Origin of the sequence: Gilliamella sp. B14384G10 (assembly GCF_016101685.1) — a bacterium.
In the GTDB taxonomy this organism is placed as follows: domain Bacteria; phylum Pseudomonadota; class Gammaproteobacteria; order Enterobacterales; family Orbaceae; genus Gilliamella; species Gilliamella apis_A.
The window spans coordinates 57672-173014 of the sequence record NZ_JACFQA010000002.1 but is presented as its reverse complement, the minus strand read 5'-3'; the positions used below and the strand labels follow the sequence as shown (position 1 = coordinate 173014).

Annotated in this window: 112 protein-coding genes (2 of these 112 cut by a window edge); 74 read left to right on the top strand and 38 right to left on the bottom strand. The window is 36.0% G+C overall.

Annotated features, from left to right (window positions below):
- Together H3T54_RS05080 and H3T54_RS05075 are read right to left on the bottom strand one after the other, a co-directional pair.
- Positions 1–10498, bottom strand: the 5' portion of a protein-coding gene (locus tag H3T54_RS05080) for a hemagglutinin repeat-containing protein (RefSeq protein WP_198223312.1). The gene continues 1019 nt to the left of window position 1, outside the view; only the first 10498 of its 11517 coding nucleotides appear in the window; its start codon is at positions 10496–10498; its stop codon lies off the left edge, out of view.
- Positions 10499–10607: 109 nt separating this feature from the next.
- Positions 10608–12314, bottom strand: a complete 1707-nt coding sequence (locus tag H3T54_RS05075) for a ShlB/FhaC/HecB family hemolysin secretion/activation protein (protein WP_198221263.1) — start codon at positions 12312–12314, stop codon at positions 10608–10610.
- Positions 12315–12936: 622 nt separating this feature from the next.
- Here H3T54_RS05075 and suhB point away from each other — a divergent pair.
- Entirely contained in the window at positions 12937–13740 is an 804-nt protein-coding gene (gene suhB / locus H3T54_RS05070; RefSeq protein WP_198221261.1) for an inositol-1-monophosphatase, read from the top strand.
- Positions 13741–13827: 87 nt separating this feature from the next.
- Here suhB and H3T54_RS05065 read toward each other — a convergent pair whose 3' ends face one another.
- Positions 13828–14148 carry a helix-turn-helix domain-containing protein gene (locus H3T54_RS05065; protein WP_110447045.1) on the bottom strand — a complete coding sequence of 107 codons (321 nt, stop codon included), beginning with the start codon at positions 14146–14148 and terminating at the stop codon, positions 13828–13830.
- A 204-nt stretch (positions 14149–14352) separates the two neighbouring features.
- Here H3T54_RS05065 and H3T54_RS05060 point away from each other — a divergent pair, with 204 nt between their 5' ends.
- Positions 14353–16554 (top strand): cation-translocating P-type ATPase, encoded by a 2202-nt coding sequence (locus H3T54_RS05060; RefSeq protein WP_198221259.1) that lies wholly within the window; start codon positions 14353–14355, stop codon positions 16552–16554.
- Between the two features lie 326 nt (positions 16555–16880).
- On the opposite strand, the gene H3T54_RS05055 is transcribed toward H3T54_RS05060, so the two are convergent.
- The 3 genes from H3T54_RS05055 to metC all read right to left on the bottom strand — a co-directional run bounded on the left by H3T54_RS05055 (position 16881) and on the right by metC (position 20906).
- Positions 16881–18050 carry a serine hydrolase gene (locus tag H3T54_RS05055; protein ID WP_198221257.1) on the bottom strand — a complete coding sequence of 390 codons (1170 nt, stop codon included), beginning with the start codon at positions 18048–18050 and terminating at the stop codon, positions 16881–16883.
- A gap of 322 nt (positions 18051–18372) precedes the next feature.
- Entirely contained in the window at positions 18373–19677 is a 1305-nt protein-coding gene (gene tilS / locus H3T54_RS05050; protein ID WP_198221255.1) for a tRNA lysidine(34) synthetase TilS, read from the bottom strand.
- Between the two features lie 11 nt (positions 19678–19688).
- Entirely contained in the window at positions 19689–20906 is a 1218-nt protein-coding gene (gene metC, locus H3T54_RS05045) for a cystathionine beta-lyase (protein ID WP_198221253.1), read from the bottom strand.
- Between the two features lie 98 nt (positions 20907–21004).
- Here metC and H3T54_RS05040 point away from each other — a divergent pair, with 98 nt between their 5' ends.
- Positions 21005–21622: a 4'-phosphopantetheinyl transferase superfamily protein gene (locus tag H3T54_RS05040; RefSeq protein WP_198195933.1), complete on the top strand. Its 618-nt coding sequence runs from the start codon at positions 21005–21007 to the stop codon at positions 21620–21622.
- 53 nt (positions 21623–21675) lie between these two features.
- Here H3T54_RS05040 and ftnA read toward each other — a convergent pair whose 3' ends face one another.
- Entirely contained in the window at positions 21676–22197 is a 522-nt protein-coding gene (gene ftnA / locus H3T54_RS05035; RefSeq protein ID WP_198221251.1) for a non-heme ferritin, read from the bottom strand.
- Between the two features lie 97 nt (positions 22198–22294).
- Positions 22295–23059, bottom strand: coding sequence for a tyrosine-protein phosphatase (locus H3T54_RS05030; protein WP_110446956.1), 765 nt, complete (start codon positions 23057–23059; stop codon positions 22295–22297).
- Positions 23060–23160: 101 nt separating this feature from the next.
- Here H3T54_RS05030 and pepB point away from each other — a divergent pair, with 101 nt between their 5' ends.
- The 3 genes from pepB to H3T54_RS05015 all read left to right on the top strand — a co-directional run bounded on the left by pepB (position 23161) and on the right by H3T54_RS05015 (position 26716).
- Complete coding sequence (gene pepB, locus H3T54_RS05025) at positions 23161–24441, top strand: aminopeptidase PepB (RefSeq protein WP_232351559.1); 1281 nt, start codon at positions 23161–23163, stop codon at positions 24439–24441.
- A gap of 66 nt (positions 24442–24507) precedes the next feature.
- Positions 24508–25341: a tetratricopeptide repeat protein gene (locus tag H3T54_RS05020; protein WP_198201695.1), complete on the top strand. Its 834-nt coding sequence runs from the start codon at positions 24508–24510 to the stop codon at positions 25339–25341.
- A 343-nt stretch (positions 25342–25684) separates the two neighbouring features.
- Positions 25685–26716 carry an SEL1-like repeat protein gene (locus H3T54_RS05015; protein WP_198221250.1) on the top strand — a complete coding sequence of 344 codons (1032 nt, stop codon included), beginning with the start codon at positions 25685–25687 and terminating at the stop codon, positions 26714–26716.
- Positions 26717–26792: 76 nt separating this feature from the next.
- On the opposite strand, the gene H3T54_RS05010 is transcribed toward H3T54_RS05015, so the two are convergent.
- Positions 26793–27359: a peptidylprolyl isomerase gene (locus tag H3T54_RS05010; protein ID WP_198221248.1), complete on the bottom strand. Its 567-nt coding sequence runs from the start codon at positions 27357–27359 to the stop codon at positions 26793–26795.
- Positions 27360–27612: 253 nt separating this feature from the next.
- On the opposite strand from H3T54_RS05010, the gene H3T54_RS05005 reads away from it, so the two are divergent.
- From H3T54_RS05005 to robA, 3 genes are all read left to right on the top strand, one after another.
- Positions 27613–28284: a phosphoribosyltransferase family protein gene (locus tag H3T54_RS05005; RefSeq protein ID WP_198221246.1), complete on the top strand. Its 672-nt coding sequence runs from the start codon at positions 27613–27615 to the stop codon at positions 28282–28284.
- A gap of 102 nt (positions 28285–28386) precedes the next feature.
- Positions 28387–28965: a Fe-S biogenesis protein NfuA gene (gene nfuA / locus H3T54_RS05000; protein ID WP_110447046.1), complete on the top strand. Its 579-nt coding sequence runs from the start codon at positions 28387–28389 to the stop codon at positions 28963–28965.
- Positions 28966–29050: 85 nt separating this feature from the next.
- Entirely contained in the window at positions 29051–29971 is a 921-nt protein-coding gene (gene robA, locus H3T54_RS04995; RefSeq protein WP_065651351.1) for an MDR efflux pump AcrAB transcriptional activator RobA, read from the top strand.
- Between the two features lie 38 nt (positions 29972–30009).
- Here the strand turns inward: robA and trpR are convergent, their stop codons facing one another.
- Both trpR and sltY read right to left on the bottom strand, forming a co-directional pair.
- A complete protein-coding gene (gene trpR, locus H3T54_RS04990) occupies positions 30010–30300 on the bottom strand; it encodes a trp operon repressor (RefSeq protein ID WP_207463508.1) in 291 nt (96 codons plus the stop codon).
- Positions 30301–30311: 11 nt separating this feature from the next.
- Entirely contained in the window at positions 30312–32252 is a 1941-nt protein-coding gene (sltY, locus tag H3T54_RS04985; RefSeq protein WP_198221244.1) for a murein transglycosylase, read from the bottom strand.
- Positions 32253–32415: 163 nt separating this feature from the next.
- Between sltY and iscR the strand changes: the two genes are divergently transcribed.
- The 38 genes from iscR (at position 32416) to H3T54_RS04795 (ending at position 54941) form a co-directional block, all read left to right on the top strand.
- Positions 32416–32871 carry a Fe-S cluster assembly transcriptional regulator IscR gene (gene iscR / locus H3T54_RS04980; protein WP_065577890.1) on the top strand — a complete coding sequence of 152 codons (456 nt, stop codon included), beginning with the start codon at positions 32416–32418 and terminating at the stop codon, positions 32869–32871.
- A 30-nt stretch (positions 32872–32901) separates the two neighbouring features.
- The gene (locus H3T54_RS04975; protein WP_065577889.1) at positions 32902–34116 is read left to right on the top strand and encodes an IscS subfamily cysteine desulfurase; all 1215 of its coding nucleotides are present in this window, start codon (positions 32902–32904) and stop codon (positions 34114–34116) included.
- Positions 34117–34132: 16 nt separating this feature from the next.
- Entirely contained in the window at positions 34133–34519 is a 387-nt protein-coding gene (iscU, locus tag H3T54_RS04970; RefSeq protein ID WP_034884104.1) for a Fe-S cluster assembly scaffold IscU, read from the top strand.
- The gene (gene iscA / locus H3T54_RS04965; RefSeq protein ID WP_065577888.1) at positions 34519–34842 is read left to right on the top strand and encodes an iron-sulfur cluster assembly protein IscA; all 324 of its coding nucleotides are present in this window, start codon (positions 34519–34521) and stop codon (positions 34840–34842) included. The genes iscU and iscA overlap by 1 nt, the downstream gene beginning before the upstream one ends.
- 13 nt (positions 34843–34855) lie before the next feature.
- On the top strand, positions 34856–35374 hold the full coding sequence (hscB, locus tag H3T54_RS04960) for a co-chaperone HscB (RefSeq protein ID WP_198201684.1): 519 nt from the start codon (positions 34856–34858) through the stop codon (positions 35372–35374).
- Between the two features lie 38 nt (positions 35375–35412).
- Positions 35413–37272, top strand: coding sequence for a Fe-S protein assembly chaperone HscA (gene hscA, locus H3T54_RS04955; RefSeq protein ID WP_198221242.1), 1860 nt, complete (start codon positions 35413–35415; stop codon positions 37270–37272).
- A 14-nt stretch (positions 37273–37286) separates the two neighbouring features.
- Positions 37287–37625 (top strand): ISC system 2Fe-2S type ferredoxin, encoded by a 339-nt coding sequence (fdx, locus tag H3T54_RS04950; RefSeq protein WP_065577886.1) that lies wholly within the window; start codon positions 37287–37289, stop codon positions 37623–37625.
- Positions 37626–37793: 168 nt separating this feature from the next.
- Positions 37794–38885: a PfkB family carbohydrate kinase gene (locus H3T54_RS04945; protein ID WP_198221240.1), complete on the top strand. Its 1092-nt coding sequence runs from the start codon at positions 37794–37796 to the stop codon at positions 38883–38885.
- A complete protein-coding gene (locus tag H3T54_RS04940) occupies positions 38882–39817 on the top strand; it encodes a pseudouridine-5'-phosphate glycosidase (RefSeq protein WP_198221238.1) in 936 nt (311 codons plus the stop codon). Before H3T54_RS04945 ends, H3T54_RS04940 begins: the two co-directional genes overlap by 4 nt.
- 357 nt (positions 39818–40174) lie before the next feature.
- Entirely contained in the window at positions 40175–40486 is a 312-nt protein-coding gene (gene rpsJ, locus H3T54_RS04935) for a 30S ribosomal protein S10 (protein WP_006120582.1), read from the top strand.
- A 31-nt stretch (positions 40487–40517) separates the two neighbouring features.
- The gene (gene rplC, locus H3T54_RS04930) at positions 40518–41144 is read left to right on the top strand and encodes a 50S ribosomal protein L3 (RefSeq protein WP_034902384.1); all 627 of its coding nucleotides are present in this window, start codon (positions 40518–40520) and stop codon (positions 41142–41144) included.
- A 16-nt stretch (positions 41145–41160) separates the two neighbouring features.
- Positions 41161–41763 carry a 50S ribosomal protein L4 gene (gene rplD, locus H3T54_RS04925; RefSeq protein WP_034902381.1) on the top strand — a complete coding sequence of 201 codons (603 nt, stop codon included), beginning with the start codon at positions 41161–41163 and terminating at the stop codon, positions 41761–41763.
- On the top strand, positions 41760–42062 hold the full coding sequence (gene rplW, locus H3T54_RS04920) for a 50S ribosomal protein L23 (RefSeq protein WP_034885052.1): 303 nt from the start codon (positions 41760–41762) through the stop codon (positions 42060–42062). The genes rplD and rplW overlap by 4 nt, the downstream gene beginning before the upstream one ends.
- An 18-nt stretch (positions 42063–42080) precedes the next feature.
- Positions 42081–42905, top strand: coding sequence for a 50S ribosomal protein L2 (gene rplB, locus H3T54_RS04915; RefSeq protein WP_034902376.1), 825 nt, complete (start codon positions 42081–42083; stop codon positions 42903–42905).
- 19 nt (positions 42906–42924) lie between these two features.
- Positions 42925–43203, top strand: coding sequence for a 30S ribosomal protein S19 (gene rpsS / locus H3T54_RS04910; RefSeq protein WP_024496505.1), 279 nt, complete (start codon positions 42925–42927; stop codon positions 43201–43203).
- 13 nt (positions 43204–43216) lie between these two features.
- Complete coding sequence (gene rplV / locus H3T54_RS04905; RefSeq protein ID WP_034884235.1) at positions 43217–43549, top strand: 50S ribosomal protein L22; 333 nt, start codon at positions 43217–43219, stop codon at positions 43547–43549.
- A gap of 14 nt (positions 43550–43563) precedes the next feature.
- Positions 43564–44301, top strand: coding sequence for a 30S ribosomal protein S3 (gene rpsC / locus H3T54_RS04900; protein WP_034884234.1), 738 nt, complete (start codon positions 43564–43566; stop codon positions 44299–44301).
- 12 nt (positions 44302–44313) lie between these two features.
- Entirely contained in the window at positions 44314–44724 is a 411-nt protein-coding gene (gene rplP / locus H3T54_RS04895) for a 50S ribosomal protein L16 (RefSeq protein WP_025314389.1), read from the top strand.
- Positions 44725–44916, top strand: coding sequence for a 50S ribosomal protein L29 (rpmC, locus tag H3T54_RS04890; protein ID WP_034902373.1), 192 nt, complete (start codon positions 44725–44727; stop codon positions 44914–44916). It abuts the gene before it with no gap.
- A 1-nt stretch (position 44917) separates the two neighbouring features.
- Positions 44918–45178, top strand: coding sequence for a 30S ribosomal protein S17 (gene rpsQ, locus H3T54_RS04885; RefSeq protein WP_025314391.1), 261 nt, complete (start codon positions 44918–44920; stop codon positions 45176–45178).
- 194 nt (positions 45179–45372) lie between these two features.
- Positions 45373–45744, top strand: a complete 372-nt coding sequence (rplN, locus tag H3T54_RS04880; protein WP_025314392.1) for a 50S ribosomal protein L14 — start codon at positions 45373–45375, stop codon at positions 45742–45744.
- 10 nt (positions 45745–45754) lie between these two features.
- Positions 45755–46069: a 50S ribosomal protein L24 gene (rplX, locus tag H3T54_RS04875; protein ID WP_065651344.1), complete on the top strand. Its 315-nt coding sequence runs from the start codon at positions 45755–45757 to the stop codon at positions 46067–46069.
- A gap of 17 nt (positions 46070–46086) precedes the next feature.
- Positions 46087–46626, top strand: a complete 540-nt coding sequence (gene rplE / locus H3T54_RS04870; protein ID WP_025314394.1) for a 50S ribosomal protein L5 — start codon at positions 46087–46089, stop codon at positions 46624–46626.
- An 11-nt stretch (positions 46627–46637) separates the two neighbouring features.
- Entirely contained in the window at positions 46638–46943 is a 306-nt protein-coding gene (rpsN, locus tag H3T54_RS04865) for a 30S ribosomal protein S14 (RefSeq protein ID WP_025314395.1), read from the top strand.
- Between the two features lie 17 nt (positions 46944–46960).
- Complete coding sequence (gene rpsH, locus H3T54_RS04860; RefSeq protein ID WP_034902370.1) at positions 46961–47353, top strand: 30S ribosomal protein S8; 393 nt, start codon at positions 46961–46963, stop codon at positions 47351–47353.
- A gap of 11 nt (positions 47354–47364) precedes the next feature.
- The gene (gene rplF, locus H3T54_RS04855; protein ID WP_110446965.1) at positions 47365–47898 is read left to right on the top strand and encodes a 50S ribosomal protein L6; all 534 of its coding nucleotides are present in this window, start codon (positions 47365–47367) and stop codon (positions 47896–47898) included.
- 9 nt (positions 47899–47907) lie between these two features.
- The gene (rplR, locus tag H3T54_RS04850; RefSeq protein ID WP_034902364.1) at positions 47908–48261 is read left to right on the top strand and encodes a 50S ribosomal protein L18; all 354 of its coding nucleotides are present in this window, start codon (positions 47908–47910) and stop codon (positions 48259–48261) included.
- Between the two features lie 14 nt (positions 48262–48275).
- Positions 48276–48776 carry a 30S ribosomal protein S5 gene (rpsE, locus tag H3T54_RS04845; protein WP_025314399.1) on the top strand — a complete coding sequence of 167 codons (501 nt, stop codon included), beginning with the start codon at positions 48276–48278 and terminating at the stop codon, positions 48774–48776.
- Positions 48777–48782: 6 nt separating this feature from the next.
- Positions 48783–48962, top strand: coding sequence for a 50S ribosomal protein L30 (gene rpmD, locus H3T54_RS04840; protein ID WP_025314400.1), 180 nt, complete (start codon positions 48783–48785; stop codon positions 48960–48962).
- A gap of 5 nt (positions 48963–48967) precedes the next feature.
- On the top strand, positions 48968–49402 hold the full coding sequence (gene rplO / locus H3T54_RS04835; protein WP_034902361.1) for a 50S ribosomal protein L15: 435 nt from the start codon (positions 48968–48970) through the stop codon (positions 49400–49402).
- An 8-nt stretch (positions 49403–49410) separates the two neighbouring features.
- A complete protein-coding gene (secY, locus tag H3T54_RS04830) occupies positions 49411–50748 on the top strand; it encodes a preprotein translocase subunit SecY (RefSeq protein ID WP_198201678.1) in 1338 nt (445 codons plus the stop codon).
- Between the two features lie 26 nt (positions 50749–50774).
- Complete coding sequence (gene rpmJ, locus H3T54_RS04825) at positions 50775–50888, top strand: 50S ribosomal protein L36 (protein ID WP_034884218.1); 114 nt, start codon at positions 50775–50777, stop codon at positions 50886–50888.
- A 173-nt stretch (positions 50889–51061) separates the two neighbouring features.
- Positions 51062–51418, top strand: a complete 357-nt coding sequence (rpsM, locus tag H3T54_RS04820) for a 30S ribosomal protein S13 (RefSeq protein ID WP_110446968.1) — start codon at positions 51062–51064, stop codon at positions 51416–51418.
- Between the two features lie 15 nt (positions 51419–51433).
- A complete protein-coding gene (gene rpsK, locus H3T54_RS04815; protein ID WP_025314405.1) occupies positions 51434–51823 on the top strand; it encodes a 30S ribosomal protein S11 in 390 nt (129 codons plus the stop codon).
- A gap of 46 nt (positions 51824–51869) precedes the next feature.
- Complete coding sequence (rpsD, locus tag H3T54_RS04810) at positions 51870–52490, top strand: 30S ribosomal protein S4 (RefSeq protein WP_065577881.1); 621 nt, start codon at positions 51870–51872, stop codon at positions 52488–52490.
- Positions 52491–52515: 25 nt separating this feature from the next.
- Positions 52516–53505 carry a DNA-directed RNA polymerase subunit alpha gene (gene rpoA, locus H3T54_RS04805; RefSeq protein ID WP_034902352.1) on the top strand — a complete coding sequence of 330 codons (990 nt, stop codon included), beginning with the start codon at positions 52516–52518 and terminating at the stop codon, positions 53503–53505.
- Positions 53506–53534: 29 nt separating this feature from the next.
- Positions 53535–53921, top strand: a complete 387-nt coding sequence (rplQ, locus tag H3T54_RS04800; protein WP_034884211.1) for a 50S ribosomal protein L17 — start codon at positions 53535–53537, stop codon at positions 53919–53921.
- A 714-nt stretch (positions 53922–54635) separates the two neighbouring features.
- Positions 54636–54941: an EamA family transporter gene (locus tag H3T54_RS04795; protein ID WP_198221236.1), complete on the top strand. Its 306-nt coding sequence runs from the start codon at positions 54636–54638 to the stop codon at positions 54939–54941.
- 33 nt (positions 54942–54974) lie between these two features.
- Here the strand turns inward: H3T54_RS04795 and H3T54_RS04790 are convergent, their stop codons facing one another.
- The 3 genes from H3T54_RS04790 to slyD all read right to left on the bottom strand — a co-directional run bounded on the left by H3T54_RS04790 (position 54975) and on the right by slyD (position 56638).
- Entirely contained in the window at positions 54975–55178 is a 204-nt protein-coding gene (locus tag H3T54_RS04790) for a SlyX family protein (protein ID WP_110446971.1), read from the bottom strand.
- A 49-nt stretch (positions 55179–55227) separates the two neighbouring features.
- Entirely contained in the window at positions 55228–55899 is a 672-nt protein-coding gene (gene radC, locus H3T54_RS04785) for a DNA repair protein RadC (protein ID WP_034902346.1), read from the bottom strand.
- A gap of 166 nt (positions 55900–56065) precedes the next feature.
- Positions 56066–56638, bottom strand: coding sequence for a peptidylprolyl isomerase (gene slyD, locus H3T54_RS04780; protein WP_034902343.1), 573 nt, complete (start codon positions 56636–56638; stop codon positions 56066–56068).
- Positions 56639–56912: 274 nt separating this feature from the next.
- Here slyD and ppnP point away from each other — a divergent pair, with 274 nt between their 5' ends.
- Positions 56913–57203: a pyrimidine/purine nucleoside phosphorylase gene (gene ppnP, locus H3T54_RS04775; protein ID WP_034902339.1), complete on the top strand. Its 291-nt coding sequence runs from the start codon at positions 56913–56915 to the stop codon at positions 57201–57203.
- 430 nt (positions 57204–57633) lie between these two features.
- On the opposite strand, the gene fabI is transcribed toward ppnP, so the two are convergent.
- Complete coding sequence (gene fabI / locus H3T54_RS04770) at positions 57634–58422, bottom strand: enoyl-ACP reductase FabI (protein ID WP_086362662.1); 789 nt, start codon at positions 58420–58422, stop codon at positions 57634–57636.
- Between the two features lie 190 nt (positions 58423–58612).
- On the opposite strand from fabI, the gene tehB reads away from it, so the two are divergent.
- Positions 58613–59473, top strand: a complete 861-nt coding sequence (gene tehB, locus H3T54_RS04765; RefSeq protein ID WP_198221234.1) for an SAM-dependent methyltransferase TehB — start codon at positions 58613–58615, stop codon at positions 59471–59473.
- Between the two features lie 37 nt (positions 59474–59510).
- On the opposite strand, the gene fmt is transcribed toward tehB, so the two are convergent.
- The 3 genes from fmt to H3T54_RS04750 form a co-directional block, all read right to left on the bottom strand.
- Positions 59511–60476, bottom strand: coding sequence for a methionyl-tRNA formyltransferase (gene fmt / locus H3T54_RS04760; RefSeq protein ID WP_198221232.1), 966 nt, complete (start codon positions 60474–60476; stop codon positions 59511–59513).
- A gap of 124 nt (positions 60477–60600) precedes the next feature.
- A complete protein-coding gene (locus H3T54_RS04755) occupies positions 60601–60942 on the bottom strand; it encodes a hypothetical protein (RefSeq protein ID WP_110446977.1) in 342 nt (113 codons plus the stop codon).
- 86 nt (positions 60943–61028) lie between these two features.
- On the bottom strand, positions 61029–62897 hold the full coding sequence (locus H3T54_RS04750) for an SLC13 family permease (protein ID WP_110446978.1): 1869 nt from the start codon (positions 62895–62897) through the stop codon (positions 61029–61031).
- 258 nt (positions 62898–63155) lie between these two features.
- Between H3T54_RS04750 and H3T54_RS04745 the strand changes: the two genes are divergently transcribed.
- Positions 63156–64880, top strand: coding sequence for a thiamine pyrophosphate-dependent enzyme (locus H3T54_RS04745; RefSeq protein ID WP_198221229.1), 1725 nt, complete (start codon positions 63156–63158; stop codon positions 64878–64880).
- A 105-nt stretch (positions 64881–64985) separates the two neighbouring features.
- Here H3T54_RS04745 and edd read toward each other — a convergent pair whose 3' ends face one another.
- The 13 genes from edd to H3T54_RS04680 form a co-directional block, all read right to left on the bottom strand.
- Positions 64986–66791, bottom strand: coding sequence for a phosphogluconate dehydratase (gene edd / locus H3T54_RS04740; RefSeq protein WP_198221227.1), 1806 nt, complete (start codon positions 66789–66791; stop codon positions 64986–64988).
- A gap of 40 nt (positions 66792–66831) precedes the next feature.
- Complete coding sequence (locus H3T54_RS04735; protein WP_198221225.1) at positions 66832–67362, bottom strand: gluconokinase, GntK/IdnK-type; 531 nt, start codon at positions 67360–67362, stop codon at positions 66832–66834.
- A gap of 435 nt (positions 67363–67797) precedes the next feature.
- Positions 67798–69051, bottom strand: coding sequence for a bifunctional glucose-1-phosphatase/inositol phosphatase (gene agp, locus H3T54_RS04730; protein ID WP_198221223.1), 1254 nt, complete (start codon positions 69049–69051; stop codon positions 67798–67800).
- 228 nt (positions 69052–69279) lie between these two features.
- Positions 69280–70440, bottom strand: a complete 1161-nt coding sequence (nagA, locus tag H3T54_RS04725) for an N-acetylglucosamine-6-phosphate deacetylase (RefSeq protein ID WP_198221221.1) — start codon at positions 70438–70440, stop codon at positions 69280–69282.
- Positions 70430–70867 (bottom strand): PTS galactosamine/N-acetylgalactosamine transporter subunit IIA, encoded by a 438-nt coding sequence (gene agaF, locus H3T54_RS04720; protein ID WP_198201668.1) that lies wholly within the window; start codon positions 70865–70867, stop codon positions 70430–70432. Before agaF ends, nagA begins: the two co-directional genes overlap by 11 nt.
- Before the next feature lie 8 nt (positions 70868–70875).
- Positions 70876–71772, bottom strand: a complete 897-nt coding sequence (locus tag H3T54_RS04715; protein WP_110446982.1) for a PTS system mannose/fructose/sorbose family transporter subunit IID — start codon at positions 71770–71772, stop codon at positions 70876–70878.
- Entirely contained in the window at positions 71762–72544 is a 783-nt protein-coding gene (agaW, locus tag H3T54_RS04710; protein ID WP_086362647.1) for a PTS N-acetylgalactosamine transporter subunit IIC, read from the bottom strand. The genes H3T54_RS04715 and agaW overlap by 11 nt, the downstream gene beginning before the upstream one ends.
- Before the next feature lie 16 nt (positions 72545–72560).
- Positions 72561–73049, bottom strand: a complete 489-nt coding sequence (gene agaV / locus H3T54_RS04705; RefSeq protein ID WP_086362646.1) for a PTS N-acetylgalactosamine transporter subunit IIB — start codon at positions 73047–73049, stop codon at positions 72561–72563.
- A gap of 44 nt (positions 73050–73093) precedes the next feature.
- A complete protein-coding gene (locus H3T54_RS04700; protein WP_198221219.1) occupies positions 73094–74260 on the bottom strand; it encodes an SIS domain-containing protein in 1167 nt (388 codons plus the stop codon).
- 41 nt (positions 74261–74301) lie between these two features.
- Positions 74302–75084, bottom strand: a complete 783-nt coding sequence (agaR, locus tag H3T54_RS04695) for a transcriptional repressor AgaR (protein ID WP_086362644.1) — start codon at positions 75082–75084, stop codon at positions 74302–74304.
- Positions 75085–75486: 402 nt separating this feature from the next.
- Positions 75487–76647, bottom strand: coding sequence for an ABC transporter permease (locus H3T54_RS04690; protein WP_198221217.1), 1161 nt, complete (start codon positions 76645–76647; stop codon positions 75487–75489).
- Positions 76644–77780 (bottom strand): HlyD family secretion protein, encoded by a 1137-nt coding sequence (locus H3T54_RS04685; RefSeq protein WP_198221215.1) that lies wholly within the window; start codon positions 77778–77780, stop codon positions 76644–76646. The genes H3T54_RS04690 and H3T54_RS04685 overlap by 4 nt, the downstream gene beginning before the upstream one ends.
- Positions 77781–77838: 58 nt before the next feature.
- Positions 77839–78336, bottom strand: a complete 498-nt coding sequence (locus H3T54_RS04680; protein ID WP_198221213.1) for a MarR family winged helix-turn-helix transcriptional regulator — start codon at positions 78334–78336, stop codon at positions 77839–77841.
- 280 nt (positions 78337–78616) lie between these two features.
- Here H3T54_RS04680 and nirB point away from each other — a divergent pair, with 280 nt between their 5' ends.
- From nirB to cysG, 4 genes are all read left to right on the top strand, one after another.
- Complete coding sequence (nirB, locus tag H3T54_RS04675; RefSeq protein ID WP_110446985.1) at positions 78617–81139, top strand: nitrite reductase large subunit NirB; 2523 nt, start codon at positions 78617–78619, stop codon at positions 81137–81139.
- Positions 81140–81142: 3 nt separating this feature from the next.
- Positions 81143–81475 (top strand): nitrite reductase small subunit NirD, encoded by a 333-nt coding sequence (gene nirD / locus H3T54_RS04670; RefSeq protein ID WP_086359392.1) that lies wholly within the window; start codon positions 81143–81145, stop codon positions 81473–81475.
- A gap of 22 nt (positions 81476–81497) precedes the next feature.
- Complete coding sequence (nirC, locus tag H3T54_RS04665; RefSeq protein WP_198221211.1) at positions 81498–82265, top strand: nitrite transporter NirC; 768 nt, start codon at positions 81498–81500, stop codon at positions 82263–82265.
- Between the two features lie 109 nt (positions 82266–82374).
- Positions 82375–83748: a siroheme synthase CysG gene (gene cysG / locus H3T54_RS04660; RefSeq protein WP_198221209.1), complete on the top strand. Its 1374-nt coding sequence runs from the start codon at positions 82375–82377 to the stop codon at positions 83746–83748.
- A 137-nt stretch (positions 83749–83885) separates the two neighbouring features.
- Here the strand turns inward: cysG and H3T54_RS04655 are convergent, their stop codons facing one another.
- The 3 genes from H3T54_RS04655 to narX form a co-directional block, all read right to left on the bottom strand.
- Positions 83886–84908 (bottom strand): DUF4272 domain-containing protein, encoded by a 1023-nt coding sequence (locus tag H3T54_RS04655; protein ID WP_198201661.1) that lies wholly within the window; start codon positions 84906–84908, stop codon positions 83886–83888.
- 217 nt (positions 84909–85125) lie between these two features.
- A complete protein-coding gene (narL, locus tag H3T54_RS04650) occupies positions 85126–85779 on the bottom strand; it encodes a two-component system response regulator NarL (protein ID WP_086359388.1) in 654 nt (217 codons plus the stop codon).
- 3 nt (positions 85780–85782) lie between these two features.
- A complete protein-coding gene (gene narX, locus H3T54_RS04645) occupies positions 85783–87588 on the bottom strand; it encodes a nitrate/nitrite two-component system sensor histidine kinase NarX (RefSeq protein ID WP_198221207.1) in 1806 nt (601 codons plus the stop codon).
- Positions 87589–87820: 232 nt separating this feature from the next.
- On the opposite strand from narX, the gene rplU reads away from it, so the two are divergent.
- The 4 genes from rplU (at position 87821) to cgtA (ending at position 90620) form a co-directional block, all read left to right on the top strand.
- A complete protein-coding gene (rplU, locus tag H3T54_RS04640; RefSeq protein ID WP_065577863.1) occupies positions 87821–88129 on the top strand; it encodes a 50S ribosomal protein L21 in 309 nt (102 codons plus the stop codon).
- A 15-nt stretch (positions 88130–88144) separates the two neighbouring features.
- A complete protein-coding gene (gene rpmA, locus H3T54_RS04635; protein ID WP_034883716.1) occupies positions 88145–88405 on the top strand; it encodes a 50S ribosomal protein L27 in 261 nt (86 codons plus the stop codon).
- An 83-nt stretch (positions 88406–88488) separates the two neighbouring features.
- On the top strand, positions 88489–89454 hold the full coding sequence (locus H3T54_RS04630) for a DMT family transporter (protein WP_110446991.1): 966 nt from the start codon (positions 88489–88491) through the stop codon (positions 89452–89454).
- A complete protein-coding gene (gene cgtA, locus H3T54_RS04625) occupies positions 89454–90620 on the top strand; it encodes an Obg family GTPase CgtA (RefSeq protein ID WP_198221205.1) in 1167 nt (388 codons plus the stop codon). Before H3T54_RS04630 ends, cgtA begins: the two co-directional genes overlap by 1 nt.
- 335 nt (positions 90621–90955) lie before the next feature.
- Here cgtA and smrB read toward each other — a convergent pair whose 3' ends face one another.
- Positions 90956–91501, bottom strand: a complete 546-nt coding sequence (gene smrB / locus H3T54_RS04620) for an endonuclease SmrB (RefSeq protein WP_198221203.1) — start codon at positions 91499–91501, stop codon at positions 90956–90958.
- Between the two features lie 7 nt (positions 91502–91508).
- A complete protein-coding gene (gene nth / locus H3T54_RS04615; RefSeq protein WP_198201659.1) occupies positions 91509–92147 on the bottom strand; it encodes an endonuclease III in 639 nt (212 codons plus the stop codon).
- Between the two features lie 268 nt (positions 92148–92415).
- On the opposite strand from nth, the gene putP reads away from it, so the two are divergent.
- From putP to adk, 11 genes are all read left to right on the top strand, one after another.
- Complete coding sequence (putP, locus tag H3T54_RS04610; protein ID WP_181414608.1) at positions 92416–93903, top strand: sodium/proline symporter PutP; 1488 nt, start codon at positions 92416–92418, stop codon at positions 93901–93903.
- A 50-nt stretch (positions 93904–93953) separates the two neighbouring features.
- On the top strand, positions 93954–95225 hold the full coding sequence (gene tyrS, locus H3T54_RS04605; RefSeq protein ID WP_232351562.1) for a tyrosine--tRNA ligase: 1272 nt from the start codon (positions 93954–93956) through the stop codon (positions 95223–95225).
- Positions 95226–95229: 4 nt separating this feature from the next.
- Positions 95230–96096: a pyridoxal kinase PdxY gene (gene pdxY, locus H3T54_RS04600; protein WP_198221201.1), complete on the top strand. Its 867-nt coding sequence runs from the start codon at positions 95230–95232 to the stop codon at positions 96094–96096.
- Positions 96097–96154: 58 nt separating this feature from the next.
- Entirely contained in the window at positions 96155–96595 is a 441-nt protein-coding gene (locus tag H3T54_RS04595; protein ID WP_181414609.1) for a RodZ family helix-turn-helix domain-containing protein, read from the top strand.
- Between the two features lie 86 nt (positions 96596–96681).
- Positions 96682–97791, top strand: coding sequence for a flavodoxin-dependent (E)-4-hydroxy-3-methylbut-2-enyl-diphosphate synthase (gene ispG / locus H3T54_RS04590; RefSeq protein ID WP_065614694.1), 1110 nt, complete (start codon positions 96682–96684; stop codon positions 97789–97791).
- Between the two features lie 24 nt (positions 97792–97815).
- Positions 97816–99093 (top strand): histidine--tRNA ligase, encoded by a 1278-nt coding sequence (gene hisS, locus H3T54_RS04585; protein ID WP_110446997.1) that lies wholly within the window; start codon positions 97816–97818, stop codon positions 99091–99093.
- 23 nt (positions 99094–99116) lie between these two features.
- Complete coding sequence (locus H3T54_RS04580) at positions 99117–99851, top strand: tetratricopeptide repeat protein (protein WP_110446998.1); 735 nt, start codon at positions 99117–99119, stop codon at positions 99849–99851.
- A gap of 26 nt (positions 99852–99877) precedes the next feature.
- Entirely contained in the window at positions 99878–101050 is a 1173-nt protein-coding gene (gene bamB / locus H3T54_RS04575) for an outer membrane protein assembly factor BamB (protein WP_198201655.1), read from the top strand.
- A gap of 18 nt (positions 101051–101068) precedes the next feature.
- Positions 101069–102535 carry a ribosome biogenesis GTPase Der gene (der, locus tag H3T54_RS04570; RefSeq protein ID WP_198221199.1) on the top strand — a complete coding sequence of 489 codons (1467 nt, stop codon included), beginning with the start codon at positions 101069–101071 and terminating at the stop codon, positions 102533–102535.
- A 3-nt stretch (positions 102536–102538) separates the two neighbouring features.
- Positions 102539–102790 (top strand): zinc-ribbon domain-containing protein, encoded by a 252-nt coding sequence (locus tag H3T54_RS04565; protein WP_110447001.1) that lies wholly within the window; start codon positions 102539–102541, stop codon positions 102788–102790.
- 39 nt (positions 102791–102829) lie between these two features.
- Positions 102830–103474 (top strand): adenylate kinase, encoded by a 645-nt coding sequence (gene adk, locus H3T54_RS04560; RefSeq protein WP_086362625.1) that lies wholly within the window; start codon positions 102830–102832, stop codon positions 103472–103474.
- 52 nt (positions 103475–103526) lie between these two features.
- Here the strand turns inward: adk and H3T54_RS04555 are convergent, their stop codons facing one another.
- Positions 103527–104804 (bottom strand): bifunctional O-acetylhomoserine aminocarboxypropyltransferase/cysteine synthase, encoded by a 1278-nt coding sequence (locus tag H3T54_RS04555; protein WP_198201651.1) that lies wholly within the window; start codon positions 104802–104804, stop codon positions 103527–103529.
- Between the two features lie 78 nt (positions 104805–104882).
- A complete protein-coding gene (ybeD, locus tag H3T54_RS04550) occupies positions 104883–105149 on the bottom strand; it encodes a DUF493 family protein YbeD (protein ID WP_065577848.1) in 267 nt (88 codons plus the stop codon).
- Between the two features lie 188 nt (positions 105150–105337).
- Between ybeD and gss the strand changes: the two genes are divergently transcribed.
- From gss to H3T54_RS04525, 5 genes are all read left to right on the top strand, one after another.
- Positions 105338–107230: a bifunctional glutathionylspermidine amidase/synthase gene (gene gss, locus H3T54_RS04545; protein WP_110447003.1), complete on the top strand. Its 1893-nt coding sequence runs from the start codon at positions 105338–105340 to the stop codon at positions 107228–107230.
- A 241-nt stretch (positions 107231–107471) separates the two neighbouring features.
- Positions 107472–109085, top strand: a complete 1614-nt coding sequence (locus tag H3T54_RS04540; RefSeq protein WP_198201649.1) for an SrfA family protein — start codon at positions 107472–107474, stop codon at positions 109083–109085.
- A gap of 8 nt (positions 109086–109093) precedes the next feature.
- The gene (locus tag H3T54_RS04535) at positions 109094–112120 is read left to right on the top strand and encodes a virulence factor SrfB (RefSeq protein ID WP_198201648.1); all 3027 of its coding nucleotides are present in this window, start codon (positions 109094–109096) and stop codon (positions 112118–112120) included.
- Positions 112117–114789, top strand: coding sequence for a putative virulence factor (locus H3T54_RS04530; RefSeq protein ID WP_198221197.1), 2673 nt, complete (start codon positions 112117–112119; stop codon positions 114787–114789). Before H3T54_RS04535 ends, H3T54_RS04530 begins: the two co-directional genes overlap by 4 nt.
- A gap of 140 nt (positions 114790–114929) precedes the next feature.
- On the top strand, positions 114930–115343 hold the start of the coding sequence (locus tag H3T54_RS04525; RefSeq protein WP_198221195.1) for a hypothetical protein. 639 nt of this gene lie beyond the right edge of the window; the window shows 414 of its 1053 coding nt (coding positions 1–414); the start codon lies at positions 114930–114932; its stop codon lies off the right edge, out of view.

Below are 115343 nucleotides of genomic sequence, written 5' to 3'. Positions count from 1 at the left end.
CGCCAAGTATTGCATGAGAAATTAAGTTACCGGCAAGGTTATCAGTGACCCATTCACCATCCTTGTCTAGGTGCCCAGTGTGCAGTTTTATCTGTTCAGCAAGCCATGGTGCACTGGCGCCAGCAAGGCCACCAGCAATATCGCCAGTGATAATGCCGGTAATAATCGATACGGCTGAGTCAACGCCTTTACTAAAGTCATTGCCCATTTTACCATCTTTTGAGTCTTTACCGGCATCTTTATGAATGGTGCGCTCAAGCTCTTTAACCTGTGACGCTAACTCTTGTAAGCTAGTGACAATGTTTTGTTTGGTCTGTTCATTCTCTTTATTAAAGATAGGTTTAAGTTTGCTATGGGCATTTTCAGTATCACGACTAAGTTCATTAATATCTTGTGTTTGCTTATCTTGGTCACGAATGATTAACTCACCGTCACTGATTGCCGAGTGCGTAATATTCGAGGCTTCATCGTTATGGTCATAAACGGTTGGTTGGCTACTGGTCGGTGAAAAACCACCACTACCAGGTCCTTTACTTACCCCAATAGAGCCCGAGGCGCTACTGACATCATATTCGGCTTTGTTTTTAATATCAGTAAAGCCAATAGTGCCGGTATCTAAGCGATTTTTTGACCGGTCAGCTTCAGAGGCTATCACCGCACCATTTAGTTGGGTATGTTCACCCACAGTAATATCATAACCACCACTACCAGCAAATATGCCCGATTGCTCGTTAACCGATTCATAATTACTCTTCATCCGGTCTTGAGCAAAATTAGCACTAGCACTACTTGCACCATAGCAAAATGGCGGTACACAGATGCTGGCACTTGCACCAACACTGGTGTGTTTAGCATCATATTTTTCTTTATCTTGTTCACTACTTATGGTTAAGTGACGACCTATATCGGCAATAACTTGCTCACCAGACAGCTCCGCGCCCGTTAAAATAACATCACGGCCACTCTGGATGTTAAGCGTATTACTAGCTGTAATCGTGCTGTTTTGATTGATATCACTGAAACCATTTTCTTTACCTTTGGATTGACTGGCGGCCAGCTCAAGTGAAAAGCCATTTTGCCCGCCCACTAATCCAAAGCCAACACCAACACCATAGTGACTGCCAGAATCCGTGCTTTTCAATTTTTCAGTGCTGTTTGCTGAGTCAAATTTGATATCATTCCCCGCATTGAGATTGATGTTTTGCCCGGTAATATCAACGCCTTTCCCTTCAATGTTCTGTTCTGCATTGATATTCACATTTTGACCAGCATGAATAACCGTACCGGCTTGAGTATGACTGTTATACTCTGTTTTTTGTTTTGAGTTATCTGCCGTTACACTTACATTGACTTTAATTAAAGAGGCAGAACCACCATCACCACCATTAGCATTACTCTCCGCATTTGCTGTTGGTTGGTTTACTTCTACCGGTGCATCGGACATATTTAAATCAGCTTGTGCCGCATTTACACCGGCTTGTGCCATATAAATAGCGGCTAAACGTTTATCTTCCTTATTTTCAATCGCTTTTGCTGCTTTTTCAATTGACTGTGCTGCGGTGACCGCATAACCAGAGGCCGAGACTGTTACTCCATATTGTTTATTTTGAGTCTCTACTTTTTGGTAAATATTGTCCTCACTGGTTTCCATAATGACATTTTTACCCGTTAAGTTTACTGATTTACCAGCGGTAATATCGACACCCGCCAGTTTAACATCATCACCTGCAACGACATTAATATTGCCTTTTGTACTGTTAAGTCCACTGCGGATATTACTTTGTGTTGCTTTATCTTCTAACTCTTTATATCGTGAATGTTGGTAACCCACTGTGCCACTATAGCCATCGCCATTTAATTCACCTACGACTTTATTGTAACCTTTACTTTCACTATGTGATTGATTCGTACTAGCACCAATATCAATATTGCCTTTTTCCGCACGTAAGTTGATATCATCTTGAGTATTTAATAGGCTACCTTTAATGTCGATGTTGCCTTCATGGCTATTGATGGCAATGTTATTTGCCGTTAGTGTGGAGGCGTTTTGACCAATGACATCACTATTACTTCGATTACCAGAGCTTTCACTTCCATATGGTAAGATACCCGCACCATGATTTGGACTGCCGTTGATAAATCGTACCGATGAACCCGCTGTCGGCGCCGCTGTTGTTGCACTCCAGTTTTTACTTTTAGTTTTACTGTATTCCGATTGTTTATCGGTAGCAGTTTCAATAATGACGTGACGATTAGCATCAATAATGATGGCTTCACCGGCGGTTAAGTCACTTCCACTAATGACGACATCGCCATGCGTTAATTGTCCTTGTGAATCCCTTTCCTGACTATTAGTGGCATGAAGTTGTATATTGCCAGCTGCAGTTAATGTGCTACCGTTACTATATTCACCGTGTAAACTTGATTCACTTTTCGTTGACGATTTATGGTATGAAATTGGGGATGAGGCTGGGTTACCTATATCCATAGCTAATGCAGCCAGTTCACCGGTAAATTGTTTCGCTTTTTCAACCTTATTACCTGAGGATTTGAAAATATCATGAATATTTTGCACACTCTCAGTTATTGGATTACTAAACGAAATACCAACACCCGAAGATTTTGATTTGAAAGTCTGTTTTCTATCAACAATATCATGGCCAGGGATAATCGAAATATCTTCACCACTGATGTCTATATGACCGGTGGCGCGTTTATCATCCCCTTGTGTGCGACCGGCAATAATGTCACTACCATCAATGGTCACTTGTTTATTGGCAGCGATAATCACATTACCACCTGAGGTGCCAATTAAACTCCCCGCCTGTGATTGATTAACTTCATTCGAGGTTGAGGTCGCCTTAGTTGATTGTGAACCAACGCTAATCCCTTTTGAGCTGGTTGATACCCCTGATTTTTTGGTTTTTCTTTCTTCATGACGGTAATAGCTCTCTTCCGCGGCAGTAATATTTACATTATTGCCTGCATTAAGATAGACATCTTGGGTTGCTATCACCATGCTGCCAGATACATCTAAATCATGACCGGATTTTATCGTTACGCTATTGGCACTAAGTTCACTGCCTTTTTGAGTCGTGTTATCGATAGTTACTTTGGTTTTTTCACTACTACTTTTTAAAAATCCTTTATCTTTGTATTTGTGGAACTCATCCAAATAGGCACTTTCTGTCGATGAACCAATATTAATGTCATGACCCGCTTGTAGTCCTAAATGATTACCCGCTGTAATATCCACCGTTTTGGCTTTAATATCATGACCTGCCACTAGCTGAATATTGTTGGCCGCCATAATTTCAGTGCCGACCACGCCTTTTTCATCTGTTATTCTATAGTCTTTTCTGGCTCGATAATCATATTTCTCTTCAATATCGGCTGTGGTTAATCCAATATCATGCCCGGCCTGTAACCATGTAGTTCCCTCTTTACCGCTGTTAACGATATAACCCGCCTTAGCATGAATATCATGCCCAGCATTAATCACAATATTGCCATTGCTGACTTGAATTGTGCTAGCCTGATCGATATTGGTCAGCAGATTACGAGCGCGGGTTTGTGTGCGGGTGCTTGATAATAAATTAATATCGTTATCGGCGGATAGGTAAACTAATTTGTCACCGACTAATTTGCCATAGTTGATGATGTCATTTTGGGCATCAATTTCAACACGACCACCATAAATTGTCCCTTTGTTAGTGACATCATGGCCTTGTAATAACGCATCTTGTTTGGCGGCAATTAAGCCGGTGTTATTGAGTTGTTCACCTTTAACAAAAATATTGTCACCCGCAATTAATGCGCCATCAGTACCTAATTGAGGTCGGTTAACCATATAGACTTGTGGTACAAGTACCTCAGTTGGTTGACCGTTAACCATAACGTTTTTTTTCACCAACAAGACGATATCGTTGGTTAATGCCCGCATTTGTTCGCCGGTTAATTCCACCCCAATTGCAATACCAAATTCTTTAGCAAAACTGATACCCGCATCCATTAATGCCTGATATTGTTCCATATCAGATTTATAGCCGTGCAAGTAACGGTGACCGGTTAAGCCAACAATTTGTTGTTGAATAAGTTGTTGTTCATAGTAACCATCACCCAAACGTTTTAATACTGAATCTGGGTTGCCACTTAGACGATTAATCATATAATCAGAACTTAACCATTTTTTACGATTAGTAAAACGCGGATCGGTTTCAACAATATAATTTTTGTCAGTCTCTTTATTCACTATCCATAAGCTATTATCCGGTAATGTTAAGTCTGGCTCATAAACACTAATGGTTTTCGATGGTGTTATGTCATTGCCGGCTTCAGGTAGTGTCGATTCATCAACGGCAGGGGGATTATTTTCCTGATGAGGTAAATCCTCTTCAATCGTTGTTGTCGGTTTTGGCAGAATAGACGTAATGGTGCCTGACTGATGGTTGGCATCAGTTTTGATATGAGTTCTATCTGATTGATTTGAATTAATGGCAATACTTTGCGCTGAAACCACTTTCGCTTGTTGGCTAAGAGTATCATTGACCGTTTTATCCACTGCAACGGAGTTGTGGCTGTTTTCCACATTAACTTCACTGCGTGGTTGCTCGGTCAGTTTTGTTTTTTCAAATATTTGATGATCGACAATATTTTTATTTAAGGCATTATCAATAAAAATTTCATCGGGTTTAGTGTATTCATGTTCTTTTTTTCTGTAATCATCAGTACGTTTTTTCCAATGCTCAATACGTTTACCAGAATACACATATTTAGCTATTGCTTCTTGTGAATGATTATTAAGTTGATCTACATTGATATTGACGGTTTTACCGGCAATGATTTTACTATCCTGATTATTCAAAGTTTGCCCATGAATAATTACATTACCTGCAGCGGTAATGTTGCCAGGGTCGGTCTCTAATACTGTTGTTTGGTATTTTGTTTTAACAATTTTATAATGGTTAGAGTTTCTATAACTGCCGTCACTTACTTTAATTCTTTCAATAATACCGGTTTCCCGGAACTGTTCAGGAATATCATTCCATTTATAGTAGCACCTTCTTCCTCCTTTCTCACAACCGTATGATATAGGCTCGGGTAATCCATATTGGTAAAAATAAAATACTTGAATACGATAATAAACATCATCTGGTGAGTATTTTTCTAGACTTCCTTCATGTTCAAAATACTCTTCTGTTTCAGGCGGTTCATCACTTTTACGCATTTCAGTGACAATATGGTCATTGATATTGTTAAGTTGATTGGCTGCAATAGATAAATCACCCTGTGCTTCAATGGTGGCAGAGTGATTATTGATTTGCTTGGCCATGCCTGTCACATTCCAGTTTTCATCAAGGCCGCCACCAATAATAAAATTCCCTAAACTGAGTAATTGTGCATGAGTATAATTATTTAAGGTCTCCACACCTAAATGGAAGTTTTGCCGGGCGGCAATCACCGGCGCGAGGTTGTTTTTTGCTAAGTTATTTAACCAGTTGGCATGAATGGCTAAGTTATCGGCATAAATCCGACCACCGGCTAAATTATCAAGTTTATTGGTTCGCATTACGGCTGTGGTTGCATCAATTAAGCCATGGTTGGTCACGTTTTGGTGTTTTAATGAGAGATACTCAGCACTAATTTCAGCGTGTTGTTCATTGGTTAACTGCTGGCTTTCTAAGGAAACTTGTTGACCTGCAGTAATTTTATTTTTATTAACAATATCTTTTTGTGTGCGAATCGCTAAATGCCCATTTGCAGACAATTCACTTTCATTAATAAAACTGTCTTGTAAATCCAGTGATAAATTATTTTGGCTTTTCATGGTGCCATCACCACGATATGCTTTAGTTTTTAAATAGATATCATTGGCCAGTAAGTGTCCATGACGGTTATCAAAGTCTTGGGCATTGATTATCAGATTTTGATTGGCGGTTAATTTGGCTTGTTGGTTGTTTAAATCATCAATTTCAAGCACGATATTATTGGCCTGATATTCAGATGCTTGATTATCAAGTGAGTTTGCTTTGATATCTATCAGTCCATTGGTTTTTAATGTCGCCGATTGATTTATCACATTTGCTGATTTTAAAACTATACCCTTATTAGAGAGTAAGTTAGCCTGTGAATTGTCGATATGATGGGTTGATTGAATATCTATCAACCCATTTGCGGTGAACTGCGCATCACGATTATCTAAACTCTCAGTGGCTTTTAGTTTGATATCGTTTTCCGATAATATTGTCGCTTGCTGATTATTTTGCTCAGTTGCGTCAATCGTGATATTGCCTTTAGCCTGTAATTCGGCATGTTGATTGTTTAACTGGTCAGTATGAATATTCAAGGCTTTTTCAGCAATCATTTTAGCATGTTGATTATCCATGCTCTGGGTGTCGATTGTTAAATCCCCTTTAGAATAAAGCTGCGCTTGCTGATTATTCAGGTTTTGGCTGGTGATATTAAGCCCTTTATCACCCGCGAGCAGTAATGCTGACTCATTATTTAGCTGATCGGCTTTTAACACTATTTGTGATTGGGATTGAAGTGCTGCTTTGGTATTATTCAGTGTGTTGGCATGGATCTGAATATCCTTTTCAGCAACAAAAATAGCTTGATTATTATCAATGTTTTGACTGTTAATCGTAATTTCATCCGCTGCTTTAATCACCCCTTCACGGTTAATTAAGTGATTTGCCGCTATGATAACAGATTGGTCACTAAATAGTTTTGCTTGGCTGTTATCTAGATCATCAGCATCAATGGCTATAGTTTCTTTTGCACTAAGCACGGCATGCTGATTATCAATTTGCTTAGCATGGATATTGAGTGATTGATGACTGGCTAATTGAGCAGCTGTATTGGCTAACTGCTGCGCATTAATGCTGATGGCTTTTTTAGCTATCCATTTGGCTTTATTATTGTTAAGTGTTATGGCGCTGACGTTGATATCCCCCTCTGCGCCTATTTCACTTTCAGTTGTATCTATCGTGTCAGCGTGTATGGTGATGTCTTGGTCACTGATGAGTGAGGCTTTATCATTCTTTACGGTTTGTGCGGTAATATCAATATTTCCTAAACTGTAAATGTCTGATGCTGAGCTATTAAGTGTGTTGGCATTAAGCTGCATATTTTTTAGTGACGTTAGCTGTGCCTCTTGCATCGACAACGTTTGTTCACCGACAATGTGCATGTTACCTTTACTGGCAATTTTTGCTTTATTAAGCAAAGCATCTTGGCTATTAAGATTGAAATCACCTTCAGTGAGATAATTCGCTTCATCACTGGCTAATGAATCGGTTTGGATATCAATGCCTTGCGTCGCTTTAATTTCACTCTTTTCATTATTAATAATGTTACTTGTAACGTTTATTTTACCACCAGTAAAAAATGTACTATGTTGGTTATAAAGATGCTGAGCATTGATAGCGATAGATTGATTACTGGATAACTGGGCATGAGTATTACTTATCACATTAGCATGAATATCAATGTCATTTTCAGTGATAAGTTTGGTGTTATCATTAAATAATTGATTATTGGCATTAATAGTTATGCCGTCTTTAGTCTGAATCTGCGCTGAGGTATTATCAATATCTGTTGCATTAATAATCAGACGACCATCAGTTAATAATACCGTCTCTTGATTATTAAATTGTGTAGCATCAATATCAATATTTTGTTTGGCTTCAAGGATCGACTTTTGATTATTAAACTGATTTGCAAACAGTGAGATAGTACTTTCACTTAACCAATTTGCATGTTGGTTATTCAGTGTTTTCGCGTCTATATGCATGCCCGATTTTGCATATATCTTTGATTCTGCCGTATCAGCTTGCTCGGTTTTAATCTTTAATTGTTGATTGGTAACAAGCTGTGCTCGATTAAATGCCACAAAGGCTAATGCATTAATGATTATATCTTTTGCGGACTTAATAATGGCATCATCCGCATGAATATTGGCAGCAGTAATTGCAATTTGTCCATTAGATAGGAGTTCACTTTCGTTTAATTGTTGATGTTGCCCTTTTAATGTAATATCACCTTTCGAACCGACATAGGCCTGATTTAAATCGATTTTATCACTATTAATTTCAATTTGCTGGTCTGAATATAACGTTGCTGATTGGCCATCAAACTGTTCACTGGCCGTTAATTTAAGGGCTTGCTCGGCTTGTAATACGCTATTTTCACTGGCTAATTGTTTGCTATTAATAGTTAATGATTTGCCTGAAATTAAATCGCCATCATTGTTATTTATTGTTAGCGCCCGTATCGCTAATTCACCTTTTGATACAATGAGGCTTGATTGATTATCAAATAAACCTGTTATATTGATGGTGGTGTTATGACCACTTTGCCATTTTGCGTTGATATTTTGTAATTTATCACCAGTAAAGATTAAATCTTGACCACTGACTAAGACGGTATCGTTGTTATTTAAATGCGTAAATAGATAATTAATCGAACCCGTTGCTTTTAATTGACTTGATTGGTTGTCAATGTCCTCAGCTTTAACATTGATATCCTTGTCAGCAATCCAACGTGATTGTTTATTCTGTAGTGTTTTAGCGGCAACATCAAGATAACCTAACGCACTGATTTGTGAATAATTTAACACTAAATGATTCGCCTTGAGTGATAGCGCATCAGTGGTCAGTAATTTAAGATATTGCGCATAAAGGTTATTGGCATTGATATGAATTGACTTCTTCGCTTGTAAATCCGCTTGGTTAGCCGATAAATTTTGTGCCTTAATCTTTAGGTCCTGTTCAGTGATAATTTCAAGCTCATCAGCATTGATGTTGCCAGCGGAAACAGTGATAGCATCTTTAGCACTTAACGCGGCTTTTTGCATATCTATATCATCGGCATCAATGGTCAATTTGCCATACGTTAAGATGTTAGCAGCTTGACTTTGCACATGATTTGCCTTCACTGCAACATCTTCTTCAGCAATGAATGTGCCATTGTTATTGGTTAATGTCTCGGTTGATACAACAATCCCTTTTTTGGTTTGCAATGTGGCGTTGGAGGTATCAATTGATACGGTATGATTTAAATTGAGTTGTTGCTCAGTTTGTAAATGTGCTGATTTAATCGAAAGTTGGTCACCAATCAGATTTATCTCATTGGCATACGTTTGGCTATCATCAAGATTAATGGCTTGCTTGGCCTTTAATGATAATTTGTCACCGGCTTTATTTTGACCGTTTAAGGCAATGACATTAGCATCGGCGTTAATATTACCTGATTGCGTCAGTTTACCTTGTGTATCAATACCCGCAATGATGGCACTCTTTTGCTGACTATGGATGTTATTGGCACTAAGTTTTATATCTTTTTGTGCAATTAACGTTCCATCATTATTAATGGTTTTACCACTATTGAGTTTAATATTTTGTTTACTGTAAATTTGTTTTTGATTATCAATATTATCTCGGCTACTGATTTGAATATCTTTTGTCGCCTGTATCGCTCCGCGGTTAGTTATTTTACCCTCGGCACTAATGCTAATATTGTTGATGCTGGCACCTAATTCACCTGCATTATGTACACCGACCCCTTTTTCGGTACCCACCATGCGTATTGAGCCAGCATACATCCCGCCAAATTGCGAGACATCAATAGATACCTCAGGTCTTTCACTTGAATTAGTATCATCTAAAGGCTCAACGGTTTGGCCGTCTTGGCTAACCTTATTTTTCCCCGTTACCACATTAAGCTCATTTGCCCAAATAGCTGAGTTGACTGATACTGTATGGGAAATTAAATCGGTATAGCTTTGCTCTGAACTATCTAATCCTTTTCCGGTGACCGTAATCTTACCTTGCTCAACCTGATAACCGGTTAAGTCACCATTTTGTAGAATAGGTTTACCGGTCGTGAGCGTTGAGCGACTGGCATTAATAAAGCCACAACCATTACAGGTAATGCCTGAGGGGTTGGCAATGATAACTTGCGCCTTTTGACCGGCGACTTCAAGTACACCATTAAGTTGACTTGGGTTACGAGAATTGACCTCATTTAAAATGATTTTAGCCGGTCCACTGTTTTTTAAAAATTCATTACCTTGTACATGACCCGCAATTTGAGTTTGACTGATTTTACTGCTGTTGTTTAATATCGCCCCTTGCTGTGCAACATCAAATTGCTGATATTTATTGTGAGAAACCCCTTTTTTGTTTGGCGTTTGAATATTGACTTGTGTAATACCGTTAGCGGTATTAATCATTTGCGGTTGTTGATGTTTTGCGGCTTGTTTATCGGCAACAATATCGCTGGCACCATAAACAGGTGAGCTGAGGGTGACAAAACCTAACGAAAGAGATACGAATAAGGTTATCGGTTTAAGTGTATAAAAAAGTGATTTGAGTGCCGGTAGTTTTTCATCCGTAGCTGTTTTTTCTTTACCACCTGATGTTTTAGCGATTTCAGCTACCACCATTTGTAAACCACGCTTTTTATTAAAAATAACTCGATATAACTTCTTATTCATCATCTATTCCTTACTTAATACTGCTTATTCTTGTTTTAGATTGACTACGGTAAAACGTTAGGACTTGCTTTTGTTTGTATTTATTGCTTCGTATGAGTAAATAATAATTTTAATAGTTCCAGTTAACATTAAAGCCCAATGTTAATGGGTTGGTTTTAAAACCTTTTGGTTTGCGGATTGGTTTACCGGCAAAGAAATCATAATAAAAACCATAATTATTTCCACGAATACCGACCACGCCACCGGTTAAGTGTCGACCGAGTAGGTACTCACTTTTATTGCCCGACACTTCACCCGTATCGATACCTAGATACGGCTCATGATTAAATGGCCCTTGCCAGGAAAGCTCATTACGCAAGTACCATCCACGGTCTGCTTTTAATGTTAATTCCCCATCAAAACCACGTACAGACCAACGGCCACCAATTGAAAATTGGTCTGGTGAAGTTAAGTCATCGCCACGGGTATATTGGCCTTGATAGTCTAAACGATAGCGAAACGATTGCTCTTTCACTTTAAATGGCACATTGGCGGAGAAATTAACCAGAAAAATATTTGACAATGCACTGCTGGTATCTTCAGGATTGTCTTCTTCGGGGGCTTTTTTGGCGTTAAACCAACGAACCCCTTTTTGATAGCTAACACCCACATCTAAAGTCATATCGTCAATATAATGTCGATGTTCTAACCCTAATTGCCAATGCGTAGTTTTACGTTGTTGGAGCTCCATTTCAGTGTCATTAATATAGTTATGGGATTCACGAAGAGTAATGCCATAACTTAAGGTTGTTTTTTGTGATTCATTACGATGAATTACTCGGCTGATTTGTACATTAGCATTGCGGCTGCGACCACTATACTCAAAATTCTCATTTTGACCGGCTATCGTTTGATGGTATTTATTGCCGGATAATGATGCGCTCAGTAACCAATAGCCATAAGGGATAGAATAAGATAAAAGGAAGTTACGTGAGCCATATTTTCCTTTGCCATTAATATCGTGACCACCGGAGACATAAAACGCATCGCTTAAGGATAATAGATTGTCTAAATATAAAGTCGCACCAGCTTGGTCTCGGCCAGTCGCTTTTGTTCCCGAATCATCAACCGATAACCCTAATCGCCACATTTTGCTTTGCTTTCGCGTGATAACCACATCACTTTCCCCTGGTTTATCGCCCGGTACCAGTTTCATTTGACTGGAAACTGTCGGTAACCGCTGTAGGTTTTTCAGACCTTGTTCGATATCACGTAAGTTAAGAAGTTGATTTTCTCTTACTGGCATTGCGCTATACAATTGAGCATATTTATCACTATCATCACTGTAGTAGAGTTTTCGTACTTTTCCTTCCACTAACAATAGTTTTAATGTGCCTGACGTTAAATCTTGCTCAGGCGCCACCACGCGAGTGGTGATATATCCATAGCTAATTAAGCGGTCTTGTATTTTGGTCATCAATAAATTGACACCTTCTACACCTAAACAACGGTGCTCGGCTTGACGAGCCAGTTTATTGATAGGAATAAACCAAGGTAATTTATCTCGTTCTAATAATTGCACCTGATGAATATTGAAACAAAATGACTCTGTTGGAAAATGGATGTCACTTGTTTCATGAGTAGGTGGTAATAAATGGATGTCAGGTGCCGAAGGCGTTAATGTATCTTGAAGGGCTCTATCACGCTCTTGTTGGCGGATCAGTTGCTGATCACTCAGTTGTTGCGTTTTTGGCGGTGGTTCAGCTAACGCAACAAACGAGGGTATGATAATAGCACCCCAGGCAAATAAATGTTTTTTAATCGATAAATTTATCATATTAATTACAACATAACATCACATAAAAATAGACATAAAAACCATGCTAACAACAAAATACAGGAAGATCCACGCGTAAAACTGATATATATCAATTTATAATATCTTTTAATGATATATTCAATATCATTCGTATTGTTTATTTCAATTACTTATTCGATTAACCGCTCCTTTTTTTATAAACACTAGTAATAAATGTTTTGGGGATTTTGTTTAAATTTTTTAAATACATTTATTCGATTAATCAATTGATTACTCTGATTTTATGTTTATATTTAGTACAGCGTGGTTAGATGAGTGACAGTAAAATGACGAAGATATATTGATGATGAAGCTAGGATCTTTATCATTTAAAATGATCCTTTTTGCTTTTTTGGAATTAAATAACATTTATCAAAAATATATTGTGACTAGTATTAATATGGCTAATTATTATTGCTAGTCATGTTTTTACTTGTATAAATATTGCTGATTCGACTAATTTTTTTATTTTAAGTTTTCCTCTATTAACAATGGCTGGCAAAGTAAGTATAAAACCTTTATACTATGTGGCAATTTTTAGTAATACTTGCTGTGTTGCTAAATCAACCCGTTCTTTAACATCATCAATTGGAAGAAAATTATGCATCCGATGCTGAATATTGCTATTCGTGCTGCTCGTAAAGCAGGTAATGTGGCCATTAAGGCTTATGAAAATCCAAGTTCAATCGAAATTGACACTAAAGGTGCCAACGATTTTGCTACTAACGCTGATCGTGCTGCTGAAGCCTTAATTATCGAAACGATCAAGAAAGCGTATCCTGATCATACTATTATTGCTGAAGAAAGCGGATTAGCTAAAGGTAATGATGCTGAAACGCAATGGATAATTGACCCAATTGATGGTACTACTAATTTTATTAAAAATATTCCTCATTTTGCTGTTTCGATTGCCGCTCGAGTTAAAGGTAAAACTGAAGTTGCTGTTGTGTATAATCCAATGAGTAATGAACTTTTTACTGCTGCACGAGGTAAAGGCGCACAACTAAATGGTTACCGTATCCGCGTAAGTAATGCTAAAGACTTAGAAGGTAGCGTTTTGGCAATGGCTTTTCCTTTTAAAGCTAAACAACACAGCGATAGTTATTTTGCAGTATTGCAAAAATTATTCACTAAATGTGGTGATTTTCGCCGTACAGGTTCAGCAGCATTAGATTTAGCTTATGTCGCATCAGGGCGTTTAGATGGCTTTTTTGAAATCGGCTTAAAACCATGGGATATTGCTGCTGGTGAGCTGATTTTACGTGAAGCTGGTGGCGTGGTTACTGATTTTGCTGGCGGTAATAATTATATGGTTTCTGGTAACATAGTTGCAGGCAATCCAAGAATCGTTAAAGATCTGCTTGTTTCTACTCAAAATGATTGGCCAGAAAATTTGCGTAATTAATTTTACTTTCTTTATCTAAATGCAGGGCTGTCTTAACCCTGCATTTTGTCTTTATATCTTTTATCAAAAATATAAATTTGCTATTGGTTATTGTGGATCAGTTATTGCTGTCATGGAACAATTAACTTGTAAGCCTTGATTGTTTAAATAGTCACTACCCCAAATATACATCGATTCGAGAACAGGCCTGATACTTTTGCCAAAGTTGGTTAAAGAATATTCTACTTTAGGTGGTACAACGGGATAAACGTGTCGATGAATTAGGCCATTTGCTTCAAGTTCACGTAGCTGTTGGGTTAGCATTTTAGGTGTAGCGGTTGGAATTTCTTTCTGTAATTGTGAAAATCTTAAGGTGGTTTCGGTCATCAGTTTCCATAAAATGAGCGATTTATATTTACCACCAATCATATTAATTGTAGCATCAACTGGACAACAGGTGATAGGTTGATGTCCTTTTCCACAACAAGTGGTATTAATCGGATTATTTTTCACATTATTATCTCAATGGTATCTTTTTAGGTAGTATATATCAAAAAAGTGCATTCTTGTTAAAAGGATAATTAATATTACAATAGCTATATAAATCACATCAAAAACCACGGGAAACATCAAATGAAAACCATCGAATATAATTTTTTTGTGGAAGAGATGAGTTGCGCATCATGCGTTAGTCGTGTTGAAAAAGCATTAAAAAAGATTGATGGCGTGATTAATGTTAGTGTTAACCTTGCGACAGAAAAGGCAACAGTTGAAGCTAATACTAATGTGCAATTAGAAGCCTTAATGGCAGCAGTCGATAAAGCTGGTTACCACGCCGTAAAGATTACTGAACCAGAAATTCATGCCCAAGATATGAGTAAACAAGCATCAATTTGGCCGATTATTATCTCTGTTATCTTAGCGATTCCTTTTGTGTTGCCGATGTTACTTGAACCGTTTGCTATTCATTGGATGATGCCCGCTTGGTTGCAATTAGTGATTGCTTCGATTGTGCAATTTGGTCTTGGCGCTAAATTTTATCGAAGTGGTTTTAATGCAGCTAAAGCATTATCAGGAAATATGGATCTGTTAGTGGCAATTGGTACCAGTGCAGCTTATGGATTGTCACTTTATCAGCTTATTATTGGTAATAACGATCATCTCTATTTCGAGTCATCGGTTGTTATTATTACGTTAATTTTGATTGGTAAATGGTTAGAGTCGAGAGCCAAACATCAAACGACCCAAGCGATTGAGGCACTTTCTGCACTTCGCCCTGAAGTTGCATTAGTTCGACAAGGCGATCAAGAGGTAAGTTTGCCGATAAGTCAGGTTAAGGTCGATGATGTGGTTGTGATCAAACCTGGTGAAAGAATTCCAGTAGATGGTGTGGTTATTGACGGCGCATCGAGTTGTGATGAATCGATGTTGACGGGGGAAAGTTTCCCAGTTAATAAAATCCTCAATAGTGTGGTAACTGGTGGCACCATTAATGGTGAAGGATTATTGATAGTAAAAACAACAGCGGTACAAGCTGATTCGACTTTGTCTAAGATTATCGCTATGGTCGAATCTGCTCAAGCGAAAAAAGCGCCAATTCAGCGTATTGTCGATCGAATAAGTGCTATTTTTGTTCCTGTAATTTTAATCATTGCTCTGATTACTCTACTTGCATGGGGCCTTATTTCTCATGATTGGCAGCAAGCTTTACTACATGCGGTCGCCGTGTTAGTCATTGCTTGCCCATGTGCATTAGGATTGGCGACACCCACCGCCATAATGGTTGGTACGGGGGTTGCTGCTCGCCATGGTATTTTGATTAAAGATGCCGAGGCGCTTGAAATCTTACATAACATTAATACGGTAGCATTGGATAAAACTGGCACATTAACCATTGGTAAACCAGAATTAGTTGAACTGGATGTAATGGGCACAGAAACTGCCGATCAAATTCTTGCACTAGCAGCATCAATGCAAGCCGGAAGTGAGCATCCACTCGCTAAAGCAATTTTAGCGAAAGCTAAATCGTATAATTATGCGCAGAATATTATCTCGGTTGCAGGTTCAGGGGTAATGGCAACCATTGATAATCATCAGTTTTATTTAGGCAGTTTACGTTGGATGAAATCGTTAAATGCTTATTTTATGGATATGCAGGATAAAATTAATGAACTTACCCAAAAAGGTTATACAATCTCATTTTTAGCCAAACAGCAATCGGAAAATGGTGTTGTGATATTAGCCTTATTTGGTTTTGCTGATGTAATTAAATCGGAAGCAAAAAATGCCATTGATGCATTACATCAATTAAACGTAAATACGGTTATGTTAACCGGCGACAATCAACAAGCGGCTAATTATGTAGCACAGCAATTACATTTAGATAAAGTTATTGCTGAGGTTTTACCACAAGATAAAGCCAATTATATTTATCAATTACAAAAAGAGAGCCAAAACCTTAACAATAGCAATAGTAATCATAAAGTGGCAATGGTGGGTGACGGTATTAATGATGCTCCAGCTCTAGCTGCGGCTGATATTGGTATTGCTATGGGAACGGGGACTGATGTCGCGATGCATGCAGCGAGTATAACGTTGATGCGTGGCAATCTATTTTTAATTGCCGATGCTATTGATATCTCTCGCCGAACCTATAATAAAATTAAGCAAAATTTATTTTGGGCTTTTTTCTATAATTTAATTGGCATTCCTCTTGCTGCCTTCGGCTTCTTAAATCCAATGATAGCCGGCGCTGCTATGGCACTTAGCAGTGTAAGTGTTGTGACTAATGCTTTATTGTTAAAACGTTGGCAAGCACGTTCTCGGTCAAAATAATTTATTTTGAACAAATGCTTTATGGTAATAAATTAATTTTAGATCAAGTAATTAATGCAAATATTGTCCCAAATTAATCGATTTTGGATCCTTTTTATCGTTCGGATCTAATAAGGGTAATATCTATAGTAGATTAGTGGTGAATATAATATAAATCAGAATGAAACTAATTGAAAAAACGATTAATTGGATAAGTATAAATATTTCACTATGCGAAGATTCAAATACTTGATTGAAAAAGCACCATCTTATAGGGTGTTTTTTCAATCGGCATTTTCTGATAAATTAAAGCCAAAAACCGGCAAAATTTTCCTATCGGAATAGCATCATGCTAAACAATGATAAATAGCATCTCTAATTTTTACTGGATAGTGTCCCAACATTCCTTCAATTGCGGTATTAGTCAAAATGACTACAGCTAATTCTTGTTGAGGATCATAAAACCAATTATGACCATACACACCGCCCCATTGAATAGTTCCTTTACTCTGTGGTGTTTGCGCTAAGATCGGGTCATCAAGCACCGCACCACCATAACCGAATCCCCATCCTGGCCCTTTTGTACCATATTCACTACTTATATAACACTTCGCCATTGTATCCATTAGTTTATTGTTACTTAAATCAGTATTTATTGAAGTTAGTGATAACAGAAATTGCATAAAATCAGGGGCAGTACCAACCATACCAGCCCCACCTGAATGATAGGCTTTAGGATTAAATATGCGTTTAGGATCATAAGAAACAATCCCGTTATTCGATGCTTCATCTAATTGCATAAAATAAGGGCTTGGCATAGGTAATGGTTCCGGTAAAGCATTATAATAGTGAGTAACTAATTGATTATTATCTGGTATGGTAAAGCCGGTTTTTGCCATATTCAAAGGAATCGTTATGGTAGTTTTTATTATTTCTTCTAATGGTTGTTGAGTGACAGCAGTTAATACTCCACCTAGGACATCTAATGCCAATGAATAACACCAATTTGTTCCAGGAGCAAAAAGAAGAGGAGCTTTTGATAATCGATGAAGATTTTCATCTAAATCAGTTGCTATTTGATCAAAGCCGTCTGAAATCTGTAATGTATTATAAATGCCTTCACCATGAGGTTCGCAAAAACGATATTTTAGTCCCGCACTATGGGTTAATAAGTGATGCAAAGTAATAACTGGTTGCTGGCCATTTTCTAGTTTTGGAGTGAAATAAGGTAGATAATCAGTAACAGGCGAATCCAATTTTAGTAGTCCTTTTTCTACTAAACATAATGCGGCTGCACTAACTATCGGTTTGGTAACAGATGAAAGCAAAAATTGTGAGTCAACTTGCATGGTTGATTTTTGTTCTTTATCAGCATAGCCGGATGCTTGTTGATAGATTATTTGTCCCTCTTTAGCAACCATAACAACAGATCCAACTATATGTTTTTTATCTATCGCATATTGATTCACTTTATTGATTGCTTGTCCAACATTTGCAGAAAAACGACTAACTTTCATTTTTGTCTTAACTCTTGATTGATTATTATTTCACCTAGTAGTATATGTTTTTTTTGTAAGATAATAAATATGCTAAATGAATTTATTTTGACGATGCTTAGTTGGTTTCCTATTAATAGTTATGCTTATGTAATTTAACATTATTTTTGTATTATCAGTTCCATTTAATTTGTTACTGTAAAGTGTATGCTGTTTAGCCATGAAGAACGATAGCTCTGTTATGTATGAGGTTACTTAATTATATAATCCAATTCAGGTTAGTATGATTGGATTGAATTCGATTTCGTGTCAATTAGACTCAAGCACATTTTATTTTTATGATTTATTTTAGATTAAAACCAACTTGTGATCCTTTACCTTGCTCAGTAACAAATACCCCAACGGCAGTAATCAATTGCTCATTATAGTAAATTAATGGAATACGAGTGCGCATCCATGGCGGAATATGGTGTTCTTGCCATAATTTTTTGATTGATCGTGATCCTTGGCGCTGTACAATTTGAAATTGACCTTGCGCATGAAAACGCACCGAAACCGTTTCATCTTTTTGTGGTAAACGGCAGGTTAAATCTGTTTGATAATTAGGCTGTAAATGGCCTAAATTATCAGGCAAAATGAGTGACGTAGCTAAATCCCACGGCAGGATTTGCTGTTCAATATCTTGATATAAAGGTAATAAATAGAGTTGGTTTTGATAGCGGCGAATCTGTCGATTATGCAAAATAAATTGTGGATTGGCATCTTCTTTCGCTTGAATAACGGTTTGCCAAATTAACGACAGTTGCTTTTGACTTGGCATGCCGATATGTTGCTCTCTAAACCACATTCGCAATATTGCATTACGTTTGTATTGAGAATAATCCCGTAAAGGTTGAATATTGAGTTGTTTAGCATTACCAATAATTTGCTCAAATTCAGCCAATAACAGCTCATGAATTAAAGCTTCTTGCTGTTGACATAATTCAGCACTACGAGCCACCATTTGTGAAAAATGTGGCCAACGTTGATTAAGTATTGGCATTACCTTTAAGCGTAAAAAATTACGATCATAATGGTCGTCTTGATTACTTTCATCTTCAATCCAACTTAATAGATGTTGATTGGCATATTGTTCAATTTCTTGGCGAGAGATCGTTAATAATGGTCTAAGATGTTGGCCATTTTCCAGAGGCATAGCGGATAAGCCTGTTGGGCCACTACCACGTTTTAAGGCTAGGAAGAAAGTTTCACATTGATCGTCAAGATGTTGTGCCGTACATAACATCTCATCACTTTTTAAATGTTGATAAATGGCTTGATAACGAGTTTCTCTGGCCTGTTCTTCAATATTGCCAGCACTACGATTAAGTTTTACTTTTTCAATAATCAATGGCACTTGCCACGTTTGGCATTGTCTCAGGCAATGTTCAGCCCAATTATCGGCATTTTTACTTAAACCGTGATGAATATAAATAGCTCTTAGTTGTAAATTTTGTAGCCGTTGCTTTAAGGTGACTAATGCTTGCATTAATACGGTTGAATCGACACCACCACTAAAGGCAACCAATAACGATTGCCGACCGTTTAGATGTTGTAAAATAGTTTGCTCAACAATATTGTCTATTTGGGTTTGATTTTGATGGCTCATGTGCTATCCATTTATACTAAGCTTTGTAACGCATTAACCTTATTTTTGTGTAGATTGATTCGATCTAGGCCAGCAGCCAGATCGGCGATTAAATCATCGGGATCTTCAAGGCCAATATGTAATCGAATTAATGTACCTGTGAAATCCACACCGGATACTGGACGTATTTTCGCAAGATCTTCAGGTTGATTGGCTAAAATCAATGATTCGAATCCACCCCATGAATAAGCCATCGAGAAGTGAGTCATATTATCTAAAAAATCAGATAATTGCACTTCGCTCAAATGATCTTTAAGTACAAACGAAAATAGGCCACTAGCGCCACTAAAATCACGTTTAAAAAATTCATGCCCTTTACAGCTTGCTAATGCAGGATGGTTAACCGTGGCAACTTTGGGGTGATTTGCTAACCAGTTAGCTACTTTTAGTCCACTTTCGTGATGTTGTTTTAACCTGACCGCTAAGGTTCTTAATCCCCGTGCTGCCATATAAGCGGTATCAGCATCACACATTTGTCCCATTAAATAAGAGCGTTCACGTAATTGATCCCAACATCGTTGATTAGCAACCGCAGTACCTAACATAGCATCAGAGTGACCAATTAAATATTTAGTACCGGCTTGAATAGAGATATCAACATCATGCTCTAATGCTTTAAATAAAACACCTGCAGCCCAAGTGTTATCCATCATAATGACAATTTCCGGATTAACACTGCGAATAGCTTTAACTATCGCTGGCACATCATGCAGTTCCATAGTGATTGAGCTTGGTGATTCAAGAAATACTACTTTGGTATTGGGTTTAATATGATTAGTAATATAGCGACCAATCAAGGGTGAAAAATAATCGGTTTCCACACCAAAATCTTTTAATATATGTTCGCAAAATTCTTGCGTTGGCTCGTAACTGGCTTCTGAAACCAAAATATGATCACCTGATTTGACAAAAGCTAAGATAGCATTTGCAATGGCTGCTGCACCACAAGGATAAAGATAGCAACCTGCGCCACCTTCAATTTCGACCATGGCATCTTGTAAGGCAAAATGGGTTAAGGTACCGCGTCGACCGTAAAATAATCCGCCTTTGGCTCGATTTTCCATCGCGTCTTTTTTCGCTTTTAATGAATCAAAAACAAGCGATGATGCTCTCTGAATAACGGAGTTAACAGCACCTTGGGTATAACGTTTTTTTCGACCAGCATGAACTAATTTTGTTTGTAATGACATGATGCATCCTTAGTGAACCGATAAATTTCGATAACAGTTAGCATAGCATGCTGTTAAAATAGTAAAAAATAATTTTTGTTTAAATTGGCTTACATAAAATGTTAATTGCTCAACTTGCTCATTTAGATACGGCAGAAGTGAACTATTCATTATTATCACCACAAATCATTAATGATGCTGAGTCATTAAGTGGTTCACGAAAAAAACAGTTTTTAGTTTGTCGTTCAATTTTAGCTAGTTTACTTAAACAGTATTGTCATATTGATAGTTTGCCACCCATCATTATTGGTGATAATAGCCGTCCTTGCTTTTTACAACATAACCTGCCTGATTTTAATATCAGTCATAGTAAAGATTGGGTGGCAGTTGCCATATCCTTAAATGGTAGAGTTGGGATTGATATTGAAGTTGCTAGGCAGCGTAAAAATTATCTGAATGTCGCCAAAAATTATTTTGCTAATGAAGAATATCAATGGATATTAAAACAATCGGATACTTTAGCGGCATTTTGGCAACTTTGGACATTAAAAGAATCTGCACTTAAATTATATGCGAAAGGTGTTTGGCAAATAAAATCGGTCAAAATAGATGTTGAAAAACAGATGATTAGTGCGCCATTTGGACAGGATTTTTATTATCAATATCAGCAAGTAGAAGCAGTTCATCTTGCCGTAAATCATAATAAACCTATTACAGATTTTATTTTGCAATCTTAACAGGATAATCATCTGCTACACCATGATGGTCGCAGCAGATTAATATTATTAATTTATTCTGCGCTGGAAGCAAGTAAACCAGACTCACTTAATGTTTTATTAAAATCTTTATCCATAAAGAATAAATCTCGTTTGTTTTCACCAACTAATTCCAGTTTATCAACAATGCTTTTAAAAAGTTTTTCTTCTTCATGTTGTTCAGCAACGTACCATTGTAAAAAGTGAAATGTTGAGAAATCTTTTTGGGTTAAAGCATAGTCAACAAGCTCATTTATCTCTTTGGTAATTTTAAGTTCATGTTGATATGCCGCTCTAAACACATCAAGTAATGATTTATATTCTGCTTCTGGTGCTTCAATTTTGCCAATAAGCGCTAATGCACCGCAATCTAACACATAATCAAATAAGCGTTCCATATGTTGTCGTTCTTCGCTAGCGTGATCCCTTAAAAATTTTCCAAACGAAGGAAAATTTTGATCATCACACCATGCACTCATTTGTAGGTAAAGGTTAGAAGAATAGAATTCTAGATTTAATTGGTCATTGAGTTTTTTGACCATTTGGTTGGTTAACATTTCATTTTCCTCACATTGCTTTTTTAGTATTTCACTTTTTATTGATATAAAGTGATTATTGATAAGTGTATGATAGTTATTCATACACTTATATTAGTTAAATTAGATAAATATCTTGAAGGATCTTTCTGTTGTTATCATCTAATTGATACTCTTGGTGTAACCAATTATCTATTGTGTTATAGCGTTTTTTTATTTCATCGATAGCAGCGGTTAAAAACTCTTGCTTAGCTGAAAAAATGATTTTCTGTTTTTCAAATTCTTCAGCCGATAATTTACTTTTATTTTGACTAAGTACAGCTTGACGATAATCATTTAAATATTGTTCGGTAAGCAAATAATCTTGCATAACAACGTCTTCGCTGACACCTAATGCAAATAGGGTTAAGGCGACGCCGACACCAGTTCTATCTTTACCTACTGCACAGTGCTGTACTAATGGTTTGCCATTCGCATTGAGTAATATTGATATTAATTTTTTATAAGCTGGATTATTAAACGGTAATAGCTGATAAAGTTTAATCATAAAATCCAACGGCGAATATTTTTTAAGTACGAATATATCATCACTAACTAAGCTTGCTGTAATTTCATCACTTAATGGATTTGCTGGGATATTAAAATATTGGCTATTGTTCCAAAGATTATCAGGATTACGATCGATTTCAAGTTGATCACGATAATCTAATACATAATGTAAATTAAGCTCATCAGATAAGAACTTTTTTTCCTCATCACTAAGGCGAGAGAATTCACCTGAACGATACAACATTCCTGAACGAATTTGGCGACCATCACTGGTTTTAATGCCACCTAAGTCTCGAAAATTAATTCCATTTTGGATTGGTACAACTGATGTCATTATTGGTCCTTATTTCTGCTTAACTTTGCTTGCTATATTAACATGTTTCTGATTAGAATTGATTCATCGTTTTTGCATTATTATTGCTTGAGGAATCTATTATGTCGACTTTATCTATCTTATTATCGGAAAAACCTGCTCCATCTAAATGGGGTAAAGATGCTTTACTTAGTTTTTCTGATGATGCCATTACCATTCATTATCAACCTGACCATCGACATGGTGCTATTCAGCGAGCTGCTCGAAAACTAGATAATCAAGGTATTAAGTCAGTTAAACTTAGTGGTGATAATTGGGATTTAGAATCTTGTTGGCATTTTTGGCTCGGTTATCGTAATGCTAAGAATAATAATAAAGTAAGTTGGGCCAAACTTGATAGTCAAGATAAGCAAGAACTAAAATATCGTCTCGCAATTATTGATTGGTGTCGAGATATTGTTAATCAACAAGCTGAAACATTAAGCCCGTTAGAACTGGCAACACAAAGTGCAAACTTAATTAGTAATTATTCCTCAGATATTACCTATAACATTACTTCAGGTGAAGCATTAAAAGAACAGGATTATATGGGCATTTACTCGGTTGGCAAAGGATCAGAACGACCGGCAGCGTTGCTTGAGCTTGATTATAATCCGACTAAAAATCCTAAAGCGCCAATTGTTGCTTGTTTAGTCGGTAAAGGTATTACTTTTGATTCTGGTGGTTATAGCTTAAAACCAAGCAGTTTTATGGAATCAATGCGATCGGATATGGGGGGCGCAGCATTAGTAACTGGTGCTCTGGCACTTGCTATTGCTCGAGGTGTTAAACATCGTATCAAACTTTATCTGTGTTGTGCTGATAATTTGGTGAGTGGTAAGGCATTTAAACTGGGTGATATTATTCGATATCGTAATGGTAAAACTGTTGAAGTTGATAATACCGATGCGGAAGGACGGTTAGTTTTAGCTGATGGATTAATTAGTGCTGACAACGATAATCCTCATTATATTATTGACTGTGCAACCCTTACTGGTGCAGCAAAAATTGCTGTAGGTAACGATTATCATTCATTACTTTCGTTTGATGACCTCTTTGCAAATCAGTTATTAGCTAGTAGCCTCGTGGAACATGAAGCTTTTTGGCGATTACCATTAGCTGATTTTCATCGTAGTCAATTTCCATCATCTTTTGCTGATATGGCCAATTCTGGATTACCCAATACCGCTGGTGCAAGTACTGCTGCGGCATTTTTATCTCATTTTATTAAAAATTATAAACAAAATTGGCTACACATTGACTGTTCAGCGACATTCCGCAAAAGTGCTACCGCTTTATGGGCAACAGGTGCAACAGGTATCGGGGTAAGAACGCTGGCTAATTTGTTAACTATATTAAAATGATTAGTAATGATTTTATGATGCATTAAATAGAATTTTAAAAAAGTTTATAAATATATAAGGAATATCATGAATATAAAAAAGTTACTATTAGTTATGCCCCTCTTATTTTCTTTTGTTACTTATGCGAGGGATTGTACAACAGAATATGAAAATAAAAATTATGAAAAGGCACTTATTGAATGTACACAAGAAGCAGAAAAAGGTAGTTCAGAAGCGCAGTATCTTTTAGGTGACTTATATTATCAGGCTATAACAGGAGATGAGCAAGATGATTCACTATATCAAAAGGCTATTTATTGGTTTACAAAATCAGCCGAACAAGGTTATGTAGATGCACAATATACTCTAGGCATATTGTATGATCAAAGTGATGATGAAACACAAGATTCCCAAAAAGCGTTATTTTGGTATGAGAAAGCTGTAGAACAAAATGACCCCCCATCACAATATAATTTAGGTATTATGTATGAATATGGTCATGGCGTTGAACCAAATATACAAAAAGCTTTAACTTTGTATATAAAATCAGCTGAACAAGGTTATATGGATGCACAATACGCGTTAGGACTTATGTATGATAAAGGTGATGGAATAGAACAAGATAAACAAAAAGCGATATTTTGGTATGAAAAAGCTGCAGAACAAGGTGACTTCAACTCACAATTTAATTTAGCTCTTATGTATGATGAAGGTGATGGAGTTGAACAAAATAAACAAAAAGCAGCATTTTGGTATACTAAATTAGCGGAGCGGAATGTCGTCCCTGAAGCACAATACAGGTTAGGAATTATGTATGATAAAGGTGATGGGGTTGAGCAAAACAAATTATTAGCTAATAAGTATTTTAAACAGTCCTGTGAGCGGGGTTTTGAAAAAGCTTGTAATAAATTAGAAAAATAATCCTAAGATTTAATAAAAAAACACCTTAAATCACTAAGGTGGTTTACTTGAAGTGTTGATTAATTTTAGAACAACCTATTGTTTATCTTCAACCACTGTTGCTTTTTTTATATAGATTGGTTCAACAAGGGCATTTTGACGTGGTCTTATATGTTAAATTCGACAGTCATAATCTTATCAGTAATCTTTCTTCTTTATAGGTTTATTCATTACACAATAACTTTATTATTTGTGAGCGATAATTAAGAAAATTAATGCTAATGATTATTTTGATACATACATTTATATATAATGAATAAAATAAAAAATAGTAGTGTCTATTTTAGCATGTATAGGAAATACAATGAAAAAACTAGTATCTTTTGGGTTATTAATTCTGTGTTCTTTTTCAAGTTATGCAAATCAATGCGAAATATATTGGTTGATGGGGAGTAATGAAGAAGCTTTCACTCCATGTAAAGTAGAAGCGGAGCAAGGTAATGCCGAAGCCCAATATATTTTAGGACTTATGTATGATGAAGGTGATGGTATAGAGCAAGATGTACAAAAGGCCGCATATTGGTACAAAAAAGCGGCAGCAAAAGGTAAATCTGATGCACAATTTAATTTAGCGGTTATGTATGATGAAGGTGATGGCATAGAACAAGATAAACAAAAGGCGTTATATTGGTATACAAAAGCAGCAGAACAAGGTAATTCTAATTCACAAAATAATTTAGGGCTTATGTATGATAAAGGAGACGGCATAGAGCAAGATAAACAAGTGGCGTTATATTGGTATACAAAGGCAGCTGAAAAAGGTGAATCTTACGCACAATATAATTTAGCGATTATGTATGAGAAAGGTGATGGTGTAGAACAAGATAAACAAAAAGCTGCATATTGGTATACAAAAGCAGCAGAGCATGGTAATTCTAATTCACAAAATAATTTAGCGGTTATGTATGAGAAAGGTGATGGTGTAGAACAAGATAAACAGAAGGCAGCATATTGGTATACAAAGGCAGCTGAAAAAGATGAATCTAATGCTCAATTCAATTTAGCGCTTATGTATGATGAAGGTGATGGCATAGAACAAGATAAACAAAAAGTGATATATTGGTATACAAAAGCTGCAGAGAAAGGACATCCCGCTGCACAAAACAATTTAGCGTTTATGTATGATAAAGGTGATGGTGTAGAACAAGATAAAGTAAAAGCTGTATATTGGTTTACAAAATCGGCACAACAAGGAGTGCCTGATGCTCAATACAATTTAGCGCTGATGTATGATAAGGGCGATGGCATTAAGCAAAACAAATCATTAGCTAATGAGTATTTTAAACAGTCTTGTGATCAGGGATTTGAAAGAGCTTGTAATAAATTAAAAAAATAATCCTATGATTTAATAAAAAAACCACCTTAAATCACTAAGGTGGTTTACTTGAAGTGTTGATTAATTTTAGAGCCTATTATTTGTCTTCAATCACAGTTGCTTTTTTAATATAGATTGGTTCAACAGGGACATTTTGATGTGGTCCCATGCGTTTTGTAGCGACATTAACAATTTTATCAACGACATCCATTCCTTTAATGACTTTACCAAAAACAGCATAACCATATTGGTCTGGTGATTGGTAATTAAGAAAATCATTATTGACAACATTAATAAAGAATTGGCTAGTTGCACTATCTACAACATTGGTTCTTGCCATTGCGATAGTTCCGCGATCGTTTTTCAAGCCATTATTGGCTTCATTTTTAATTGGTTGTTGAGTTTCTTTGAATTTTAATTGATCATCAGCGCCACCGCCTTGAATCATAAATCCAGGAATGACTCGATGGAAGGTTAAATTTTCATAATAACCGCTATTGACATAATCAAGAAAATTTTTCGTGGTAATTGGTGCATGTTCACTATCTAATTCAATTTCAATATCGCCCATACTGGTTTGTAATAATACTTTGCTATCAGCCAAGGCGACAGTTGAAAAAAGGCTTAATAGTAATGATATAAGTAATAGTTTGATTTTTTTCATTTAACAAATCCTTACTCCAAAATAGTGGGCAAATTATACCGAATATTAAATGAATTGAAATGATTAATATGACTAATTAACTAAAATTCTGGGTGATAGATTCCAATATTGCGATTAATAAATAAAAAATAGTTTTTATTTATTATAATTCATTTTATTAGTGAGTTTATTTTCTATTTTCTTTGTATTTTTAAGCATATTTTGTAGATAAAAAACCTGTTCCTCAAAATTTTTTGCTAAGCGATGAATCATTATGCGATGTATTTTATGTAATATGCCTTTAGTGTTGCCTCATCATGGGATTTGTAGTCAATGTGTTAAAAACTTACCAAAATTTAATAAGATTTGTTATCAATGTAGTCTTCCTCATTCATTATCAACCAAAATCTGCTATCGATGTCGTGATAATCGGCCTTATTGGGATGAAATGATTGCTGTAACAGAATATATGGCACCGTTAAAAAGATTAATTCAACATTTAAAATTTTATCGAAAAACTGAGTTAACTAATGCTCTGGCTAGATTAATGTTTTTAGCGTGGTATCAACGACGGTTGAGTAGTGGTTTGGTTAAACCCGATATTGTAACTTGTGTTCCATTGCACCATTTTCGTTATTGGTTTAGAGGATTTAATCAAGCGGCATTATTAGCGAGACCAATAGCCAGATGGCTTAATTGTGATTTTCAACCTTATCTGTTATCACGAAAGTCAGTGGCACACGATCAAAAGTATCTATCGCTTAAGCAACGAATAGCCAATGTTGAAACCTTATTTAGTTGCCGCGATGATTTAACCAATCAATCGATAATGCTTATTGATGATATTGTTACTACCGGCAATACCATAAATGCCATTAGCCAACAGTTAAAACATTGTGGGGCAAACTATATTCAGGTAGTTTGTTTATGTCGCACCATCTTGTAAAATCTAAAACACCCCCTATAATGACCAACAAGGTTAGTCAACTATTATCGATGATGTTAGTGATGATTAATGTCAATCGTGTCAAAGTGAGGGATTATGTCTATTATTACCATTTCTGAATCAGCGCAACAACATTTTAAAAAATTACTTGCTAATCAGCCTGATGGTACACAAATTCGGGTTTTTGTTATTAATCCTGGCACACCATCAGCAGAATGTGGGGTTTCATATTGCCCAGCAGATACTATAGAAGATAGCGATATCGAAGAACAACAACAAGCAGGTTTTGCTATTTATATTGATGAAATTAGCGCTCCTTTTCTAGAGGAAACGGTGATTGATTATGTAACAGATGAATTAGGTTCTCAATTAACTTTGAAAGCGCCGAATTCAAAAATGAAAAAGGTTGCCGATGATGCGCCGTTAATTGAACGCGTCAATTATGTTATTCAAGCACAGGTTAATCCACAATTAGCTAGTCATGGTGGTCATGTGAGTTTGGTTGAATTAACCGATGATAATTATGCGATATTACAATTTGGCGGTGGTTGTAATGGTTGTTCGATGGTCGATTACACTTTAAAAGAGGGGATTGAAAAACAACTACTTACTGAATTCCCTGAACTGGCAGGCGTAAAAGATATTACCGAACATCAAGCTGGAACCCATTCATATTGTTAAAAAATTTTCGATTTACATCTTGCTTATTGCTGTGATTAAGTCATAATCGCATAATGTTTGCCAATTCACATCATGATGGGGTTATATGAATCAAGTTAGTATTATTTCAGATCTTATCGTTTGGATTGAAAAAAATTTGGAGCAACCCTTATCTATTGATAATGTCGCCCAGAAATCAGGTTATTCGAAGTGGCATTTACAACGGATGTTTAAAGAAGTAACTGGTCAAGTACTTGGTACTTATATTCGTCACCGCAGATTAACTTATGCGGCATTATCTTTGCGCATGACAAGTAAACCTATTTTAGATATTGCTATGCAATATCGTTTTGATTCGCAGCAAACTTTTACTCGTTCTTTTAAAAAGCAATTTAATGAAACACCAGCAAGTTATCGTCGTGGTGAATTTTGGGATCCTACCGGGTTAACTCCTGCTATTGAATTAAATAAAAATCGACTTTCTTTACCTGAGCCTAAATTTGTGAATATGCCGAAACAAACTTTTTGGGGGATCTCTTACAAAAATAATTGTAATTTGAGTCAAATTTTAGATGAAGAAAATAAATTAAGATCGCAGTTTTTTCAAAATTATTTATCCCATTATGCTCACAATAGCGACAGTTTACCGGATAAGATTTTTGCTTTTAGCCGTATCTTGAAAAGTAAAGATAATGCTAATGAACAAGAACTTTTATATACAATTGCCTTAGATCATAATAATAATCTTGAGCATATAGAACCAATTGTTAATGAAGGTGGTTTATATCTTTGTTTTAAATATATCGGTTCGCTAGAAAATTTCAGCGATTTTATTTCTCAAGTCCATTTGGCTGCAATGCCAGCATTGAAAGTTCGGTTACGCACTTCAAGCTGTTTAATTGAGATTCATCATAATCATCATGATGATACGATTAAATGTTTTGAAGATATTCATACTATGGAATGCGATTATTGTGTACCTGTGGTTGCAGATGATGAAGTCAATATCCAGTCAAACTTGTTATAGTCTACTTTAACTAGTTTTTATAAATATTGACTATTATTTTATTTATCTGATTTCAATAGAATGTTTTCCAACCACACTTTAAATTCAGGAGTTGCTTCTTTTAAACTATTCGATCCTCTGGTCACAGTGGCAATGCCAATTTTCAATTGCTCTTTAAGTTGGCGTTGATTAATTGAGCCATCCAGTAATGAACGGACAATTTTAACTCTTGTGATTAATGCATCCCGCTCATCAGCTGTCATCAGTAATTTCAATATATCTAATGAATAACCGCTATTAAATGCTTGGTGTAATATTTCAACCGTTTGGTTCCATTCTTTAGTTTTCATGTAATGCACCATTAATATTGTCTATTAAATTCGTTTGTTGTCAGTATATGAGGGTGTTGATTTCCTAAAATATATTGGTAAATATAATCATAAACTAATACACTTTTGACATAATTTCGAGTTTCATTAAAGGGAATACTTTCAATAAATGCGATAGCATCAAGTTTTCCATTACTATTATTCAACCATTTTTTTACTCGGCCAGGACCTGCATTATAGGCCGCCGAGGATAAAATACGATTGTTATCATTTTGTAAATAAACGCTATTTAAAAAATAAGTACCTAACTGTATATTCGTTGTCGGTTCAAACAGTTGGCTTGGTGAATAATAGGTAATATTATTGATTTTTTTGGCTGTTTCCTTAGCTGTTGCTGGCATTAATTGCATTAAACCACTGGCTCCAACTGGAGACTGTATCATTGTGTCAAATGCACTTTCTTGCCGAGTTATTGCTAAAGCATAAGATAGTGGAATCGCTTTATCTTTCAAGGCATCATTATATAAGTTTTTATACATGATAGGTAGGCGTTCAGTCCAATTATCCCATAATTTACCTGATATTGTTGCTTGTATACTTAGTTCTCCCCAACCTTTCTGATAAGCGTATTTAGCTAAATCTAAATATTCATTTTCTGCTGCTTGGTTTTTAAGTACATATCGCCATTCTTGTTTTGACTCCGTTAACATACCTAATAATCTTAATTCTTTGATTCTAATGACATATGGTTGCTGGTCATACTTGGCTTTTAGTGCATTGACTTCTGTACTCAGGATCTTTTTCGATAAATTATTGATACTATATGGTTGATTAAGAGCTTGTGCACTTACCATTCCGTAAAAACCACGTTTATTAGTTAAACTTTTTAAGATATGTTTTGCTTCGTTAGTTTTTTTGTTATTGAGTAATATTCGAGCGTGCCAGTATTGCCATTCTTCTTTTAATTGATCTTCTGGAGTTAGTTGTTTTAGCCAATGTGCAATATCTTTGTAATTATTAGCATCAATAGCCATGCGAATACGTTTTTCAACTAAAGTCGAGTTATGACTTTTGCTAATATAATTATCCCGCCATTTTATCTGTTCTGGGGTTGCTGAATCACTAAAATAACTATTGGCTAAGCTTTGTTGTAATCTAATTTGCTCATCATCAGTGAAATTCTGTTTTTCAATTAGTTGTGGTAATAATGCTGCAGCCACATTTTTGTCAGCTTTAACTAACCGAGGGTAAGAAGCTAAGACAATTTTTTTTGTGAAGGTGCTCGTTTTGATATTTTTTGAAAAAGCTTCAATTTTTCGTGGATTATCGAAAATAGCTAATAAATGATTTTTGGTTGTTTGATAGTTATCATCTAGTAAGTTGGTTAAATGGCGAGCTAATTTTAAATTGTTGTTTTCCAGTGCAAGTTCTATACGTAACAAAATAAGATTTGCTGTGCGTTTACCACTTTTTGACCATGTATCTAATAAAGGATCACAAGCTGAAGGTAATTCTTTACCTGTTAACCATAGCGATTCGACATTATCTAACACTGATTTGTCTTGATGTTGCTGTAATTTTGCATACTGGTATCGACAATTAGAAGCAATAGAATTATCTATAGGAAAAGTGATAATTGCATTCCAGTCTTGACGATTAGCCAGCTCAGTTATATAAGCTTGAGTTAATGACGATGTTAATGGGAAATCATGATATTTTTTTGCAAAATCACTTACTGCTTGTGTTGATACTGTTTTAATATTATTTTGAAAAAATTGCACGGCAGCATAAGGGTATAATGGATAGTTTTTTAACTGTTTTAGTAATGTTTGTTGTTCATCAAAAGTTAATGATTGATAAGTATTTTGCCACTTTTGATAATTTTGTCGCAAATCACTCAAAGTAGGCTCTGCAAACACACTTTTAGCCCAAAGTATGCTTAATATCAAACACCAACGTATTACTAAATTCATTCTTAAACTCCTGTATCAAATTAGCTTATTAGATTAGCATATTCCCGTATATTTCGTCGATGAAGAACTGATAACTTAATTCCCACTAAAATAGTCAACTAAATACTTGACTAAAAATAAAGGATATATAAAATATTTACTGTTAAATATAGGGGAATGATTAATGAAATTGACATCAAAAGGGCGATATGCAGTGACAGCTATGTTAGATGTAGCACTGCATTCAGAATCAGGCCCTGTTTCACTTGCTGATATTTCAGAACGTCAGGAAATCTCACTATCTTATTTAGAACAACTGTTTTCGCGATTGCGTAAAAATGGTTTAGTTTCAAGTGTTAGAGGTCCTGGTGGTGGTTATGTACTTGGCCGTAGTATGGAGCAAATTGCGATTAGCTCAATTGTAAAAGCTGTTGATGAAACTGTTCATGCGACTAAATGCCACGGTAATACCGGATGTCAAAACGGTGTAAGATGCCTTACCCATAGCTTATGGAATGACTTAAGTGAACGAATCAATGATTTTTTGACCAGCATCACTTTAAGCGAATTGGTTAATAATCAAGAAGTGAAAGCCGTCTCTAATCGACAAAGTCATCTTCATCAAAACAGAATTAATTAAAAATACAGAATTTGTAATTGGGAGTAATTAATGAAATTACCTATTTATATGGATTATGCAGCAACAACGCCTGTAGATCCAAGAGTAGCTGAAAAAATGATGCAGTATTTAACACCCGATGGTGTTTTTGGTAATCCCGCTTCTCGTTCACATAAATTTGGTTGGCAAGCAGAAGAAGCAGTTGATATTGCACGAAATCAAATTGCTGACTTAATTGGTGCCGATTCACGTGAAATTGTATTTACTTCAGGTGCGACAGAAGCAGATAACTTAGCCATTAAAGGTGCGGCTCATTTTAATCATGCTAAAGGTAAACATATTATTACCTGTAAAACTGAACATAAAGCAGTGCTTGATACTTGTCGTCAATTAGAACGAGAAGGTTATGAAGTGACTTATTTAGCACCAGAATCAAATGGTATTCTTGATCTTGATAAACTGGCTGCGGCGATGCGTAATGACACAACTGTTGTATCAATTATGCACGTTAATAATGAAACTGGTGTTATTCAGGATATCGAAAAAATCGGTGAAATGTGTCGTGAAAGAGGTATTGTATTTCATGTTGATGCAACTCAGAGTGTTGGTAAATTACCAATAGACTTAACCAAATTAAAAGTTGATCTTATGTCGTTTTCTGGACATAAGATCTATGGACCAAAAGGCATTGGTGGACTTTATGTTAGACGTAAACCGCGAGTACGTATTGAAGCCCAAATGCATGGTGGTGGACATGAACGCGGTATGCGTTCTGGTACTTTACCGGTACACCAAATTGTGGGTATGGGTGAAGCATACCGTATAGCAAAAGAAGAGATGGCAACAGAAATGCCACGTCTTTTAGCACTAAAAACTCGTTTATGGAATGGATTAAAAGATATTGAAGAAGTCTATCTTAATGGTTCATTAGAGCATGGTGTGGCTAACATTTTAAATGTTAGTTTTGCTTATATTGAAGGTGAATCTCTCATGATGGCGCTAAAAGATTTAGCTGTATCATCTGGTTCAGCATGTACTTCTGCAAGTTTAGAGCCATCTTATGTATTACGGGCGCTGGGACTTAATGATGAACTGGCCCATAGCTCAATAAGATTTTCATTTGGTCGATTTAGTACAGAAGAAGAAGTAGATTATGTAATCAAATTAATCAAAGATTCTATCGGTAAATTAAGAGATCTTTCTCCGCTTTGGGAAATGTTTAAAGATGGTGTTGATTTAACAAAAATTAAATGGTCAGCCCATTAAAAATTAGGAGTAAATTATGGCATACAGTGAAAAAGTCGTCGATCATTATGAAAATCCTCGCAATGTAGGTTCTTTCGATCAAAATGATCCGAATGTTGGAAGTGGTATGGTTGGTGCACCAGCATGTGGCGATGTAATGCGATTACAAATTAAAGTTAATGATGATGGCATTATTGAAGATGCCAAATTTAAAACTTATGGCTGCGGTAGTGCAATTGCCTCAAGTTCATTAGTGACTGAATGGATTAAAGGTAAATCATTAGATGAAGCTGAAGCAATAAAAAATACTGATATAGCAAAAGAATTAGCTTTACCTCCGGTTAAAATTCACTGTTCAATTTTAGCTGAAGACGCCATCAAAGCAGCAATTGATGACTATAAAACCAAAAAAGGACAACGTTAATGGCAATTACATTAACTGATAGCGCAGCAAATCGAGTTCAGGCCTTTTTAGCTAACAGAGGTAAAGGTGTTGGGCTTCGGTTAGGCGTTAAAACTTCTGGCTGTTCTGGAATGGCTTATGTATTAGAATTTGCTGATATTATTAATGATGATGATAGTGTTTTTGAAGATAAAGATGTCAAAGTTATCGTTGACAAAAAGAGCTTAGTTTATATTGATGGAACAGAGCTTGATTTTGTCAAAGAAGGTCTAAATGAAGGCTTTAAATTCAATAACCCTAACGCTAGCAATGAATGTGGTTGTGGCGAAAGTTTTAATGTTTAATGGGACATGAATTGTGATTAATTACTTTGAATTATTTCAATTACCAATCCAATTACCTATTGATAGTGGTCAGTTAACGGCCAACTATCAACAATTGCAACGTCAATATCATCCCGATAACTTTACCAATGCAAATGATAATGAAAAAATGGCCATTATTCAGAAATCAGCGATGATCAATGATGGTTATCAGACCCTGAAAAATCCGATAAAAGCGGCTGAATATTTTTTGTCTTTGCAAGGTTTTGATGTGGCAACAGAGCAAAATATTATTCATGATGCCGATTTCTTAATGGAACAATTTAGTTTGCGTGAAAAATTGGACGATATTGAAAATCAGAATAATGTTGATCTGTTAGATGATTTTCATTCCGAAATTTCGCAACGAAAAAAACAAGTCTATCATCAGCTATTGCAACATATGTCCCAACAAGATTGGCAAAACGCAGTTAATCAAATCTATAAACTCCGTTATCTGACTAGATTGATTGAACAGATCGAAAAGTTACAAGAAAAGCAATTTGCTTTATAATTTAAGATTAAGTAACACATCAATTAGAGATAGATCAAATGGTATTATTACAGATTAGTGAACCGGGACAAACACCAGAACCCCATCAACGTCGATTAGCTATTGGCATAGATCTAGGTACAACTAATTCTTTAGTGGCAACAGTTCGTAGTGGGCAAGCAGACGTTTTACCTGATTTAGACGGTAATGCATTATTACCATCGGTTGTGCATTATGGCCTAGACTATGATGATAATACTATTATTACGGTCGGTAAAAATGCTAAAACTAATGCAGCCAATGATCCATTTAATACGGTTAGTTCCGTAAAACGCTTAATGGGAAGAAGTTTAACTGATATTGATAGTTCGCGCTTTCCTTATACTTTTTCACAAACTGATAATGGTGTTCCTTTATTAAATTTACCTAATCAACAAGTTAATCCAGTACAAGTTTCAGCTGAGATTTTGATTGCTTTGGTTGATCGAGCTAAACAAAGCTTAGGTGGTGAGATTGATGGTGCAGTAATAACAGTTCCCGCTTATTTTGATGATGCGCAAAGACAAGCAACTAAGGATGCAGCTAAATTAGCCGGATTACATGTTTTAAGATTACTGAATGAACCAACAGCTGCTGCTATCGCGTATGGCTTAGATTCAGGTAAAGAAGGTGTTATTGCTGTTTATGATTTAGGTGGTGGAACATTTGATATCTCTATTTTACGCCTACATAAAGGTGTATTTGAAGTTTTAGCAACTGGCGGCGATTCAGCACTTGGTGGTGATGATTTTGACCGATTACTTGCTGATTATTTAAAAACGCAGTTAGGTTTAAATAACAATTCTGACCCATATATAAACCAGAAAATTATCGATGAAGCTGTTAAAATTAAAATTTTACTAAGTCAGCAAGATTCTGCTTTAGTAAATATACAAGGGCAGTCTTTCTCAATAACCCGTAAACAATTTGAAGACTTAATTGAGCCTCTAGTTAAACGAACATTGGCTGTTTGTCGCCGAGCGTTGAAAGATGCGCAAATTGATTTTGATGAAGTTAGTGAAGTTGTGATGGTCGGTGGTTCAACTCGAGTGCCATTAGTAAGACAATTAGTTGGTCACTATTTCAAAATAGAACCATTAACGTCGATTGATCCCGATAAAGTTGTTGCCATTGGCGCAGCAATTCAAGCTGATATATTGGTTGGCAATAAACCTGATTCTGATATGTTATTGCTGGATGTTATTCCTTTATCATTAGGGATTGAAACTATGGGGGAATTAGTTGAAAAAATTATTCCTCGTAACAGTACAATTCCATGCGCTCGTGCACAAGAGTTTACCACATTTAAAGATGGTCAAACGGCGATGATGATTCATGTTTTGCAAGGTGAACGAGAAAGTGTTGCCGATTGCAGGTCGTTAGCAAAATTTACTTTGCGAGGGATCCCTCCTATGCCTGCAGGTGGTGCGCATATTCGAGTTACCTTTCAAGTCGATGCTGATGGTTTATTGAGTGTCACTGCAATGGAAAAATCGACAGGGATTGAGGCGGCGATTCAAGTTAAGCCTTCTTATGGACTGTCTGAACATGAAATTGCTAGCATGATTCAAGATTCAATCAATTATGCAAATCAAGATAAACAACTAAGAAAGCTCGCCGAACAGAAAGTAGAGGCAGCCAGAGTCCTTGAAACATTACAATCTGCTCTAGATAAAGATGCCGATTTATTAAATGAAGAAGAACTTAATCTTATCTTGAATGCTAAACAACAATTGCAACAAGCAACGGAATCTGATGATTGTTCTTTGATTGAGCAGCAAATAAAGATTGTTGATAACGCAACACAAACCTTTGCTGCTAAACGTATGAATAGATCAATACGTGATGCCTTAACAGGGCATAGCGTTGATGATATTTAACCAATGAGATTATTATGCCAAAAATTACCTTTTTACCAAATGCTGAGCTTTGTCCTGAAGGAAAAACTGTTGAGGCTGAAGAAGGCGAATCGATATTAGATGTCGCTTTGCGCAATGATATCGAAATAGAGCATGCTTGTGAAATGTCTTGTGCATGTTCAACTTGTCATTGTATTGTTCGAAAAGGATTTGACTCACTTGAGGAAAGTGATGAACAAGAAGATGATATGCTAGATAAAGCTTGGGGTGTCGAGCCTCATAGTCGTTTAAGTTGCCAAGCTAGGGTGACCAATGAAGATCTTGAAGTGGAAATCCCAAGATATAGCCTAAATCATGCTAAAGAAGATCATTAATTAGTCGCCTTGATGGCGACATCATTCTGTGAAAACGCCTTTCCTCAAATTTTTTGCTTGTGATAATTATCACATTTTCTTTACCTAATTTACTTAACTGCTTTTAACTTAATAACGATTCTGATATAGTCGTAGTCTAAACATATGCTTAAAAATAAACAGGTGTTTATGAATAAAAGAGAAAAGCAGATCCTCACGATTATTCGCAAAGATCCCTTCATCCAACAACAAGCGATTGCTGAAATGTTAGGCATTACCCGTTCTAGTGTCGCTGGTTACATTATGACTTTGACTCAAAAAGGTTATATAAAAGGAAAAGGTTATCTTTTGTCTGAACATAATCATGTAGTTGTTGTTGGTTCTTGTAACATGGATGTGACTGGATATTCAGATGAAAAATTAGTTTATCAAGATTCTAATCCAGGTAAGATTCGTTGTACTCCTGGTGGTGTGGGGCGAAATATTGCTGAAAATTTGGCGCTTTTAGGACTTGATACCCATCTTATCTCAATGATTGGTGATGATTTTTATGGTGCCCAGCTTATTGAACATACCCGAAAAGCAGGTGTTAATATGGAGCATTGCCATGTAATAAAAGGCGACAGTACTTCAACTTACCTCTCTCTGCTTGATGAATCAGGAGAAATGGTGATAGCTATTAATGATATGGATATTATTAACAAACTAACACCAAGTTTATTAAATGAATCTAAGCAGTTAATTCAGCATGCTAAATTACTAGTTATCGACTGTAATTTGCAACAAGAAGCATTAACATGGCTGTTTAATAATGCTGGGGAAGTGCCTATTTTTGTTGATACTGTATCTGCATTTAAATCTCATAAGATTAAAGCTTGGTTGTCATATATTCATACTTTAAAACCTAACCGACTAGAAGCCGAAATTTTAAGTGGAATAAAAATCGAAACTAATGACGATATTCCTAAAGTGGTTGACTGGTTCCATCAGCAAGGTGTGCAACGAATTGCAATTAGTGCTGGTGCTGATGGTGTTTATTATAGCGAAATCAATGGTGATCGTGGTTGGTCTGCATCCATTCCAACTGATATTGTCAGCGTTACTGGTGCTGGTGATGCCATGCTTGCAGGGCTTGTTCAAGGTTACTTGAATGGACTGAGTTTTTATCAAAGTGTGCGATTTGGTCAAGGTTGTTCGGCATTAACATTATCATCTGAATTTACTAATAATCCTAATTTATCAATTAATTGTGTTCAAAATATTTTGGAGTCCCTTTCATGAACAATGTGTCTAAATATAATCAATATCTTGATATTTCGCCTGAAGTTAAACAAGCTCTTGAAAATAATCAACCGGTTGTGGCATTAGAATCTACCATTATTTCACATGGTATGCCATATCCACAAAATGTTGAAACTGCATTAAAAGTAGAAGAAATTGTCAGAAAAAATGGCGCAATACCTGCCACTATTGCTGTAATTAATGGTCGTTTAAAAGCTGGTTTGTCAAAAGAAGAGATAACAATTCTTGGTAAAGAAGGATTAAATGTAACTAAAGTGAGTCGTCGAGATTTACCAGTAGTTGTAGCTAATAAACAAAATGGTGCAACTACCGTTGCCGCAACTATGATTATCGCTGAATTAGCCGGTATTCGTGTGTTTGCAACTGGTGGTCTAGGTGGTGTTCATCGTGGGGCAGAACATACATTTGATATTTCAGCTGATCTCCAAGAACTTGCGAATACTAGTGTTGCAGTTGTTTGTGCTGGTGCTAAATCAATTTTAGATTTAGGTTTAACTATGGAATATCTAGAAACATTTGGTGTTCCTGTGGTTGGCTATCAGACTGATAAACTACCATCATTCTTTAGTCGAACCAGCCCATTTGATGTTAGTGTCAAACTAGATAGTGCAAAACAAATAGCTGACATGATTAAGGTAAAATGGGATTTAGGCTTAAATGGTGGGGTTGTGGTTGCTAATCCTATTCCAACAGAATATGCAATGGATGAAGAGTTAATTTCAACAGCAATTGAAAAAGCATTAAAAGAATCAGTTGAACAAGGCATTAAAGGTAAAGAAACTACCCCATTTTTATTGGCAAAAGTGGTAGAATTAACTGGTGGTGATAGTTTAGAAGCAAATATCAACCTAGTCTTTAATAATGCAAAATTAGCTTCTGAAATTGCGATGAATTATTGCAATAGCAAATAAATTTAATGCAAATAAAGATTGTATTTTGTAATCTAAACTGCTTTTAAATAATGAAACAGCATCACTATGATTACTGTTTCATTATTAGCTAATCAATTAGATAATTATACACAAGTTTTTATAATTACTCCTTGCATTAGCAAATAAATCCCGTATAATTGTCGCACTTTGTTTGCTGATTTTTCAATAAACAAATGCGTAAAAAGATATAGTCTTTATGTCAAAATATCGAATTATATCAACAACATCTCCGATTTGGGGATTACGAAAAGAACGGATTACACTCTCCTGTCAATCGAAACAGGGCAAGAGGAGTAATCTTTTGTTATAACTTTTAAATAGTGGAGCTCTGGTCTCATGTCGAACCAAAGAATCCGTATCCGGTTAAAAGCGTTTGATCATCGTTTGATTGATCAATCAACTGCTGAAATTGTAGAAACTGCGAAGCGCACTGGCGCACAAGTTCGTGGTCCTATTCCATTACCGACACGCAAAGAGCGTTTCACAGTATTGATTTCTCCGCACGTTAATAAAGATGCGCGTGATCAATATGAGATTCGCACTCATAAACGTCTAGTTGATATTGTAGAGCCAACTGAAAAAACAGTTGATGCTTTAATGCGTCTAGATCTTGCTGCCGGTGTTGATGTGCAGATCAGTTTAGGTTAATCCTAAGCTGAATGATTGAGAGGTCGAAACAATGATTGGTTTAATCGGTCGTAAAGTAGGAATGACACGAATCTTCACCGAAGAGGGTGTTTCTATTCCTGTCACCGTAGTTGAAGTTCAAAGCAACCGCGTTACTCAAGTTAAAACACTTGAAAATGACGGTTATCAAGCTATTCAGGTTACTACTGGCAGCAAAAAAGCAAGCCGCGTAAACAAACCTGAAGCAGGTCATTTCGCTAAGGCTGGCGTTGAAGCTGGTCGTGGTCTATGGGAATTCCGTTTTGAAGAAGGCGAATATACTGTAGGTCAAAGCATTAACGTTGATATTTTCACAGACGTTAAAAAAGTTGATGTTACTGGTACATCTAAAGGTAAAGGTTTCGCTGGCGTAACTAAACGTTGGAATTTCCGCACTCAAGATGCTACTCATGGTAACTCTTTGGCACACCGTGGTCATGGCTCTATTGGTCAAAACCAAACTCCAGGTAAAGTGTTCAAAGGTCGTAAAATGGCAGGTCACTTAGGTAATGAACGTGTAACTGTTCAAAACTTAGATATTGTACGTGTTGATGCTGAACGTAACCTTTTATTAATTAAAGGTGCAGTACCAGGCGCGATCAATAGTGACGTAATTGTTAAACCGGCAATCAAGGCTTAACGTCGAGGAGATAGAGATGGAATTAGTAGTAAAAGACGCGCAAGCGCTTTCTGTTTCCGAAACTACCTTCGGACGTGAGTTTAATGAAGCGTTAGTTCACCAAGTAGTTGTTGCTTATGCATCTGCTGCTCGTCAAGGCTCTCGCGCACAAAAAACTCGTGCAGAAATCGCTGGTTCAGGCAAAAAACCATGGCGTCAAAAAGGCACAGGTCGTGCTCGTTCAGGTTCTATTAAGAGCCCAATCTGGCGTAGTGGTGGTGTAACATTTGCAGCAAAACCACAAGATCATAGCCAAAAAGTTAACCGTAAAATGTATCGTGGTGCATTAAAGAGTATTTTCTCTGAATTAGTGCGTCAAGAACGTTTAATCGTGGTTGAAACATTTACTGTTGAAGCACCTAAGACTAAATTATTAACTCAGAAATTAAATGATATGAACCTAAAAGATGTTCTAATCATTACCTCTGAAGTTGATGAAAATCTTTTCTTAGCAGCACGTAACTTATATAAAGTTGATGTGCGTGATGTGGCAGGTATTGATCCAGTTAGTTTGATTGCATTTGACAAAGTGGTTATCACTGTTGATGCCGTTAAACAAGTAGAGGAGATGTTAGCATGATTCGTGAAGAGCGTCTGCTTAAAGTCCTGCGAGCACCACATGTTTCTGAAAAAGCATCTATTTCAATGGAAAAAACAAATACATTAGTATTGAAAGTTGCTAAAGATGCTACTAAGAGAGAGATTAAAGCCGCAGTTGAACAACTATTTGAAGTCAAAGTAGATGACGTTAATACTCTTGTTGTTAAAGGCAAAGTAAAACGTCGTGGTCAACAAATCGGTCGCCGTAGCGACTGGAAAAAAGCTTACGTTACTTTAGCAGAAGGTCAAAATTTAGACCTTGCTGGCGTCGCTGAGTAATTCGGAGGAGTAAGAACAATGGCAGTTGTTAAGTGTAAACCTACATCTCCGGGTCGTCGCCACGTTGTTAAAGTGGTTAACCCAGAGTTGCATAAAGGTAAGCCTTATGCACCGTTGCTTGATACAAAAAGCAAAACTGGTGGTCGCAATAATAATGGTCGTATCACTACCCGTCATATCGGTGGTGGTCATAAACAACATTATCGTATTGTCGACTTTAAGCGTAATAAAGATGGTATTCCAGCAGTTGTTGAACGTTTGGAATATGATCCGAACCGTAGTGCAAATATTGCATTGGTTCTATATAAAGACGGTGAACGTCGTTATATTTTAGCGCCTAAAGGCTTAAAAGCAGGTGATCAGATCCAATCTGGTGTTGATGCAGCGATTAAAACAGGTAACTGTTTACCAATGCGCAATATTCCAGTAGGTTCTACCGTGCATAATATTGAAATGAAACCAGGTAAAGGCGGACAACTTGCTCGCTCAGCTGGTAGCTATGTTCAAATCGTTGCTCGTGATGGTGCTTATGTAACATTACGTCTACGTTCAGGTGAAATGCGTAAAGTATTATCTGATTGCCGCGCCACAATTGGTGAAGTGGGTAACTCAGAACATATGCTTCGCGTACTAGGTAAAGCGGGTGCAACGCGTTGGCGTGGTGTTCGTCCTACTGTTCGTGGTACAGCAATGAACCCGGTAGACCATCCACATGGTGGTGGTGAAGGTCGTAACTTTGGTAAACATCCTGTGTCTCCATGGGGTCAAAAAGCCAAAGGATTGAAAACGCGCAGCAACAAACGTACTGATAAGTATATTGTTCGCCGTCGCAATAAGAAATAATTAATATAGAGGATTAGCTATGCCACGTTCTCTCAAGAAGGGTCCTTTTATTGACCTACACTTGCTGAAGAAGGTAGAGAAAGCGGTGGAAAGCGGGGACAAGAAACCAATTCGTACTTGGTCCCGTCGTTCAACGATCTTTCCTAACATGATCGGATTGACCATCGCTGTCCATAATGGTCGTCAGCACGTTCCAGTTTATGTTTCCGACGAAATGGTTGGTCATAAATTGGGTGAATTCGCGCCGACTCGTACTTATCGCGGCCACGCTGCGGATAAGAAAGCTAAGAAGAAATAAGTAGGAGAAAGAGATGGAAACAATTGCAAAGTACCGCCACGCTCGTTCTTCTGCACAAAAAGTTCGCTTAGTTGCAGATCTTGTTCGCGGTAAAAAAGTGTCTCAGGCACTTGATATTTTAACGTACACCAATAAAAAAGCGGCTGTACTTGTTAAAAAAGTATTAGAGTCTGCTATTGCTAATGCAGAGCATAACGATGGTGCTGATATTGATGATCTGAAAGTTGCGAAAATTTTCGTAGACGAAGGCCCAACCATGAAGCGTATTATGCCTCGTGCGAAAGGTCGTGCAGATCGAATTTTGAAGCGTACGAGTCACATCACCGTGATCGTCTCAGATCGCTAGGCTGGAGAATAGCAATGGGTCAAAAAGTAAATCCAAATGGTATCCGACTAGGCATCGTCAAGCCTTGGACATCTACATGGTATTCGGGTACAAAGACATTCGCTGATAATTTAGAAAGTGATTTTAGAGTGCGTGAATTCTTAAATAAAGAATTAGCACAAGCATCAATCTCTAAAATTGTTATCGATCGTTCAGCAGAAACTAACGTTCGCATTACTATTCACACTGCTCGTCCAGGTATTGTGATTGGTAAAAAAGGTGAGGACGTTGAAAAATTACGTAATGCCGTAGCTTCTATTGTCAATAAATACAAAGACAAAAAAGAGAAACGTGATGTTGCAGTACAAATTAATATTGCTGAAGTTCGTAAACCAGAACTAGATGCTAAATTAGTTGCTGACAGTATTACCTCTCAGTTAGAACGCCGTGTTATGTTCCGTCGTGCAATGAAACGTGCGGTACAAAATGCAATGAAGGCGGGTGCTAAAGGTATCAAAGTTGAAGTAAGTGGTCGTTTGGGCGGCGCTGAAATTGCTCGTAGTGAGTGGTACCGTGAAGGTCGCGTACCATTACATACATTAAGAGCGGACATCGACTATGGTTTATCAGAAGCATTGACAACCTATGGTATTATTGGTGTTAAAGTGTGGATCTTCAAAGGTGAGATCCTTGGTGGTATGGCTGCCGTTGAACAAGCAGAAAAACAACCTGCTGCTCAACCGAAAAAGCAGCGCAAAGGCCGAAAACAATAAGGAGCGTCGCTGATGTTACAACCAAAGCGTACAAAATTCCGTAAAGTGCACAAGGGCCGCAATCGTGGTCTTGCTGTGAGTACTGATGTAAGTTTCGGTACATTCGGTCTTAAGGCTGTGGGTCGTGGTCGTTTGACTGCGCGCCAGATCGAAGCAGCACGTCGTGCAATGACTCGTGCAGTTAAGCGTCAAGGTAAAATCTGGATTCGAGTTTTCCCTGATAAACCAATTACTGAAAAACCACTTGAAGTGCGTATGGGTAAAGGTAAGGGTAACGTTGAATACTGGGTTGCTCAGATTCAACCAGGTAAAGTCCTTTATGAAATGGACGGTGTACCGGAAGAAGTTGCTCGTGAAGCATTTGCGTTGGCAGCTGCAAAACTGCCAATTAAAACCACCTTTGTGATTAAGACGGTGATGTAAATGAAAGCAAAAGAGCTACGCGAAAAAAGCGTTGAAGAGTTAAATACTGAACTTCTTAATTTATTACGTGAGCAATTTAACTTACGTATGCAATTAGCTGGAGGTCAGTTAACACAAACTCATATGTTAAAACAAGTGCGTCGTAATATTGCACGAGTTAAAACGTTATTAACTGAGAAGGCGGGTGCGTAATATGACTACTGAAGTAAAAATTCGTACTCAGCAAGGTCGTGTTATTAGCGACAAAATGGATAAATCTATTACTGTAGCTATTGAACGTAAAGTGAAGCATCCGTTATATGGTAAGTTCATTAAACGTACGACTAAATTGCATGTACATGATGAAAACAACGAGTGTGGTATTGGTGATACTGTAGAAATTAAAGAGTGTCGTCCATTATCAAAAACCAAATCTTGGACTCTTGTTCGAATCGTTGAAAAAGCAGTTAGCTAATCTTTTTGATTAAAAACTGTACATAATATAATAAACGGCTTACTAGCCGTTTATTTTATGCTATCCATTTCATTTGAGTGGTGTTATACTATGCGCCCTCACGTAAGTGGGTTTTTGGTTGTCTATTCTTATCCATGGTAGTTGAGGTGGATGAAGGTAGATTAGACAATAATTAATTTATACGGAGCATTAAAATGATCCAAGAACAGACTAGGCTCGATGTTGCTGATAACTCTGGCGCACGTAGCGTAATGTGTATCAAGGTTCTCGGTGGATCGCATCGTCGTTATGCAGCGGTAGGTGATATCATCAAAGTTACCATTAAAGAAGCTATTCCACGTGGTAAAGTTAAAAAAGGTGATGTACTTAAAGCTGTGGTGGTGCGCACTCGAAAAGGTGTTCGTCGTCCTGATGGATCTGTCATTCGTTTCGATCGCAATGCTTGTGTTATTTTAAATAATAACAGTGAGCAACCGATTGGTACGCGTATTTTTGGACCGGTCACTCGTGAACTTCGTTCTGAGAAGTTTATGAAGATCATTTCATTAGCACCAGAAGTACTGTAAGGAGCGGGTAATGGCAGCTAAAATCCGTCGAGAAGATGAAGTTATCGTGTTAGCCGGTAAAGATAAAGGTAAACGCGGTAAAGTAAAAAGTGTTTTGTCTACTGGTAAAGTGATTGTTGAAGGTATCAATTTGGTGAAAAAACACCAAAAACCAGTACCTGCATTAAATCAAGAAGGTGGAATTGTTGAGAAAGAAGCGCCAATTAACGTTTCTAACGTAGCAATTTTTAACCTTGATACAGGCAAAGCAGATCGCGTAGGCTTTCGTTTTGAAGACGGTAAAAAAGTCCGTTTTTATAAGTCTACTAATAAATTAATCAATTAAGTAATTTGGAGTGTACGATGGCGAAACTGCATGATTACTACAAAGCACAGGTAGTAAATAAACTGCAAGAACAGTTTGGCTACAAATCTGTCATGCAAGTCCCTCGGATCGAAAAGATCACCTTGAATATGGGTGTGGGTGAAGCAATTACTGATAAGAAATTATTAGATAATGCTGTTGCAGATTTAGCAGCAATCAGTGGTCAAAAACCACTAGTCACTAAAGCACGCAAATCAGTTGCTGGTTTTAAAATCCGTCAAGGGTATCCTATTGGTTGTAAAGTCACTTTACGTGGCGAACGTATGTGGGAATTTTTTGAACGTCTAGTTTATATTGCTCTTCCTCGTACTCGAGATTTTCGTGGTTTAAGCGCAAAATCTTTCGATGGTCGTGGTAACTATAGCATGGGTGTTCGTGAACAAATCGTTTTCCCTGAAATCGATTATGATAAAGTTGATCGTGTTCGTGGTTTAGATATCACTATCACAACAACTGCACAATCTGATGAAGAAGGCCGAGCTTTATTATCTGCCTTTAACTTCCCATTTCGTAAGTAAGGTAGGGCATAATGGCTAAACAATCAATGATTGAACGCGATAAGAAACGCGTAAAGCTAGCAGAAAAATATTTTGCAAAGCGTCAAGAATTAAAAGCGATTATCTCTGATCTTAATGCATCAGATGAAGATCGTTGGAATGCAGTGCTTAAATTGCAAACGCTTCCTCGTGATTCTAGTCCATCACGTCAACGTCGTCGTTGTCGTCAAACCGGTCGTCCTCATGGCGTCCTTCGTAAGTTTGGTTTAAGCCGTATTAAGGTTCGTGAATCAGCCATGCGTGGTGAGATTCCTGGTCTTAAAAAGGCAAGTTGGTAATCAGGGGAGTGTTATAGATGAGCATGCAAGATCCTATAGCAGATATGTTGACCCGCATTCGTAACGGTCAAGCTGCGAATAAAGTTGCAGTCACCATGCCTTCCTCTAAGCTAAAAGTGGCAATTGCCAATGTGCTAAAAGAAGAAGGTTATATCGGGGACTATAAAGTAGTTGGTGACACTAAACCAGAATTGGAAATCACTTTAAAATATTTCCAAGGTAAGGCTGTAGTAGAAAGTATTAAACGTGTTAGCCGTCCAGGTTTACGTATTTATAAACGTAAAGATGAATTACCAAAAGTAATGGCTGGATTAGGTATTGCAGTTGTTTCTACTTCTAAAGGTGTTATGACTGATCGTGCAGCACGCCAAGCAGGTCTTGGTGGTGAAATTATCTGCTACGTAGCGTAAGGGAGAAAAAAATGTCTCGTGTTGCAAAAGCACCTGTCGTTGTTCCTGCGGGCGTAGAGGTAAAACTCAATGGTCAGGTAATTACGATTAAAGGTAAAAATGGCGAGTTATCTCGTGAAATAAATAAAGCTGTTGTTATTAATCAAGAAGAAGGCCAAATTACATTTGCGCCTCGTGACGGTTTTGCTGACGCTTGGGCTCAAGCAGGTACTGCTCGTGCATTGATTAATGCAATGGTTATTGGTGTTACTGAAGGTTTTACTAAAAAACTTCAGCTAGTTGGTGTCGGTTATCGTGCACAAGTTAAAGGTAATACAATTGGTTTATCTCTTGGTTATTCACATCCAATTGATCATGAATTACCTGCAGGTGTAACAGCTGAATGTCCTTCTCAAACTGAAATCGTTCTGAAAAGTGCTGATAAACAGTTAATTGGACAAGTAGCTGCTGATATCCGTGCTTATCGTCGTCCTGAACCTTATAAAGGTAAAGGTGTTCGTTACGCAGATGAAGTTGTGCGTACTAAAGAAGCTAAGAAAAAGTAAGGTAACACTATGGATAAGAAATCAGCTCGTATCCGTCGTGCAACTAAAGCGCGTCGTAAGATGCAAGAACTACTTGCAACTCGCTTAGTAGTTCACCGTACTCCGCGTCATATTTATGCGCAGATTATCGCACCAAACGGATCAGAAGTACTGGCAGCGGCTTCAACATTAGAAAAAGCTATCAGTGAAAGTTTAAAATACACTGGAAACAAAGATGCAGCAGCAGCAGTTGGTAAAGCAATTGCAGAACGCGCATTAGCGAAAGATATCAAAGAAGTTTCTTTTGATCGTTCAGGTTTCCAATATCATGGTCGAGTTCAGGCGCTAGCAGATGCTGCTCGCGAAGCTGGCCTACAGTTCTAAGGTAGGAGTTAAAGATGTCAAACATCGAAAAACAAGCTGGTGAACTGCAGGAAAAATTAATCGCAGTTAACCGAGTTTCTAAAACCGTAAAAGGTGGTCGTATTTTTAGTTTTTCTGCACTAACAGTGGTTGGTGACGGTAATGGCCGCGTTGGTTTTGGATATGGTAAAGCACGTGAAGTGCCAGCAGCAATCCAAAAAGCAATGGAAAAAGCACGTCGTAATATGATTAATGTTGCGTTAAATAACGATACTTTACAGCATCCAGTTAAAGGTGCTCATACAGGTTCTCGTGTTTATATGCAACCAGCATCAGAAGGTACTGGTATTATCGCCGGTGGTGCAATGCGTGCTGTATTAGAAGTTGCTGGTGTTCGTAACGTTCTAGCTAAAGCATATGGTTCTACTAACCCAATTAACGTGGTTCGTGCGACTATTGATGGCTTAGAAAATATGAAATCTCCAGAAATGGTTGCTGCTAAGCGTGGTAAAACCGTCGAAGAAATTTTGGGGTAATTAGCCATGGCAAAGACAATTAAAATTACACAAACTCGTAGTTCTATTGGCCGTCTACCGAAGCATAAAGCTACGTTAGTTGGTTTAGGATTACGTCGTATTGGTCATACTGTTGAGCGTGAAGATACACCAGCAATTCGCGGTATGGTAAACCAAGTTTATTACATGGTTAAAGTTGAGGAGTAATAGTAATGCGTTTAAATACTTTATCTCCTGCTGAAGGTTCAAAGCATGCATCTAAGCGCGTGGGCCGAGGAATCGGTTCTGGGCTAGGTAAAACTGGTACTCGTGGTATCAAAGGTCAAAAATCACGTTCAGGTGGCGGCGTTCGTCGTGGCTTCGAGGGTGGTCAAATGCCTTTATATCGTCGTTTACCAAAATTTGGTTTTACCTCACGTAAAGCTATGGTAACAGCACAAGTTCGACTTTCTGATTTAATGAAAGTTGAAGGTGATATTGTTGACCTAAATAGCTTGAAAGTTGCTAATGTGATTAATTCACAAATCGAATATGCAAAAATCATGTTATCTGGAGAAGTTACTAAACCAGTAACAGTTCGTGGTATTCGAGTAACTAAAGGTGCTAAAGCTGCAATTGAAGCTGCTGGCGGAAAAATTGAGGAATAATTAGAAAGATGGCAAAGCAACCAGGATTAGATTTTCAAAGCACACGAGGCGGTAGTGGTGAGCTTAAAAGACGTTTATTATTTGTGCTTTTAGCGCTTATTGTTTTCCGTCTTGGTTCTTACGTTCCGGTTCCTGGTATTGATACTAAAGCGTTATCGGACTTACTACAATCATCATCTAATGGTATTGTTGGTATGTTCAATATGTTCTCTGGTGGTGCTTTAAGCCGTGCTTCAATTTTTGCTTTAGGGATAATGCCTTATATTTCTTCATCTATTATTGTGCAGTTATTAACGGCAATTAACCCTAAACTAGCAGAATTGAAGAAAGAAGGTGAATCAGGTCGTAAAAAAATCAGTCAGTACACCCGTTATGGCACATTAGCTTTAGCGATTGTACAAGCGGTTGGTATTGCGACTGGTTTACCGAATATTCCTGGTTACAGTCATGTTGTGATTAACCCAGGATTTTCTTTCTATTTTATTGCATCGATTAGCTTAGTTACTGGCACTATGTTTCTTATGTGGTTGGGTGAGCAAATCACGGAACGCGGTGTAGGTAATGGTATTTCTATCATTATCTTTGCTGGTATTGTGGCAAGTCTTCCTCATGCAATATATGAAACAATTGAACAAGCTCGTTCTGGTTCATTGCATCCGATTTTATTATTAGTCGTTGCAGCATTAGTGGTTGGTGTGACTTACTTTGTTGTTTTTGTTGAACGTGGTCAACGACGTATCGTTGTTAATTATGCACAAAGACAGCAAGGCCGTCGTGTGTATGCCGCACAAAGTACACATTTACCATTGAAGATTAATATGGCAGGTGTTATTCCTGCAATATTTGCTTCAACAATTATTATGTTACCATCAATGATGGCTTCTTGGTTCCAAGGAAATGGTGAAGGATGGAGATATATCTTTGTTCTTATTGGACAATATTTTTCTCATGATCAACCATTATACATAATCTTTTTTGCAGCAGCGATTATTTTCTTCTGTTTCTTCTACACAGCATTGGTTTTCAATCCTAGAGAAACAGCAGATCAGTTAAAGAAATCTGGTGCATTTATTCCAGGTATCCGTCCAGGTGAACAAACATCGAAGTATATTGACAAAGTAATGACTCGTTTAACGCTAATTGGCGCTATTTACATTACTCTTGTATGTTTGGTACCAATGTTTATGACAAGTGCAATGAAAGTTCCAGTTCAATTTGGTGGAACATCATTATTAATTGTAGTTGTTGTAATCATGGATTTTATGGCACAAGTACAGACTTTAATGATGCCAAATCGTTATGAGTCAGTGTTAAAGAAAGCGAATCTTAAAGGCTACGGCCGATAAGTTAGCCAGAAGTTACGGAGAAAAAAATGAAAGTTCGTGCTTCAGTCAAGAAATTATGCAGAAATTGTAAAATCATCAAACGCAATGGCATTGTTCGTGTTATTTGCATTGAAGGTAAACATAAACAACGTCAAGGTTAATATTATTTAACTGTAAAGTTGAACTTTTGCATATTTTACTTGCCAAAGTATAGTAAAGCTGGCTAGAATAGCCAGCCTAAAAAATTTTTTTGTAGATCCATCGTTTGAGTATCCTGAAAACGGGCTTTTCAGTATGGTGGATCTGCTGAACATTAACAATAAAGGAGTGCATAGTGGCCCGTATAGCAGGCATTAACATTCCTGATCAACAACATACTGTGATTGCGTTACAAGCAATTTATGGTATCGGTAGTACTCGTGCAAAGACAATTTGTGCTGAAGCGGGTATTCCTGAAAATGTTAAGATCAGAGAACTATCTGAAGATCAGATTGAACAGTTACGCGAACAAGTCGCTAAATTCACTGTTGAAGGTGATTTACGTCGTGAAGTAACTATGAGTATCAAGCGTTTATTAGACCTTGGTTGTTATCGTGGTGTGCGTCATCGTCGTGGACTTCCTGTCCGTGGTCAACGCACTAAGACTAACGCTCGTACCCGTAAGGGACCGCGTAAGCCAATCAAGAAATAATTGAGGTGATAATAAATGGCAAAGACACCTGTTCGTACACGTAAACGTGTTAAAAAGCAAGTTTCTGATGGTATAGCTCATATTCATGCATCATTTAACAATACAATCGTAACAATTACCGATCGTCAAGGTAATGCGTTGGGTTGGGCAACCGCTGGTGGTTCTGGTTTCCGCGGCTCTCGTAAGTCAACACCTTTTGCAGCTCAAGTAGCAGCAGAACGTTGTGCCGAAGCTGTAAAAGACTACGGAATTAAGAATCTGGAAGTTATGGTTAAAGGACCTGGTCCTGGTCGTGAGTCAACAATTCGTGCATTAAATGCAGCGGGTTATCGCATCACTAATATTACTGATGTTACTCCGATTCCTCATAACGGTTGTCGTCCACCAAAGAAACGTCGTGTTTAATTTTTTATTAAACATTGAATGTTTATAGGATTATTGGAGAAAAAAAATGGCAAGATATTTGGGACCAAAGCTCAAATTAAGTCGTCGTGAAGGTACCGATTTATTTCTTAAGTCTGGCGTCCGAGCGGTTGACAGTAAATGTAAGTTAGAACAAGCTCCTGGACAACATGGTGCGCGTAAACCGCGTTTATCAGATTATGGTGTTCAGTTACGCGAAAAACAAAAAGTTAGACGTATTTATGGAATTTTAGAGCGTCAATTCCGTAATTACTACAAAAATGCAGCACGTATTAAAGGTAATACTGGTGAAAACCTACTTGCTCTTTTAGAACGTCGCTTAGATAACGTTGTTTATCGTATGGGATTTGGTGCAACTCGCGCTGAAGCTCGTCAATTAGTTAGTCATAAAGCTGTTCTTGTTAATGGTCACGTTGTGAACATCGCATCTTATCAAGTTTCACCTGAAGATGTTATCAGTGTTCGCGAAAAATCAAAAAAACAAGCACGTATTAAAGCCGCTTTAGAGTTAGCTGAACAACGTGAAAAACCAACATGGTTAGAAGTTGATGCTAGCAAAATGGAAGGTGTGTTTAAACGCTTACCAGAACGTTCAGATTTATCTGCTGACATCAACGAACATTTGATCGTCGAACTTTACTCTAAGTAAAGTTTAGCACTTAAGAGAGGACATAATGCAGGGTTCTGTAACAGAGTTTTTAAAACCTCACCTAGTTGACGTTGTTCAATACAGCCCAACTCATGCGAAAGTGACTTTAGAGCCACTTGAGCGTGGTTTTGGACATACTTTAGGTAATGCACTACGCCGCATTTTATTATCATCTATGCCGGGATATGCAGTGACCGAAGTTGAAATTGACGGTGTTCTGCATGAGTATAGTACTAAAGAAGGCGTTCAAGAAGATGTGCTTGATATTCTGCTTAATTTGAAAAAATTGGCGGTTCGTGTGCATACCAAAGATGATGTTATGCTGACTTTAAATAAATCAGGCGTTGGTGCTGTAACTGCATCAGATATCACTCATGATGGTGATGTTGAAATTGTTAATCCTGATTTAGTAATTTGTCATCTTACTGATGCCAATGCTTCAATTAGTATGCGTATTCGTGTACAACGAGGACGTGGTTATGTCCCTGCTTCTGCTCGAGTTAAGTCAGAAGATGAAGAGCGACCTATCGGTCGTCTATTAGTTGATGCATGTTATAGTCCAGTTGAGCGTATCGCCTATTCTGTCGATGCTGCTCGTGTGGAACAACGTACCGACTTAGATAAACTTGTTATCGATATGGAAACTAATGGTACTATCGATCCAGAAGAATCTATTCGTCGTGCATCTACTATTTTGGCTGAACAACTTGAAGCTTTTGTTGATTTACGTGATGTACGTCAACCAGAAGTCAAAGAAGATAAACCGGAATTTGATCCAATTCTTTTACGTCCAGTAGATGACTTGGAATTAACTGTTCGGTCTGCTAATTGCTTAAAAGCAGAAGCAGTTCATTATATTGGTGATTTAGTGCAACGTACCGAAGTTGAGTTACTTAAAACCCCTAATCTTGGTAAAAAATCTCTTACCGAAATTAAGGATGTGCTCGCATCTCGTGGTTTATCTTTAGGCATGCGTCTTGAGAATTGGCCACCAGCAAGTATTGTTGAAGACTAAGATAAAATTTATATAAGAAGGATAAAGTTATGCGCCATCGTAAAAGTGGTCGTCAACTGAACCGAAATAGCAGCCATCGTCAAGCGATGTTTCGTAATATGACAAGTTCATTAGTTGAACATGAAATTATCAAAACAACATTGCCTAAAGCAAAAGAGTTGCGTCGTGTCGTTGAGCCGTTAATTACGTTAGCTAAAAGCGATAGCGTAGCTAATCGCCGTCTGGCTTTCGCTCGTATCCGTGATAAAGATACAGTAAAAAAATTATTTTCAGATTTAGGTCCACGTTTTGCTACCCGTCCAGGTGGTTATGTTCGCATTTTAAAATGTGGTTTCCGTGATGGAGATAATGCTCCAATGGCTTATATTGAATTAGTTGATCGCCCTGCAGTAGAAGCAGAAGCAGCAGCTGAATAAATAATTAAAGCTTAAACTAAAACCGGCTAAATGGCCGGTTTTTTATTATCTACATATTACCAATTTGAGTATTTTTATTTAATTATCACATATAAGTCTTTTTTTATATCATTTTTAAAACTTAATATAAGTTATTATTGATATTTACTCAGTTAAATTATAGTTTTAATATTAACAAACTAGTTTTAAGTAAAGTAATAGTAAGATCATTGATGTTAAACAAAAGGTGAATGGATTTTAGTACTAGTTACTATTTTAGCCACAGTTGGTTGGGTTTCTTCAAAAGAAGCAATTTTAGAAATGCCTCTTTTAGCTTTTATGGGATTGAGATTTCTCTCTTCCTTTATTATTTTATTTGTAGTCTGTTTAAGTATTAAACAAAGAATCAATCTTACACATTTACCTAAAGCAATAATAACAGGCTGTTTGCAATCAACTAATGTTATTTTATGGATATTAGCAGTATTGGTGGACAATTAAGTGAAGGCTCTTTTATTATGAGTTTATCGGTATTAATGGCACTAATTGTTGGTTCGTTATTTTTAGAGAAAGGCGATTAGTTATATTTTGGCTCTCGCCATTGCTGGTCTTGCCTTTTTGTCTTTATCAAATGATTGGCATTTAAATGTTAATCAACTCTAGTTTTTAATTTCTGCACTAGCTCAAGCAATATTTTTTGTTTTTAATAGTCGATTAGTCCAAAAAATAGTAATTTTGCTATTAATTTGTGTACAATTGCTTTGTACTGGCACGTCAAGCATCAGTTTAATCACTTTAATTTGGCTTATCGTTAGTATTGTTATTGCTACAATTTTACGATTTGCTTTGCAATTTGTTGGACAGAAATACGTCCCTGTATGCAATGCAGCAATAATCATGATTTTAGAGCTTGTATTTACAACTTTGGTTGGTGTAATTGTTTATTTGGAACCTATGCCATGGACAAAATGGGTTGGTTGCTTCTTGATTTTAATTTCTCTGCTTTCTTATCGAGGGTATAATTTTATTGGTAAAAAGTAGATTTTAGAGTCCCTCGAATTATTAAACTCGTAGTTAATAGTGAGGAGGCGGAGTTTCTTCTGATAAATTAGCAATATTTGAGGTTTGTGTAGCTTGTAACTTTTGTGACAATAACATTAATTGTTCTTTAAGTTTGCTGATATCTGCTTGAAGATTAATAACCATTTGATTGAGTTCCTCAATGGTCATTTCTTGGAATGCGACTTTAGTTTCTAATAATTCCAGTTGTTGGTTCATAGTTTATTCATTAATTGGTTTAGTAATTTTATATTGTAAGTAAAAGTAATTATAAAATCCATCCTCGTTCTGCAAAAGAAACGTACTCTCCCTTACCAATCACAAGGTGATCAACAATGCGAACATCTATTAATTCACAAACTTGTTCAATTTTCTTTGTTAATATCCGGTCAGCTTGACTTGGTTCAGCCAATCCTGATGGATGATTATGAGCTAAAATTAATGCTGCTGCATTATGTTGTAATGCCCGCCTAGCTACTTCTCTCGGATGAACCTCTACACAATTATAGGTTCCAACAAACATCTCTTCAGAAGTAATGACATGATGCTGATTGTCCAAAAATATCACCATAAAAATTTCACGATCTTTATCCATTAAGCGACTAGCTAGGTAATGATGGGTTAAGCTTGGCGATGTTAAGTAATTTTCATGGCTAATTTTAACTTTCAAATAACGATTAGAAAGTTCAACAACCGCTTTTAACTGAGTATATTTTGCAGTTCCAAGACCTTGCTTTTTACAAAATTCGTCGTGGCTAGCATTTATTAAATGATAAAATGAGCCAAATTCATTTAATAATTTTTGCGATAAATCTAGGACAGGTAAATTACGTATACCTGTGCGTAAGAAAAGAGCGAGTAATTCCGCATCAGATAGTGTTTCGACACCAAATAGTAATAGTTTTTCTCGAGGCATTAAAGTCGTTTTTTTTTCTGACATAATTGGATTCTTGTTATTCACACAAAATGCGATTATTAGCTATCTTGTGAAAAATAATAAGTAGAGATATATAACGTTGTGAACTAGCTCGCAGTAATGAAATTATTTTTACAGCAAATAAAAAAAGCGCTTATTAGCGCTTTTTAACTGGTTATTTATTCGAAAATTAATGACAGCCACATCCGCCGTGACCACCGCCACAACAACCACTTTCTTCTTCATCTTCATCATGATCATGTCCGCCACAACCGCAGCCACCATGCCCGTGATCGTGACCGTGTGCACCATGAATATGTCCATGTGATATTTCATCTGGTGTCGCTTCACGAATTGCCAATACTTCGACATTAAAATTTAGATCTTGGCCTGCCAGCATATGATTGCCATCGATAGTTACACTATCGCCATCAATTGCAGTAATTTCAACAGGTAAAGAGCCTTGATCAGTGTCAGCAAAAAAACGCATACCGACTTCAAGTTCGTCAACACCAACAAAAACGTCTCGTGGCACATTTTGTACTAGTGCATCATTAAAATCACCATAAGGATTAACCAGTTCAACGTCAAATTTATCACCAACTTGATGGCCTTCTAAGGAATTTTCAAGATCTTGTAATAAGTTTCCTGCACCGTGTAGATATTCGAGTGGTGCAACTGTTGTTGCTTCATCAACTAAAACACCATCTTTAGTACGAACTTGATATGCTAAACTTACCACTGTGTTTTTTGCTATTTTCATGTTTTCTCCAACAAACTGTTACTGAGCAAATAGTGTTAGATTTTAACGGAAAAAAATCCATCTGTATGCTATTTTTTCGTATTTTAACAAGTTTTGCTAATGTTTTATTTTTTGAAGTACTTTTGTTTCAAGAGACCAATTTTAATTGGTAAATAATAGTTGGATAGCTAGTTGAAATCAATTAAGCTGATAGTGTGAATTTTACACAGTATTTTATTGTAGCTAATATTAAATTATTGCTAATGACTAAAAATAGTGAGGAAAGGGGGATTTTATGTTGAAAGTTAATGATTATTTTGAAGGGAAAGTAAAATCTATCGGCTTTGAAAATGGTTCTACCGGTAAAGTCTCTGTTGGTGTGATGTTACCAGGTGAATATATTTTTAATACTGATAATCCAGAAGAAATGACCGTCATAACCGGTTCACTTAAAGTGTTATTGCCTACAGCAAATGATTGGCAAATATTTGAAGCTGGCCAAGTTTTTCATATTGCTAAAGAAAGTAAATTCGATGTTCAGGTATCAGAACCAACAGCTTATTTGTGTCGTTATCTCGCAAAATAAAGATGCATCAATGTGTTAAAAATAATATTATTAAATTAACCATTGGATTCTACATTACGATTTATATTCTATTGTAAAATTTGATCATATGTTATTTGGGTAATGATAATTTATTAGATTTTTAAGGTTCTATAAAATAGACTTAATGATTATTAAATCATCATTATTGTATTTTAATTGTTAAAAAGTGATAGATAATTTTTAGAATTAAGATACTGAGCTTTTAATTTAGATTAGCTGATATAGCAAGAATTTACAAATAAAATGGATTAGTAACAATTTTATGTTTTTGAATTAGACAGCAATATCAATTTACTCTATACAAAAGTTTGATTATCTAGAGGTTAAGATAAAAAATATCACGGTGATAAATTAAAAAAATAAGGTGTCAGTTATTCATTCTGGCACCTTATTTACATTTAAGGTTATATTATTTAAGTTCTAATTCATTCATAGCGGCGATACTAAACCCACCATCTACATGAATAACTTCACCGGTAATACCTGAAGATAGGTTTGAACATAAGAATGCTGCTGAATTACCCACATCTTCGATGGTTACTGTACGACGAATAGGGGTAACTGATTCACAATGTGATAACATCTTTTTAAAATCTTTAATACCTGATGCAGCTAAAGTACGAATAGGACCAGCTGAAATCGCATTTACACGTATACCTTCAGGTCCCATTGCATTTGCCATATAACGTACATTTGCTTCTAAAGATGCTTTGGCAAGGCCCATAACATTATAGTTAGGAATTGCACGTTCAGCACCTAGATAAGAAAGAGTAACTAATGCTGAATCAGGATTAAGCATTGAACGACAAGCTTTAGCCATAGCTACAAAGCTATAAGAGCTGATATCGTGGGCAATAGCAAAACCTTCTCGAGTTACCGCATTAACATAATCACCATCTAATTGATCTCCTGGCGCAAACGCAATAGCATGTACAAAACCATCAAATTTGTCCCATGTTTTTGCTAGCTCAGTAAATAATGATGTGATGCTGTCATCATGTGCAACATCACAAGGTAAAACGATATTAGAATTAAAATCAGCAGCAAACTCTTCAACACGGCTTTTTAATTTCTCGCTTTGATAAGTAAAGGCCAATTCTGCGCCTTCTCGATGCATTGCTTTTGCAATACCATAAGCGATAGAACGGTTGCTTGCAACGCCGGTAACCAGAATGCGTTTACCTGTTAAAAATCCCATAAATTATTCCTCTAATATTTTTACTATATAGTCTAGAATGCTGATGATTATATGTTGATATAGTTAACTTCGCTACTATAAATTTATTTTTCCTGAATCCTTGTTAAGTTTATTGCTAAAAAAGTTGTTGTTTTGGTTAATAGTTGACTATAATAGTCAAGTATTTGGTGATTTTATTAATGGTATTGTGATGAAAAATTTAGTTTGTTATAAAACGTTACCTATTTGGGATGTTAATACTTTACCAACTTTGTTTCGCGAAAAGCATAATACACAAATAGGTACATGGGCGAAATTAAACATTATTAAAGGTTATGTGAATTTTGATATGTTAACCGAACAGGGAGATATTATCTCTCAACATATTTTCGATGTTGATCATCAACCTCCATTTATTTTGCCTCAACAATGGCATCGAATTGCGCATGTATCTGATGATCTACAGTGTCAACTGGCTTTTTATTGTCAACCTGAAGATTATACCCAGAAAAAATATCAAATGACGAAAACGCATTCTGATGTGTTAGATGTTTGTCAAATTATTCAAGCAGGAAAAGCTTTAGATTTAGGGTGTGGTTCTGGTCGTAATTCACTTTTTTTGCAACTACTTGGCTTTGATGTTGATGCTGTTGACAAATCGGAGATGAGTATCAGTAATTTACAACAAATTATTGCCAATGATGATCTATCTCATATCAAGGCATCTATTTATGATATAAACCAAGCTAATCTTAAAGGTAATTACGATTTAATTATTTCAACAGTTGTAATGATGTTTCTACAACCAGATCGAATTCCTGATATTATTGATAATATGCAAACTATAACCAAAACGGGCGGTTATAATTTAATTGTATGTGCCATGTCAACAGACGATTTTCCTTGTTCAGTCGGGTTTTCATTTACGTTTAAAGAGAATGAATTACGTAATTATTATCAAGATTGGGATATTCTAAAATATAATGAAGATGTTGGCGAATTGCACAAGACGGATATTAATGGTAACCGGATAAAACTTCGTTTTGCGACTTTACTAGCAAAAAAACGATAATATTACAGGATATCATCCTGTAATATTTTGTTTTTGACTATTGATTACTACCTAGTATTTTTCCCACTTCAAACCAAGATTTACGAGAATTTAGTAGGTCTTGGGCGGACATTGGTTTTTTACCTGCTGGTTGTAATATTGTCATGTTTAATGATCCATCACTTGTGGCAATACAAATTCCTTTCTTATCCGCCTGTAAAATGGTGCCAACGGGTTGATTATGTTGAGTTGCCATAACTTGAGCTTGCCAAACTTTTATAGGTTCACCATTTACTTCAAAGTAACTAACTGGCCAAGGGTTAAATGCTCGCACACATCGTTCCAGTTGTATTGCTGATAAATTCCAATCTAATTTAGCCTCTTGTTTAGATAATTTTTCTGCATAAGTGGCTTGTGATTGTTGTTGCTTTTCTGGTTTAATTTTTCCTTGATTAATCAGTGTTAGTGTCTCAAGTAATGCTTGTGGCCCTAATTTAGCTAACTTTTCATATAGTGTTGCACTGGTGTCAGACGGTTCAATTGGGCATGCTAACTTATAAAGCATATCACCAGTATCAAGTCCGGCATCCATTTGCATAATGGTGATACCTGTTTCACTATCTCCAGCCCAACACGCACGCTGAATTGGTGCTGCACCTCGCCATTTAGGCAATAAAGAACCATGGACATTTAAACATCCAAGTTTTGGCATATCAAGTACTGCTTGAGGTAAAATTAATCCATAAGCAACCACAATCATAATATCGGCATTAAGATTGGCAATGACGTGCTGATTTTCTACGGTTTTGAGTGTGGTTGGTTGATAAATGGGAAGATTGTTTTCGATTGCTAATTGTTTTACAGGGCTTGCCGTTAACTTATTTCCTCGACCTGCGGGTCTATCTGGTTGACTGAAGACGGCGATGACATTATGGTTTGAGTCAATTAAAGCTTTTAAATGTGTGGCAGCAAAATCAGGTGTGCCTGCAAAAATAATATTTAAGGGTTTAGTGGCTTGTAACATGTGCAATATATCCATAATCAAAATATTATGGATATTATACTTTAAATTAAATTAAGAATCTGCAACCACAAAAATGAGTTTTTAATATCTATCACTTTTGGATTGTATAAAAGTATTGACTGAGTTATAGCGGTAAGTTACGTTCAATCATGCCTTGTTTGTAAAGTTCGTAGGTGTTGGAGAAGATTTTTTTGTATAAAAAATAATAAAAAATTCCACCAAAAACGCCACCACAAAATATGCCGGTGACAATTGCAAGGATAATAAGTTTTGATTTATTATCCTTGCTAACCTTCATATTATTGTACATTTTGGTTAATCTTTCATCTGTCAGCTTACTATTCTTTATTGTTGATTTTACTACGAACATGTATAATTTCATTAATAGATAAATAAATGTGCAAAAAATTAAAATAATACATGACATTATACCTATAAACATTAAAAATTGTTGAGCATTACTCATTTTCTAAAACCTTATTCCTTAAATTAGCTGGTCATCCAGACACTTTATAGTAACCATAAAATATAGTTTAATAAATATTTTTTTACTTAGAATGGGAAGAAAATTGGCACTAATGCTATATCAACGGCCATCACTAGAAAAGTTAATGGTAGGCCAATTTTAACAAAATCACTAAAGCTATATCCTCCTGGAGCCACTACCATTGTTTTAACTGGTGATGAAACAGGTGTAATAAATGAAGCTGATGTTGCAATCGCCACTGTCATAGCAAATGGATAAGGCGAATAGCCAAATTTTATGGCTAAATCAATCGCAATTGGTGCAATCAAAATTGCTGTTGCGGTATTTGAAATAAATAGTCCAACTGTGGAACACAATAAAAAGATAAAGGTTAACACCATATAAGGACCAAACGATCGTAAATGAATTTCAAGCCATTCCGAGATTAATGAAATTCCTCCCGTTTTATTTAAAGCTACTGCGAAAGGCATCATACCAATAATAAGAATTAATGTTGGCCAATGAATTGACTTATAGGCATTAGCCATATCGATACAACGAGTTGCTCCCATTAATAGGCAGGCAATAAGTGCTGCAACCACATTTGGAACAATTCCTGTAACCATTAAAATTATCATCAAGGCTAGATTAAATAGTGCCACATAAGCTTGCGAGCTAGCGGGGGCAACATCATCAATATCTGAAGGATAATCTAACACTACAAAATCACTAGTACGAGTTTGAAGTTTTTGGATTGAACCCCAATCACCGCAAACTAATAACGTATCACTCATTTCTAAGCGTTCTTGGAATAAGTTATTTGTCTCAACAGGAGCATGATTTCGCCAAATACCAATCACGGTTAAAAAATATTTACTTCTAAAATCTATCTCATTAAGCGTTTTACCACATAATGATGATTCTGGTAGTAATGCTACCTCGGCCATACCAACTTCTTTTACTTGTTCAGAAAAATATTCACCACGTAGAATTTTCGGTTCAAGATTATTGGTCGTTAAAAATGTACGATAATCAGCTTCGGAATGTGACATATCCAACAAAAGAATATCGTTTTCTCTAAATTCGGTAGATCCGTTAACCGGAATGAGGACTTTTTGAAACTTTCGCCAACGCTCGATACCAATAACATTTACCCCGTGCTCACTACGTAAATGTAAACCGTCAATAGTTCGACCAACAAAAGGAGAGCCAGCAAGAATTTGTGCTCGATGCGCTCGACCAATTAATCTATAATCTCTAATTAGGTCGGTAATTTTGCGTCTTTGTGGTTGACTATTGGTTGGTGTGATTTGGTCGGCTGTCAGTAACCAATTGCGAGTTAGTACACAATAAATAACACCGACAATTAATACCCCTATACCTATTGGCGTAATAGAAAAGAAACCAAATTCAGTTAAAGTTGCTCGACTCAGTTCACTATTCACTACTAGGTTTGGTGCGGTAGCAACAAGGGTCATCATGCCACTAATTAGCGCAGCAATACATAGCGGCATCATTAATTTTTTAACATGTATACCGGTATGATTGGCAATGCTAATCGCTACAGGAATAAATATCGCCACCACGCCTGTTGAGCTCATCACCGATCCTAATAATGCTACACCTAACATAATAAATGTTATAATACGTATATCATTTTGACCGGCGGCTTTTAATATGTATTCACTCATTTTGTAAGAGATACCGGTTCTTACTAAGCTTTCTCCAATAACAAATAGTAATGCGATTAAAATAATGTTTGGATCGCTAAATCCTGAAAGTGCTTCAGCTGGTGTTAAGACACCGGTAACGGTGATTGCAGTTATAATGAGAAGTGCAATAATATCCATTCTTAATTTACTGAATGAAAACAGTAAAATAGCAATAAAAAGTAATAAACAAACAGTAATAAGAGGATAATATTCGATTATATAATTAGGCAAAAAAGCCGACATTGATGATACAAAACTATGTCCAGATGACAAATGTTCCACAAAAAGTAGCTCTATAGTATTGAGTAGATTTTCGACATAATACCTTGATTCATTGTAATAGGGAATATCTTCAAATAAAGATTATTGCGGCAATCCTTTACCATTATGACATTTTTAACATTTTCTGCTGTTTTATTTTTCGACTATTCGTATTCATAAAACTAGATGTAAGTTAGTCAATTTGAATTGTTTAAATCTAAACCATGTTGAGGAGACCATATGTCATCAAAAAAATCAGTTGCACAGATTATTGTTGATGTTTTAGCTCAAGCCGGTGTGAAACATTGTTATGGTATTGTTGGCGATACGTTAAATCAGATTACTTCTGCTATTAAAAAAAGTGATGATATTGAGTGGGTACATGTTCGTCATGAAGAAGTTGGTGCTTTTGCTGCTGGCGCTGAAGCCTATTTGACCGATCAAATAACTGCATGTGCTGGTTCTTGTGGACCGGGAAGTTTACATTTTATTAATGGTATTTATGAAGCACAACGAAATAAAGTACCGCTTATTTTATTGGCTAGTCAGTTGGTTACTTCTCAACAGGGAACGGACTTTCCGCAAGAAGTTGACTTTGAGGCTGTTTATAAAAACTGTTCTGTTTTTTGTCAGCAAATTACTGACCCAACCCAAGCAAGACGAATTACAACTGCTGCGGTTCAAACTGCGATTAATCAGCGTGGGGTTGCTGTTTTAGTTATTCCTTACAATATTAGTTTAACCAAAGTTGAGGATAACAGTGGACACAAAATCTATCATCCCAAACCAATAATTCGTCCATCTGATGATGAATTGGCTAAAATTTCTGAAATTTTAAATAAAAATAGTAGAGTGACAATTTTTGCTGGGCATGGAGTGTCAGATGCTCATGATGAGTTAGTTGCTCTAGCCAATAAATTAAAATCACCGATAGTCCATACATCAAGAGCTAAAGATTTTGTTGAATATGATAACCCTTATAATGTTGGTATGACGGGGATGTTTGGTATGGAATCAGGTACCACGGCTATTAAAGAGTGTGATGTACTTTTAATGTTGGGTGTTGATTTTGCATGGTCTCAGTTTTATCCAGATAATGCAATAATTATTCAGGTCGATATTGATGCTACTCATCTTGGTCACCGTCATAGTGTAGAGATTGGTGTAGTCGGGGCTAGCAAACCAACTTTGGCGGCCTTATTACCACTAGTTGATGAAAAAACAGATACGACATTTTTAGATAAATGCCGTGAGTTACACACTAAAGCAATCGATAAATTAAATAAAAAAGCGATACCATCAAAAACCGTCATTCACCCGCAATATTTAACCGAATTGATTGATAAGTATGCTAATGATGATGCAGTACTGTGTGCTGATGTTGGTTCGGCAATGGTTTGGGCATGTCGCCATTTTTCAACCAATGGTAAAAGACGTACCGTTATTAGTCTAAAACACGGCACTATGGCCAATGCGATGCCACAAGCATTGGGTGTGCAAAAGGCCTTTCCTCATCGTCAAGTTATTACCTTATCAGGGGATGGAGGTATTAGTATGCTGTTAGGTGATTTATTGACCACAATTCAGGAGGATCTACCCATCAAAGTTATCGTTCTAAATAATAGTTCACTTAATTTTGTTGAATTAGAGCAAAAATCGGAAGGGCTTGTCGATCACTATACAGATTTAAAAAATCCTGACTTTGCAAAAGTTGCCAATGCAATGGGTTTGTATTCAATTAGAGTTGATAATTCCGATTTGCTAGAAGTGGCTGTACAATCATTCTTAGCTCATCCTGGTCCAGCTTTATTAGATGTTAAAACTAGTGAGTATGAATTAGTCATGCCGCCAGAAATACATAGTTCACAAGTGATGGGAATGGCGCTTTATAGTGTAAAAGCATCATTACATGGCAAAATGAAAGATGTGGTTAATTTGTTAATTGATAATTTTGTTAAAAAATAAATCATTAAGTTAACAATTAAGTATTATCTAAAAAAATTTTGAGGAAAGGGGTTTTTTAGCCTAACTTTAACGATATCTGCCGCATATAGCGGCAGATAAGTTGAATTAAAAGCTAACGGCGCCTTCTTCCGCTGAAGTAAGATTCTCTCTAATAACCGAATAAAGTTCTCGACCAAAACCTTGATGTGAATCAGTTAGATCGATTGGTTCTGCTTGTCGCATTGCTAGTTCAGCTTCGTCGACCAATAATGTGATTTCGCCAGTTTGACCGTTGACTCGAATCATGTCACCTTGTTGTACTTTGCTCAATAATCCTCCAGCATAAGCTTCAGGGGTGACATGAATTGCCGCTGGTACTTTACCTGAGGCGCCAGATAAGCGGCCATCAGTTAATAAGGCAACTTTATAACCGCGATCTTGTAACACACCCAATGGTGTTATTAATTTATGCAGTTCAGGCATACCGATTGCTTTTGGACCTTGATAACGTACAACTACAACACAATCTTTATTGAGATTGCCAGCTTTATACTCTGCATCTAAATCATATTGACTGTTAAAAACTACTGCAGGTGCTTCAATAATTTGATGCTCAGCAGTAACAGCAGACGTTTTCATTATGGCTCGACCTAAATTGCCCGACATGACCTTTAGTCCACCATGGGAATTGAAAGGTTTTTTAATTGAAGCAATCACATTTTCATCTAAAGATTTGGTTGGGCCTTCACGGAAGATGAGTTTGCCATTTTCTAAAATTGGTTCTTTGGTATAACGGCTTAATCCACGCCCCACAACTGTTTCAACATCTTCATGTAATAAGCCTCCAGCTAATAATTCTCTTACTAGTAATGACGTTCCACCAGCCGCTTGGAAATAATTGATATCAGCTGGTCCATTTGGGTATATTCGACTAAGTAGCGGTACAACAGTTGATAAATCAGAAATATCATCCCAATTAATAATAATACCAGCAGCTTTAGCCATAGCAACAATATGCATGGTTAGGTTGGTTGACCCACCTGTTGCTAATAGAGCAACTAAGCCATTAACAATGACTTTTTCATCAACCATTTTACCGACAGGCATATAATTACCTGATTGGTTTGTTAAGCGCGTAATCTGTTTTGCTGCTGCATTTGTTAATTCGTAACGTAATGCTGTTTCTGGATGTACAAAGGCTGCGCCAGGTAAATGTAAACCCATTAATTCAATGACCATTTGGTTACTATTCGCGGTACCATAGAAAGTACAGGTTCCGCTAGAATGGTATGATGCAGATTCAGATTCTAATAGATCTTCACGTGATGCTTTTCCTTCTGAATAAAGTTGGCGAATACGGACTTTTTCTTTATTCGATAGGCCTGAAGGCATTGGTCCTGAAGGGACAAAGATAGCCGGTAAATGCCCAAAAGATAGAGCGCCAATAAATAACCCTGGTAAAATTTTATCGCAAACGCCAAGATAAAGAGCACCATCAAACATATTATGCGACAAGCCAACAGCAACTGACATTGCAATGACATCTCGGCTCATGAGGGAAATTTCCATCCCTGGTTCACCTTGTGTTACTCCATCACACATGGCGGGTACGCCACCGGCCATTTGACCAACAGCACCTATTTCATGTAATACTTTGCGAATTTGTTCGGGGTAATATTCATAAGGTTTATGTGCAGATAACATGTCATTATAAGAACTGATAATGCCGATATTACTTTTTAGTATATTTTTAAGATCATTTTTATCATCCAAACAACAAGCAGCAAAGCCATGTGCTAAGTTGCTACAAGGTAAACTTGCACGAGTGACTTTTTTTAACATAGCTTGTTCTATTTTTTGTAAATAAGCCTCACGTGATGCTTTAGAACGATTAATAATTCGCTGAGTTACAGCTAAAATAGTGGAATTCACATTAACCTCTCCGATCTTTTTATTTTTTATTGTTATAAATTTATTCACAATTACATATTGAATTAATAACCTGCATAGTTTCATTAATAACATCAATTAGCGATTGTTCAATATTGATGGCATAGACATCTTTTTCATCGGCAGTAGGTTCTTCTAAGGTGTCAAATTGTGACTGTAACATGCCAGATTTTTGGTAATGTCCTTTACGTTCAGCTAGACGCTGTTCAATAACCGCAAAACTTCCTTTTAGGTAAATAAAGTGAATATTTTCATTTTCGCCACGAATAATATCTCGATATTGTTGTTTTAATGCGGAACAAATTATGATCGAAACATCATTGACGTTACTCATCGCAAATGCGGCGTTACTAATTAGATTTAACCACGGCAGCCTATCTTCATCATTTAGCGGAATACCACTACGCATTTTTAATATATTGGCTTTGGGATGTAGAAAGTCGCCATCTAAAAAAGCCGCATTTAGGTTATCGGCAATTTGTTTAGCAACAACTGATTTACCACTCCCAGATACTCCCATAAAAATGAAAATATTTTTCTTTTTTTCGGTCATTAGCTTATTCTCTAAACCATTCTGTTACGGGTAACATTTTGTCACTATAATCTTTTATTGCAATATAAAAAAGTTTCTTTTGTGACCTAGATCATATTTTTATTTGCGATCAAAAAATATTCATGTAGCTATTTTTCTTTGTTTTGTTGTTTTCGCTATTATTTATAGCCATTTTTTGCAACCAAGTTAAAGTGAATGTACTGGGGCTTGTAGATATGAAACTAGTTGCTAGTTAACGATTTGAAAATAATTTTTATAATCAAAATGTTACATCTATGTTGATTAAATTAATTATTAAAGTTGTGGTAAACTTTTTAGATAGTGTGTCGACTTTGATAAGTCATGATTTAAGTATAAATTACTAATATAACGATTAATTAATAACTTTTTGATTGTATGCCTAAAAACCTAAGCATACAATCAATATATCAAGCATTATTTAGTAATATCATTCATGATTTGTTTAAATGCAGAAAATGAACAAAAACCATCTTTATTAATTGGACAATTTTCCATTTCTAATACAATTTTTTGCGGAGGAGTTTTCCTATTTAATTGGGTCAAATTACGAATTTGATCGGTTGACTGATAAAAATATTCAATTTTCATTAATGCTTCACCAGTCTTGTTATCGCGCCATTTTTGAAATACAACTTTTCCACCAATTGGCGTAGTTTCAAATTGATTTGCCAGTGTATACGACTTAATTTTTATGGCGGAAAATAGTGATGCAACATTTGAGTCATGGCCGACTAAAAACGTAAATTTGCTTTTGTTGTTTTTTTCTGAAAATGTTTGATTGATATAATTAACTAAATTGGCTGCGATTTGTTTGGCTACAACAGGCGAACCAAATAATACGGTATTATAATTTTCTTTGATAGCGACTAATTTCTCAAACTGCTCGTTATTCTTTATTTTACCCCAGGCTATATCTGTTAATGGTGCCCCTTCGTAATATTGTAATATAAAGGCATCCGCAATTGATGTTCCAGTACGAAGCGGGCCTGTTATACCGGGTTCTTTGCCTTTTTCAATAATGAGTTTGGTTGGTAACGCAGTAAAATCACATTGTTTATCATTTAGACAATTTGCCGAATTTGCATAATTGATTATTTTGGACATGTCATTATAGGCGTTATCCAATTTTTTATTTAATCCTTCAATACCATTTGCATCAGCAATTTGATTGATTGATGCAATGGCAGACTCTTTAAATGTTGGGCTATCATCTTTAATTACAGGAAAGAATGTAGGATCCATAGTCCCTAATTTTTCTTTATGAACAATTGGAACAATGCAACCAGGAAAAGCGCCAACCGCAAAGTACTGACCAGTTGCGATAGTTCGTTGTAAGCTATTAGTATAAATATATACTTCTTTTTCTGTTGGACATGTATTTTCGCTTAATAATTTATTATCAACTAACCATTCACTAAAATAATGTCCAAAATAACTTTCTAATACTCCACCTCGGGTAGTTAAATAACTAGCAGGTGTATCCCATTGTGGCCATTGATTAGGAGTTACTTTACCTAAAGTACTATTTGGGCTAGCTAATGGAGCTCGCAATCCATGACGGCTGAAAACCACCACTTGTTCTAATGTATAATTATCTATTGTTTCTAATGCTTGTGTTGAGAAAGATAAAGCAAAAGATAGGCCTAATATTAATTTTAATTTTCGCATAAATAACCTCTTAAGTAACGTTCGAGGAGATAAGATCACCATGATATTGCTTGTGATAAGTAGGAGGTAAACACCAATAATTACTTCAATTAAATAGTATATTTTTACTCTATATTACTTATCGATCCTAATATAATAAGAGGAAAGAAAATAGATTTAATAGACATATAAACGTCTACACGATTAACCTTTATGCCTCTTAATTTTGTTAAAAAAGTGTATAGATTTTTAAATCAAAATATTGCTAAGATCAGCTGATGTTTGATAAACAACATTACCGTTTATAATGGTTGCAACAATTTGATTATCATCATTTAATAATACTAAATTGGCTAATTTGTTAGGTGCAATACTACCTAAAATATCGTCAATTCCTAATGCTTTAGCTGGATAATAACTACCATGCAACCAAGCTTGTTCGAAAGGCATATTAGTATAATCAGCAAAATTAGTTACCGCATTCTCAAGGGTCAATGTGCTACCAGCTAAACCACCATTGTTAGTCCGAACAACACCATCTTGCATATGTACTTGTAATTTACCTAGATAATAATCGCCATTTGGCATTCCCGTTGCTTGCATCGCATCAGTAATTAGTAACAGATTTTTTCCACAACATTTATGGGCGATGTTAATCGCAGCTGGATGAACATGGTGTCCATCGGCGATAATTTCGGTTTGACAGTTATCGATACTTAATGCTGCACCAACAACTCCTGGTTGTCTATGATGTAATCCGGACATACCGTTATAGCAATGTACCACGCCGCTGGCACCAGCTAATATTGCATCTTTAATTGTTTGATAGTCGGCATTAGTATGACCTAACATAACACGGATATTTTGTTCATTTAGCCATTTGATAATAGCGAGGGCATTTGGGTATTCTGGTGCTAGAGCAATGCATTTTAATGTCCCTTCAGCCAATGATAACCATTTTTCAATTATTGCTCGATCCGGTGCGCATAGAAACTCTTCAGGATGAGCGCCCTTATGTATATCACTAAAAAAAGGTCCTTCTAAATACGAACCTAATATTGTTGCGCCTGAAACGCCTTTTTTTATACTGTTTTTGACTTGTATTAATGCTGCTTCAATCTTTTCATAACTTTCAGTTACTGTTGTCGCTAAAAAAGCACCCACTCCGTGTTTTGCTAAAAAACAGCTTATGGTATTTAATGATTCATGAGTAGCATCCATAGTGTCAGCGCCCATAACACCATGAATATGAGTATCTATGAGCGCTGGTAACAGTTTTATTTGGTTCGTACAAGGTCTATCATTAGGCTGAATATCAATAATTTTTCCATTATTAATAGTGATAATTGCATTATCAATCCAACCAACAGGTGTTAAAACCTTTTGAGCACAAATTTGTTTAAATTCCATCAGAACATTCCTTATCAATAGTTGATTGTTTTTGATGTTCATGCCATAAGCTAGTTATTGTTTGTCTACCATTTTCAATAGTTTCTTGACGAATGGTTGTGATATCTAAATTTTCACGCAGTAACAAAATTTCAAGTAACAGTGGCATATTAACACCGCTAATTACTTCAATATTTTTGTGTTGATAACTTAGGACCGCCGCTAATCGAAATGGTGAACCACCGACAATATCAGTTAAAAATAAAACGCCGTCACCACAATTAGTTTCCTGAAATGCTTGGTGCAATTGTTCCTCTAATTGTTCGCTACTCATACCATCAGGAAAATTTATAGCCGTAAATTGTGGTTGTTTACCAATAATTTGTGTGGCGGCTTCGTAAAGCCCGGTAGCAAAGCTACCGTGGCCGGTTAATATTATTCCTAACATAATTCCCTCTATAAAAATCCGACTAATTTACCTACAACACCAATAATAACGGTTAAACCAATTAGTTTTACTGGTGAGAAATTACGTTTCATCAAACTATAAACAATTAACGTAAAGCCAAGTGGTAATATATTTGGCATCAATTTATCTAATACATCAGCTTGAAGCGCAACATGAGCCTGTCCTGCATTTATTTCTAATGGTGTAGATAAATGTACATATGAGGCAACTAATGCTCCTATTACTGTCATACCGATTATAGATGCAGCATGTGAGATACGTTTAGTATGCGTTTTTAATAAAGGTAAAGCACTGGTACCAGCATGATAGCCATAATGAGCTAAACCAAAACGTAAGCCAAAATGTACAATATTAAACATTAGTAGGAAAATTATTGGCCCAAAAAAACTACCTTCTAAGGCTAATGATGCACCAATTCCAGCGCATATTGGCAGTAACGTTAACCAAAATAATGCGTCTCCTATTCCACCTAAAGGTCCCATTAACGCGACTTTCACCGCGCGTATAGTTGAAATATTTTCTTTGCCTTTTTCCATGGCAAGAACTAATCCTGAAAGGAAAGTGGCGTCAAAAGGATGGACATTAATAAATTCCATATGCATATGCATCGAATTTTTAAGATCATCTTGGTTTTTATGTATTTTACGTAATGCTGGTAAGATAGTATAAAGCCAACCTCCTGCTTGCATACGTTCATAGTTGAATGACGCTTGTAAAGCAAGGGAACGAAACGCCATTCGGTTAATATCACCTTTGGTTAGTGTTACATCTTGGCTTTGATCATAAAAAGTATCGGCTGTGGCTTTGCTTGTCGCTAATGCTTGTTCCATACGTTTTGCTTCTTTCTCGGCCATTTTTTTATCGTGATCGTTATTAAATTCCATCTTCCACCTCCATTGAATCTGAGCTTACTGGCTTGTTACTATCGTTGTTTTCACGGCCATAATTAAAGAAATCAATCATTGCTATAGCTAGAGCGCCTAATGCAATCGCTAAAATTGGTAAATTAAGGAAAGTCACACCAAGAAAACCTAAAATGAAATAAGCAATATAGGTTTTCTTCATCATAATTTTCATTAACATTGCAAAACCGATGGCCGGCATCATACCACCAGCAACACTAAGTCCATCAAGCAACCATTGCGGTGATTTTTTAACTAGTGCTGTTGCTGCGTCAGCACCAAAGTAGATAGGTAAGAAAGCAACAATAAAATAGAAACAAAAAAGAATAATCATGCCAAGATAGTTAACCCATTCAATTCCTTTAAAATTGAGTTGATCAACGAAGCGATCACATTTATGCATCATTGGTGAGTATATGGTGAATAAAATAGTGATACATCCTTGTACTGCAATAGCAAATGGTACGGCAATACCTATTGCAACTTTAGGATCTGCATGAGTTAAGATTGCAAAACTGGTACCAATTACACCACCGATAACCACATTAGGTGGTTGTGCTCCTGCTAGCGGTACCATTCCCATCCATACCAGTTCTAATGATCCTCCAACATATAAACCGGTTGTAACATCGCCTAAAATTAATCCAACTAACGGCCCTATTACGATAGGTCTGTGTAAATGAGTCAGGCCATCAAATAAATCTACGCCAGCTATACCGGCTAGAAGTCCAATTAATAATGCATCCATTAACATAGTATGCTCCCTCAAGTTAAGATAGATTGATTAAATCCGCTATTTTTTCGCCAGCTTCATCAGGTACTCGGCGGATTTCGCAAGTTACACCTAATTGTTCAAGTTCTTTAAATGCTGCGATATCTGATTCATCGACAGAAACTGTTTTATGAATTTGTTTTTTACCTTCAGAAAAATGCATATTACCCACATTGACAAATTTGATTGGTACGCCACCTTTAACGAGGGTTAATACATCTTGTGGTGTTTTACAGACAATAAAAATTTTTTGTCTTTCAGCGGCTTTGCCAATAATGTCGATAGTTTTTTGTAAGGTAAAATAACGAGTTTGAATGCCTTCAGCAATAACCATGTCCATTAGATTTTGTTGGACTGGATCTTGCGAAGCACTGTCATTGGCGACTAATAATAGATTCGCACCAAGTGCATTAACCCAAGTTACGCCAACTTGACCATGAACTAAACGATTGTCTATACGTGTCATAAGAATATTAGGTGTGCTCATTGCTATTAAGTCCTTTTGTTTATTTGTTTAACAGATTCAGGTAATTAGTTTTTATTAAATGGATAAATATTAACGCCTTTTACTACTCGATTAACTTCTCCGGTTGGACAAGGGTTATCTGGAGTCAGTCCAAGATGAAGTGATTTTTCAAACGCTAACATTTGTGCGAAAACTAGATAAGGAAAAATCAACCAACAATCAGGGAGTTTACAATCTACCGATAATATTTGTTGATCTATACTCTCTTGACTTGTCAGTGCTATGACGTCGGATGCAATTTTGTCATGAACAAGCTCATTAAATAGGTCAATATCGTATTGGTGAACATATGGCTCGCTTGAGAAAAAACAGACAACTAAACTTTTTGTATCAACCATAAATTTTGGGCCATGACGTAGTCCTAATATTGAATCAAAGCGGGTTGCTACTTTACCGGCGGTTAGTTCTAAAATTTTTAAGGCAGATTCTTGTGCAATACCTGTGAAGCAGCTACTACCAACATAGATAACGCGATCATGTTCTTTACTAGCTAATTGTTTAGTTATTGATTGCCAGCTTGATAGTTTGTCGTCACAAATACTAGCAATTTCCATTACAGCATTGTGTGCTTTTTCAAGATCAAGCTTGTCTAGAAGTAGAAGTGTGGCAAGCATCATACTACTTATACTTGACGTCATTGCAAAACTTAAGTCATGTGTTCCTTCAGGCATGACTAGATGAAAAATACGCTTAGGATTGTTTTCTTTTGCCGTATATTCTGTTAATGCACAGGTTGGGTTACAGGTTAAAAACAGATGGTAGCAGTCAGAAACTATTTGATCTGCTAATTTGACTGCAGCAACACTTTCTGGACTATTTCCTGATCGCGCAAATGAGACAATTAACGTTTTTTTATTTGGTGATAAATATTGCTGAGGATTAGTGACAATCTCTGTTGTCGCATAAGCGTGAACGTTACGATGAGTCTGTTCTCTTAGCCATGGTGCCAGAGCTACACCGCCAAAAGCGGACGAGCCAGCACCTGTCAATATTATTTCTAAGTTTGGATCGGAAAGTAAAGGTTGTAAAAATGATTGTAATTGACTTTGCTGTTGTGAAATGATTTGTAATAAATTTCGCCAAATTTGTGGTTGCTGACAAATCTCTTTCGCAGTATGTTGAGCGCCGTGTTGTTCTAACCAATCTAACGAATAATTCAAATATTTTTGCATAATCTATATCCTTTTTAATCATTCCAATAAATTTATAAAGTTTAATAATCTACAATGACTACATTTATTCCTAGTTGATGTAATTGTTCTAGATAATCCTGTGGAATTTTTGTGTCAGTAATGATAGTGTTAATTAGATTAATTTTTTCAATCGTACAGAAACTTTTACGACCGAACTTTGTTGAGTCAGTCATTGCGATAATTTGCTCTGAAACTTGACACATTACCTTGTTGACATTAGCTTCACCGAAATTTGGTGTAGTAATGCCAGCATTTAGATCAAAACCATCAACACCTAAAAAAAGCTTGTCAAAATGGTACATTCTTAATTGTTGTTCTACTGTAGGGCCGGAAATAGAGTAAGCTTTTGTTCTGATGTTCCCTCCAGCAATAATTACTTCTATGTCATTATTATTTGATAATTCATAGGCAATATTTACTGCATTAGTAAAAACAATTAAGTTTTTTTTGTTACGTAAATAGGGAACCATAGCTGCTGTTGTCGATCCTGAATCGAGAATGATTCGGTCTCCATCATTAACCATTTCAGCTGCTTGCTGAGCAATTTTATTTTTAATGTTCGAATTGATACGGCTTTTGTCTAATAATGGTTTATCTAAAGCAAAGGATTTATTTAACATTGCTCCACCATAACAGCGCAATATACAACCTTTTTCTTCAAGGTGTCTTAAATCGTTTCGGATGGTAACGCTTGATACTTTAAATAATTTACTTAATTTGTTAACTGATACGGTATTCTCTGTATCAAGTAAATGAATAATTTTTTCTCTACGTTGTAAAGTATTGATTATTTCTTTATTCATTTTCTACCACTCATTTGACTTTCGTTTCTTTATTAAATTTAAACATAGATAAGGGATCGAAAAATGATAGATAGGTCACAAAATTGGTTAGGTAAGAAAAAATTGAAATATTATTTCCATTTAAAATAAAACGAAAGCTTTCAATGTGAAAGATAAGCAGTAAAAAGAATATTAATGTTATTTTTCAAATTTTTAACTTAAAAGAGAAATCATATAAAAGAAAGACAGCTAAACAATAAAAAAATATCCGCTTTCATTGTTTAGAGTGATCTATGTCACAAATTTGTAAATTTCATTGATTATAAGATTGTTAATCAAAAATTATAACTAAGAGAATATAGAGGTTGATATAGATATTGAAACACCGATTGGTGTTTCAATAACTTAATTGTGGTTATTTTTTCATTCTGGTTGGCTATTTTTACTGCGCTTAACAAACATCATCACGGCAAAAGCAATAACGGTTAAATAGATAATGAAGATACCATATGTTGATAACATATCGACAAATGAACGTCCGCGTATACCTATGTCACGGAAGAAGCGAAATAACCAAACTAATGGAAAGGCATGACTAACATAAAAGGCCCATATTGGCATAATGCCTACTGCCATGGTTGAACCGCCCATAATAAAGCCGGGAGGAACAAGGAAAATCATTTTACTTGCTCCTTCGCCGGGATGGTTAGTTTTCCAAGATAGTAGTAAACCTAACCAACCAAAAGCTAAACCAGTCATAAAAATGCTTGGTACGAAAGTAAAATAGTTACCATCAAAACGTAGTTGACCGAATATTACCAATATTGCTGTAATCAAGGTTAAAGCAGTGGTATAAAATAGGGCATAAGGCACTGTTCTGGCTAATAATGGTAAAAAACCTCGTTCAATTACTGTATTCCACATCCCCATGGTTTTTAATCGACCAATAATCATTAATGAGGTTAATCCATAAGTTAATGATGAAAAGAAGTAAACAAAATAGATAATAGTGGATATTGTTGATGAACTAGCCGGATTAAACATGGTTCTCGTTTTTAATTGCATTGGTGATAAGGTCGCTTCTGTTGCTTCTCGACCTAGTCCTAATGCTGCGACTTTACCAACACTTAATTCTGCACCTGATTCAGGGATAATTTCATTAAGGCTTTGCATTACTTTAGCATTTTGGGCATCATTTGAGTCATCAGCAAAATAACCTAATTTAACCGTCTGATCACCTTTTTTTAGCGATTTTTCTAACCCTTTAGGGATATATAAAACGCCTAAATTACGATCATGTGAAACCAAGGTAATTGGATTAATTGGCGATCGAATCACTTCTGTTATTTCAATAAATGGTGACGTATTTACCTTACTGATTAATTCAGTTGAATAATTAGAACCATCTAGATCAATAACGGCGATTTTTCCTTCAAAAACTGAACCATGACTCAGAACAATTGAAAAAATAAGTGATACGATGGCTGCTAAACCTAAGCACACTTTATAATAAGGAATGAAGTGGCCTGATAACATAGCATCAAGCTCTTCAAGCATAGATTTAATGATGTTTTGTCGCATCATTGATCAACCTCAATTGTCATACCGGTTAATAGTTGTGGAATAGATTCCATATAAATTCTGACTTGGTAAGATGTTAAATCGGCCTGTCCACGTTCTCGAGTCATGCGTAAGTCAGCAAATGATGGCGCAGCAGTTGCAAATCGAACGGTGCCTTTTACGGTTTTATCTAATGCAATAACATTCGCCTTTACCTTTGTGCCTGGTTGATAATCATTGACCATTTTTTCATTAACATAAATATCGACATATTTGCGATTAGTTTCTAATAATACAGCTGGAGCTCCAGCAGGTGCCATCTCACCATCTTCAAACATCAGTTTTAGTACTTTGCCATCTTCTGGCGCAACTAATGTTAGTCGATCGTAATTGACTTGTAATTGTTTTAAATCAGCTTGAGCTTGTGCTAATTGCGCTTTAATCTGAGCAAGCTGATTTTGACGATTTTGCAGTTTTTGTCGATCAATAGTGATCGATTGCAATGTCATACCCGTAGCATTTCTAGTTTGTTCAAACTGGTTAATTTGGTCTTGAGTTGCTCCAATCATTAAGGTTGATAATTGGCTTTCAATCTGTACCACTTGCATTTTTGTACTAATGTAGACATTTCGTGCAGCGTCAAGTTGTGATTGAGAGGTACCGCCCGTTTTTCTTAATTGAGTATGGCGTTGAAATTCAGTATTAGCTAGATCACGAGCAGACCTTGCCGCTTCAAGATTAGCTTTAACTTCCTCAATTTTTCGCCAAGTTGATAACTCATTAAGATTGATTTCATTTTCAGTGATTTCGATTGCTGCTTGTTCTTGATTAACCGCAGCAGTTTGACTATCAACTAGTGCTTGCAAGCGATCAATTGATAGCTTGGTATCAATATCTTCAAGTTGCATTAATGGGTCGCCTTTTTTAACGAATTGTGATTCTTGGACAAAGCGTTTAATCACTTTTCCACCTACATTTTGAAAGGCAACATTGATTTCATCAGCGGTTAATACCCCTGATTTGATACTTTTAGCAACAGTTACTGCATCATTTCTTGAACCAAGACAAATTAATGTAGATCCAAATAGAAGTAGCAATAAAAATATAGCAGGAATTTTAATGTTTTTTGGTAAATCTAAGTTTAATTTATTTTTCATTTATTTAGTCAGCTAAGTATATTGTTAAAATATCATGATTATGAATAATTATTGGCAATTATTTACGTAATAACTTGCGTAACATTGCAATTAAAGATTCCTGCTCTTGTGCATTTAAGACTTGAGCAAAAGCACGAATCGATTTTAAGTGATTAGGTAATGCCTTTTGGATAAGATTTTCCCCAGTTACAGTAAGGGTGATTAGTCGAGAGCGGCCATCTTCTCCACTTTTGGTCATCGATATTAAAGGATCGGGTGCAGCTAACATTCGTTTCACCATTACCGAAACGGTTGCTGGTGTTACGCCAACTCTTAATGCTAACTCGCTAGCGCAAGTTTCTCCTTCACTATACAATGACATTAATAAGGCAAATTTTCCTTCAGATACATCATAATCTTTGGCTAGTTGTGCATAAATATTTGATCGAATTAAATCGGCGGTGGTGATTAAACTTAAGACAAGATCAACGCCTGAAACCTCAATAATTTCATCATTAAATCTTTGTGCTTTTGCTAAAGTTTCGCGAGAAGGAAGTATTCTTGAATTGTAATTCAATTGTCATTACCTAATTTATTTAGTCGGCTAATTATACTTATTTAACCCTAATTGGCAATCCTTTTTTTATTCGTAATTTGTGATGTTTATCATAATAATATTCTAATGTTACTTGATACTTAAATCGTGAAAAATGATAACTCATTGTTTTCAAAATTATTATTTTATCTACTACTAAAGAGGTAATCCTTGAGGATAATTATATTCTGTTTAAAGTTCCTTAAAATATCAATTAGATAAAAATTAAATAATTGAATTAAAAATAAATTTGGAGCTTTTTATGAGTAAAACCAATCTCGTCATTATTGGCAATGGGATGGTTGGCCATCGTTTTGTTGAAGAAATTATTGATAAAATGCAGGCTGATAAGTTCAACATCACTATTTTTTGCCAAGAACCTAGAGTTGCTTACGATCGTGTTCATCTTTCATCCTATTTTTCAGGACATACCGCAGAAGCATTATCTTTAGTTAGAGAGGGTTTATATCAAGAAAATGATATAAATATTCTACTTAATGAGCGGGTTATATTAATCAACCGACAACGTAAAGAAGTGCATTCACAAACAGGACGAATAATCTCTTATGATAAATTGATTATTGCAACGGGATCTTATCCATGGATACCACCAATTAAAGGTGCTGATGGTGCGAATTGTTTTGTTTATCGTACTATTGAAGATCTTGATGCTATTCGTAATTGTGCCAGCAATTGTAAAACTGGCGCAGTAGTGGGTGGCGGTTTGCTTGGGCTTGAAGCTGCTGGGGCGCTAAAGAATTTAGGCATTGAAACTCATGTCGTTGAATTTGCGCCAGTGTTAATGGCAGAGCAACTTGATTCTATGGGGGGGGAACAGTTACGTCGAAAAATTGAGGAGATGGGGGTTGGTGTTCATACCAGTAAAAATACCCAAGAAATTATTCATACACCATCAGGTAAAATTATGCAATTTGCTGATGGTTCATCACTTAAAATTGATTTTATTGTTTTTTCAACAGGTATTCGACCTAGCGATCAATTAGCTAAAGCATGTGAGCTTGATATTGGCCCTCGTGGTGGGATTGTTGTTAACGATTATTGTCAAACATCAGATCCTGATATTTATGCGATAGGGGAATGTGCTTGTTGGCAAGGTAAAGTTTATGGTCTTGTTGCCCCTGGATATAAAATGGCGCAGGTCGCGTTAGCCCATTTAATCGGCGAAAATGCTAAATTTGAAGGCGCTGATATGAGTGCTAAACTCAAGTTGATGGGAGTCGATGTCGGTAGTATTGGCGATGCCAAAGCTAAGACGCTCGGTTGTCGGAGTTATGTTTACTTAGACGAAAATATCCCAGTTTATAAAAAATTAGTGGTTTCAAATGATAATCGCAAATTGCTTGGTGCTGTATTAGTTGGTGATACAGCAGACTATAGTAATTTATTACAATTAATGCTTAATAATATGGATCTGCCAGAGCATCCTGATAGCTTAATTTTACCTTCTCATGCCGGAGCTAAACCTGTATTAGGCGCTGATGCTTTGCCGGATAATGCACAAATATGTTCCTGTTTTGATGTAACAAAAGCAAAAATTGTGCAAGCTATTCATGCTGGTTGTCATACGGTGGCAGCAATTAAAGCCGAAACGAAAGCAGGTACTGGCTGTGGTGGCTGTATTCCATTAGTAACACAAATCCTTAATTTAGAATTAGCTAAGCAAGGTATTGAAGTCAGTCATGCCCTTTGTGAACATTTTAAATATTCTCGTCAAGAGCTTTTCCATCTTATTCGAGTTGAAGGATTAACTTCTTTCAGTGAAGTGATTACAAAACATGGTACTGGTTATGGTTGTGAAGTCTGTAAACCAACAATAGGGTCAATATTAGCATCATGTTGGAATAATTATATTCTTAAACCAGATCTTGTTCCTTTGCAAGATAGTAATGACATTTTTTTAGGTAACATCCAAAAAAATGGTACTTATTCCATTATCCCACGTAGTGCTGGTGGTGAAATTACACCAGAAGGCTTAATTGCGATAGGCCAGATTGCAAGGAAATATAATCTGTATTCGAAAATCACCGGATCTCAGCGAATTGGTTTATTCGGTGCACAAAAAGACGATCTTCCAGCTATCTGGAAAGAGCTCATAGCCGCTGGTTTTGAAAGTGGTCATGCCTATGCGAAGGCGTTACGTATGGCTAAAACATGTGTGGGTAGTACTTGGTGTCGTTTTGGTGTTGGCGATAGTGTCGGTTTTGGCGTTGAATTAGAAAATCGTTATAAAGGTATTAGAGCACCTCATAAATTTAAACTTGGTGTTTCAGGTTGTACTCGGGAGTGTGCGGAGGCGCAAGGTAAAGATATTGGTGTTATTGCTACTGAAAAAGGTTGGAATCTATATGTTTGTGGTAATGGAGGTATGAAGCCTCGTCATGCTGATTTACTTGCTGCGGATTTAGATAAAGAGACGCTTATACGTTATTTGGATCGTTTTATCATGTTCTATATTCGCACAGCTGATAAATTACAACGAACTTCCGTTTGGTTTGAGAATCTTGAAGGAGGAATCGATTATTTACGTAGTGTGATTATTGATGACAAGTTAGGTATTAATGCCGAACTAGAAAAAGAGATGGATCGAGTTCGACAATTAGTAGTCTGCGAATGGAAAGAAACAGTGGATAACCCAGCAGCACAAATCCGTTTTGCCCATTTTGTTAATAGTTCTAAGCGTGATGATAATGTTCAATTTGTGCCTGAACGCGATCAACATCGCCCAGCAACTCTTGAAGAACGTCAAACTATGTTAGGAGAATAGATCATGAGCCAATGGATTACTATTTGTAAATTACAAGATATTTTACCTGAAACAGGAATATGTGCTCTAGTCGGCAAAGAACATGTTGCAGTTTTTCGTCCCTACAATACTAATGAGCTTTATGCGATTAGTAATATTGACCCTTTTGCGAATGCCAGCGTCCTTTCTCGTGGCATTATTGCTGAACATGAAAATGAGCTATGGGTCGCAAGTCCTCTTAAAAAACAGCGTTTTCGTTTAAAGGATGGTTATTGCCTTGAAAATGAAGATTATTCTGTTACTCATTATGAAGTCAAAGTAGATAATGATGAATTTGTGCAAATAAAATCTAATTAATTAATCGCATTAGGAATAGAAAATGTATACAGAAACAATTAACAAATGTGCAGCTAATGCTGCGCGGATCGTTCGACTAGCTAAAACCAATCCAATTGGATTTTGGTTAAGTTCTGCTATGGCAGGTGCTTACGTTGGTTTAGGAATTATATTAATTTTCACACTAGGTAATTTGCTTGATCCATCCGTTAGGCCTTTAGTTATGGGGGCAACCTTTGGTATAGCATTAACTTTAGTGGTAATTGCCGGCTCAGAATTATTTACTGGCCATACCATGTTTTTAACTTTTGGCGTGCAGGCTAAAAAAATTACTCATTGTCAAATGTGGTGTGTATTGCCACAAACATGGTTAGGCAATTTGCTTGGATCAATTTTTGTGGCCGCTTTGTTTTATTGGGCTGCAAGTCCATTATTGGCAACAGATACTTCGCTTGCGCATACCGCTGCATTGGCAAAAACATCTGCGCCAGCAACAGCATTATTCTTTCGGGGAATTTTATGTAACTGGTTAGTTTGCTTAGCTATTTGGATGGCAAACCGAGTAGAGGGGTCAGCAAAATTTATTGCAATATGGTGGTGTTTATTAGCCTTTATTGCTTGTGGTTATGAACATAGTGTTGCCAATATGACGTTATTTTCACTTTCTTGGTTTGGTAATCATTCGGATGCTTACACATTAGCAGGCATTGGTCATAATTTGTTATGGGTTTCATTAGGAAATTTAGTATCCGGCGCACTATTTATGGGGTTAGGATATTGGTTTTCAACACCTAAATCAGAGCGACCTTAATTATAAATAACAGAAGTTTTTATTGTTCAATTTACTGATTGGTATGGTAATTAGCAATCAGTAAATTGCTCTTAAATCAAAAATATATTAATGGTTGTTTTGAAATTGTATGGATTATTTACCTTTATTTTGCAAATTAGAAAATCGTGATTGTTTATTAGTTGGTGGTGGCGAAATAGCTGAGCGTAAAGCTCGATTATTACTTGAAGCTGGTGCAAAATTAACTGTCAATGCACTTGAATTTAACCCACAATTTATCTGTTGGCAGCAACAAAAGCAGTTAGTTTTAATAAAAAGTGAGTTTAACGAGCAACTGCTAGATAATAAATGGTTAGTTATTGCTGCAACTAACTGTCAAAAAACCAATCAACAAGTTAGTAGCGCCGCAGAAAACCGTCGTATCTTTTGTAATGTGGTCGACTCTCCCAAAGATGCAAGTTTTATTATGCCTTCAATCATTGATCGTTCACCTATTATGGTAGCCATCTCTTCAGAAGGGCATGCTCCAGTATTAGCTCGCTTGTTACGTGAAAAATTTGAAGCAATATTGCCACAACATATTGGTAAATTAGCCATATATGCTGGTTATTTACGCAATAAAGTAAAAGCGACTTACCGAAGTATGACTGAACGTCGACGATTTTGGGAGAAATTGTTTTCTCATGATAGATTAGCGCAAGCAATAGCGAATAATGATTCAGAAAATGTCGATACATTAACTAATGAATTATTTGATGATTCGTTGGATTGTCGTGGCGAAGTGGTCTTAGTAGGTGCTGGCCCTGGTGATCCAGGGTTGTTAACTTTAAAAGGTCTTCAACAAATTCAACAAGCGGATATTATTGTTTATGATAGATTAGTCTCAAAAGAAATAATGAATTTAACTCGACGAGACGCGCAACGAATTTTTGTTGGTAAACACCCCGGTTTTCATTGTGTTCCGCAAGAACAAATTAATCAAATATTATTGGAACAAGCACAAAAGGGTCTGCGAGTGGTACGACTTAAAGGTGGTGATCCTTTCATTTTTGGTCGAGGAGGAGAAGAGCTTGAAACATTATTCAATGCTAATATTCCTTTTTCGGTAGTACCTGGCATTACTGCGGCTTCTGGATGCTCGGCGTATAGTGGAATACCACTAACTCATCGTGATTACGCACATAGTGTACGTTTAATAACTGCTCATCTAAAAGATGGATCTCATCTTGATTGGCGAAGTTTAGCGGCTGAAAAGCAGACTTTGGTTTTTTATATGGGGCTATCGCAAGCAGAAAATATTAAAACGAATTTAATTAAACACGGTATGGATGGTCAGACTCCTATTGCTATTGTTGAAGAGGGTACTACTACTAAGCAAAAAGTCATCAATGGTTTATTATCCGAACTTGGTCAGCTAGCTTTACAAGCTCGTAGCCCTAGTTTAATTATCGTTGGTCCGGTGGTGGCATTACGAGAAAAACTTAACTGGTTTTCACAGAATTAGTATAAATTGGCAAGGAAATGATAGGATATTTTATAATATTCTTTATTTTCTTGCCTTTTGTTTCCAAACAATTTGACTAAAAAATATTGTTACAAAGTGTTTTATAACAATATCGACTTTGCTTTTTTTATCAAAATTTAAGAAGGCGTATCGACATCATCCCAATCGGCATTTTCAAAGTTTGTTAGCCAATTTAAAGCATGTTGTCTTTCTTGAATAACGCCTTCCATTATTTCTACAGGTAGTGTTTTATTATTAAGCCGACAATCTCTTGCTAGCCAATGTAATCGGTAATTTAAATCTAATGCATCTAGCAGTTCACTTGTTGGTCTTAAGGTTAAAGTAGATAGTTCGGGATTACTATTTTCTAAACCAGTTTCAACTAATGAAGATACATTACAAAAAGTATCCGCAAAAGGTAATTTTGATTGCCAATTTAGTGCCCATTGTAGTGGTAATAAGGCTTCATAGCGCCAACTCATATTCATAACATCTTGTTCTTGCGGTTGAGGTGCGTGAATAAAATCATATTCAATATTTGATAAAGCAGCAAACCCTAACGGACAACGCGCTTTGAATTCCTCAGGATCTAATGGGGCATTTTCTCGAAAGCTTTCGGCTTGAATTCCTGTTAACATCAGGGCTAAGGCTCGTTTTTTTACTTCATCGGGTGTTCTAAGTATTACTTCAGATTCAGCAACGACAGGAGGTAAGCTTACAAGCGGATGTAATCCTAACGTTGCTAAATACTGCTCAGTTTTTGCTTTGCGTTGTAATGCTTCTGACGGATAAGGCATTTTAACATTTATATCAAATTTTCCATCTGGATCTTGTAAAACATCCATCTTAGGATTGCGAATCGTGCCATCGGGGATAAATAAAATAACATTAGCCAGCTCAGCCCAATGCGCTAGTTCATTAAATTGATTTTCTTCTATTTCAAACGTAAACTGATGTTTAGTTTTTTGAATATGTCGATAAAGTTCATAACGGCGGGAATTCATTTCACCGTCACCTGCTTGCATAACATAGCCAATAAAACCATTAAGATGATCTGTAAAATTGAGTGAGTTCAATCCACGTTGATTTAATTTTTTACAACTAAAATTAATTGCTGTTGGATTTGTGAGTGTAGAGTAAGCATTGACTAATAGAGACATTTACAACTTCATCCTATTTTTTAATTTTTTGTTTTCTAATTTTGTTCAATAAATCAATTTAATTGATTGAACTAATTATAAATATTGTTTTTCATTTGAATCAAGTAGAAGAAAACGGTTGTTATAGAAAATTTTTAATGATTAGGATTAGATATTCTATCCAATTAAAAGTGTAAGCGGATATATGATATAAATCGGCATTAATACATTGCCAAGGTTATTCTTTACTCTGCAAATACCATACAGTCATTTCCATACGTGACTTAAAGTTGAGTTTTTTAAAAATACTTTTAATATGAACTTTTACTGTACTTTCAACTATATCTAACTCTTTTGCGATAAGTTTATTCGATAATCCTTGCACTAATAAGTTAAATGTTTCATGTTCTCTTGGGGTAAGTAAATTGATATCATGGGATTGGTTGGTTGTCTGGTTTTTATCATCACGCATATAATTAAGAATGATATGTGAAATAGCTTCATCCATAATGACTTTCCCTTCCGAAATATCCTTTAAGGCTTTAAGAAAATCTTCCGGTTCCATATCTTTTAACAAATAACCATCAGCACCAGTTTTGAGCGAGGTAATAATATCTTCTTTTGCGTCTGAGACAGTAAACATAATGATTCTGCTTGAAATGTTTTTCTCGCGTAAATAGCGTAGAATTTCTAGTCCACTGACATCATTCATATTGATATCTAACAAAATAATATCAGGATCAAGTGTTTCAGCCAGCTTAACTCCTTCTATCCCTGAACCAGTTTCACCGATAATTTCAAAATTATTGATGGTGTTAATAAGTTGCTTTACCCCATTTCTTAACATGGGATGATCATCAATAAGTAATATTGAACTTTTAACTTGATCCATTGGTTACTCTTTTATCATCTTGCAAGGAATTGTGTTTGTTGCTTTAAATGTTACCACAATTTCTGTTCCCATATTAGGCTTACTATTAATGACTAGATTGCCGTTTAATACGCCAACTCTATCACGCATAATAATTAAACCATAGTGATTATCTTGATGTGTATTATTTTGTAAACCAATGCCATTATCTTTTATGCTAACGGTAATAATTTGATTCTCATCAATCGTTAAGCTTATTTTGACCTGGGTTGCATTGGCGTGTTTATAGATATTATTTAAAGATTCCCGGACACATTGCAGTAAATGAAAGGCATATTTGCTATTGATGATATTGAGAGGTAATTGATATTCAATCTGAATTGTAAATTTCAATTTCTGATTAAACTCATCAATTAACTCCATGAAACTGGCATAAAAACCGGTTTGGTTAAGACGTAAGCGAAACGAGGTAATTAACTCTCTTAATTGAGAGTAGGTTATATTAACCTCTTTACGCATAGTCGTCAGCAAATCGATACTGGTTTGGGAAGTTAAATCCGATTGCATCTGTAAGCAACTAAGATGTATTTTTAAACAAGAAAGTGATTGCGCTATCGAGTCATGTAGTTCCCTAGCCATTGCTGAACGTTCTTTCATTAATAGATATTGTTTTTGTTGTTCTATTTGCCTATCAAGCATTAGTGCTGTAGTCATTTGTTCAACTAAAGCAGTAATTAAATTTTCTTGTTCTGTTCCTAGTTGTACTTTTGATGGCTGTATTGCAAATAAAATGCCAAATTTTTCTCCTTTTTCTTGCAGATACCAATAGCGCTGAAAACCATTTTCTTGATAAGATTTTGATGGAATAAGACAAGCATTACATTCTGAATTTTGGCAATAAGGGAGTTTTTGTTGGTTGTCATAGCTGAATTGTTGAAAATGTTCTATGTTATCTGATTCATAAAATCGGATTTGAAACTGTGTTAATGGTACTAATTCTTCTAGTCCACGAAGTATAATTAAAAAACGCTCACATAAGGGATCTGAGGTATGGAGTTGCTTGATGGCTTGATATTGAAATGACAAAATTTTATTGATTTGTTGTAATTCAGCTGTTTTTTCTGTGACGCGCTCTTCTAACAATAGATACTGTTGTTCAATTTGTTCCGCCATTTTATCAAAGGCTTGCCCCAGTAAATCAAACTCACTTTTGGTTGTTTTACTATTAAAGCGTTGACTAAAATTCTGTTGCGAAATCGATTCTGCCATATGAATTAATTTACGCCATGGCGCAAGAAGATAACGACGTAAATAGTAAATTTGTGCCAGAAGAAATAGTGCAATTAGAATGATAAAAACGAGTTGTAATTGTGAAAGATAATGGATTTGATTTTCTGTCTTTTGATCAATTTGATGAACCAGTTTATCGGTGTGAGCAACAAAATTATCAATTTCATTTTTTATCTCATTTATATTGTTTGCTTGTTGAAGTTTCGGAACAATATGCTTGAACCACTGCGACTGTAATTGATTAAAATCATCAATTAACTGATAACGTTCAAATAATTTTAATTGTTGTGATGATGGGATATCATTAAAAATGTTAAGTCGATAAATATCCTTTTTTTCTATAGGTGTCATTGCTAAAAGTTGATAGCTCTTCATTCTGATTAACCCTAATTGATTAATCATATAAGCGCTACCTTTAGTATCATTAGCGACTTGTATTGACAAAAATAGCGCCAATAATGCCATAGCGCCTAAAAAGAGCATTAAAAGTGTTAAACGATTAATAATAGAAGCACTGTAGCGAAATTTTCTTTTTAGCATATAGGTACTCAATATTTTTGCGTTAAATATTATGCAAATAAATAATAATTTAACTATATTGTAGCGTGAAAATAGCTGGTCTAAGATCTTTTTTGTGACTTTTTGCGATCTTTTATTAAACAGCGCTTGCAACAAGCATAAATTTTGCGTAAAATTCACGCCCTATAAGATTAATCAATGCAGACATATATTTTTAATCAGGAATCGTCTGCTTTTTATTGCGGAGTTAAGTATGTACGCAGTTTTCCAAAGTGGTGGTAAACAACACCGAGTTAGCGAAGGACAAGTCGTTCGCTTGGAAAAAATTGAAGTCGAAACAGGTTCAGAAGTTGTTTTCGATAAAGTTTTAATGGTAGCAAATGGTGAAGACATCAAAGTTGGTGCTCCGTTTGTTGAAGGTGCAACAATTAAAGCAGAAATTGTTGAGCATGGTCGTGGCGAGAAAGTGAAAATTGTTAAATTCCGTCGTCGTAAACACTATCGTAAACAACAAGGTCACCGTCAGTGGTTCACTGATGTGAAGATCACTGCAATCGCTTAATAGGAGTATCGAACAATGGCACATAAGAAGGCTGGTGGTTCATCACGTAATGGTCGTGATTCCCAGAGTAAACGTTTAGGTGTTAAACGTTATGGTTCTCAAGAAGTTCTTGCGGGTAACATTTTAGTTCGTCAACGTGGAACTCAATTCCACCCAGGTACTAACGTAGGTTGTGGTCGTGATCATACCCTATTCGCTTTAGTTGATGGACAAGTTAAGTTCGAAGTTAAAGGACCTAAAAACCGCCGTTATGTTAGTGTAGTTGCTAACAGCTAATAAACCAGCGGTTTAATAAGTTATAGAAGCCTCACAGTCATTGTGGGGCTTTTTTCATTTCTTGAAAATTTATATAATTCATTATGATAAAACAGCAAAATGTTAAATTAGGTTTTGCATTAGCCATGTTAACAGCCGTTATGTGGGGACTAGTGCCAATTGCTATGAAATATGCATTAGTTGTTATTGATCCATTAACATTAGCTTGGTCACGATTAAGTATCTCAGCTATCGGTATTACACTATGGCTGGCTTATAAAAAACAGTTTCCTAATTTAGCTATGTTTAAAAAACGTCGCCGTTTTATCTTATTGATGATTGCTGGGTTTGGTCTACTGGGTAATTTTGCACTTTTTGCTACAGCTGTTCAGTATTTATCTGCAACTACTGCTCAAGTTGTTGGACAAACCGGAATTATAATATTTATGATTTCTAGTGCAATTATTTTCAAAGAAAGATTAAGACCAACGCAAATTATTGGTATTACCATATTATTAATTGGATTAGGATTGTTTTTTAATGAAAATCTAGCCGATCTTTTTGCTAATATGTCTTCATATGGCATAGGTGTTTGGCTGGCTTTGCTGGCTTCTATCTCATGGGCATGTTATGCGTTAGCGCAAAAAGTATTATTAAAAAAATTACGAGCAGAACAGCTACTTTGGTTGATTTATCTTATTTGTAGTATTTTTTTATGGCCTTTAGCATCACCAACGAAAATAGCCAGTGCTGATTTTAGCCAACTGTTTGCCATTATTTTTTGCGGACTTAATACTATTATTGCTTATGGTGCTTTGGTTATGGCAATGGAACGTTGGCAAGCTGCACAAGTAAGTGCAATAACCACATTAACACCACTTTTTGCACTGATTTTTTCAGATTTATTTGCTTTACTATGGCCAGAAAAGTTTGCAATGCAATATTTAAATATTTTAGGTTATATTGGCGCAGTATCAGTGGTCGCTGGTGCAATGTTTGCAACGGTTGGACACTACTTGTGGCAACCACGAAAGGGCTGGCTAATTAACCGAAAGAAAGAGGACAAATAATGAAATTTGTAGATGAAGCTTCAATTCGTGTCGAAGCCGGAGATGGCGGAAATGGTTGTGTTGGTTTCCGCCGAGAAAAATATATACCTAAAGGTGGCCCTGATGGTGGCGATGGTGGAGACGGTGGTGATGTATTTTTTATTGCTGATGAAAACTTAAATACATTGGTTGATTTTCAATTTGAAAAAAACTACCGAGCAGAACGTGGTCAAAATGGACAAGGTTCTGATTGTACGGGGAAACGAGGTAAAGATATTACCGTTAAAGTGCCAGTAGGAACTCGTATAACTGATAAATATACTGGTGAAATTATTGGTGATTTAACACATCATCAACAAAAAGTTCTGGTTGCTAAAGGTGGTTTTCATGGACTTGGTAATGCCCGTTTTAAATCATCAGTGAATCGTGCTCCACGACAAAAAACCGATGGTACGCCTGGTGAAAAACGCGATGTGTTATTGGAATTATTATTGCTAGCTGATGTGGGTATGTTGGGTTTACCTAATGCTGGTAAATCAACATTTATTCGCAGTGTTTCAGCTGCTAAACCTAAAGTCGCTGATTATCCATTTACAACATTAGTACCTAGCTTGGGTGTTGTGCGAATGGATAATGAACAAAGTTTTGTTGTTGCAGATATCCCTGGATTGATTGAAGGGGCATCTGATGGTGCAGGGCTTGGTATTCGCTTTCTAAAACATCTTGAACGTTGTCGCGTATTAGTGCATTTAATTGATATAGCGCCAATAGATGGTTCAGATCCAATTGAAAATGCGAAAGTTATTATTCAAGAATTGCATCAGTATAGTGATAAATTAGCAAATAAACCGCGTTGGTTAGTTTTTAATAAGATGGATGTATTAGGTCCTGATGAAAGTGAAAAACGTGCAGCTGAAATTGCGGAAGCCTTAAATTGGGATGAGAAATATTATCTTATTTCAGCGGTGAATCACGAAGGCGTAAAAGCATTATGTTGGGATTTAATGGATTATATTACGGCTCATCCTCGAGAGGCAGAACAAGAGGAAACATCGCCTGAAAAAGTCGAATTTATGTGGGATGATTATCATCAACAAGCAATGGATGATGCATTTGATGACGACGATGATTTTGATGATTGGGATGAGAGTGATGAAGAGGGTGTTGAGTTTATCTATCAAAAATAAAACTATTCCCAAAAGTTAATTATAATGGTTTGTTTATAGTTAAGTTTTGCAAAAAGCAGGGGCAAATTACCCTGCTCCTCTCAATTATATTTTTTATAAAAACAAAATTTTAATATAAAAACACATGTTAAATTGACAAAATTTTGTCTTTTTTTTGGAAATAGTCAAAAAAATAACTTGCTTTTAATAATGAGAATGATTATCATTCAATTGTACTTTGTTAGAGCGTCGAAAGACTTCTAAAAAAGTATGACATTGCTCACATTGCTTCCAATGTTTGCCAGCCTAGTAAAACTAAGCTGGCTTTTTTATTATTAGTGTATATTTATTAGTAATTATCTTAGATTAACAGATGGATTATTGATATCAAATAAAACTAATAATGCAGCATTACCGCCAAATTCTTTTGGTGCTTGATGGAAACACATTACATGTGGGTGTTGGGCTAACCACATTGGAGTTTGTTTTTTTAATATGTTTTTACCATGACCATACATAATACAAGCACAATTAGCATTTTCACGTAAACAAGCAGCAATAAGTGCTGCAATTTCTTTTTTTGCTTCTTGCTGGGTTAATCCATGTAGGTCTAAAAAAAACTCGGGTGAATAAAATCCTCGTCGCAATTTTTTTAACTCATTGTTATCCGTATTTTCACGAATGTAACGAATAGGATCTTCTTGTAGAAGTGGTTGGTAATCATCGGAAAAATAAAATTCATTATTTACTTTTTCATGTTGAAGCTTTTGATTATCAATTAGCTTTTGGGATCGTTTTACTGGTTTATGAATAACGGTATCTTGTTTAAGTTGTTTGGTATTACCAATACTACTTTTAAACAAGTTGATATCTTCATCTTCTAATTTAAATTTATTTGGCATTGATTTTTTACTCTGGATAAATTTTTTCTTTATATTCACACAAATCTTCAATAACGCAAGATCCGCAGCGTGGCTTCCTAGCTATACAGGTATATCGACCATGTAATATTAACCAATGATGACAATTTATTTTATAATCATCTGGAACCACTTTAAGTAGTTTTTCTTCAACAGCTTCAACCGTTTTGCCTGGTGCAAATCCTGTTCGATTACTTACTCTAAATATATGGGTATCGACAGCAATAGTTGGCCAGCCAAATGCGGTATTTAAAACTACGTTAGCTGTTTTTCTTCCTACGCCAGGTAGTGCAATTAATGAGTCAAAATTTTCTGGTACTTCACCTTGGTATTTATCTACGAGAATCTGACAGGTTTTAATAATATTTTCTGCTTTGCTATTATATAAACCAATTGTCCGAATATAGTCTTTTAATTTATTGACACCTAGTGCCAGAATTTGCTCTGCGGTATTTGCGATAGCAAATAATGGTTTAGTGGCTTTATTCACACTAACATCGGTGGCTTGAGCGGATAGTACAACAGCTATAAGTAACTCGAATGGTGTTTTATATACCAATTCAGTTGTAGGATCTTTAATATGCTCTTTTAATCTTTCTAAAATTTCAATTCGAGTTGATTGTTTCACAATATTTTATAAATAAAAAAAGTTAATTAATATTATATACATTATATGATATTTAACCTTAGGATATATTGAGTTTTTATATAGGTTGAAACTATTAACAATGTATCTATTTAAAAAATTGAAGATATTTTTATTTTATGGATTGAATTGTAATACTAGCTTTTATAGCTGAGATAGATATAGCAAAATCGCCTGCTTTTTAGCAGGGGCTTTTTATGATAAGCTAGCCAACTATTTTTAATTTCATCGATCAAGGTTTATTATAAAAATGTCATTACCAATGATTGTCACCTTTGCTGTTTACATATTAGGAATGATTGCGATTGGTTTCTTTGCATTTCGTGCAACACGAAACTTTGGTGATTATATATTAGGTGGACGTCGCATAGGTAGTGTAGTTACTGCACTTTCTGCTGGTGCTTCTGATATGAGTGGTTGGTTATTAATGGGATTACCGGGTGCAGTATTCTTATTTGGTATCTCGCAAAGCTGGATTGCTATAGGATTAATAATTGGCGCTTATCTAAATTGGTTGCTGATTGCCGGTAGATTAAGAGTTTTCACAGAGATAAATCATAATTCATTAACTTTACCTGACTATTTTGCTCGTCGATTTGATGACAATAGTTCACTATTAAGAATTATTTCAGCAGTAATAATTTTAATCTTTTTTACCATTTATTGTGCTTCAGGCGTAGTTGCTGGTGCTAAATTATTTGAAAGTACATTTGGGCTTAGTTATGGCTGGGCAATGCTAGCAGGCGCTGGCGCGACAATTGCTTATACTTTTATTGGTGGTTTCTTAGCAGTAAGTTGGACCGATACAATTCAAGCTAGTTTAATGATGTTTGCTCTAATATTAACACCAATTATGGTAATGATTAATGCGGGTGGTTTTACTGATGCAATGGCTAATATTCAATCATTAAATCCTGATTATACTAATATCTTTGCTCATATGGATTTGATTGCCATTATTTCATTGTTAGGTTGGGGACTTGGTTATTTTGGTCAACCACATATTTTAGCTAGATTTATGGCTGCTGATTCTCATGAAGTCATGAAAAATGCTCGTCGAATTAGTATGACATGGATGATTTTATGTTTAGCTGGCGCAATTACAGTTGGTTTCTTTGGTATTGCTTTCTTTGCCAATAATCCTAACTTAGCTTATCTAATTGATAATGGGAAACATGAACGTATTTTTATCGAATTATCTAAATTACTATTTAACCCATGGGTTGCTGGTATTTTGCTTGCGGCTATTCTAGCCGCAGTAATGAGCACCTTAAGTTGTCAATTATTGGTTTGTTCAAGTGCATTAACAGAAGATTTTTATCGTGCTTTTATCCGACCTAAGGCTAAGCAACGAGAATTAGTTTGGGTTGGCCGTATAATGGTGCTATTAGTTTCTGTTATTGCTATTTTATTAGCGATCAATCCTAATAACAGTGTGCTTGATTTAGTTAGCCATGCTTGGGCTGGTTTTGGTGCTGCGTTCGGTCCGATTGTTGTATTCTCGGTGTTTTGGGCTCGAATGACTCGCAATGGTGCATTAGCAGGAATGATAACTGGTGCAATCACCGTCTTGCTTTGGATTAATTTTAATTGGCTTAATTTATATTCACTAATTCCTGGCTTTTTATTTGCGTCAATAGCAATCATTATTTTTAGCTTATTAGATAAAAAACCGAACGAAATAGTTGAAGACCATTTCAAACAAGCGTATAAAAAATACCACAATAAAACAGTATAGAATTTAATTAAGTAGAATATAAACGTAACAAATTTAATAGGTAAAATATCATGACAAAAAATGTGATCAAACAACTGCAAGAGCGTGGACTGATTGCTCAACTTACTGATGAAAAAGCGTTAATGGAACTGATTGAGCAAAATCCTATTGCACTATATTGTGGTTTTGATCCAACCGCTGATAGTTTGCATCTTGGTCATTTAGTTCCATTGCTTTGTTTGAAACGTTTTCAATTGGCTGGTCATAAGCCAATAGCTTTAGTTGGAGGTGCGACAGGATTAATTGGCGATCCAAGTTTTAAAGCTGTTGAACGTAAGCTCAATACTGAAGATACGGTAATTGAATGGAGTGAAAAGATTAAACAACAAGTATCGCCATTTTTAGATTTTGGATGTGGTGATAACGCCGCTATTGTTGCCAACAACTATGATTGGTTTGGTGGCATGAATGTTTTATCTTTTTTACGAGATATTGGAAAATATTTTTCTGTTAATGCAATGATTAACAAAGAATCCGTTAAACAACGTATTGACCGTGATGAATCAGGTATATCTTTTACTGAATTTTCTTATAGTTTGTTACAGTCTTATGACTTTGCAAGTCTTAATAAAGCTCATAATGTTGTGTTACAAATTGGTGGTTCTGATCAATGGGGTAATATTACTGCTGGTATCGATTTAACGCGTCGTTTACACCAGAAGCAAGTATATGGTTTAACCGTACCATTAATTACTAAATCTGATGGAACTAAATTTGGTAAAACTGAAAGTGGTGCAGTATGGTTAGATCCGAAAAAAACTAGTCCATATAAATTTTATCAATTTTGGATTAACACTGCTGATGCTGATGTTTATCGATTCCTTAAATTCTTTACCTTCATGTCATTGGAAGAAATTGATGCTTTGGAAGAAGAAGATAAAAACAGTGGCGTTGCACCGAGAGCTCAGTATGTCCTTGCCGAACAAGTGACTCAATTAGTTCATGGTGAAGAAGGACTAACAGCTGCTAAACGTATTACTGAAAGTCTATTTTCTGGTAAATTAACTGATTTATCTGAAGCTGATTTTGAACAATTAGCTCAAGATGGTATGCCTACAGTTAGTATTGAAGGTGATGTAGATCTACAACAAACTATTGTTAATGCTGAGTTTGCACCATCAAGAGGGCAAGCAAGAACAATGATTGATTCCAATGCTATTTCTGTTAATGGTGAACGTAATTCAACAACAGATTATCGTTTTTCTGATAGTGATAAGTTATTTAATCGTTACACATTACTGCGTCGAGGTAAAAAATACTACTGCTTACTTATTTGGAGATGATTTCATGAAAAATATTTTATCGATTCAGTCTCATGTTGTATTTGGTCATGCAGGTAATAGTGCTGCTGTATTTCCAATGCGTCGTTTAGGTGTGAATGTTTGGCCATTAAATACGGTACAATTTTCAAACCATACTCAATATCGGCAATGGACTGGAACGGTAATGCCTGCATCTCATTTAACCGATATCGCTGATGGGATTAATGCTATTGGCGAATTACAACGATGTAATGCCGTATTAAGTGGCTATATGGGGTCACCAGAACAAGGTAATGCAATTATTGAAATTGTGAAAAAAGTAAAAGCTGAGAATCCTGAAGCAATTTATCTTTGTGATCCTGTAATGGGGCATCCCGAAAAAGGATGCTTTGTCGCTCCTGGTGTAGCAGAATTTTTATGTAATACAGCCTTGCCCATATCTGATATGATGGCACCAAATATTTTAGAATTAGAAGAACTTAACGGTAAACAGCCGATCAATAATGTCAAGCAAGCAATCTTGGCATGCCGTTCAATTTGTGAAAAAGGGCCTAAAGCAATTTTAGTTAAACATTTAAGTCGAGCTGGCTATCAACAAGATCGTTTTGAAATGTTGTTAGTAACAGAAAATGAAGCTTGGCATATTGATCGCCCGTTAGTTGATTTTGGCGTCAAACAACCAGTTGGTGTTGGTGATATGACTAGTGGGCTGTTTTTAGCAAATATCATGCTTGGTAAATCCATTGTTGAAGCATTTGAGCATACTACATCGGCGGTTTATGCGGTTATGCTTGAAACATTAAGACAAAATGAATATGAATTGCAATTAGTTGCCGCACAAAATGAAATAGAAACCCCTAAACAGTGGTTTAATGCGAAAAAAATTGATTAATTGCGAAAATATGTAAAAATAACAAAAAATTGCGGATAGTAAGACAATGAGGGGGGGTATGGAAGAAAATATTTCATTGGGTAAGATTCTTTCCGATTTAAGAAGTAATATGGGTTTATCGCAAAAAGATATTGCTGAACAAATTCATGTTAGAACAGCTGTCATTTCTGAAATTGAAAATGATCAGCTACTTCATGCCCCTTTTGTTTTTGTTAAAGGTTATATTCGTTCGTATGCCAATATTGTTGGTTTATCAGCTGATGAATATCAACCTTATCTCGAAATTTTAGCTGAACAATATTTAGTAAAAGAAACTAAAAAACCTAAACCAATATATAGTAAAACAAATCGTAGTAAGAAACCGTTCTTTTTTGGTTTGTTTGCTTTAATTTGTGCATTAGGTGGTGGCTTATACTATGTCAATTCTCAAAATAAAAGTAACTTTATTGAAGTTAGTCATTATATTTCTCCACAGCCTTCAGATCGCGTTAACAGTTAGCAAATTTTCTCATTCACATACAGACATTTGTCTTAAATCTTGTTAAGATTGCGTCCTAGTTATTTTGTAATATGATTAGGCATCTTATGAGTCATCAAGAGTCACCAATTATTAGGCGAGAATCAACCCGAATTTATGTTGGTAATGTGCCAATCGGTGGTGGTGCGCCGATTGCTGTGCAATCGATGACAAATACTCGAACAACAGATGTGGAAAAAACAGTAGCTCAAATTCAAGCCCTTGAGCGTGTAGGGGTTGATATTGTCCGAGTTTCTATTCCAACTATGGATGCTGCTGAGGCGTTTAAAATAATTAAGCAACAAGCAAAAGTCCCCCTTATTGCTGATATTCATTTTGATTATCGCATTGCTTTAAAGGTTGCTGAATATGGAGTGAATTGTTTACGGATTAATCCTGGTAATATTGGTAATGAATCACGGATTCGCTCGGTTGTTGATTGTGCCAAGGATAAAAATATTCCTATCCGAATCGGCGTAAACTCTGGTTCGCTAGAAAAAGATATCCAAGAAAAATATGGCGAGCCGACACCAGAGGCTATAGTCGAATCAGCTATGCGACATGTAGATATACTTGATAGGCTAGGTTTTGACCAATTTAAGGTAAGTGTAAAAGCGTCAGACGTTTTTACTGCGGTTGATTCATACCGATTATTAGCAAAACAAATTAAGCAACCTTTACATTTAGGTATAACGGAAGCTGGTGGAGTGCGTAGTGGAGCGGTAAAATCAGCGATTGGGCTTGGCTTATTATTATCGGAAGGGATTGGTGATACATTAAGAGTTTCACTAGCAGCTGATCCAACGGAAGAAGTTAAAGTTGGATTTGATATTTTAAAATCGTTACGCATTCGAGCAAGAGGTATTAATTTTATTGCTTGCCCAACCTGTTCAAGGCAAGAGTTTGATGTAATTAGTACCGTTAATACATTAGAACAGCGATTAGAAGATATAATAACACCAATGGATGTATCAATTATTGGTTGTGTTGTAAATGGACCTGGTGAGGCTTTAGCTTCTACAATGGGTGTTGCTGGTGGTCACAACAAAAGCGGTTTTTATGAAGATGGTGTGCGCATAGGGCGTATTGATAATGAACAAATGATAGATGAGTTGGAAGCTAAAATTCGTGCTAAGGCATCAATTTTAAAAAATAGAATTGCAACAACTGAACTATAACCTTATTAGATAGCGAATAAACAAATGGCAGAGAAAAAAATCCAATCAATACGGGGAATGAATGATTTACTCCCTAATGATAGTGCTACATGGCAACAAATTGAAAAAATTGTTAAAGGTGTACTAAATAGTTATGGTTATAATGAAATTAGAACACCAATCGTTGAAGATACCGCACTATTTAAACGTGCAGTTGGTGAAGTTACCGATATTGTTGAAAAAGAGATGTATACTTTTAATGACCGTAATGATGAAAGTATTACTCTTCGCCCTGAAATTACAGCTGGTTGTGTCCGTGCAGGTATTGAACACGGTCTATTTTACAACCAAGAACAACGACTATGGTATTTAGGGCCGGCATTTCGTTATGAAAAACCGCAAAAAGGGCGTTATCGTCAATTTCATCAATTTGGTGTTGAAGTTTTTGGCCTTGAAGGGCCTAATATTGATGCAGAGCTTATCTTATTAACTGCACGTTTTTGGAAAGCACTTGGTATTGAAGAGCATACGACACTTGAACTTAATTCTATCGGTTCAGTTGAAGCAAGAGCAAATTACCGTAATGCTTTAGTCAGTTTTCTTGAGCAACATAAAGATAAATTAGATGAAGACTGTTTACGTAGAATGTATACTAACCCATTACGGGTGTTAGATTCGAAAAATCCTGTTATTCAAGAATTACTTAATCAAGCACCGAAATTATTTGATTATTTAGATAAAGAATCTAAACTTCATTTTGATGGCTTGTGTCAATTATTAGATAGCGCAGGAATAAAATATAATATTAACCAAAGATTGGTGCGTGGTTTAGATTATTATAACCGTACTGTTTTTGAGTGGGTAACAAGTAGTTTAGGCGCTCAAGGTACAGTTTGTGGCGGAGGTCGTTATGACGGTCTAGTTAGCCAACTTGGTGGACAACCAACACCAGCAGTTGGTTTTGCTATGGGGGTAGAACGTTTAGTATTATTAGTGCAGGCGGTTAATCCTTCATTAAATCGAGATAGTTCAATTGATATTTATATGATATCTTCGGGTGATGAAAAAACGACAGCTGCAGCCCAAAAAATGGCAGAAGTACTCCGTGATGGGTTATCTGATAAGCGAATTGTGACTAATTATGGTAGTAGTAATTTTAAAAAACAATTTGCCAAAGCGGACAAATTAGGTGCTAAAATAGCTGTAATTATTGGTGAAAACGAAATTATTAATCAATCAGTTACAATTAAAAATTTACAAACAGGCGAACAAGTTGAAGTTGCAGAAAAAGAGATTGTTCAAACTTGTTTGGCGATATTGTAAATTAAAGGAAATAGGAGAAAAACGTGAGTTATCAGTTATCTGGCGAAGAACAATTTTCAGAGATAAAAGAATTTCTTGCTAAAAAGTGGAAAATTATTGTTGCGGTTATTGTAATTGGATTACTGGCTTTTTATGGCTGGCGTTATTGGCAATCTTACAAATTAGAAAAAGCGATAGAATCTTCAGATCGTTATGAACAATTAATTGCTAAATTAGATAACAACAATCCTGATTCAGTTAATGAATTAGTCTCTTTTGCTAAAGATAATAATACTATTTATAGTGTTTTTGCTAATTTTAGAGCAGCAAAATTTTATGTTGAACAATTAAAAGATTATGCTGGAGCAGAAAAATTACTTACAGATACGTTAAGTAAAACTGATTCAGATGTTATTAAATCAATAAGTTATATTCGTATTGCAAAAATACAATATCAACTTGAACATTATCAAGAAAGTTTGGCTACTTTAAATAAAGTAACCGAAAAAAGTTGGGCGCCAGTAGTTAATGATATTCGTGGCGATATATCGGTGAAAATGAATAATTATGATGAAGCAGTGGCTGCTTACAATGTTGCATTAAGTTCATCACCGACTCAAGCATTAGAGCAAAATATCAAAATGAAGTTAAATCAAGCTCAATATCTTAAAGATAAACAACAAGCTGAAAAAGCTAAACAAGAAGAAGCTGCCGCCAAGGAAAAAGCTAAGCAAGAAGCTGAAGCCAAAAAAAATGCAGCTCACGAAAATGAAGATTAATTTATCCTGATATAAGGATCTATACAATGAAGTTATCAAAATGTCTGTCTATGAGTGTTTTTATGTTATCACTTGCAGGGTGTTCATTGTTTGGTGGAGAAGAAGAAATTGTCCAGATTTCACCTTCACCAAAAGTGGATAACCAATTTCCAATTCAAGAAATATGGCGAAATAGCACAGCAGGCAATACAAATGTTTATTCATTATTGGGGCCGATTAATTACGATAATGCTATTTATGCTGCTAGCCGTAGTGGGCAAGTTAAAGCAATTGATTTATCAACTGGCCATACTATATGGGACAAAAATTTATCACAAAGTACATTATTTAGCAGTAAAACAGCGTTATTTTCTGGCGGTGTAAGCGCTGATGATAGATATGTTTATGTCGGTAGCGAACGTGCGGTTGTTTATGCATTAGATCGTAATGATGGTAATGTGGTTTGGGAAAAATCGGTACATGGTGAAGTACTTGCTCGTCCAGTTTCTTCTGATGATAAAGTCATAATCCATACCGCTAGTGGTAATTTACAAGCTTTGAATCGTAACACAGGTGAAGATGTATGGGATGTAGTGCTTGAAGTGCCAACACTTTCATTGAGAGGTAATTCTACACCAACTATTGCTCATGGTGCGGCTATACTTGGCGATGATACTGGTCATGTGAATGCTTACTATCTTAATGATGGACAACTTATTTGGCAGCAACGAATATCTCAACCAAGTGGATCGACTGAAATTGACAAATTGAATGATGTTGATTCAACCCCAGTTATTGAAGGTAATTTAGCTTATGCAATTGGCTATAATGGTAATGTTGTTGCACTTGACTTAAGTAATGGTCAAATTGTGTGGCGTAAAGAAATGGGATCTACACATAGCTTTGCGGTTGATTCACAGCAGTTATTCATTGTGGATCAAGATGACAATGTTCAAGCTGTGACTAAAAATGGTGGTGCAGTGAATTGGACTCAGACAGGTTTGTTACATCGTCAATTAACCGATCCGGTTATTTATCAAAATTACATTGTGGTTGGTGATTTCGAGGGTTATCTTTATTGGTTAAATAAAGATAATGGTGAGGTAGTTGCAAAAACACAAGTAAGTAGCAGTGGATTGATTTCGAAACCATTAGTTGTCGATAATAAAATTATTGTCCAAGCTAAAAATGGTGATATTTACGCATTTGCAAAAAATTAAGGTAATTAGAGAATAAATATGGTACCTGTTGTCGCACTAGTTGGTCGTCCGAATGTAGGAAAATCGACTCTATTTAATCGATTAACTCGAACTCGAGACGCCTTAGTGGCTGATTTTCCTGGATTAACTCGTGATCGTAAGTATGGCCGAGCTGAAATCAAAGGGCATGAATATATAGTCATTGATACTGGTGGTATTGATGGCACTGAAGATGGGGTTGAAAGCTTTATGGCGGAACAATCCTTACAAGCAATAGAAGAAGCGGATATTGTGCTCTTTCTTGTTGATGCGAGAGCCGGTGCTATGCCTGCAGATCATGCAATTGCTAAACATCTTCGATCTCGCCAAAAAGCAACGTTTTTAGTTGCTAATAAAATTGATGGTATTGATGCAGATAGTGCAATTTCTGACTTTTATAGTTTAGGATTAGGTGATATTCATCCGATTGCAGCGAGTCATGGTCGTGGTGTCAGCGTACTAATCGAGACAGTTTTAGATCCTATTTTTCATTTTGAAAGTGACAAAATTGATACTTCAACAGCAGATCTTCAAAATGAGATGCTTGATGAATCTTATGAAGATTTTGAAGATGATGCAGAATCGCTGATTAATCAGCCAATAAAAGTTGCTATTGTTGGTAGACCAAATGTTGGTAAGTCAACACTAACCAATCGGATTTTAGGTGAAGAAAGGGTTGTAGTTTATGATATGCCAGGTACAACTCGTGACAGTATTTATATACCAATGACACGAGATGATCGTGAATACATCATGATTGATACAGCTGGTGTTCGTAAGCGAGGTAAGGTAACGGAAACCGTTGAGAAATTTTCGGTTATTAAAACGTTACAAGCAATAGAAGATGCTAACGTCGTAATTTTGGTTATTGATGCCCGAGAAGGTATTTCTGATCAAGATTTGTCTTTGCTTGGTTTTATTATTAATAGTGGGCGCTCACTGGTTATTGCTGTTAATAAGTGGGATGGATTATCACAAGATATTAAAGAACAAGTGAAAACTACGTTAGATGATCGACTCGATTTTATCGATTTTGCTCGTTTACACTTTATCTCTGCGCTTCATGGTAGTGGCGTAGGAAACCTATTTGATTCAATTCAAGAAGCATATGATTGCGCTACACGCCGTGTTAATACCGCATTATTAACTAAAATAATGCAAATGGCACAAGATGACCATCAACCACCATTGGTCAGAGGACGTCGGGTTAAATTAAAATATGCCCATGCCGGAGGTTATAATCCTCCAATTGTGGTTATTCATGGTAATCAAGTTGAAGATTTACCTGATTCTTATAAACGTTATTTAATGAACTATTTTAGACGTTCATTAAAAATTATGGGGTCGCCAATACGAATTCAATTCAAAGAAGGCGCCAATCCATTCGAAGGTCGAAAAAATAGTTTGACTGCTTCGCAACAACGTAAACGTCGTCGTTTAATGAAACATGTACGAGGTCGTAAATAACTTATGACAGAAACAAAAATAATCGATGGTGGGCAAGAAGGTATTTGTCCTAAGTGTCATAATAGAATGAGTATTGTTTCGCCACAATATTATGATTGTCCTCATTGCCAACAGCATTATCAAGAACAGTATATTTGCCCAATTTGCCGACAAAATGCGCAAATGGTTAAAGGCTGTGGCGCTATTAACTATATTTGTCACACTGATGGCTTAATTTCCAGCAGTAAAGTGATATTTCATTATTTACCAGAATAGAAAATTGTATCTATATTTAAAGCCATAAGAGGTTATTTTATGCGAATTATTTTATTAGGCGCACCGGGAGCAGGAAAAGGAACTCAAGCACAATTTATTATGCAACAATACGGAATTCCGCAAATTTCAACTGGCGATATGTTGCGTGCAGCAGTAAAAGCAGAGAGTCCATTAGGTTTACAAGCAAAAGAGCTAATGGATAATGGTAAGCTTGTTACTGATGAGTTAGTTATCGCATTAGTCAAAGAGCGTATTGCGCAAAGCGATTGTAAAAATGGCTTTTTATTAGATGGTTTTCCTCGTACTGTGCCACAAGCAGATGCAATGAAAGAAGCGGGTATCAATGTTGATTATGTACTTGAGTTTGATGTACCTGATGAAGTGATTATAGATCGTATGAGTGGTCGTCGTATTCATGCTGGTTCAGGGCGTGTATACCATGTTCGTCATAATCCCCCAAAAGTTGAAAATATTGATGATGTAACTGGAGAACCATTAACTATTCGTAAAGATGATAGTGAAGAAATCGTCCGTAAACGTCTTGTTGAATATCATGATTTGACTAAACCATTAGTCAAATATTATCAACATGAAGCCAAAGAAGGCCGAACTCAATATTTCCGTATTGATGGTACACAAGCTGTTTCATCTGTGACCAATGAATTGACTAAAATTTTAGGCTAATTGCTATTAAGAGGGATGATAGACTTTTTCATCCCTCATCTTAACCAATCAATTATTTCGCTAACTTAAGCGCTTGTTCTAAATCAGCAATAATATCATCAATATGTTCAATACCAATTGAGAGGCGTATCATTTCTTGACTTACTCCAGCCTTTTGCAATTCCTCATCATTAAGTTGTCGATGGGTAGTTGATGCTGGATGACAAGCTAATGAACGGGTATCACCGATATTAACTAAACGGATAATCAATTTTAAAGCATCGATAAATTTGGCTCCAGCTTGTTTACCTCCTTTGATACCAAAGGATAAAATACCAGCAGGTAAACCATTGTCCATCTGTTTTACCGCTAAATGATGCTCAGGATGATTAGCCAGACCTGCATAATTGACCCATTCAACTTGAGGATGTGAAGCCAAATAATTGGCTACTTTAATCGTATTCTGGCAGTGTCGCTCAATGCGTAAAGAGAGTGTTTCAAGACCTTGTAGTAATAAAAAAGTATTAAATGGTGATAAAGCTGCTCCCATGTTACGCAGTGGTATTACTCGGCAACGAGCAATATAAGCTGCGTCTCCAAAGCTTTCAGTATATGAAACACCATGATAAGAAGGATCAGGTTGATTGAGCATTGGATACTTATCTGCATGATCTTTCCAAGGAAATTTACCTGAGTCAACAATCATTCCGCCTAAGCTATTACCATGCCCACCAATATATTTAGTTAATGAATGTACTACTATATCAGCTCCAAATTCAAATGGTCGGCAAAGCGCAGGGCTGGCAACTGTATTATCAACAATTAGCGGTATACCATGGCGATGGGCAATATCAGCCAGTACTGATAAATCAACAATATTACCTGCTGGATTACCGATACTTTCACAGTAAATGGCTTTAGTTTTGTCATCAATTTGCTTTTCAATCGCATTTAAATCATTGTGTGGTGCAAACTTTGTTGTGATACCGAAATTAGGCAGGGTATGAGCCAATAAGTTATAGGTGCCACCATAGAGTTTGGAAACCGATACAATATTTTCACCAGCAAATGTAATGGCTTGTATAGCATAAGTAATTGCTGCCATTCCAGAAGCTACCGCTAATGCTCCTATACCGCCTTCTAGTGCGGCAATACGCGCTTCAAGTACAGCATTAGTTGGATTGGTTATCCGTGTATAGATGTTTCCAGCAACTTTTAAATCAAATAAATCGGCGCCATGTTGGGTATCATCGAATGCATAAGATGTGGTTTGATAGATCGGAACAGCGACGGCATGGGTTGTTGGTTCAGGGGTATAGCCTGCGTGTAAAGCAATCGTTTCTGGTTTCATGTTAGAGCCTCATATTTATAACTATTTTTCAACTATAAGGCTCTTATTTTGTGCAAAGAATTACTAAAAAGTAAAGAATTATAAAACCATTCTTACGATATCGATTTCACCTAATTCTTTGTATAGATTTTCTACCTGATCAATATGGGTTGCATTAATGGTAATGGATACTGAATGATAATTACCTTTACTACTTGGTTTGATCGACGGCGTATAATCCCCTGGTGCATGACGTTGAATCACGGATACAACTTTATCAACTAATTCTGGTTTTGCTTCACCCATTACTTTATAAGTGAAAGAACAAGGGAAATCTAATAATTCATTTAATTTTGTTTGTTGCATAATAGTCTTTTTCTCGTTTTATCAGTATAGCTATTAAATATATTGCATATATATAGTCAGTTTATTATTCTTCAAGTTCAGAATAATAAACATTACTTTTTAAAGCCTATAATTTGATCTATGATAGTCAAATTCTAACATAGCTTAGTAAAACCTACCTTACTATTATTTTAAAAGGCTAAAATAACATGTTATCCCAATCAGCTAACAAAGAACCTTTTGGTACATTACTTGGCTATGCGCCGGGTGGTGTTGCTATTTACTCTTCTGATTATGAAACATTGGATCCTGAACAATACCCTAATGATGCATCATTTCGAAGTTATTCAGGTCATGAGTATATGGGTTATAAGTGGCAATGTGTCGAATTTGCTAGAAGATTTTTATTTCTAAATTATGGGATAGTCTTTACCGATGTCGGTATGGCACATGAAATATTTTCGTTAAGATTTCTTCGTCAAGTGATTAATGAAGCCATTTTACCATTGCAAGCATTTGCTAATGGTAGCAAAAAAATGCCAGAAGCGGGAGCATTGTTAATATGGGATGATGGCGGTATGTTCGATAGGACAGGCCATGTAGCGATTATTACTGAAGTTTTTGATAATAAAATTAGAATTGCCGAACAAAATGTTGTCCATACTCGGCTCCCCATTGGTCAACAATGGACTCGAGAATTAAAAATGACGGTATCCAATGATGGCTACTATTTACACGATACTTTCGATGATACCAAAATTTTAGGCTGGATGATTCAAACTGAGAATACTCTTCATAGCTTACCACAACCGAATGTTGCTAAGCATTTACTTGATATTCATAGTGTCCATATCGAAAATCATGGTCAATTTGATAAGAAATGGTTGAACGAAAGTGATACATTAGAAAGTGCCTATGTGTCAGCAACTGGACACGCCATCAGCCATGATGATCAGTATCGTTATTTTACTATTTCGGAAAGCGCTGAGCTGGAGCTTATTCGTGCAACAAACGAACTTCATTTGATGTATTTGCATGCTACCGATAAAGTTTTAAAAAATGATAATTTATTGTGTAATTTCAATATTCCTGAAATTCTTTGGCCACGGCTTAGATTATCATGGCAACAACGCCGTTATCAGATGATCACCGGACGGTTAGATTTTTGTATGGATGAAAGGGGCTTTAAAGTTTATGAATATAATGCTGATTCAGCCTCATGCCATACCGAAGCAGGGCAAATTTTGCAAAGTTGGGCAATACAAGCCGAATTAAATGCTGGTGTTAATCCTAGTGCGGGTTTACTTAATGCATTAGCCGACTGTTGGAAACATAGTGATGCAAAAGCGTTTGTACATATCATGCAAGATAATGATAGTGAAGAAAACTATCATGCATTATTTATGCAAAAAGCATTAACTCAAGCCGGATTTGAAAGCAAAATTTTACGCGGACTATCGGGACTCAGTTGGGATAAACGAGGACGATTAGTAGATGATGAGCAACGCCAGGTCACCTGTGTATGGAAGACTTGGGCATGGGAAACTGTACTTGAACAACTTCGCCAAGAAAGTGAAGCTCAAGTGGCAGGGTTACCAATTAGAACATGGCATCCGGAAAATTCGGTTAGATTAATAGATGTATTACTTCGACCTGAGGTATCGGTTTTTGAGCCTTTATGGACGGTGATTCCAAGTAATAAAGCTATTTTGCCAGTGCTATGGTCATTATTTCCTAACCACCGCTATTTACTTGAATCTTCATTTGAACTCAATGACAATTTAATTAAAAAAGGTTACGCAATTAAACCGATTGCTGGGCGTAGAGGTAGCGATATAGAGTTAGTTGGTTGTCATGAGCAAATATTGGATAAAACGGTTGGCCGATTTGCTAAACAAGAAAACATTTATCAAGAGCTATGGTGTTTACCTAAAGTTGATGATCGTTATTTACAAATTTGTACATTTACTGTTGGTGGCCATTATGGCGGTGCTTGTTTACGTTCGGATCCCTCTTTAGTTATAAGAGGGGAAAGTGATATGCAGCCTTTACGAGTATTAACTGATGAAGAATTTATTAAACAACTTTACAAAAAAAGTTGAGGAAAGGGGTTTTTTAAGCATAATTTGTCAAATTGATCGTTCAATTTATCAATGACAGATGGTGAGTTTTGTTATTTAATTAAACATAGCTAATTAAGTTATCTTTATCTTATTAAAAATAACTAAAAATATTATATCTATTTGATTGACAATGACAATAACCTAGTTTTTTTGATAGAATTGATTTAATACAAATAATAATTATAAAAAATATAATTAAAATAAAGGAATATCAGGATATATGGCAAATACATTATTGCGCAGTGGCGATATTAAAGATTTTAAAATGCTCGGACATGACGGTAAAGCTGCTTATCTTGTCGCTTCGCAAATTCGTGAAATGTTTCGAGTTAAATTAGGTCGCCAATACTCTGATTGTTTAGCGATACCTCAACGTAATGATCAAGGTAATATTGTTGATTGGTACATTCCCTTCGACTCAGAACAACCTGATGGTCAATATGATATTATCCCGTGGACTTCAGCTAGTGAAGATGAACAAAAGTCTGCATTAGGCTTACTGAAAGAATTCGAAAGTAAAGTTATTGAGTTAGGCCAAAAATTAGCTAGTAATCCTAATCTAGAAGGCGATCAATTACTTTTTAGTCGATTGATTTACGATCCAAAACAAAACGAAAATAGTCTTGAACCGAATTTGATGGCGATACGTTTCCCTAGCAATCAATTTGTTTATATTGTTAATGGTAAACCTGTTATCACTTTTTGGGGATTTGTTAACCCTCAGACGCCACAAGCAACTTCACCTTTCTACTGTTTAGAAGCATTTCGAAAAGCTGCTCCAAAGGTTGCAGCCACTGCTCCAGTACAAGCCCCTGTTATTGTTAAAAAACCTTGGTGGAAGCGCTGGTGGATATGGTTGTTAGGATTATTACCTTTGTTATTACTACTATTATTAGCAATTTTTTGGTTAAAAGGTTGTAGCTGGAACCCAAGTATATCTATCGATCCCAAAATATCATTAGATGGTAAAGTTGATATTCCTGAGCCAACAGTTGTAAATGATAAAGAGGACAAACAAGAGAAAAAAGAGCCTGAGCCAGAAATCAAAGAGGTTAATAATAAACCTGTTACTATCGTTAATGGCGTAGTACCAAATGGAAAAGTTGCAGTAGATCCTAACGCACTACCTGTTAATGGTATTGCTACAGATCCAGCTGTAGTAGATAATTCGGCAGCTACCGCACCAGATCAAGGAATGGCTAATAATGTAAATCCAGATGGTGTTACAGATCAACCACAACCTACGTCTTCACCTGATGATAAAGGAAATAATGGAGAGCAAGGTGAACAGGGAAATCAGGTTGATAAAGATGATAAAGGCAGTAATACAAATCCATCTGATGATAAAAAAGATAATCAAAATGGACAAGTACCTCCAACACCTAATTTAGATAGTAAATCTGACGTAACGAATAGTAATTCTGATCAAGGTAATCAACCTAATGTAAATGCTAGCCAAGCAAATAATTTAGCCTTACCTGCTGACGTGTTAAAACAGGGATCAACGAATTTCTTAAATGGTCAATGGTCAGTTGGTGCTGGTATTCAAGATAAAGCAACAGGTAAGCCATTGCAGTTAAGTTATAATTTTAATCAAGGCAATGGTGAAGTAACGGTTACTCGCAGTGATGGTGTTAAATGTGTTGGTAACGTGGGTACTGGGATCCAGAATTCTAATTTAAATATTACTGGCAATTCTGAAGCCATTTGCAGTGATAATACTAAATATCAATTACCTAAAATTCAGTGTAAATCAGGTAAAGACAATCAAGCTGATTGTCAGGGAATTTATGATAACGGGACTTCGTTCCCAATTACGATGAAAAAACAATAGGATTGTATATGCTTCCAGAAATACGCAACTATGGTCAAGAAGTTACACTGATCATGAATAGTGGAATTCAATTTCTTGATTTTGCATTGAAAATAGATTGGAAAGATAATCAATGGCGCAGTAAAGTTAATGGTTGTTTTATTGATCCATCAGAAAGTGGAGCGTTAGTTAGATTAATTGAAGATATCGATAATGGTAAATTTTTTGCACCAGATAATCTCTCTTTTGCTGTCACACCTACTCAAGAGATTAGTGTTGAGCAATCCTTAAAACTATATGATGGTATTTGGTTGCCTATTCCAATTTTAAGATCTATTCCACCAGAGCGTTTTGATAAAGGACCTCATAACTGGAGTCGAGTGCGAATTGTTAATATTCCAGAAGGTGAAGACCCAGATGGCAATACTCATCGTATTACCTTTGCCTTTGATACAAAAATTTTTACCAATATGCAGGATGTTGCTTATTTGGCACCAACGGAAAATGATGTGAAAACTGGAGCAGTATTTAGTTTAGCTCATCGTTCAGATCAAGTCTCATGGTATTTAGAGCAAAAATGGATAACCAGTTGGTTAATTGATTTATTTCAAGAATTAGCCCCTCAAGCTGAACGTTTAAAAGTACATAAAGATGATATTAATTTAGAAATAGCTAATAAAGCTTATTATGGACATTATTTAAATATTCTCAATTTGTTAGCTGATTCATTACAGTTACCAAAAATTAAAATTGTTTCAAATAATCGAGATGATGTGATTAAATCGATTCCTGTTGATATGATTTTAGATGTTGGTAATTCAAGAACTTGTGGCATATTAATTGAAGATCACGTTCAAGATAAAGATAGTTTAAATCGTCGTTATGAGCTTGAAATTCGGGATTTAACTCAGCCCGAACATATTTATAATGAACCATTTGAGAGTCGAGTAGAATTTGCACAAACTTTTTTTGGTAAAGAACATTTTTCGCTTCAAAGTGGAAGACGAGATACATTCCGCTGGCCAAGTATTGTTCGAGTCGGAAAAGAAGCGAGCCGTCTAGCTAGTCGCCGCGAAGGAAATGAAGGGGCAACCGGACTTTCAAGCCCGAAACGTTATTTATGGGATCAAGAAAAGTATGAGCAAGGCTGGCGCTTTAATTCACATTATGTCAAAAGTGATCATGAACCATTTGCAACCGCAGAGCCGTTTTCTAGTCTAATCAATGAGTATGGTGAAGCACTGCATATCCTCAGTAATGAAATTGAGGAAGAATTTGACCGAAAAATGCCCGTTTTTCACCCAAAATATTCACGTAGTTCATTAATGACATTTATGCTATGTGAAGTATTGATGCATGCTCTAATGCAAATCAATAGTGTCGCTCAGCGCAACAAGCTTGAACATGCAAGAACACCGCGTAATTTGCGTTCTATTATTCTAACTATTCCACCGGCAATGCCAAAACCAGAACAAGCGATATTTAAAAGCTGTGTTTATCAAGCTATTGGCTTAGTTTGGAAAAGCTTAGGTTGGGATAATTCTGATGATAATATTGATTTTAGTAATCCTGAACAATTGAAAAGTATTTGGCCAAATATCCCTGAAGTTTATATTCAATGGGATGAAGCAACTTGCGGACAAGTTGTTTATCTCTTTAACGAAACGCAAAACAATTATAATGGCCGTTCAGAAGAATTTATTGCTTCAATGGTGCGACCAGACAAAACCAATAAACAGAAACTAACAATTGCCACTGTTGATATTGGAGGTGGAACAACAGATTTGGTCATCAATGATTACGAACTTGATTATGGTGCCAATAAACAACTTAATAGTAGTAATGCTTATCTTGTTCCAACTCAACGTTTTCGTGATGGATTTAAAGTTGCAGGTGATGATATTTTGCTTGATATCATCCAAGATACTGTTTTGACTTCATTAACTAATGGATTAAAACAGGTTGGACTTGTTGATCCTAATCCGATTTTATCGACAATTATTGGTTCACAACAGGTATCAATTCAAGACGCAGTACTACGACAACAATTAACTTTACAGTTATTTACACCTGTCGGATTACAAGTATTAAAACTTTATGAGCTTTATGAACCATTACATGCTGAAAAACATGTTTATAATATGACTTTTGGTGAGTTATTACAAAATAATGTGATGACAGATAATGTTCTGAATTTTATTAATGAACCAGTTCGCCGAACTCTAAATAATCCTGAATTTTCCGTTCTTGATTTGAATGTTGAAATAAATCTTAAACGTATTCATCACTTATTTATTCGTGGTGATTATTATAATATTTGTAAAACATTCGATGCTTTATCTGAAATTATTAGCTGTTACCAATGTGATGTGCTGTTATTGACCGGACGACCATCTCGTTTACCTGGTGTACAAAGTTACTTCCGTTCTCGTTTATCTATCCCTGCAGGACGTGTTTTGCCGCTACATGGTTATTATACTGGTGGTTGGTATCCTTTCCATAAACAAGAGCGCATTGATGATCCTAAAACAACCGCTGCAGTTGGTGCTATGTTATGTTTCTTAAGTAAAAATCTAAGATTAGCGAATTTTTATTTTAGATCAGCAAATATGGAGTTGTACTCAACAGTTAAATACATTGGTCTATTAGATAATCTAAATATGATAAAAAAAGAAAATATCTATTATCAAGATATCGATTTAGATAATCCTGATTATGATTTTCCTGAAGTCTCTTTTGAAATTCGAGGCACGACAAGACTTGGTTTTAAACAGTTAGAAATTGACCGTTGGCCTGCTTCACCAATTTATATTTTAACGATCGAAAATAGTGATGTAGCTAAAAGATTGAGTGCTGAAGGGGTTGTTTTAGAAGTAACATTAGGAATAAAAAATCGACAAAAAACAGTTGAGAATTTCTATATTAAAGATGTTAAAGCTTCAGATGGACGTGCTTGCAGTAAAACCAAGGATATAAAGCTTAGTCTGAATACAATGGTAAATTCTGGCTTAATTAGCACACAATATTGGCTTGATAGTGGAATGATAAAACGATGAAAAATTTAAACGAACAACTTCCTAAATCTTGGGAGCAGATTTATCAAGCATCAGCACAGGCAATTGAATGGGTCAATCAAACCCGAGACTCATCAAAGCGTTTGCATAATGAAGCTGATAATTTAATTCTTGATCTACGCCGATTACGTAATAGTGCTAAACGTTTAGGTGATGTGTCGACTAAGTCGGTTGCGGTCGGTTTTTTTGGTTTGTCACAAGCAGGTAAATCTTACCTTATTTCAGCATTAGCAGCAGGTGAAAATGGAAAACTTGAAACAGTGGTTGATAATGAAATCTTAGATTTTATTGATCACGTCAATCCTGTCGGCGGGGGTAAAGAGGCTACTGGTCTTGTTACTAGATTTAGTCGTACTGCTAAAGGTGGTATTGCCAACTATCCACTAGAGCTAAAACTATTTCAAGAAATAGAAATTGTTAAAATCCTGATTAACGCCTATTTTAAAGATTTTGATCAGCAAAAAGTTATCAATAAAGTTGAGTTTTCTGAGCTAAATCAACTTATTCAACGTATCGAAAGTAAAAAGCAAGTTGATTATACTGGCGGTATAACTGAAGATGATATCGTTGATTTGTATGATTATTTATCTGAAAATTTTGGCAATTCACTTGAGGGATTGAAAGGTGGTTATTGGGAAAAAGCCATGTCATTGCTACCTTATCTTTCAATTACCGACCGTGGTACTTTATTTTCTGTGTTATGGGGTGGTATCAGTGAACTTACGGCAATTTATATTCAATTGGCGACAACCTTATCAAGCTTAAATCATGTAAATACCGTTTATGCGCCCCTTAACGTGTTAGTCAAGGACAATGGTGATGGTACCAAGTCGCAGATTGATAGCATCATGAATGTTGATATGCTTGAAAGGTTAAATACTGAAAATGATTCATCGGTAACCGTTACGCCATTTAATGGAGTGCCAACTTCAATATCATTAGCGCAATTAGCCTTTTTAACAGCAGAATTAATCTTCCCATTAGTGAATAAAACTCGTGTACCTACTTTTGAGAATGTCGATCTGCTTGATTTTCCAGGATATCGAGGTCGATTAAATTTAATTTCTATTTCTGATGTCAAAGAGGGTAATCCTATCGCTCAACTTTTATTACGTGGTAAAGTTGCTTATCTTTTTGAGAAATACACTGATAGCCAAGAGATGAATGTTTTAGTGGTTTGTACGCCATCGGATAAACAATCAGATGTTAATGATGTTGGTCCAGTTTTAGAAAGATGGATTGATAAAACCCAAGGCGAAACAGCTGATAAAAGAGCAACAAAAAAAGCTGGATTGCTATGGGCTATTACGATGTTTGATAAACGAATTGGAGCATCATTGTCACTGTCCCAAGACAATTTAAGAAATACTTGGGGTAAAGGTGGCTTATTACAGCAGACCATTTTAGAACGTTTTGGTAGTTATGATTGGCTATCCAATTGGTCAAATGATGGTAAATTTAACAATGTATTCTTGGTACGTAAACCAGGATTTGACGTGCCATTTTTAAATGTCGATGCTAAAGCTAACGTTGAATTATCCTACAATGATAATTATCAACAAGAAATGTTAATGTTGAAAAATACATTTGTTGAAAATCCGGATATTCAAGAGTATGTCAACGCTCCTGATCAAGCGTGGGATGCGATGTTACAATTAAATGATGGTGGCATTGGTCGAATTAGCCAGTATTTAGAACAAGTCGCCATTACTGAAGTTAAACAACAGCGGATTGTTGAACAACTTAATGAACAAATTGATTATATTATCAATATACGTTTTGATACTTGGTATCAAGCTGGTAGCGATGAAGAATTAGGTAAGAAAAAACAGATAATTAATAATGTTGTAAAAGAACTACAAGGAAAAGCATTATTATTAGGTGAATTACTTAAAGTTTTAGAATTGCCGGATCAAACTATTCGAGCTTTGTATCATTCTAGCCATATGGATAATGATATCAGCAATACTAGCGGTGATGACGTAATCGATAATTCTTCAAATGATTTTGGCTTAAATACCGATTTTGAACTTTTTCCGGAAGTAAATTCGCCTTTACAACCTCAGGTAGTTGCTAATATCGCAAGCGAATCTAAATTTGCTAAAAATGTGTTTACTGCATGGCTAGAACATTTAAGAAATATTGTATTAGATAAACATATTCTACAATTTTTCAGTATTGATCAGAAAGCACTCTCTTTTATTGTTGAAGAGTTGATTACTGGTGCTAACCGTTTGAAACTTGAAACTAGCTTAACTGAAAAAGTTTTAGCTAATGAAAATGTAGGCAGTAAGCGTGATGAGCTTGAGTCTCGGCAGATTAGCTCTATTAATATGTTATTGGCTGACTTTATTGCATGGCTTGGTTTTATTCCTGGGCAAACAAACGATATTCCTGATAGCCGAGTTAATCAAGGTAAGCCGATATTTTCATCGCCATTGACTCAATTTTCAAGTCAATTATCACATCCATTGCCAGTACTTGATGATAAGACCAAAAATTATTCTCAATTTGCTATATTTGATTGGTTTATTGCCTTTGCGACGCTTGCTCAAGAAAATGTTGGTCATCATGCTGGTCGTGAAATAAGCCAAGAACAAAACTCTCGTCTTGGTGAAATTTTAACTTGTTTTAAGGAATCACAAATATAATAGTATTATTGTGAATATATTTAATAACAACAATTTAATAATTATTAATAACAATAAGGTGGTTTTTAAAACTACCTTACATATATGAAATATCCATAAAATAATATTAATACAATCATAGTGATGAAATAGAGGATATCATGGCATTAAGAATTGAATTAGAAGGCGATAAACCGGGTGTTGCTAAGTTTTTGGCGCAAAAATGGAGTGGTAGTGCAGATATTGATATACTTATTCAACGCAACCAAGATGGTTATTATTTGTCCGGTCTTAATCAATGGGGACCAGAAAAAAATTGGCATACTGTAACTAGCATGTCTGTCGAGAATGAGCAATTAAGTGGTCTCGTTGATGAATGGCTAGTTGATTCTTTGTTATCTCAAGAAAATAGTGTTAGATTTCTTGCTGAAATTCGTGATAAACAGAATCAAAGCTATATTGATAGAGGGGTGATCAATATCGCTGAAACAGTATTCCCTTCATCTGCTTTAATTACCTCGCCAGCAATATTTGATGAGATTGAACAAAATACCTTTGAGCCGAATAAAGTAGCC

What these genes read in the sequence shown, in the direction of transcription:
- H3T54_RS05075 (WP_198221263.1), bottom strand. Translation starts at nt 12,314, where the DNA reads ATGATAAATTTATCGATTAAAAAACATTTATTTGCCTGGGGTGCTATT.
- suhB (WP_198221261.1), top strand. Translation starts at nt 12,937, where the DNA reads ATGCATCCGATGCTGAATATTGCTATTCGTGCTGCTCGTAAAGCAGGT.
- H3T54_RS05065 (WP_110447045.1), bottom strand. Translation starts at nt 14,148, where the DNA reads ATGATTGGTGGTAAATATAAATCGCTCATTTTATGGAAACTGATGACC.
- H3T54_RS05060 (WP_198221259.1), top strand. Translation starts at nt 14,353, where the DNA reads ATGAAAACCATCGAATATAATTTTTTTGTGGAAGAGATGAGTTGCGCA.
- H3T54_RS05055 (WP_198221257.1), bottom strand. Translation starts at nt 18,050, where the DNA reads ATGAAAGTTAGTCGTTTTTCTGCAAATGTTGGACAAGCAATCAATAAA.
- tilS (WP_198221255.1), bottom strand. Translation starts at nt 19,677, where the DNA reads ATGAGCCATCAAAATCAAACCCAAATAGACAATATTGTTGAGCAAACT.
- metC (WP_198221253.1), bottom strand. Translation starts at nt 20,906, where the DNA reads ATGTCATTACAAACAAAATTAGTTCATGCTGGTCGAAAAAAACGTTAT.
- H3T54_RS05040 (WP_198195933.1), top strand. Translation starts at nt 21,005, where the DNA reads ATGTTAATTGCTCAACTTGCTCATTTAGATACGGCAGAAGTGAACTAT.
- ftnA (WP_198221251.1), bottom strand. Translation starts at nt 22,197, where the DNA reads ATGTTAACCAACCAAATGGTCAAAAAACTCAATGACCAATTAAATCTA.
- H3T54_RS05030 (WP_110446956.1), bottom strand. Translation starts at nt 23,059, where the DNA reads ATGACATCAGTTGTACCAATCCAAAATGGAATTAATTTTCGAGACTTA.
- pepB (WP_232351559.1), top strand. Translation starts at nt 23,161, where the DNA reads ATGTCGACTTTATCTATCTTATTATCGGAAAAACCTGCTCCATCTAAA.
- H3T54_RS05020 (WP_198201695.1), top strand. Translation starts at nt 24,508, where the DNA reads ATGAATATAAAAAAGTTACTATTAGTTATGCCCCTCTTATTTTCTTTT.
- H3T54_RS05015 (WP_198221250.1), top strand. Translation starts at nt 25,685, where the DNA reads ATGAAAAAACTAGTATCTTTTGGGTTATTAATTCTGTGTTCTTTTTCA.
- H3T54_RS05010 (WP_198221248.1), bottom strand. Translation starts at nt 27,359, where the DNA reads ATGAAAAAAATCAAACTATTACTTATATCATTACTATTAAGCCTTTTT.
- H3T54_RS05005 (WP_198221246.1), top strand. Translation starts at nt 27,613, where the DNA reads ATGCGATGTATTTTATGTAATATGCCTTTAGTGTTGCCTCATCATGGG.
- robA (WP_065651351.1), top strand. Translation starts at nt 29,051, where the DNA reads ATGAATCAAGTTAGTATTATTTCAGATCTTATCGTTTGGATTGAAAAA.
- trpR (WP_207463508.1), bottom strand. Translation starts at nt 30,300, where the DNA reads ATGAAAACTAAAGAATGGAACCAAACGGTTGAAATATTACACCAAGCA.
- sltY (WP_198221244.1), bottom strand. Translation starts at nt 32,252, where the DNA reads ATGAATTTAGTAATACGTTGGTGTTTGATATTAAGCATACTTTGGGCT.
- iscR (WP_065577890.1), top strand. Translation starts at nt 32,416, where the DNA reads ATGAAATTGACATCAAAAGGGCGATATGCAGTGACAGCTATGTTAGAT.
- H3T54_RS04975 (WP_065577889.1), top strand. Translation starts at nt 32,902, where the DNA reads ATGAAATTACCTATTTATATGGATTATGCAGCAACAACGCCTGTAGAT.
- iscU (WP_034884104.1), top strand. Translation starts at nt 34,133, where the DNA reads ATGGCATACAGTGAAAAAGTCGTCGATCATTATGAAAATCCTCGCAAT.
- iscA (WP_065577888.1), top strand. Translation starts at nt 34,519, where the DNA reads ATGGCAATTACATTAACTGATAGCGCAGCAAATCGAGTTCAGGCCTTT.
- hscA (WP_198221242.1), top strand. Translation starts at nt 35,413, where the DNA reads ATGGTATTATTACAGATTAGTGAACCGGGACAAACACCAGAACCCCAT.
- fdx (WP_065577886.1), top strand. Translation starts at nt 37,287, where the DNA reads ATGCCAAAAATTACCTTTTTACCAAATGCTGAGCTTTGTCCTGAAGGA.
- H3T54_RS04945 (WP_198221240.1), top strand. Translation starts at nt 37,794, where the DNA reads ATGAATAAAAGAGAAAAGCAGATCCTCACGATTATTCGCAAAGATCCC.
- H3T54_RS04940 (WP_198221238.1), top strand. Translation starts at nt 38,882, where the DNA reads ATGAACAATGTGTCTAAATATAATCAATATCTTGATATTTCGCCTGAA.
- rpsJ (WP_006120582.1), top strand. Translation starts at nt 40,175, where the DNA reads ATGTCGAACCAAAGAATCCGTATCCGGTTAAAAGCGTTTGATCATCGT.
- rplC (WP_034902384.1), top strand. Translation starts at nt 40,518, where the DNA reads ATGATTGGTTTAATCGGTCGTAAAGTAGGAATGACACGAATCTTCACC.
- rplD (WP_034902381.1), top strand. Translation starts at nt 41,161, where the DNA reads ATGGAATTAGTAGTAAAAGACGCGCAAGCGCTTTCTGTTTCCGAAACT.
- rplW (WP_034885052.1), top strand. Translation starts at nt 41,760, where the DNA reads ATGATTCGTGAAGAGCGTCTGCTTAAAGTCCTGCGAGCACCACATGTT.
- rplB (WP_034902376.1), top strand. Translation starts at nt 42,081, where the DNA reads ATGGCAGTTGTTAAGTGTAAACCTACATCTCCGGGTCGTCGCCACGTT.
- rpsS (WP_024496505.1), top strand. Translation starts at nt 42,925, where the DNA reads ATGCCACGTTCTCTCAAGAAGGGTCCTTTTATTGACCTACACTTGCTG.
- rplV (WP_034884235.1), top strand. Translation starts at nt 43,217, where the DNA reads ATGGAAACAATTGCAAAGTACCGCCACGCTCGTTCTTCTGCACAAAAA.
- rpsC (WP_034884234.1), top strand. Translation starts at nt 43,564, where the DNA reads ATGGGTCAAAAAGTAAATCCAAATGGTATCCGACTAGGCATCGTCAAG.
- rplP (WP_025314389.1), top strand. Translation starts at nt 44,314, where the DNA reads ATGTTACAACCAAAGCGTACAAAATTCCGTAAAGTGCACAAGGGCCGC.
- rpmC (WP_034902373.1), top strand. Translation starts at nt 44,725, where the DNA reads ATGAAAGCAAAAGAGCTACGCGAAAAAAGCGTTGAAGAGTTAAATACT.
- rpsQ (WP_025314391.1), top strand. Translation starts at nt 44,918, where the DNA reads ATGACTACTGAAGTAAAAATTCGTACTCAGCAAGGTCGTGTTATTAGC.
- rplN (WP_025314392.1), top strand. Translation starts at nt 45,373, where the DNA reads ATGATCCAAGAACAGACTAGGCTCGATGTTGCTGATAACTCTGGCGCA.
- rplX (WP_065651344.1), top strand. Translation starts at nt 45,755, where the DNA reads ATGGCAGCTAAAATCCGTCGAGAAGATGAAGTTATCGTGTTAGCCGGT.
- rplE (WP_025314394.1), top strand. Translation starts at nt 46,087, where the DNA reads ATGGCGAAACTGCATGATTACTACAAAGCACAGGTAGTAAATAAACTG.
- rpsN (WP_025314395.1), top strand. Translation starts at nt 46,638, where the DNA reads ATGGCTAAACAATCAATGATTGAACGCGATAAGAAACGCGTAAAGCTA.
- rpsH (WP_034902370.1), top strand. Translation starts at nt 46,961, where the DNA reads ATGAGCATGCAAGATCCTATAGCAGATATGTTGACCCGCATTCGTAAC.
- rplF (WP_110446965.1), top strand. Translation starts at nt 47,365, where the DNA reads ATGTCTCGTGTTGCAAAAGCACCTGTCGTTGTTCCTGCGGGCGTAGAG.
- rplR (WP_034902364.1), top strand. Translation starts at nt 47,908, where the DNA reads ATGGATAAGAAATCAGCTCGTATCCGTCGTGCAACTAAAGCGCGTCGT.
- rpsE (WP_025314399.1), top strand. Translation starts at nt 48,276, where the DNA reads ATGTCAAACATCGAAAAACAAGCTGGTGAACTGCAGGAAAAATTAATC.
- rpmD (WP_025314400.1), top strand. Translation starts at nt 48,783, where the DNA reads ATGGCAAAGACAATTAAAATTACACAAACTCGTAGTTCTATTGGCCGT.
- rplO (WP_034902361.1), top strand. Translation starts at nt 48,968, where the DNA reads ATGCGTTTAAATACTTTATCTCCTGCTGAAGGTTCAAAGCATGCATCT.
- secY (WP_198201678.1), top strand. Translation starts at nt 49,411, where the DNA reads ATGGCAAAGCAACCAGGATTAGATTTTCAAAGCACACGAGGCGGTAGT.
- rpmJ (WP_034884218.1), top strand. Translation starts at nt 50,775, where the DNA reads ATGAAAGTTCGTGCTTCAGTCAAGAAATTATGCAGAAATTGTAAAATC.
- rpsK (WP_025314405.1), top strand. Translation starts at nt 51,434, where the DNA reads ATGGCAAAGACACCTGTTCGTACACGTAAACGTGTTAAAAAGCAAGTT.
- rpsD (WP_065577881.1), top strand. Translation starts at nt 51,870, where the DNA reads ATGGCAAGATATTTGGGACCAAAGCTCAAATTAAGTCGTCGTGAAGGT.
- rpoA (WP_034902352.1), top strand. Translation starts at nt 52,516, where the DNA reads ATGCAGGGTTCTGTAACAGAGTTTTTAAAACCTCACCTAGTTGACGTT.
- rplQ (WP_034884211.1), top strand. Translation starts at nt 53,535, where the DNA reads ATGCGCCATCGTAAAAGTGGTCGTCAACTGAACCGAAATAGCAGCCAT.
- H3T54_RS04790 (WP_110446971.1), bottom strand. Translation starts at nt 55,178, where the DNA reads ATGAACCAACAACTGGAATTATTAGAAACTAAAGTCGCATTCCAAGAA.
- radC (WP_034902346.1), bottom strand. Translation starts at nt 55,899, where the DNA reads ATGTCAGAAAAAAAAACGACTTTAATGCCTCGAGAAAAACTATTACTA.
- slyD (WP_034902343.1), bottom strand. Translation starts at nt 56,638, where the DNA reads ATGAAAATAGCAAAAAACACAGTGGTAAGTTTAGCATATCAAGTTCGT.
- ppnP (WP_034902339.1), top strand. Translation starts at nt 56,913, where the DNA reads ATGTTGAAAGTTAATGATTATTTTGAAGGGAAAGTAAAATCTATCGGC.
- fabI (WP_086362662.1), bottom strand. Translation starts at nt 58,422, where the DNA reads ATGGGATTTTTAACAGGTAAACGCATTCTGGTTACCGGCGTTGCAAGC.
- tehB (WP_198221234.1), top strand. Translation starts at nt 58,613, where the DNA reads ATGAAAAATTTAGTTTGTTATAAAACGTTACCTATTTGGGATGTTAAT.
- fmt (WP_198221232.1), bottom strand. Translation starts at nt 60,476, where the DNA reads ATGTTACAAGCCACTAAACCCTTAAATATTATTTTTGCAGGCACACCT.
- H3T54_RS04755 (WP_110446977.1), bottom strand. Translation starts at nt 60,942, where the DNA reads ATGAGTAATGCTCAACAATTTTTAATGTTTATAGGTATAATGTCATGT.
- H3T54_RS04750 (WP_110446978.1), bottom strand. Translation starts at nt 62,897, where the DNA reads ATGTCGGCTTTTTTGCCTAATTATATAATCGAATATTATCCTCTTATT.
- H3T54_RS04745 (WP_198221229.1), top strand. Translation starts at nt 63,156, where the DNA reads ATGTCATCAAAAAAATCAGTTGCACAGATTATTGTTGATGTTTTAGCT.
- H3T54_RS04735 (WP_198221225.1), bottom strand. Translation starts at nt 67,362, where the DNA reads ATGACCGAAAAAAAGAAAAATATTTTCATTTTTATGGGAGTATCTGGG.
- agp (WP_198221223.1), bottom strand. Translation starts at nt 69,051, where the DNA reads ATGCGAAAATTAAAATTAATATTAGGCCTATCTTTTGCTTTATCTTTC.
- nagA (WP_198221221.1), bottom strand. Translation starts at nt 70,440, where the DNA reads ATGGAATTTAAACAAATTTGTGCTCAAAAGGTTTTAACACCTGTTGGT.
- agaF (WP_198201668.1), bottom strand. Translation starts at nt 70,867, where the DNA reads ATGTTAGGAATAATATTAACCGGCCACGGTAGCTTTGCTACCGGGCTT.
- H3T54_RS04715 (WP_110446982.1), bottom strand. Translation starts at nt 71,772, where the DNA reads ATGGAATTTAATAACGATCACGATAAAAAAATGGCCGAGAAAGAAGCA.
- agaW (WP_086362647.1), bottom strand. Translation starts at nt 72,544, where the DNA reads ATGTTAATGGATGCATTATTAATTGGACTTCTAGCCGGTATAGCTGGC.
- agaV (WP_086362646.1), bottom strand. Translation starts at nt 73,049, where the DNA reads ATGAGCACACCTAATATTCTTATGACACGTATAGACAATCGTTTAGTT.
- H3T54_RS04700 (WP_198221219.1), bottom strand. Translation starts at nt 74,260, where the DNA reads ATGCAAAAATATTTGAATTATTCGTTAGATTGGTTAGAACAACACGGC.
- agaR (WP_086362644.1), bottom strand. Translation starts at nt 75,084, where the DNA reads ATGAATAAAGAAATAATCAATACTTTACAACGTAGAGAAAAAATTATT.
- H3T54_RS04690 (WP_198221217.1), bottom strand. Translation starts at nt 76,647, where the DNA reads ATGATGCGACAAAACATCATTAAATCTATGCTTGAAGAGCTTGATGCT.
- H3T54_RS04685 (WP_198221215.1), bottom strand. Translation starts at nt 77,780, where the DNA reads ATGAAAAATAAATTAAACTTAGATTTACCAAAAAACATTAAAATTCCT.
- nirB (WP_110446985.1), top strand. Translation starts at nt 78,617, where the DNA reads ATGAGTAAAACCAATCTCGTCATTATTGGCAATGGGATGGTTGGCCAT.
- nirD (WP_086359392.1), top strand. Translation starts at nt 81,143, where the DNA reads ATGAGCCAATGGATTACTATTTGTAAATTACAAGATATTTTACCTGAA.
- nirC (WP_198221211.1), top strand. Translation starts at nt 81,498, where the DNA reads ATGTATACAGAAACAATTAACAAATGTGCAGCTAATGCTGCGCGGATC.
- cysG (WP_198221209.1), top strand. Translation starts at nt 82,375, where the DNA reads ATGGATTATTTACCTTTATTTTGCAAATTAGAAAATCGTGATTGTTTA.
- H3T54_RS04655 (WP_198201661.1), bottom strand. Translation starts at nt 84,908, where the DNA reads ATGTCTCTATTAGTCAATGCTTACTCTACACTCACAAATCCAACAGCA.
- narL (WP_086359388.1), bottom strand. Translation starts at nt 85,779, where the DNA reads ATGGATCAAGTTAAAAGTTCAATATTACTTATTGATGATCATCCCATG.
- narX (WP_198221207.1), bottom strand. Translation starts at nt 87,588, where the DNA reads ATGCTAAAAAGAAAATTTCGCTACAGTGCTTCTATTATTAATCGTTTA.
- rplU (WP_065577863.1), top strand. Translation starts at nt 87,821, where the DNA reads ATGTACGCAGTTTTCCAAAGTGGTGGTAAACAACACCGAGTTAGCGAA.
- rpmA (WP_034883716.1), top strand. Translation starts at nt 88,145, where the DNA reads ATGGCACATAAGAAGGCTGGTGGTTCATCACGTAATGGTCGTGATTCC.
- H3T54_RS04630 (WP_110446991.1), top strand. Translation starts at nt 88,489, where the DNA reads ATGATAAAACAGCAAAATGTTAAATTAGGTTTTGCATTAGCCATGTTA.
- cgtA (WP_198221205.1), top strand. Translation starts at nt 89,454, where the DNA reads ATGAAATTTGTAGATGAAGCTTCAATTCGTGTCGAAGCCGGAGATGGC.
- smrB (WP_198221203.1), bottom strand. Translation starts at nt 91,501, where the DNA reads ATGCCAAATAAATTTAAATTAGAAGATGAAGATATCAACTTGTTTAAA.
- putP (WP_181414608.1), top strand. Translation starts at nt 92,416, where the DNA reads ATGTCATTACCAATGATTGTCACCTTTGCTGTTTACATATTAGGAATG.
- tyrS (WP_232351562.1), top strand. Translation starts at nt 93,954, where the DNA reads ATGACAAAAAATGTGATCAAACAACTGCAAGAGCGTGGACTGATTGCT.
- pdxY (WP_198221201.1), top strand. Translation starts at nt 95,230, where the DNA reads ATGAAAAATATTTTATCGATTCAGTCTCATGTTGTATTTGGTCATGCA.
- H3T54_RS04595 (WP_181414609.1), top strand. Translation starts at nt 96,155, where the DNA reads ATGGAAGAAAATATTTCATTGGGTAAGATTCTTTCCGATTTAAGAAGT.
- ispG (WP_065614694.1), top strand. Translation starts at nt 96,682, where the DNA reads ATGAGTCATCAAGAGTCACCAATTATTAGGCGAGAATCAACCCGAATT.
- hisS (WP_110446997.1), top strand. Translation starts at nt 97,816, where the DNA reads ATGGCAGAGAAAAAAATCCAATCAATACGGGGAATGAATGATTTACTC.
- bamB (WP_198201655.1), top strand. Translation starts at nt 99,878, where the DNA reads ATGAAGTTATCAAAATGTCTGTCTATGAGTGTTTTTATGTTATCACTT.
- der (WP_198221199.1), top strand. Translation starts at nt 101,069, where the DNA reads ATGGTACCTGTTGTCGCACTAGTTGGTCGTCCGAATGTAGGAAAATCG.
- H3T54_RS04565 (WP_110447001.1), top strand. Translation starts at nt 102,539, where the DNA reads ATGACAGAAACAAAAATAATCGATGGTGGGCAAGAAGGTATTTGTCCT.
- adk (WP_086362625.1), top strand. Translation starts at nt 102,830, where the DNA reads ATGCGAATTATTTTATTAGGCGCACCGGGAGCAGGAAAAGGAACTCAA.
- H3T54_RS04555 (WP_198201651.1), bottom strand. Translation starts at nt 104,804, where the DNA reads ATGAAACCAGAAACGATTGCTTTACACGCAGGCTATACCCCTGAACCA.
- ybeD (WP_065577848.1), bottom strand. Translation starts at nt 105,149, where the DNA reads ATGCAACAAACAAAATTAAATGAATTATTAGATTTCCCTTGTTCTTTC.
- gss (WP_110447003.1), top strand. Translation starts at nt 105,338, where the DNA reads ATGTTATCCCAATCAGCTAACAAAGAACCTTTTGGTACATTACTTGGC.
- H3T54_RS04540 (WP_198201649.1), top strand. Translation starts at nt 107,472, where the DNA reads ATGGCAAATACATTATTGCGCAGTGGCGATATTAAAGATTTTAAAATG.
- H3T54_RS04535 (WP_198201648.1), top strand. Translation starts at nt 109,094, where the DNA reads ATGCTTCCAGAAATACGCAACTATGGTCAAGAAGTTACACTGATCATG.
- H3T54_RS04530 (WP_198221197.1), top strand. Translation starts at nt 112,117, where the DNA reads ATGAAAAATTTAAACGAACAACTTCCTAAATCTTGGGAGCAGATTTAT.